This window comes from Streptomyces sp. NPDC025784 (genome assembly GCF_055558435.1).
Genome location: NZ_JBVHMN010000006.1, coordinates 56702 through 169356, shown reverse-complemented (window position 1 = coordinate 169356; position 112655 = coordinate 56702). Strand labels below are relative to the sequence as shown.

The 112655-nt window shown below is 68.8% G+C and carries 97 protein-coding genes and 5 pseudogenes (1 of these 102 cut by a window edge); 47 read left to right on the top strand and 55 right to left on the bottom strand.

Translation table 11 applies throughout. From position 1 onward, the window contains the following. Positions 1–35: 35 nt before the first annotated feature. The 3 genes and pseudogenes from ACZ4IF_RS16140 (at position 36) to ACZ4IF_RS16130 (ending at position 2212) form a co-directional block, all read left to right on the top strand. Positions 36–1013 (top strand): quinone oxidoreductase family protein, encoded by a 978-nt coding sequence (locus ACZ4IF_RS16140; RefSeq protein ID WP_467563315.1) that lies wholly within the window; start codon positions 36–38, stop codon positions 1011–1013. Beyond that, positions 922–1542: pseudogene (locus ACZ4IF_RS16135) on the top strand (aldehyde dehydrogenase family protein); the annotation flags it as partial. The gene ACZ4IF_RS16140 and the pseudogene ACZ4IF_RS16135, both read left to right, overlap by 92 nt. A 106-nt stretch (positions 1543–1648) precedes the next feature. Then, positions 1649–2212, top strand: coding sequence for an aldehyde dehydrogenase family protein (locus ACZ4IF_RS16130; RefSeq protein ID WP_467563313.1), 564 nt, complete (start codon positions 1649–1651; stop codon positions 2210–2212). A 153-nt stretch (positions 2213–2365) separates the two neighbouring features. On the opposite strand, the gene ACZ4IF_RS16125 is transcribed toward ACZ4IF_RS16130, so the two are convergent. From ACZ4IF_RS16125 to ACZ4IF_RS16105, 5 genes are all read right to left on the bottom strand, one after another. Further along, positions 2366–2587, bottom strand: coding sequence for a helix-turn-helix domain-containing protein (locus ACZ4IF_RS16125; RefSeq protein ID WP_345651716.1), 222 nt, complete (start codon positions 2585–2587; stop codon positions 2366–2368). Continuing rightward, a complete protein-coding gene (locus ACZ4IF_RS16120; RefSeq protein WP_359497030.1) occupies positions 2587–3078 on the bottom strand; it encodes a DUF2975 domain-containing protein in 492 nt (163 codons plus the stop codon). Before ACZ4IF_RS16120 ends, ACZ4IF_RS16125 begins: the two co-directional genes overlap by 1 nt. A 120-nt stretch (positions 3079–3198) precedes the next feature. Continuing rightward, a complete protein-coding gene (locus tag ACZ4IF_RS16115; protein WP_467563310.1) occupies positions 3199–4494 on the bottom strand; it encodes a PP2C family protein-serine/threonine phosphatase in 1296 nt (431 codons plus the stop codon). A gap of 163 nt (positions 4495–4657) precedes the next feature. Continuing rightward, complete coding sequence (locus tag ACZ4IF_RS16110) at positions 4658–6115, bottom strand: FG-GAP-like repeat-containing protein (RefSeq protein WP_467563308.1); 1458 nt, start codon at positions 6113–6115, stop codon at positions 4658–4660. A 75-nt stretch (positions 6116–6190) separates the two neighbouring features. Beyond that, the gene (locus ACZ4IF_RS16105; RefSeq protein WP_467563306.1) at positions 6191–7627 is read right to left on the bottom strand and encodes a VCBS repeat-containing protein; all 1437 of its coding nucleotides are present in this window, start codon (positions 7625–7627) and stop codon (positions 6191–6193) included. 907 nt (positions 7628–8534) lie between these two features. On the opposite strand from ACZ4IF_RS16105, the gene ACZ4IF_RS16100 reads away from it, so the two are divergent. Together ACZ4IF_RS16100 and ACZ4IF_RS16095 are read left to right on the top strand one after the other, a co-directional pair. After that, positions 8535–9068 carry an AAA family ATPase gene (locus ACZ4IF_RS16100; protein ID WP_467563703.1) on the top strand — a complete coding sequence of 178 codons (534 nt, stop codon included), beginning with the start codon at positions 8535–8537 and terminating at the stop codon, positions 9066–9068. Positions 9069–9117: 49 nt separating this feature from the next. Further along, positions 9118–9417 carry a hypothetical protein gene (locus tag ACZ4IF_RS16095; protein WP_467563304.1) on the top strand — a complete coding sequence of 100 codons (300 nt, stop codon included), beginning with the start codon at positions 9118–9120 and terminating at the stop codon, positions 9415–9417. A 188-nt stretch (positions 9418–9605) separates the two neighbouring features. On the opposite strand, the gene ACZ4IF_RS16090 is transcribed toward ACZ4IF_RS16095, so the two are convergent. Genes ACZ4IF_RS16090 through ACZ4IF_RS16080 form a run of 3 tightly spaced genes read right to left on the bottom strand, consistent with a single transcriptional unit; the run spans position 9606 to position 12156 of the window. Beyond that, positions 9606–10289: a 3-oxoacid CoA-transferase subunit B gene (locus ACZ4IF_RS16090; RefSeq protein WP_467563302.1), complete on the bottom strand. Its 684-nt coding sequence runs from the start codon at positions 10287–10289 to the stop codon at positions 9606–9608. Next, on the bottom strand, positions 10286–10957 hold the full coding sequence (locus ACZ4IF_RS16085; protein ID WP_467563300.1) for a 3-oxoacid CoA-transferase subunit A: 672 nt from the start codon (positions 10955–10957) through the stop codon (positions 10286–10288). The genes ACZ4IF_RS16090 and ACZ4IF_RS16085 overlap by 4 nt, the downstream gene beginning before the upstream one ends. Then, positions 10954–12156: a thiolase family protein gene (locus ACZ4IF_RS16080; RefSeq protein WP_467563298.1), complete on the bottom strand. Its 1203-nt coding sequence runs from the start codon at positions 12154–12156 to the stop codon at positions 10954–10956. The genes ACZ4IF_RS16085 and ACZ4IF_RS16080 overlap by 4 nt, the downstream gene beginning before the upstream one ends. A gap of 83 nt (positions 12157–12239) precedes the next feature. On the opposite strand from ACZ4IF_RS16080, the gene ACZ4IF_RS16075 reads away from it, so the two are divergent. Together ACZ4IF_RS16075 and ACZ4IF_RS16070 are read left to right on the top strand one after the other, a co-directional pair. Next, the gene (locus tag ACZ4IF_RS16075; protein WP_467563296.1) at positions 12240–13169 is read left to right on the top strand and encodes a LysR substrate-binding domain-containing protein; all 930 of its coding nucleotides are present in this window, start codon (positions 12240–12242) and stop codon (positions 13167–13169) included. After that, positions 13166–14107, top strand: a complete 942-nt coding sequence (locus ACZ4IF_RS16070) for a helix-turn-helix transcriptional regulator (RefSeq protein ID WP_467563294.1) — start codon at positions 13166–13168, stop codon at positions 14105–14107. The genes ACZ4IF_RS16075 and ACZ4IF_RS16070 overlap by 4 nt, the downstream gene beginning before the upstream one ends. Positions 14108–14122: 15 nt before the next feature. Here the strand turns inward: ACZ4IF_RS16070 and ACZ4IF_RS16065 are convergent, their stop codons facing one another. From ACZ4IF_RS16065 to ACZ4IF_RS16055, 3 genes are read right to left on the bottom strand one after another with little or no spacing between them, the layout of a single operon-like run. Beyond that, positions 14123–15034, bottom strand: coding sequence for a dioxygenase family protein (locus ACZ4IF_RS16065; RefSeq protein ID WP_467563292.1), 912 nt, complete (start codon positions 15032–15034; stop codon positions 14123–14125). Beyond that, complete coding sequence (locus ACZ4IF_RS16060) at positions 15031–16086, bottom strand: maleylacetate reductase (RefSeq protein WP_467563290.1); 1056 nt, start codon at positions 16084–16086, stop codon at positions 15031–15033. The genes ACZ4IF_RS16065 and ACZ4IF_RS16060 overlap by 4 nt, the downstream gene beginning before the upstream one ends. A 3-nt stretch (positions 16087–16089) precedes the next feature. Further along, complete coding sequence (locus tag ACZ4IF_RS16055) at positions 16090–17883, bottom strand: FAD-dependent oxidoreductase (protein WP_467563701.1); 1794 nt, start codon at positions 17881–17883, stop codon at positions 16090–16092. A gap of 581 nt (positions 17884–18464) precedes the next feature. Between ACZ4IF_RS16055 and ACZ4IF_RS16050 the strand changes: the two genes are divergently transcribed. Continuing rightward, a complete protein-coding gene (locus ACZ4IF_RS16050; RefSeq protein WP_467563288.1) occupies positions 18465–18845 on the top strand; it encodes a hypothetical protein in 381 nt (126 codons plus the stop codon). Positions 18846–19213: 368 nt separating this feature from the next. Here ACZ4IF_RS16050 and ACZ4IF_RS16045 read toward each other — a convergent pair whose 3' ends face one another. After that, complete coding sequence (locus ACZ4IF_RS16045; protein ID WP_467563286.1) at positions 19214–19840, bottom strand: hypothetical protein; 627 nt, start codon at positions 19838–19840, stop codon at positions 19214–19216. A gap of 835 nt (positions 19841–20675) precedes the next feature. Here ACZ4IF_RS16045 and ACZ4IF_RS16040 point away from each other — a divergent pair. After that, positions 20676–23948 (top strand): LamG-like jellyroll fold domain-containing protein, encoded by a 3273-nt coding sequence (locus tag ACZ4IF_RS16040; RefSeq protein ID WP_467563285.1) that lies wholly within the window; start codon positions 20676–20678, stop codon positions 23946–23948. Positions 23949–24058: 110 nt separating this feature from the next. Then, positions 24059–24268: pseudogene (locus ACZ4IF_RS16035) on the top strand (IS5/IS1182 family transposase); the annotation flags it as partial. Between the two features lie 48 nt (positions 24269–24316). On the opposite strand, the gene ACZ4IF_RS16030 reads toward ACZ4IF_RS16035, so the two are convergent. The 7 genes from ACZ4IF_RS16030 to ACZ4IF_RS16000 form a co-directional block, all read right to left on the bottom strand. After that, complete coding sequence (locus ACZ4IF_RS16030) at positions 24317–24862, bottom strand: DUF3885 domain-containing protein (RefSeq protein ID WP_467563283.1); 546 nt, start codon at positions 24860–24862, stop codon at positions 24317–24319. 561 nt (positions 24863–25423) lie between these two features. Continuing rightward, entirely contained in the window at positions 25424–26431 is a 1008-nt protein-coding gene (locus ACZ4IF_RS16025; RefSeq protein ID WP_467563699.1) for an ABC transporter permease, read from the bottom strand. A gap of 23 nt (positions 26432–26454) precedes the next feature. Then, positions 26455–27417, bottom strand: a complete 963-nt coding sequence (locus tag ACZ4IF_RS16020) for an ABC transporter permease (protein ID WP_467563281.1) — start codon at positions 27415–27417, stop codon at positions 26455–26457. Beyond that, entirely contained in the window at positions 27410–28969 is a 1560-nt protein-coding gene (locus ACZ4IF_RS16015; RefSeq protein ID WP_467563279.1) for a sugar ABC transporter ATP-binding protein, read from the bottom strand. Before ACZ4IF_RS16015 ends, ACZ4IF_RS16020 begins: the two co-directional genes overlap by 8 nt. Positions 28970–29044: 75 nt before the next feature. Next, the gene (locus ACZ4IF_RS16010; protein WP_467563277.1) at positions 29045–30136 is read right to left on the bottom strand and encodes an ABC transporter substrate-binding protein; all 1092 of its coding nucleotides are present in this window, start codon (positions 30134–30136) and stop codon (positions 29045–29047) included. 582 nt (positions 30137–30718) lie between these two features. Next, the gene (locus ACZ4IF_RS16005) at positions 30719–31750 is read right to left on the bottom strand and encodes a LacI family DNA-binding transcriptional regulator (protein WP_467563274.1); all 1032 of its coding nucleotides are present in this window, start codon (positions 31748–31750) and stop codon (positions 30719–30721) included. Between the two features lie 590 nt (positions 31751–32340). Next, positions 32341–32637, bottom strand: coding sequence for a hypothetical protein (locus tag ACZ4IF_RS16000; RefSeq protein ID WP_467563273.1), 297 nt, complete (start codon positions 32635–32637; stop codon positions 32341–32343). Between the two features lie 386 nt (positions 32638–33023). Between ACZ4IF_RS16000 and ACZ4IF_RS15995 the strand changes: the two genes are divergently transcribed. Further along, a complete protein-coding gene (locus tag ACZ4IF_RS15995) occupies positions 33024–33638 on the top strand; it encodes a P-loop nucleotide/nucleoside kinase family protein (RefSeq protein WP_467563271.1) in 615 nt (204 codons plus the stop codon). Here the strand turns inward: ACZ4IF_RS15995 and ACZ4IF_RS15990 are convergent. Then, the gene (locus ACZ4IF_RS15990; protein ID WP_467563269.1) at positions 33568–34008 is read right to left on the bottom strand and encodes a cupin domain-containing protein; all 441 of its coding nucleotides are present in this window, start codon (positions 34006–34008) and stop codon (positions 33568–33570) included. The genes ACZ4IF_RS15995 and ACZ4IF_RS15990 overlap by 71 nt on opposite strands. Positions 34009–34275: 267 nt before the next feature. After that, positions 34276–35196 (bottom strand): transcriptional regulator CynR, encoded by a 921-nt coding sequence (gene cynR / locus ACZ4IF_RS15985; protein WP_467563267.1) that lies wholly within the window; start codon positions 35194–35196, stop codon positions 34276–34278. 135 nt (positions 35197–35331) lie between these two features. Between cynR and ACZ4IF_RS15980 the strand changes: the two genes are divergently transcribed. Continuing rightward, positions 35332–35919, top strand: a complete 588-nt coding sequence (locus ACZ4IF_RS15980; protein WP_467563265.1) for a carbonic anhydrase — start codon at positions 35332–35334, stop codon at positions 35917–35919. A gap of 100 nt (positions 35920–36019) precedes the next feature. After that, a complete protein-coding gene (gene cynS / locus ACZ4IF_RS15975; RefSeq protein ID WP_467563263.1) occupies positions 36020–36490 on the top strand; it encodes a cyanase in 471 nt (156 codons plus the stop codon). Positions 36491–36577: 87 nt separating this feature from the next. Here cynS and ACZ4IF_RS15970 read toward each other — a convergent pair whose 3' ends face one another. Then, positions 36578–37603 (bottom strand): hypothetical protein, encoded by a 1026-nt coding sequence (locus tag ACZ4IF_RS15970; protein WP_467563261.1) that lies wholly within the window; start codon positions 37601–37603, stop codon positions 36578–36580. Between the two features lie 286 nt (positions 37604–37889). Here ACZ4IF_RS15970 and ACZ4IF_RS15965 point away from each other — a divergent pair, with 286 nt between their 5' ends. Next, a complete protein-coding gene (locus tag ACZ4IF_RS15965; protein WP_467563259.1) occupies positions 37890–38489 on the top strand; it encodes a hypothetical protein in 600 nt (199 codons plus the stop codon). 110 nt (positions 38490–38599) lie between these two features. On the opposite strand, the gene ACZ4IF_RS15960 is transcribed toward ACZ4IF_RS15965, so the two are convergent. The 5 genes and pseudogenes from ACZ4IF_RS15960 to ACZ4IF_RS15940 all read right to left on the bottom strand — a co-directional run. Next, positions 38600–39427 (bottom strand): transferase, encoded by an 828-nt coding sequence (locus ACZ4IF_RS15960; protein WP_467563257.1) that lies wholly within the window; start codon positions 39425–39427, stop codon positions 38600–38602. Then, on the bottom strand, positions 39424–40689 hold the full coding sequence (locus ACZ4IF_RS15955; protein WP_467563697.1) for a glycosyltransferase family 4 protein: 1266 nt from the start codon (positions 40687–40689) through the stop codon (positions 39424–39426). Before ACZ4IF_RS15955 ends, ACZ4IF_RS15960 begins: the two co-directional genes overlap by 4 nt. 215 nt (positions 40690–40904) lie before the next feature. After that, positions 40905–42011: a hypothetical protein gene (locus ACZ4IF_RS15950; protein WP_467563255.1), complete on the bottom strand. Its 1107-nt coding sequence runs from the start codon at positions 42009–42011 to the stop codon at positions 40905–40907. 1617 nt (positions 42012–43628) lie between these two features. Continuing rightward, positions 43629–44048, bottom strand: a complete 420-nt coding sequence (locus tag ACZ4IF_RS15945) for a VOC family protein (protein ID WP_467563253.1) — start codon at positions 44046–44048, stop codon at positions 43629–43631. Then, positions 44045–44447, bottom strand: a pseudogene (locus ACZ4IF_RS15940) (transposase); the annotation flags it as partial. The pseudogene ACZ4IF_RS15940 and the gene ACZ4IF_RS15945, both read right to left, overlap by 4 nt. 52 nt (positions 44448–44499) lie before the next feature. On the opposite strand from ACZ4IF_RS15940, the gene ACZ4IF_RS15935 reads away from it, so the two are divergent. Together ACZ4IF_RS15935 and ACZ4IF_RS15930 are read left to right on the top strand one after the other, a co-directional pair. Continuing rightward, positions 44500–44970 carry a DUF6928 family protein gene (locus ACZ4IF_RS15935; protein WP_467563251.1) on the top strand — a complete coding sequence of 157 codons (471 nt, stop codon included), beginning with the start codon at positions 44500–44502 and terminating at the stop codon, positions 44968–44970. Beyond that, a pseudogene (locus ACZ4IF_RS15930) lies at positions 44940–45377 on the top strand (DUF6928 family protein). Before ACZ4IF_RS15935 ends, ACZ4IF_RS15930 begins: the two are co-directional and overlap by 31 nt. A 196-nt stretch (positions 45378–45573) precedes the next feature. On the opposite strand, the gene ACZ4IF_RS15925 reads toward ACZ4IF_RS15930, so the two are convergent. Beyond that, the gene (locus ACZ4IF_RS15925) at positions 45574–46473 is read right to left on the bottom strand and encodes a phosphotransferase family protein (RefSeq protein ID WP_467563249.1); all 900 of its coding nucleotides are present in this window, start codon (positions 46471–46473) and stop codon (positions 45574–45576) included. 575 nt (positions 46474–47048) lie between these two features. On the opposite strand from ACZ4IF_RS15925, the gene ACZ4IF_RS15920 reads away from it, so the two are divergent. Then, positions 47049–48368 carry a vanadium-dependent haloperoxidase gene (locus ACZ4IF_RS15920; RefSeq protein ID WP_467563247.1) on the top strand — a complete coding sequence of 440 codons (1320 nt, stop codon included), beginning with the start codon at positions 47049–47051 and terminating at the stop codon, positions 48366–48368. A gap of 330 nt (positions 48369–48698) precedes the next feature. On the opposite strand, the gene tatA is transcribed toward ACZ4IF_RS15920, so the two are convergent. Together tatA and ACZ4IF_RS15910 are read right to left on the bottom strand one after the other, a co-directional pair. Continuing rightward, complete coding sequence (gene tatA / locus ACZ4IF_RS15915) at positions 48699–48962, bottom strand: Sec-independent protein translocase subunit TatA (protein WP_467563245.1); 264 nt, start codon at positions 48960–48962, stop codon at positions 48699–48701. A 125-nt stretch (positions 48963–49087) separates the two neighbouring features. After that, on the bottom strand, positions 49088–50185 hold the full coding sequence (locus tag ACZ4IF_RS15910; RefSeq protein WP_467563243.1) for an alpha/beta fold hydrolase: 1098 nt from the start codon (positions 50183–50185) through the stop codon (positions 49088–49090). A gap of 720 nt (positions 50186–50905) precedes the next feature. On the opposite strand from ACZ4IF_RS15910, the gene ACZ4IF_RS15905 reads away from it, so the two are divergent. Next, positions 50906–51139, top strand: coding sequence for a hypothetical protein (locus ACZ4IF_RS15905; RefSeq protein WP_467563241.1), 234 nt, complete (start codon positions 50906–50908; stop codon positions 51137–51139). Between the two features lie 1127 nt (positions 51140–52266). On the opposite strand, the gene ACZ4IF_RS15900 is transcribed toward ACZ4IF_RS15905, so the two are convergent. Next, entirely contained in the window at positions 52267–52584 is a 318-nt protein-coding gene (locus ACZ4IF_RS15900; RefSeq protein WP_467563239.1) for a helix-turn-helix transcriptional regulator, read from the bottom strand. A gap of 84 nt (positions 52585–52668) precedes the next feature. Here ACZ4IF_RS15900 and ACZ4IF_RS15895 point away from each other — a divergent pair, with 84 nt between their 5' ends. The 5 genes from ACZ4IF_RS15895 to ACZ4IF_RS15875 all read left to right on the top strand — a co-directional run bounded on the left by ACZ4IF_RS15895 (position 52669) and on the right by ACZ4IF_RS15875 (position 59444). Next, positions 52669–53475, top strand: coding sequence for an anti-sigma factor antagonist (locus ACZ4IF_RS15895; RefSeq protein WP_467563237.1), 807 nt, complete (start codon positions 52669–52671; stop codon positions 53473–53475). A 429-nt stretch (positions 53476–53904) separates the two neighbouring features. Next, positions 53905–54722 (top strand): IS5 family transposase gene (locus ACZ4IF_RS15890; protein ID WP_467563235.1). Its coding sequence is split into 2 segments (ribosomal slippage): positions 53905–54253 and positions 54253–54722, totalling 819 coding nucleotides; the frame shifts between segments, so codons are not numbered across the junction. 903 nt (positions 54723–55625) lie between these two features. Beyond that, complete coding sequence (locus ACZ4IF_RS15885; RefSeq protein ID WP_467563233.1) at positions 55626–56504, top strand: Rieske (2Fe-2S) protein; 879 nt, start codon at positions 55626–55628, stop codon at positions 56502–56504. 653 nt (positions 56505–57157) lie between these two features. Further along, positions 57158–57466 (top strand): hypothetical protein, encoded by a 309-nt coding sequence (locus ACZ4IF_RS15880; protein WP_467563231.1) that lies wholly within the window; start codon positions 57158–57160, stop codon positions 57464–57466. Between the two features lie 676 nt (positions 57467–58142). Next, positions 58143–59444, top strand: a complete 1302-nt coding sequence (locus ACZ4IF_RS15875) for an MFS transporter (RefSeq protein WP_467563229.1) — start codon at positions 58143–58145, stop codon at positions 59442–59444. Between the two features lies 1 nt (position 59445). Here the strand turns inward: ACZ4IF_RS15875 and ACZ4IF_RS15870 are convergent, their stop codons facing one another. Next, the gene (locus ACZ4IF_RS15870) at positions 59446–60633 is read right to left on the bottom strand and encodes a cytochrome P450 (RefSeq protein ID WP_467563227.1); all 1188 of its coding nucleotides are present in this window, start codon (positions 60631–60633) and stop codon (positions 59446–59448) included. Then, the gene (locus ACZ4IF_RS15865) at positions 60630–63692 is read right to left on the bottom strand and encodes an amino acid adenylation domain-containing protein (RefSeq protein ID WP_467563225.1); all 3063 of its coding nucleotides are present in this window, start codon (positions 63690–63692) and stop codon (positions 60630–60632) included. Before ACZ4IF_RS15865 ends, ACZ4IF_RS15870 begins: the two co-directional genes overlap by 4 nt. Before the next feature lie 287 nt (positions 63693–63979). Between ACZ4IF_RS15865 and ACZ4IF_RS15860 the strand changes: the two genes are divergently transcribed. The 4 genes from ACZ4IF_RS15860 (at position 63980) to ACZ4IF_RS15845 (ending at position 71076) form a co-directional block, all read left to right on the top strand. Next, positions 63980–66931 carry a type I polyketide synthase gene (locus ACZ4IF_RS15860; protein WP_467563223.1) on the top strand — a complete coding sequence of 984 codons (2952 nt, stop codon included), beginning with the start codon at positions 63980–63982 and terminating at the stop codon, positions 66929–66931. Between the two features lie 394 nt (positions 66932–67325). Then, a complete protein-coding gene (locus tag ACZ4IF_RS15855) occupies positions 67326–69287 on the top strand; it encodes a non-ribosomal peptide synthetase (protein ID WP_467563221.1) in 1962 nt (653 codons plus the stop codon). After that, positions 69284–70015, top strand: a complete 732-nt coding sequence (locus ACZ4IF_RS15850; RefSeq protein WP_467563219.1) for a thioesterase II family protein — start codon at positions 69284–69286, stop codon at positions 70013–70015. Before ACZ4IF_RS15855 ends, ACZ4IF_RS15850 begins: the two co-directional genes overlap by 4 nt. Positions 70016–70176: 161 nt before the next feature. Beyond that, complete coding sequence (locus ACZ4IF_RS15845; RefSeq protein WP_467563218.1) at positions 70177–71076, top strand: hypothetical protein; 900 nt, start codon at positions 70177–70179, stop codon at positions 71074–71076. Positions 71077–71317: 241 nt separating this feature from the next. Here the strand turns inward: ACZ4IF_RS15845 and ACZ4IF_RS15840 are convergent, their stop codons facing one another. From ACZ4IF_RS15840 to ACZ4IF_RS15820, 5 genes are all read right to left on the bottom strand, one after another. Continuing rightward, positions 71318–71710: a DUF5959 family protein gene (locus ACZ4IF_RS15840; RefSeq protein ID WP_467563695.1), complete on the bottom strand. Its 393-nt coding sequence runs from the start codon at positions 71708–71710 to the stop codon at positions 71318–71320. Between the two features lie 593 nt (positions 71711–72303). Beyond that, on the bottom strand, positions 72304–73950 hold the full coding sequence (locus tag ACZ4IF_RS15835) for a thiamine pyrophosphate-binding protein (RefSeq protein ID WP_467563216.1): 1647 nt from the start codon (positions 73948–73950) through the stop codon (positions 72304–72306). Continuing rightward, entirely contained in the window at positions 73950–74732 is a 783-nt protein-coding gene (locus ACZ4IF_RS15830; RefSeq protein WP_467563214.1) for a cyclase family protein, read from the bottom strand. The genes ACZ4IF_RS15835 and ACZ4IF_RS15830 overlap by 1 nt, the downstream gene beginning before the upstream one ends. A 216-nt stretch (positions 74733–74948) precedes the next feature. After that, on the bottom strand, positions 74949–75761 hold the full coding sequence (locus ACZ4IF_RS15825; RefSeq protein ID WP_467563212.1) for an enoyl-CoA hydratase-related protein: 813 nt from the start codon (positions 75759–75761) through the stop codon (positions 74949–74951). 40 nt (positions 75762–75801) lie between these two features. Next, positions 75802–76296: a PaaI family thioesterase gene (locus tag ACZ4IF_RS15820; RefSeq protein WP_467563210.1), complete on the bottom strand. Its 495-nt coding sequence runs from the start codon at positions 76294–76296 to the stop codon at positions 75802–75804. Between the two features lie 98 nt (positions 76297–76394). Between ACZ4IF_RS15820 and ACZ4IF_RS15815 the strand changes: the two genes are divergently transcribed. After that, positions 76395–76862, top strand: coding sequence for a winged helix-turn-helix transcriptional regulator (locus tag ACZ4IF_RS15815; protein ID WP_467563208.1), 468 nt, complete (start codon positions 76395–76397; stop codon positions 76860–76862). Between the two features lie 287 nt (positions 76863–77149). Here the strand turns inward: ACZ4IF_RS15815 and ACZ4IF_RS15810 are convergent, their stop codons facing one another. Then, entirely contained in the window at positions 77150–77674 is a 525-nt protein-coding gene (locus ACZ4IF_RS15810) for a winged helix-turn-helix transcriptional regulator (RefSeq protein WP_467563205.1), read from the bottom strand. 102 nt (positions 77675–77776) lie between these two features. Here ACZ4IF_RS15810 and ACZ4IF_RS15805 point away from each other — a divergent pair, with 102 nt between their 5' ends. Together ACZ4IF_RS15805 and ACZ4IF_RS15800 are read left to right on the top strand one after the other, a co-directional pair. Beyond that, complete coding sequence (locus ACZ4IF_RS15805) at positions 77777–78559, top strand: SDR family oxidoreductase (protein WP_467563202.1); 783 nt, start codon at positions 77777–77779, stop codon at positions 78557–78559. Between the two features lie 39 nt (positions 78560–78598). Next, positions 78599–78961 carry a nuclear transport factor 2 family protein gene (locus tag ACZ4IF_RS15800; RefSeq protein WP_467563200.1) on the top strand — a complete coding sequence of 121 codons (363 nt, stop codon included), beginning with the start codon at positions 78599–78601 and terminating at the stop codon, positions 78959–78961. Between the two features lie 457 nt (positions 78962–79418). Here ACZ4IF_RS15800 and ACZ4IF_RS15795 read toward each other — a convergent pair whose 3' ends face one another. From ACZ4IF_RS15795 to ACZ4IF_RS15785, 3 genes are all read right to left on the bottom strand, one after another. Beyond that, entirely contained in the window at positions 79419–80405 is a 987-nt protein-coding gene (locus tag ACZ4IF_RS15795) for a zinc-dependent alcohol dehydrogenase family protein (RefSeq protein WP_467563198.1), read from the bottom strand. A gap of 636 nt (positions 80406–81041) precedes the next feature. Further along, on the bottom strand, positions 81042–81806 hold the full coding sequence (locus ACZ4IF_RS15790) for a TetR/AcrR family transcriptional regulator (RefSeq protein WP_467563197.1): 765 nt from the start codon (positions 81804–81806) through the stop codon (positions 81042–81044). 666 nt (positions 81807–82472) lie between these two features. Beyond that, complete coding sequence (locus ACZ4IF_RS15785; protein WP_467563195.1) at positions 82473–82691, bottom strand: hypothetical protein; 219 nt, start codon at positions 82689–82691, stop codon at positions 82473–82475. A 350-nt stretch (positions 82692–83041) separates the two neighbouring features. Between ACZ4IF_RS15785 and ACZ4IF_RS15780 the strand changes: the two genes are divergently transcribed. Continuing rightward, on the top strand, positions 83042–83965 hold the full coding sequence (locus tag ACZ4IF_RS15780; RefSeq protein ID WP_467563193.1) for an AraC family transcriptional regulator: 924 nt from the start codon (positions 83042–83044) through the stop codon (positions 83963–83965). Between the two features lie 147 nt (positions 83966–84112). On the opposite strand, the gene ACZ4IF_RS15775 is transcribed toward ACZ4IF_RS15780, so the two are convergent. After that, on the bottom strand, positions 84113–85219 hold the full coding sequence (locus tag ACZ4IF_RS15775; protein ID WP_467563192.1) for a Gfo/Idh/MocA family protein: 1107 nt from the start codon (positions 85217–85219) through the stop codon (positions 84113–84115). A gap of 261 nt (positions 85220–85480) precedes the next feature. Between ACZ4IF_RS15775 and ACZ4IF_RS15770 the strand changes: the two genes are divergently transcribed. The 3 genes from ACZ4IF_RS15770 to ACZ4IF_RS15760 all read left to right on the top strand — a co-directional run bounded on the left by ACZ4IF_RS15770 (position 85481) and on the right by ACZ4IF_RS15760 (position 88254). After that, positions 85481–85807, top strand: coding sequence for a winged helix-turn-helix transcriptional regulator (locus tag ACZ4IF_RS15770; protein ID WP_467563693.1), 327 nt, complete (start codon positions 85481–85483; stop codon positions 85805–85807). A gap of 341 nt (positions 85808–86148) precedes the next feature. Beyond that, entirely contained in the window at positions 86149–87207 is a 1059-nt protein-coding gene (locus ACZ4IF_RS15765) for an NADPH:quinone oxidoreductase family protein (protein WP_467563190.1), read from the top strand. A gap of 354 nt (positions 87208–87561) precedes the next feature. After that, a complete protein-coding gene (locus tag ACZ4IF_RS15760) occupies positions 87562–88254 on the top strand; it encodes an alpha/beta fold hydrolase (protein ID WP_467563188.1) in 693 nt (230 codons plus the stop codon). Positions 88255–88601: 347 nt separating this feature from the next. Here ACZ4IF_RS15760 and ACZ4IF_RS15755 read toward each other — a convergent pair whose 3' ends face one another. Further along, positions 88602–89105: an RICIN domain-containing protein gene (locus ACZ4IF_RS15755; RefSeq protein ID WP_359502257.1), complete on the bottom strand. Its 504-nt coding sequence runs from the start codon at positions 89103–89105 to the stop codon at positions 88602–88604. Between the two features lie 403 nt (positions 89106–89508). On the opposite strand from ACZ4IF_RS15755, the gene ACZ4IF_RS15750 reads away from it, so the two are divergent. Then, entirely contained in the window at positions 89509–89943 is a 435-nt protein-coding gene (locus ACZ4IF_RS15750) for a hypothetical protein (RefSeq protein WP_467563186.1), read from the top strand. A gap of 454 nt (positions 89944–90397) precedes the next feature. Here the strand turns inward: ACZ4IF_RS15750 and ACZ4IF_RS15745 are convergent, their stop codons facing one another. Then, a complete protein-coding gene (locus ACZ4IF_RS15745) occupies positions 90398–91828 on the bottom strand; it encodes a selenium-binding protein SBP56-related protein (RefSeq protein WP_467563184.1) in 1431 nt (476 codons plus the stop codon). Between the two features lie 490 nt (positions 91829–92318). Here ACZ4IF_RS15745 and ACZ4IF_RS15740 point away from each other — a divergent pair, with 490 nt between their 5' ends. Then, positions 92319–92504 (top strand): hypothetical protein, encoded by a 186-nt coding sequence (locus ACZ4IF_RS15740; protein WP_467563182.1) that lies wholly within the window; start codon positions 92319–92321, stop codon positions 92502–92504. Between the two features lie 240 nt (positions 92505–92744). On the opposite strand, the gene ACZ4IF_RS15735 is transcribed toward ACZ4IF_RS15740, so the two are convergent. The 3 genes from ACZ4IF_RS15735 to ACZ4IF_RS15725 form a co-directional block, all read right to left on the bottom strand. Continuing rightward, positions 92745–93035, bottom strand: coding sequence for a hypothetical protein (locus ACZ4IF_RS15735; RefSeq protein ID WP_467563180.1), 291 nt, complete (start codon positions 93033–93035; stop codon positions 92745–92747). Positions 93036–93440: 405 nt separating this feature from the next. Continuing rightward, positions 93441–94883, bottom strand: coding sequence for a dihydrolipoyl dehydrogenase family protein (locus ACZ4IF_RS15730; RefSeq protein WP_467563691.1), 1443 nt, complete (start codon positions 94881–94883; stop codon positions 93441–93443). A 224-nt stretch (positions 94884–95107) separates the two neighbouring features. Beyond that, a complete protein-coding gene (locus ACZ4IF_RS15725; RefSeq protein WP_467563178.1) occupies positions 95108–95578 on the bottom strand; it encodes a VOC family protein in 471 nt (156 codons plus the stop codon). Between the two features lie 148 nt (positions 95579–95726). Here ACZ4IF_RS15725 and ACZ4IF_RS15720 point away from each other — a divergent pair, with 148 nt between their 5' ends. The 6 genes and pseudogenes from ACZ4IF_RS15720 to ACZ4IF_RS15695 all read left to right on the top strand — a co-directional run bounded on the left by ACZ4IF_RS15720 (position 95727) and on the right by ACZ4IF_RS15695 (position 102150). After that, entirely contained in the window at positions 95727–96317 is a 591-nt protein-coding gene (locus tag ACZ4IF_RS15720; RefSeq protein ID WP_467563176.1) for a TetR/AcrR family transcriptional regulator, read from the top strand. 280 nt (positions 96318–96597) lie between these two features. Next, positions 96598–97272, top strand: coding sequence for a hypothetical protein (locus tag ACZ4IF_RS15715; protein ID WP_467563174.1), 675 nt, complete (start codon positions 96598–96600; stop codon positions 97270–97272). Between the two features lie 119 nt (positions 97273–97391). Continuing rightward, a pseudogene (locus ACZ4IF_RS15710) lies at positions 97392–97766 on the top strand (zinc-binding dehydrogenase); the annotation flags it as partial. 556 nt (positions 97767–98322) lie between these two features. Further along, positions 98323–98565 carry a DUF5302 domain-containing protein gene (locus tag ACZ4IF_RS15705; RefSeq protein WP_467563172.1) on the top strand — a complete coding sequence of 81 codons (243 nt, stop codon included), beginning with the start codon at positions 98323–98325 and terminating at the stop codon, positions 98563–98565. 719 nt (positions 98566–99284) lie between these two features. Next, entirely contained in the window at positions 99285–99803 is a 519-nt protein-coding gene (locus tag ACZ4IF_RS15700) for an SRPBCC family protein (RefSeq protein WP_467563171.1), read from the top strand. A 37-nt stretch (positions 99804–99840) separates the two neighbouring features. After that, a complete protein-coding gene (locus ACZ4IF_RS15695) occupies positions 99841–102150 on the top strand; it encodes an FdhF/YdeP family oxidoreductase (protein ID WP_467563169.1) in 2310 nt (769 codons plus the stop codon). Positions 102151–102219: 69 nt separating this feature from the next. Here the strand turns inward: ACZ4IF_RS15695 and ACZ4IF_RS15690 are convergent, their stop codons facing one another. From ACZ4IF_RS15690 to ACZ4IF_RS15680, 3 genes are all read right to left on the bottom strand, one after another. Beyond that, positions 102220–103104: a hypothetical protein gene (locus ACZ4IF_RS15690; RefSeq protein ID WP_467563167.1), complete on the bottom strand. Its 885-nt coding sequence runs from the start codon at positions 103102–103104 to the stop codon at positions 102220–102222. A gap of 65 nt (positions 103105–103169) precedes the next feature. Further along, positions 103170–103772 (bottom strand): TetR/AcrR family transcriptional regulator, encoded by a 603-nt coding sequence (locus ACZ4IF_RS15685; RefSeq protein ID WP_467563165.1) that lies wholly within the window; start codon positions 103770–103772, stop codon positions 103170–103172. Positions 103773–104060: 288 nt separating this feature from the next. Further along, positions 104061–104450 carry a RidA family protein gene (locus ACZ4IF_RS15680; protein WP_467563689.1) on the bottom strand — a complete coding sequence of 130 codons (390 nt, stop codon included), beginning with the start codon at positions 104448–104450 and terminating at the stop codon, positions 104061–104063. Between the two features lie 239 nt (positions 104451–104689). Between ACZ4IF_RS15680 and ACZ4IF_RS15675 the strand changes: the two genes are divergently transcribed. Next, a complete protein-coding gene (locus tag ACZ4IF_RS15675) occupies positions 104690–105304 on the top strand; it encodes a hypothetical protein (protein ID WP_467563163.1) in 615 nt (204 codons plus the stop codon). Positions 105305–105440: 136 nt separating this feature from the next. On the opposite strand, the gene ACZ4IF_RS15670 is transcribed toward ACZ4IF_RS15675, so the two are convergent. Continuing rightward, a complete protein-coding gene (locus ACZ4IF_RS15670) occupies positions 105441–106070 on the bottom strand; it encodes a hypothetical protein (protein WP_467563161.1) in 630 nt (209 codons plus the stop codon). Positions 106071–106085: 15 nt separating this feature from the next. Between ACZ4IF_RS15670 and ACZ4IF_RS15665 the strand changes: the two genes are divergently transcribed. Beyond that, positions 106086–106556: a hypothetical protein gene (locus tag ACZ4IF_RS15665; protein ID WP_467563159.1), complete on the top strand. Its 471-nt coding sequence runs from the start codon at positions 106086–106088 to the stop codon at positions 106554–106556. A gap of 140 nt (positions 106557–106696) precedes the next feature. Here the strand turns inward: ACZ4IF_RS15665 and ACZ4IF_RS15660 are convergent, their stop codons facing one another. Further along, entirely contained in the window at positions 106697–107749 is a 1053-nt protein-coding gene (locus ACZ4IF_RS15660; RefSeq protein ID WP_467563157.1) for an aldo/keto reductase, read from the bottom strand. A 419-nt stretch (positions 107750–108168) separates the two neighbouring features. Here ACZ4IF_RS15660 and ACZ4IF_RS15655 point away from each other — a divergent pair, with 419 nt between their 5' ends. After that, the gene (locus tag ACZ4IF_RS15655) at positions 108169–108726 is read left to right on the top strand and encodes a cysteine hydrolase family protein (protein WP_467563155.1); all 558 of its coding nucleotides are present in this window, start codon (positions 108169–108171) and stop codon (positions 108724–108726) included. A 240-nt stretch (positions 108727–108966) separates the two neighbouring features. Here ACZ4IF_RS15655 and ACZ4IF_RS15650 read toward each other — a convergent pair whose 3' ends face one another. After that, the gene (locus tag ACZ4IF_RS15650) at positions 108967–109815 is read right to left on the bottom strand and encodes a helix-turn-helix transcriptional regulator (RefSeq protein WP_467563153.1); all 849 of its coding nucleotides are present in this window, start codon (positions 109813–109815) and stop codon (positions 108967–108969) included. 138 nt (positions 109816–109953) lie between these two features. Between ACZ4IF_RS15650 and ACZ4IF_RS15645 the strand changes: the two genes are divergently transcribed. Continuing rightward, the gene (locus ACZ4IF_RS15645) at positions 109954–110733 is read left to right on the top strand and encodes an NAD(P)H-dependent oxidoreductase (protein ID WP_467563151.1); all 780 of its coding nucleotides are present in this window, start codon (positions 109954–109956) and stop codon (positions 110731–110733) included. A 312-nt stretch (positions 110734–111045) separates the two neighbouring features. On the opposite strand, the gene ACZ4IF_RS15640 is transcribed toward ACZ4IF_RS15645, so the two are convergent. Then, a complete protein-coding gene (locus ACZ4IF_RS15640; protein ID WP_467563149.1) occupies positions 111046–112023 on the bottom strand; it encodes a LysR family transcriptional regulator in 978 nt (325 codons plus the stop codon). Between the two features lie 109 nt (positions 112024–112132). Between ACZ4IF_RS15640 and ACZ4IF_RS15635 the strand changes: the two genes are divergently transcribed. Further along, on the top strand, positions 112133–112655 hold the 5' portion of the coding sequence (locus tag ACZ4IF_RS15635; RefSeq protein WP_467563147.1) for a LysE family translocator. It continues 101 nt past the right edge of the window; only the first 523 of its 624 coding nucleotides appear in the window; the start codon lies at positions 112133–112135; the stop codon falls past the right edge of the window.

The window sequence follows — 112655 nt, the reverse complement described above, 5'->3', positions numbered from 1 at the left end:
CGGCCGTACGGAAACGACGAAGTACGGAGTGCACCATGCGTGCGATCACCATCAATGAATTCGGCGGGCCGCAGGTGCTCACCGAGACGGAGCTTCCCGAGCCCCGGCCCGGCCCGGGCCGGCTCACCATCGACACCACCCACGCAGCGGTGGGCCTGGTGGACGTGTTCTTCCGCCGCGGGGACCTCGCCGGACGGCCCGGCATGCCGCAGCCGCCTCTCGTGCCCGGTCTGGAGGCCGCAGGGACCGTCCGCGCGCTGGGTCCGGGGGTGACCGGGTTCCAGGTCGGTGAACCGGTGGTCACCCTGACGCAGATGAGCCTGGGCGGCTATGCCTCGGTGACCCTGGCCGACGTGGCCATGACCGTCTCCCTCAAGGGTTCCGGGGTGGACCCCGCGCAGGCCGTCTCGGCCTTGCCCAACGCCACCACCGCCTATCTGGCCCTCACCCGGGTCGCGCATCTCCAGAAGGGCGAGAGCGTGCTGGTGCACGGCGTGGCCGGCGGTCTGGCCGCCACCTTCCCCGCGGTCGCCCGGTCGCTGGGCGCCTCCCGCGTGTTCGGCACCGTCTCTTCGCGGGCCCGCATCAAGGACACGGAACATCTGGGTCTGGACGAGGTGTTCACCAGCGATCAGTTCGTCAAGGATCTGGACGGCAGGCCGGCCGACGTAGTCGTCGACCCGGTCGGTGGCGACGTACGTACGGCCAGCCTGGACGTCCTGTCCCAGCTCGGCCGCATCCTCGTGGTGGGCCATGCCGCCCGGACCCCCGACACCCCGCTCACCGGCGACGACCTGTGGCATCGAAACGCGGCCATGCTCGGCTTCGCGGCGGGCCCCTACCTCGCGGCCCACCCCGATGCCGCCCGGCCCGCCGCCGAAAAGGTCGTCGGCCTCCTCGCCCGCGGAGAACTGACGCTGCATGTGGACGAACTGCCCCTGTCCCAGGCCGCGGAGGCACACCGCCGCCTGGAGGCGCGCGAGGTCCCGGGACGCCTCGTCCTCACGGTCTGACCAGCCCGCCCCGCCGACCGACACTTCCCCTGGGCGCCGCGCTCACCGCATCGGTGACGAGGTCGACACCGAGCGGGCCATCGCCGCGGCCAAGGCGGCCTTCCCTGCCTGGTCCGCGACCACCCTGGAGGAACGCAAGGGGTACCTGCAGCGCAACGCGGACGCCCTGACCGAGCGTATGGACGAGCTGGTCGCGACGACCGTCGCCGAGTACGGCGCCCCCGCCTTCTTCGCCCGCTACATCAACGGTCAGGCCCGTGACTTCTTCCTCCTGGCTCAGGACGTCCTCAAGCCGGGCAACTTCGAGGAGAGGTACGGCAACGCCACCGTCACCAAGGTGCCGCTCGGCGTGGCGGGTCTCATCACCCCCTGGAACGGCAACCCCTGGTTCATCGCAGGGAAGACCGCCTCCGCACTCGCCGCCGGCTGCGTCGTCGTCAAGCCCAGCGAACTGAGCACACTCCAGACGCAGATCCTCATGGAGTGCATCGAGAAGGCCGACCTGCCGCCCGGCGTCATCAACGTGGTCAACGGTATCGGCCCGGTCGTCGGCAACACCTTCACCCACAGCCCCGACGTCCAGAAGATGCCTGCTCAACACCGGTCAGGCATGCATCGCCGGAACCCGCATCCTCGTGCCCGAAAGCCGACTGGAGGAGGCCAAGACCGCCATCAAGGCCGGGATCGAGGCCCTGACGATCGGCGATCCGCAGGCACCCGACACGGTCGTCCAGCCGATGGTGTCGCAGGGACACTACGAACGGGTTCAGAGCTACATCCGCAAGGGCATCGAGGAAGGCGCCGAGATCCTGGTCGGTGGCGAGGGCAAGCCCGAGGGTCATGAGGCGGGCAACTATGTGAAGCCCACCGTCTTCGGCGGTGTCACCAACGACATGGCCATCGCCCAGGAAGAGATCTTCGGTCCCGTCCTGTCCGTCATCAGCTATCGCGACGACGAAGAAGCCGTCGTCATCGCCAACGATGTCGAATACGGCCTGCACGCCTACGTCTACGGCGAGAACAAGGCGCGCGCCCGCGCGGTCGCCGATCGGATACTCGCCGGGCGAGTGATGATCAACGAGATCGTCGACGACCCCACCAGGCCGTTCGGCGGCTTCAAGATGTCCGGCCTCGGCCGCGAGTTCGGCATCCACGGCCTCAACGCCTACCTCGAGACCCGCACCGTCTTCGCCGACTGACACCCGCCCGCCCGGGGGGGGGGGCCCCCCCCCCCCGCGGGGGGGGCCCCCCCCCCCCGGCGCCACACTTCGGGCCCGGCGGAACCGCCCGGGACACTCACGGAGTTGGTCGAAGGCGGGCGGGATCGGCGATGACGCGCAGGTGGGGACGGTTCATGCGCCCGCGACGTTCTCGGCCTCCCAGCGCAGCAGGTCGCCCGGCTGGCACTCGAGCACCTCGCAGAGCGCGGCGAGCGTCGCGAAGCGCACCGCCTTGGCGCGGCCGTTCTTGAGCACCGCCAGGTTGGCGGGCGTGATCCCCACGCGGTCCGCGAGCTCGCCCACGGACATCTTGCGTTTGGCCAGCATCACGTCGATGTCGACGGCGATGGGCATCAGATCACCTCGTCCAACTCGGCCTGCATCTGCGCCGCTTCGACGTCGCGTGCGACGGCCTGGGTGAGCAGCATCCGCAGCACGTGCACGATGAGCGCGACCCCCAGGATGGCCACGCCGATCCCGCCCATGATGACGGTGACGCCCGGGTCGTCGCGCTGGCCCGGCGCGTTGACGGCCGTGACCGCGAACCACAGGAGGGCGGCCGCCACGATCGCGCCGATCACGCGGTCCACGTACCGGAAGGCGGCGTGGGAGAACACGGTTCCGCGTCGCACCATCGCCACGAGCTTCCATACGCTGACCACGGCGACCTGGGCCGACACCATGCCCAGGATCGTGATCACGCGCAACGGGGTCAGTGGGAGCGACCCGTCCTCCGGGTCGCTCCCACTGACCAACGTCCACACCATCAATGCCTGTACGAGCACGGTGCCGGCGAGCACCACCACGAGCACGGCGCGCAGCGCACGCACGGTCAGCTTTCCCATGACCCACCCTTCCAACGAGTTGCGATAGAAATCTATCGAATATCGATAGGTGGGGCAAGAGGGGGAACGGAGGGGGCGACGCCGTCGCGCCGTCTCACGGCATGGCGTTCACGTGAACCGTCAGCTCCCGTGGGACGCCGTCGTGGGGGAGTGGTCGTCCGGTGGCAGGCGCAGAGCGAGCAGGGCGACGTCGTCGGTGTTGTCGGAGGCAAGACCGGTGAGGAGTTCCGCGCAGAAGGTGTCCGGGGTTTCGCGGGCGAGGGCTGCGGCGTGTTGGCGCAGGCGGGTGAAGCCGCGGTCGATGGACTCGCCGCGGCGTTCGATGAGCCCGTCGGTGTAGAGGAGAACAGTGGACTGGGCGGGAAGGGGCACGGTCGCGCTGGTGCGGGGCAGGTCGGTGCAGGCGCCGAGCATGTGTCCGTGGCCGCCGTCCAGGTAGCGGGTGTCGCCGTCCCTGGTGACGAGCAGGGGAGCGGGGTGGCCGGCACTGGAGTGTTCGAGTTCCCACGGGCCGGTTTCGGGACCGTGGATGAGGGCGTAGAGGCACGTGGCCGTGGCTGCGGGGTACAGGGCGTGCTGAGCGACGTCCAGGCGTTGAAGGATCTTGTGGGGAGGTTCCTGGCGGTCGCAGGCGATGCCGCGGAGCATGTTGCGCAGCTTGCTCATGGTGACGGCCGCCTGGAGATCGTGGCCGGTCACGTCACCGATGATCAGGGTGGTGTCGCCGTTGGGCAGCAGGAAGCTGTCGTACCAGTCCCCGCCGACCTGCGCGCCGCTGGAGGAGGTGGCGTAGCGGGCGGCCATGGTCAGGGCGCCGCCATGAGGCAGGGGAGGCAGCAGCGAGCGTTGCAGGCGCTCGGCGATGTGCTGGGTCTCCCGGTGCAGACGGGCATTGTCGATGGCGAGGCCGACACGGTGGACGATGTCGTCGACGAGCCGCACGTCGTCGGCGACGAGCAGCGGACGATCGCCGCATCGAGTGATGGTCAGGGCGCCGAGCACCTCCCGACGGGCCCAGAGCGGGGCGATGATGGCGCTGACCGCGTCCTGTCGCGCGTATCCCAGCTCCTCGGCGGTGTCCCACGGGTCGCGATGGGGAGCGGAATTCTGAAGATCGGCACGGGTCAGGAGCAGCGGGCCCGCGCCGCGCAGGACGCGGGCCAGTGGACCGGTGGCAGTCTCCGGCAGAGTGGTTCGTTCCTCCGTCAGCAATGTGGAGGCGGTCTCGGTCCGCGTCGCGCAGATGCGATGCACCTCCTCATCGCCCGCCAGCACGTCGAAGGCACACCAGTCCCCGACGCGGCGCGCCAGAATCTCGCAGACCCGACGCAGCCCCTCGCTCGCATCCATGGTCTCGGCCAGGGCGGAGTTGATGTCCGCCAGCACCCTCAGCCGGGTCAGCGCCAGCTCAAGCATCTGATCAACGTCGTAGCGTTCCACGGAGGGTGCCTTCCCGAATCGATCGCCGCGCGACCGCCATCGGCCGCGGATGCAATCGCCTGGGCTACGCACGGCTTTCGAGTCACGCGCCGGCCGACCGGCCCGGCTGCGCGCCCCGAACCTGCGCCCGTACGACGGGTCAGTCCAGCGACTCGCCGAACTCGGCCTGATGGTTGGGCAGTCCGGCCGTGGCGGCCCCGAACGAGAACGACCCGTTCGCGATGATCCCGCCGGAGCCCGTCGAGAAGACCCACACCGAACCGTTGGAGGCGTTCTCGTCCGGGTCGCCGACGACCAGCCCGGCCTTGTGGTCGGCATTGGCGTCCACCAGCGCGGTCGAGAGGCCGAACCGGTCGCCCTTCTCGGCGGTGCCGGGCACTCCAGTGGTGTTCTGGCTGAACACCTTGGCGCCGGTGCCGGTCAGCCCGATCGCGCTGCCGCGCAGTACCAGCACGCTGCCGGCGTTGGTGATCCCGTCGAAATCCTCGTTGGGCAGACCGGTCGCCACGTCCGGGTAGCCGTCGCCGTTGGTGTCACCGATGGACACGCCCGTGCCCATGCCGTCGCCGTATTCGCCCACGCCCGGTACCCCGGGGGTGTCCTGGTTGATCCATACGGGCTTGCGGGTCGTGGACAGGCCCTGCGGGCCACCGTAGACGACGATCACCGCACCGCCCTCGGTGGGCAGCTCGACGTCGCTGTCGTAACCGTCGAAGGAGTGACCGACGACGATGTCGCCGTAACCGTCCCTGTTCAGGTCGCCTGTCGCCAGGTCCTCCCCGCCGATCCGGCCGACGCCGTCCCTGAGCCAGGTCGGACGGCCGAATCCGCTCTTGGAGCCGAGCAGCACAGCCACCCCGCGCGAGTCCGACTCCTCGGAGGAACTGGTGCCGACGGCGAGGTCGGCGATCCCGTCGCCGTTGACGTCGCCGGCGATGACGAGCGTCGGGTGGATGGAGTCCGTGGACGCGATGTCCAGGGTGCTGACCTCCCCGCCCCCGCCGGCCCGGGTGAACGGCCCCTTCTCGACGGAGATCTGCTGCTCGGGGTGGTCGACCGGGGCACCCCAGGTGATCAGGTCGGGGTGATGGTCGCCGTCCGCGTCGCCGAGGGTGTAGCCGCTGACGGTGGTGGCCGTCAGCAGCGTCGGCGTGGCGGACAGACCCTTGTGTCCGCCCCAGTTCACCGTCACCCAGTGGCCGGACGCGCGGGTGCCACCGCCGGTGGTGATGTAGCCGCCCACCAGGGACACCAGATCGGCGTAGCCGTCCCCGTCCAGGTCGGCGCTCTGCAGCGCGCTGCCGTAACTCTGCTTCGGGTCGGTCGTGCCGGTGCGCTGCGACCAGGTCAGCGACTGCTTGCGGGAGGTGGACATGCCGCTCGACGCGCCGTACAGCACGGTGATCGCGCCGGCCTTCTGCTGGGAGCCCAGGGCGGTGCCGGGGGCGCCGATCGCGAGGTCGGGGTAGCCGTCGCCGTTGAAGTCGTCGTGCGGAGGGCGGCTGCTGGCTGTGGTGGGGGACGTGCTCGCCCGGGCGGCGGGGACCCACAGGAGACCGGCGGTCAGGGCGACCCCGGTGGCGATGGCCAGTCTCATGCGGCGGGAACGGACCGAACGGCGCGAGGAAGACATCATGGCTGTCCTGACGTGGTGGGAGGGGCGAGGGGCAGTTCAGTCGGGGAGCGCGGAACCGAGCCCGGCGCCCGTCGCGACCGTGCCGAGGGTCCGGGCGGTGACCGCGAAGGAGCCTCGGGCGGTCGTTCGTCCCGGGAACACCCAGAACGCGCCCGCGCCGGCGTCCTCCCCGGACGCACCGACCACCGGCTCGGCCCTGCCGTCGCCATTGCCGTCCACCAGGTGGGTGGTGGAACCGAAGGCGTCCCCCGACTCGGCGGTCCCCGGCACGTCCGTGCTGTCCTGGCTGAACACCTTGGTGCCGGCGCCGGTCGCCCCCGAACGGCCGCCCGGTACGACCGCGAAAGTGCCCGCGTTCCGCACCCGGCCGAAGTCCTCGTACGGGATGCCCGCGACGATGTCCCCGCAGCCGTCGCCGTCGACGTCACGGACAGAAACCGACCGGCCGAACCCGTCCCCGGCCTCCTGGCTGCCCGGTACCCCCGGCGTGTCCTGGGTGATCACCTGGGGAGCGCCGGAGACGAGGCCCCGCGGGCCGGAGTGGACGATCCGCAGGTACGCTCCGCCGACGACGAGATCTGCCCGGTGGTCACCGTTGAGATCGCCGAGCGCCACGGTGTCGGCGGGCGGCCCGGTCAGGTCCGACAGCCGCACGGGGGCCCGTAGTCCGTCGCGGCCGCCCCGCGCGTAGTACACGTAGGTGCCGTAGTTTCCCTCGTCGTCCGGGTCGTACGTCCGTGCCAGCGTCACGATGTCGTCGACACCGTCGCCGTCGGTGTCCCCGACCGCCGCAGCGACCGTGTTCAGGTCGCCGTCGCTGAAGGCCGCGCCCTCCTGCGTGTTCGCCGGGCGGCCGTCGCGCCCGAACGGGCCGAACAGCACACGGCCGTTGTGCGCCAGGTCCTGGTGCCCGTCGCCGTCGAAGTCACCGGCCACGGTCCGATACGCCTGCCCGATACCGGTGCCCTCGGCGGGCAGCAGCGTGCCGGAGCCGACGCCCTTCGAACCGCCCCACAGCACCGTGCGGCTGCCCTGCCGGCCGATGCCGTCCTGACTCCAGCGCTCGTTCCCGGAATCGACGAGCAGATCGGCGTACCCGTCGCCGTCCAGGTCAGCCGTGGTGAGCCGGCTGCCGAACAGGTCGCCCTCCTCGACCGCGCCGGGGATGCCCGCGGACGCCTGCGAGTACACCTTCTTCGCCGAAAGCCCCGAAGCGGACCCGTACAACACGGCCGCATAGCCCGCGCGGGCCTTGCCCCCCACGGTGGCATACGGCGCGCCGACGGCCAGGTCCTCGTAGCCGTCGCCATTGAAGTCGGCGCGCAACTCGTGGGCGGCGCGCAACTCGTGGGCGGCGCGCCGGGGAGCGGCACTCGCCGCGGAGGCCAGTGCCGGCAGGGCTCCGGCGGCAAGGACGACAGCGATGGCCGTCGCGAGAGTGCGCGTACGGGAGGGACGAGACGGGGAGGACACATCGGCTCCGGAAGTCGTGGAGACAGAGGAGTGCGGCGTGACGAGGCTCAAGATCCTCTCCACGCCGCACAGTTCGACTCACCCGAGCGGGACGGGGTTGCCCTGGAAGAGGGCATGATTTCCCCCGCCGTTCACAAAGGCCACCTGTGAACGCGGTGAGACCTCGCTCGAACGGGGCGAAATCGCCATACTCCCGCACCGCGTGGCCTCGCTCGGCGCGCGTGTCCCGTCGCCACTGCGCCACGGACGATGGCGAGTTGGCGCCTCCAGGTGGTTCGGCACCGGAGGCGGAGTTCGGTCAGGAGCCTTCGGGGTGTGGATCAGCCGTATGCGGTCGCCCGGGTGTTCCTCCTCGTCGTCCGACAGTCGTGAGGGGTCGCACGACCACTGGTGCGCGAGTCGGTGTGAAGGTGCCGGCACGGCTGAGTCGACACGAGCCGATCAGTGCGGGAAATCACCAGGGATGAGTCAGTACGGCAGCACACGTCCCGACGGCGTCCTGCGGTCGATCGGCATCTCGCGCGGAGCGGCGGGCCGGCGGTTGACGCGAATCCGGATCTGACGGTTCATGACCCCTCCTCATGGCTGATGAGCCCAGCGTCCTCGTCGACGCGCTTGGACGCATCGTGCCCACGGATGCGGCTCTTACCCTCCGAGCAGGATTTTCAGGCATCGGCCCTCGTCCGTGAGAAGGACGACCGGGCAGGGTGTCGTTCGGATCAGTCCGGGTCAGGCGCCCGCGGACCCGGAATGATCCGAACGACACCCTGCCCGAGCGGCATCGCGTCGTCCGCCATGGCAGCAGCCTCGAAGAACTGAGCAGACGCCACCCCTCTGGGCGTCGATGTCGGCGCCGTCCCGGAATGCCCTCGCGCTGCCACCGGCCGTCGGTAGCGTGACCGCCGTGATGGTGGGCACCGAAGAGACCCGGCTGGTCGTGCTGCGCGGCAATAGCGCCTCGGGAAAGTCGTCCGTCGCGGCCGGTCTGCGCGAGCGGTTCGGCCGCGGTCTGGCCGTGGTCGGCCAGGACAACCTCCGACGCATCGTGCTGCGTGAACGGGACCGGCCCGGTGCGGCGAACATCGGCCTGATCGGCCTGACGGCCCGCTACGCTCTGGATGCTGGATTCCACGTCGTGGTCGAAGGCATCCTCTACGCCGACCGCTACGGCGACATGCTCGCCCAACTGTGCGCCGACCACCGCGGTCCGACCCGTGCCTACTACCTGGACGTATCGTTCGGCGAAACCCTGGCCCGGCACGCCACCAAGCCGATCGCCGACGACGTCAGCGAGACGCAGCTGAGCGATTGGTACCGGGCGCGCGATCTGCTGCCCGGCGGTATCGAGACCGTCATCGGCGCCGACAGCGCCCTGCACGAGACCGTTGACCGCATCATGCTCGACACCGGCCTGGCGCACCTGCCCGCGCTGGATCGCTGACCGGAACCCTGCTGCGGCTGAACGTGCAGCTCTGGAGTTGAATCGGCTGATGGACACGTCATCCCGAGGGATTCGCATACCCCTCAATGAAGCCGTCGAAGTACTGCAGGACTTGAACGAGTTCGTCGTATCCCTCGATCGACTCGGATCCCGCCAGGCATCCGGAACTGCCGATGAGTACACCGTCGGCAAGTTCATCGCCGACTGGGATGTCGCTGGGCGATTGGCCCGCGCCCGACGCGTCATCAGTGTCGCGCTGGACGCACAACTGAGCCAGGAGGACAACGCCGAGATCGACGCCCTGTGCGACCGAGGGCGCTTCTACGGCAGCGGAGCATCTCCGGAGTAACACCCCACCTCGTGCTCGGGCGCTCTCCGTGTGTCGAACGCGTCGCGGACGCGTTCGATGGCGGGCAGGTGTGCTGCCGCCCACGCCGGCAGTACGTCCACAGAGTGCCGGGAGGCCTTGTCGAGTGGTGCGATGCGGTACCTGATGCATGTGATCGCGACACGCCGCAAGGCCTCCTGTCGCCGCTGTCAGGCAGGCTGCCCCGCCGACGCGGTCAGCAACGGCAGGCCCAGACGATCGCTGAGTTCGTGCACGTCGACGCCGAAGGTCTGCCGCACGCTCACACCGTCCGCGGTGATGTCGAACACCGCCAGGTCCGTGTAGATGCGGTTCACGCAGCCGAGCCCGGTGAGCGGGTAGCTGCACTCGGACACCAGCTTGGGCGTTCCGTCACGGGTGAACAGGTTCATCATCACGAAGACCTTCTTCGCGCCGATGGCCAGGTCCATGGCTCCGCCCACCGCGGGGATGGCGTCGGGTGCCCCGGTGTGCCAGTTGGCCAGGTCGCCTTGCGCGGAGACCTGGAACGCACCGAGTACGCAGATGTCCAGGTGGCCGCCGCGCATCATCGCGAAGGAGTCGGCGTGGTGGAAGTAGGCGGCGCCCGGCAGTTCGGTGACGGGAACCTTGCCGGCGTTGGTCAGGTCCGGATCGACCTGGTCCTCCCGGGCGGCGGGTCCCATGTTCAGCATGCCGTTCTCGGTGTGGAGGACGACGCCGGAGGTGGGGGAGAGGTGGTCGGCGACCAGGGTGGGCTGGCCGATGCCGAGATTGACGTAGGAACCGTGCGGGATGTCGCGGGCGATCAGCGCCGCGATGTCGTGCTTGCTCAGCGGGCCCTGTCCGGGCGTGTGTGAAGGTGTCTGGCTCATGCGTGATCAACCACCTGGACGACTCGGTCGACGTAGATGCCGGGTGTGACGACGGTCTCGGGGTCGATCGCTCCGGTCTCGACGACCTCCTGGACCTGGGCGATGACCGTGGCGGCCGCGGTGGCCATGACGGGGCCGAAGTTCCGGGCGGTCTTGCGGTAGACGAGGTTGCCCATACGGTCGGCCCGGTGGGCGCCGATCAGCGCGACGTCTCCGCTGATGGGGTACTCCAGCACATGGGTGCGGCCGTCGATCTCGCGCACCTCCTTGCCCTCGGCGAGCAGTGTGCCGGCGCCGGTGGGGCAGAAGAAGGCGCCGATGCCGGCTCCGGCCGCCCTGAGGCGTTCCGCGAGATTTCCCTGGGGGACGACCTCGAGTTCGATCTTTCCTGCCCGGTAGAGATTGTCGAACACCCACGAGTCGGCCTGGCGGGGGAAGGAGCAGATCACCTTGCGGACCCGTCCCTTGGCGAGCAGCGCGGCCAGGCCGGTGTCGCCGTTGCCGGCGTTGTTGGAGACGACGGTGAGGTCGGTGGCCCCCTGCCGTATGAGGGCGTCGATCAGGGAGACGGGCATGCCGGCCATGCCGAAGCCTCCGACGAGCACGGTCGAGCCGTCCTGGATGCCGGCGACCGCCTCGTCCGCGTCGGTGTACAACTGCGTGGTCATCGGCTGTTCCCGGTGACGTTCTCCAGTACGACAGCCAGTGCCTGGCCGACGCCGATGCAGATGGCGGCGACGCCCCACCGCTGCCCGGACTCCTGCAGACGGCGGGAGAGGGTGCCCAGCAGCCTGCCGCCGGAAGCGCCCAGGGGGTGGCCGAGGGCGATGGCGCCGCCCTTCGCGTTGACGATCTGCGGATCGATGTCCCAGGCGTCCACGCAGGCCAGTGCCTGCACCGCGTAGGCCTCGTTGAGTTCGACGGCGGCGACGTCGGACCAGGAGATGCCGGCGCGTTTCAGGGCCCGGTTCGCTGCCTCGACGGGGGCGAAGCCGAACATCTGCGGGTCCAGTGCGGAGACGCCGCGGCCTGCGATGCGGGCGAGGGGATCGCTGCCGATACGGACCGCGGCGGCCTCCGAGCCGATGAGCACGGCCGAGGCGCCGTCGTTGAGCGGGGAGGCGTTGCCGGCCGTGATGAGGCCGTCGGTGCGGAAGGCCGGCTTGAGTGCGGCGAGCTTCTCCATGCTGGTTCCGGGGCGGATTCCCTCGTCCCGCTGGAGAGCGGTGCCGTCTTCCTGCGGGACGGGGACGACCAGGTCGTCGTAGAAGCCGGCGTTCCAGGCCTCGTCGGCGAGACGGTGGGAGCGGAGGGCGAATGCGTCCTGGCGCTCGCGGGAGATCATGAAGCGGTCGGCCAGCTGCTCGTTGGCCTCGCCCAGGGAGACCGTCCACTCCTTCGGCATGCGCTCGTTGACCAAGCGCCATCCGAGCGTGGTCGACACCGCCGTGGTGTTTCCGACCGGGTACGCGCGCTCGGGCTTGGGCAGCACCCAGGGAGCGCGGGTCATGGATTCCACGCCGCCCGTCAGGACGATGTCCGTGTCGCCGCTCTCGATGGCGCGTGAGGCGATGAGGGCGGCGTCCAGGGACGATCCGCACAGGCGATTGACGGTCGTGGCGGGCACCGAGGTGGGGAGTCCGGCGAGGAGGACGGCCATCCTGCCGACATTGCGGTTGTCCTCACCGGCGCCGTTGGCGTTGCCCCAGACGACGTCGCCGATCTCTTGCGGATCCAGGGCCGGAGTCCTGGCCAGAGTTCCGTTGATGATGTGTGCGGCGAGGTCGTCGGGCCGGACATGGGCGAGAGCGCCCGAGTACCGGCCGAAGGGGGTCCGCGCCGCCGAATAGAGATAGCTGTCGTTCACACCGTCACCGTAGGAGCCCGCCGGAGGGCCCGTCCAAGACCTAATCGCGATCGATTGATAAAGAAGTCTTATAGAATCGGGTCATGGAGCTACGGCAGATCCGCTACTTCCTGGCGTTGGCCGAGGAATGCCACTTCGGCCGCGCGGCCGCTCGCCTGCACGTGGCACAGCCGGCCCTCTCCCAGCAGATCAAGCAGTTGGAGAAGGAGCTGGGGACCGCGCTGTTCACCCGCTCCACCCGGCACGTCGCGCTCACCGAAGCCGGTCAGCACTTCGTCGAGTACGCACGCTCCCTGACCGCGCAGGCCGCACAGGCCCGACGTCACATGACGGAGCTGGCCACCGGCTACGTCGGCCGCGTTTCCATCGGCTTCATCGGCACGGCCACCTACGACCTGCTACCCCAAGTGGCACGCACCGTACGCGCCCGAATGCCCGACGTCACCATGGATCTGCGGGGCGAGCTCCTCACCCCCGACCTGGTCGACGGCCTGCTCGCCGGCACCTACGACCTCGCGGTCCTTCGCGGCGCGGTCGAGCACGAGGACATCCGCACCACGCTCCTGCGCTCCGAATCCCTGGTGGCCGTGCTGCCCTCCCACCATCCACTGGCGGGCCGACGACGCATCGCGCTCGAAGAGCTGGCCGACGAGCCCTTCGTCATCCACCCCTCTCGCTCCCGCTCCTCCATGTACGACCAGGTCCTGGCCGCCTGCCGACGTGCAGGCTTCCAGCCCCCCTCACTGATGGAGGTCGGCGAGACGGCCACGCTCGTCGTCTTCGTGGCCGCCGGTCACGGCGTCGCCCTCGTCCCCGCGTCGGTCCAGAGCCTCAGCCTCAGCAGCGTCGCGTACGTGCCGATCACCGAGAACGAATCCGTCGACCTGGTGCTCGCCCGCCGCGCCCGGGGCAGCACCCCCGCGACCGACCAGGTCTCCTCCGTGATCAGACGATGCGCCCACGATCTGGAACACCCGGAGAGCGCGGCCGCTACCCCTACTCTGGAGAAATGACGAGCGGGACGACAGACGCCCCGGTGCGCTTCAGCACCGTCGGCCTTCCCGAGGCACAACGCATCGCCTTGTGGGAAGAGCACAACGCCACGGCCCTCATCGGCCTGCGCTGCCGCGCCCTTCAGGACACGGCCCTGAACGCCACGGAGATCAACCTGCAGCTCCCCCGGGCGCATGTGGCACGCGTGCTCGGCAGCCCGCACGTCGTCGAACGGCCCCAGGCGGAGATCCGCCGTGTCCCGTCCGCAGCCGTGGCCTGCTACCTGACCCTGGCCGGCGACGCGTTCTTCTACCACGACGACGGAGTCCACCTGCTGCACCCCGGGCAGATGCTCGTCTGCGACGCCGACCAGCCCTTCATGCGCGGCTTCTCGCACGGCCTCGAGGAACTCGCGATCAAGATCCCCCACGAGGTCTGGCACGAGCTCGGAGGGCCGGTGTCTCTGGCGCGACCGCTGGTCATCGGCGACGACGCCGTCGTCCAGACCAGGACGCTGGCCACGCTCGCCGCCCAGGCACTGCGCCCGGAAAGCTCCGCCGACGTGGACGAGGACGTCCTGCTGGACCTGCTCGCCTCCATGGTGACCGGTCGAACAGCGTCCCTCACCGCAGTCCACCTGACCGTCGCCAAGGCATACATCGACGAGCATCTGACCGACCCGGGTCTCTCGGCGGCCCGCATCGCCCGCGGCGTCGGGATCAGCGAGCGCCACCTGTCACGGGTCTTCTCCTCGGGCGGCACGACCGTGCCGCAGTACCTGCTCCACCGCCGCCTCGAGCGTGCCCGAACGCTGCTGCAGCAGGGCGGAGTGACGACCGTGACCGAAGCCGCCGCGCGCTGCGGGTTCGGATCGGCCACCCACTTCTCCCACCGGTTCAAGCAGCGATTCGGGCTGCGCGCCACCGATGTGCTGCGTCAGGCCCGCGCACAGCCCTGACGCAGCACAGCCCCGTCAACTCCCCTCGGGCGCCAGGACGATGTCGAAGCGGACCTTCGACCACGAACGGTCGCTCAGGTCGCGCCCGTCCGGCGCGGGCGTACCCGGCGGCTGCACCTGGAAGTCCTTCACAAGCGACTCCTTCACCCCGAACACGGCGTCGCTGCGAAGGAGTTCGTCACCGCTGACGAAGATGTGCGTGACCAGGGTGCGCAGGGCGGGAGCGCTGACCATGAAGTGCAGGTGCGAGGCACGCATGGGTGAACGGCCGGTCGCCGCCAGCAGCCCGCCGACCGGACCGTCGTGGGGAATGGCGTAGGGCGTCGGCGTCAGCCCCCAGAAGCGGTAGCGGCCATCGGCGTCGGTGAACAGATGTGCCCGCGCCGCGATCCTCTCGTCGCCGTACTGCGTGTCGTAGAAGCCGTCCTCGTCCGCCTCCCACACCTCGATCCGCGCTCCGGTGACCGGCTTCCCGGTGGTGTCGGTGACGGTGCCTTCCACCCAGCAGGGCTGTCCGGGCGCGCCGAAGGCGAGGTCTCCGCCGAGATCGATCTCTGGACTGTTCTCGACGAAGAAGGGCCCGAAGACGGTGGCCTCGGTGGCGTCGCCGTGCGCCGTGTTGTTGACGGCGACCGTCTGCATGGAGGCGCCGAGCACGTCCGACAGCAGGATGAACTCCTGGCGACGCTCGTCGGTGATGTGACCGGTGCGGGTCAGGAACTCGATCCCCGCGTTCCATTCCCGCTCGGTGAGACGGACCTCCCGCACGAAGTCGTGCAGGTGGTGGACCAGGGACCGCATGATCTCGCGCAGCCGAGGATCGGTGCAGCCGTCGAAGGACTCGAGCACCTCGCGGGTGATCGCGGCTTCCCGCTCCTGCTGCTCAGCCGGGACCGGGGCACCAGGGGTGGTGAGGTCGGGGGTCATGGGGCATCGGTTCCTTCCCAGGCGCTTCGGACGAGGTCGGTGATCGCGTCGAGGGTGACCGGCCGGGGGTTGCCGGCCGGGGCGGCCGCCACGACGGCCTGGGCGGCTTCGGCGATGCCGTCGGCAGGCATCCCGAGATCGCGCAGCGAGCGCGGGGCGCGCAGCCGGTCGCACAGCCGCGCCAGCCCCTCGCTCGCGCTGGGAGCGTCGAGGGCCGCTGCCAGACGCCGCTCGGCGCCCGGGACGCCGGGAGCGTTGAAGGCGAGGACGTAGGGCAGGACGACGGCGTGGGTCTGGGCGTGAGGCAGGTTGAACATGCCGCCCAGCACATGGCAGATCTTGTGGTGCAGACCCGAGCCCGCCGACGCGAATGCGGCCGCGGACAGGTACGCGCCGTACAGGGCCTTCTCCCGGCCCCCCATCGCATCCGGTTCCGCGGCGACCAGAGGCAGGCCGACGCGCAGGGCCCAGGCGCCCTCGATGGCCAGAGCCTGATTGATCGGGTCGGCCCGGGGGGCCCACAGGGAGTCCACGCAGTGCGCCAGGGCGTTCAGACCCGAGGCGACGCTCAGTTCGACGGGCAGGCTGAGGGTGAGCGCGGCGTCGTAGACGATCGTGCGCGGCAGGACCTTCGGATCCGAGCCGGTGGTCTTGACCGAGTTCTCGGTCATCCCCCACACGGCAGTGGCCTCCGAGCCCGCATAGGTGGTGGGCACGGCGACGATCGGCAGCCCTGTGGTCAGTGCGACCGCCTTGGCCAGACCGGTGGTCGAACCGCCGCCCACGCTGACCAGGGCGTCGACGTCCCGCTCGACGGCAGCGGCTCGCGCCCTGTGCGCCACCTCCACGGGGACGTGCATGACGACCTCGTGGTGCCGGTGGGCCACGGGCAGGCCGGCGGTGATGCGCTCGGCCAGTTTCTCCTCGGACGCCCCCGCGATCACCATCACCCGCCGCGCGCCGAGCGCGGCGACTTCGGCGGCGAGCCCCTCCGCCGCGGCGCCGGAGGCGAATCTCACCCGCTGCGCCAATGTGTCGTGTACGAACTGCACGGGTCAGTCCCTCCCCAGGATCGAGAGCAGGGCGGTGCGCAGCGCGTCCTCAGGACTCTCGGGCAGCTCCATCGCGCGCCAGGCGATGTGCTTGTCGGGCCGCACCAGCAGGACACCACTCTCGCTGATCTCGCGCAGCTTGGCCCAGTCGTAGTACAGGTCGGTGACCTCGCGGCCCGGGCCGATGACGACGGCGTCCAGCGGGATGCCGAGGTCCTTGCCGACCTTCTCGGCCGCGTCCTGCCACGCCTCTCCCGCGATACCCGTCAAAAGGGTCCAGCGGTCGTAGGGCGCCAGGTCCATGAGTGCCTTGCGGTGCGCGCTGTCGCCCACCCAGGCGTGCGGCAGGTGCGCCCCGGGGACGGTCGACATCTCGTAGTAGAGATCGGCATCGCGTGCAGAGGGAGGCAGTTCGGCACCCTCGGCGACGACTGCAGCCGACGTGTAGTGCTGGCCGAGCTCGACACCGTGAGCGTTGAACTCGTAGTTCTTCAGCTCCATCGCCCGTACCAGGGCAGCCCGCTTGGCGGCTCCCGCCGGGGTGTTGGCCTTGCGCTCCTCGATGGCGGCCGTCATCTCCGCCTCACTCGTCGCATCGAGGACACCCAACGCCTTGAAGATGTCGATGAATTCGCGGCTGGACTTGTTGGCCCGCTTGACGATGCGCTCCGCGACCGGCGCCCGCTCGGCGCTGTAGGTCTCCAACAGGGAAGGGTCCGCATGCCCCTTGAGCACCGCCGCGATCTTCCATGCGAGGTTGTAGGAGTCCTGGACGGAGGTGTTGGACCCCAGGCCGTTGCTCGGCGGGTGCCGGTGGACGGCGTCGCCCGCGCAGAACACCCGGCCCTGCTGAAGCCGGGTCGCGTACATCTCGTTGTTGCCCCACAGGCTCGTGCCGGTGATCTCCACCTCGAGATCCGGGACACCGAGAAGATTGCGGACGATCTGCGCGGCGGCCTCGTCGTCGACGACCGGGGGTTCCTCCGAGATGTCGTAGCCCCACACGATCAGCCACTCGTTCCACGGGCGCACCATGCGCACCAGACCGGCACCGATACCGCCCACGTTGGAGCCCGGCTGGATGACCCAGTACAGGACGGACGGCCGGTGGGCGACGAGGCGGGTGATGTCGGCCTTGAACGTGATGTTCATCGAGCCGGCGATGTCCATCGCGCCGTCGAACGGCAGATCGATGTCCGCGGCGACCTTGGAGCGGGCCCCGTCCGCGCCGATCAGGTACTTCGCGCGGATGCTGTATTCCTGGCCGGTGAGCCGGTCCAGCACCTCCACGGTGACGCCGTCCGCGTCCTGGGTGTGGGACAGGTACTCGGTGGAGAACCTGGTCTGGGCGCCGCGCTGGGTCGCGTTGCGCACCAGGATCGGCTCCAGATAGGACTGCGGGATGTCGACGGTCAGACAGGGAGACGCGAGGCGGTAGTCGGCCTCCCGGTCGGGCCGGGTGCCCCAGGTGTGGATCCGCCCGATCTCCTCACCGGCGATGCTGGTGCAGAACACCGTGTCACCGACCAGGCCGTGCTCGGTGGCGTCCGCCAGGACCTGGTCCTCGATGCCGAGATCGCGAAAGACCTCCATGGCCCGCTGGTTGGTGATGTGCGCGCGGGGAGTGTTGGCCGTCCACCGGTACTTCGTGATCATGATGGTGTCGACGCCGAGAGTCGACAGCAGCAGCGCGGCGGACGCACCCGCGGGGCCGGAACCGACGACCACGACATCGGTCGTCACCGCCGAGTCGATCGGCACTTCGGTCTCGGAGATCCCGTCGTTGAATATGGGCATCGTCAAGGGCCTTTCATCGATCCGGCATCGTCGCCGAGGACGCCAGTGTGGGACCGACCGAACGGTTGGGGAACGGATCGGCTTCCAGGTTGGCGGGAACACCAAGACATGGCGGATCCGCGAAGACCGGGAGCCGTAGTGACGCTGCCTGGGCGCTACCGCCGGAAGCACGCTCGGCGCGTCGCCCGAGGTCGGCAACGGTGGCGGGCCGTGGCGGCTGCCGCGCGCCGATCGGGCACGGCGCGCAGCCGCCGTCCGCGGCAGCGCCTGCACGGGCCGCACCCCACCGACCTCACCGACGGGCGCATGTCGCACCGCGGCCTCGACATGGGACCCGTCGTTCGCCCCCACGCGAACGACGGTCATCCCGCCCTGTGCGAAGGCTCTCGTCTTGTAGGTGCATATGGCACCTTTCGAGCCGAGCACCTCTCCCACGAGCAGCTGCCCATCAGCACGTGGCGACGGGCCGTACGGCGCACACCGATCGCCGGCGGGACCGACGGAGCTGTCTCCATGACGCCGAAAGCCCGGCCTCGATACGGCGCCACCCGTTCGACGGCGGCGCGTTCCTGAAGCCGGGCTTGAAGGAGGTTCTCCAGACCGGGGAACTGGCCGACGGAACCGGCGGGCGCGGACTCAACACCGCCGCGCGTGACGATCTCGCCGCGGCCGCAGCACGCGTCCTGACCGAGGACCACCACGCCGGCCATGCCTACGACTTCACCGGCGCGCTGTGGACCTACCCGCGGCCGACCGAGACCTTGACCCGGGTCACCGCCGGCACATCGGTCACTGCGCACGAACGGCAAGAGCGTCTGCCAGGCGCCCAGGGCTGGATCGAGGACCAGGTGCGCTCCGGCGCGCTGGAACGGCAGACGGACGACCTCCGGCGGGTTCTCGCCAGGCCCGCGACCTCGCTGGCGGAGGCGGTGAGGGCGCTGTTCGGGGGTCCGCCGGCCTGAGGAGCCGGTCCTGCGTCCCATGGCGTGCCGGACTTGGTGCCGACTCGCCGGGCATCCGCCGCGAGGTCGTCCAGCGCGCCGACCACGCCGAGGAACGCTGCCACGGCTCCGACACCACCTGCGGCTTCGACGCCGCGGACCTCGCCCGCCGCGTCGACGCCACTGGCGAAGACGTCACCGCGGCCGTGCACCGATGGCTGGTGGAAACCCCGACGCATGCGTGCGGAGGCCGACAGCCTTCACCTCGAAATCCGCACGTGGCGCCCGAGTCGACCAGGGCCGCCGCTACGGCGCGCCGGGTGTCGCCGCGCGCGGCAGCAGCGTGCCTGGTGCGGTCCGACCGCACTGAACGGGTGAGGCGTCAGCGCTCAAGCGGACTGCTGCGTGGCCGGCGTCTCCCGGGCCGACTCTGAGCCCTCCGGGGCGGTGTAGAAGACCGATGAGCCCTGCTTGCTACGCTGGGCTCGATTCTTGGCCACCAGCCCTTCGAGCGTGGTGCGCACGACCGTGTTCTTGATGGCACGCTCGGGGTGCTGCTGTCCCAGCGCGGTGGCGACTTCAGCGGCGGAGCGGGGCTCACCGCTGTCCGCCAGGTGTGCGCGGACGAGGTCGACGAGCTTGGGGAGGGACGACGGCGCGGCCGGCGCCTTGCCCCCTCCCTTCTTGCTGCTCTTCCCTCGCGGCGTGTCCACGGACTTCTTCGCCGCCCGCGGCTTCCTGCCTGTGCCCGATGCTGTCGCCGTCTTCTTGCGAGGAGCGGGCACTGCTGCGGCGGCCTCAGGGGCAGACTCGGCGAGCGGCGCCGGCACGCCCAGGGCCTGCTGTACGTTCTCCAGGACGCTCTGGTCGTGCTGCAGAGCACTCAACTGCGCCTGCAACGCCTCGATCTCACCGACAATACGTTCCTGTTCCTTGAGATTCCGCTCAAGGTCCCCGGCCACCTGCGCGCTGTACTGCGAGGTCAACTCGGTGGTCACGGTGGTGGTTTCGGCCATGATGCTCACACCCCTTCCGGGCGCCGCGGCCGACGGACGGCAGGGGCGCGGTGCATGTGAAGTCTCATCGTGTGCTGTTCAGCCTGCTGCGGTGCGGGCAGTGAATGTTGCTACCGCACACCTCGGTTCCAGCGATAGTACGGGAGGCAGGCGCGTTGTCCTCAGACGCATGGCTGAAATCCAGCAGATCGAGGACGGCCGGGGCCGGAGCGCAGACCTGCTCGCGACGCCGGGACTGCCACGATGACGCGAGGCCGAGTGCCAGTGCGCTTCGCCGGTGTCTCGCCGATGGTGCCCTGCAGGCAGGGTGAGTCCGGCCACCGAGAATCGAGCAACTCCGCGGCCCGCTACGAGGATTGTTCCCACTGACGGTCAACGGTGCTCAGCTCGGGTGCGGCGGGTGCCGGGACGCTGTAGGCCGCCGGTGCCGGCGCGGTCCGGCGTTCCCGGTCGGGAACACCTGCTCGCACGGTCGTTCGCGCATTCGACAGCGCGCAGCCGACCGGGCGCGGCCTGCCCCAACTAGTGGGTTGGCGAGGCGCTTTGACGGGCGTAAGGCCTCCTCGACAAGGCGTCTGCCGTATCGGACGACTTCGAGGGCTCCGGGCACCTGCTCGCCGTGGCGTCTGGAGACGAAGTGCTGCGAGAGGTCTGGACAGCCTCCTGAGGGCGTGCTGTCATACCGCTGGCAGAGGGTTTCCAACGTTGAAAAGGCCGCCTCGCCGAACGTGCCTCAGCCGGTGTGCAGCTTCTCCCTGCGGGCTCCCTCACAGGAGCACGCGACCCTGCCCCGGCGGTCGGACGCGGTCACGGCCTCTGTACGAGGAAAGGTTCGATGACACGACACGACACCCGCCCCAGAGCCAGAGTGCTGGCGCTGCTCGCCACCGCGGCCCTGGTGCTGCCCCCGAGCGGATTGCTGCCCGCCGCGGCAGCCGCAGAGTCGACGGGCAGTGCCTCCGCACTCGCCGCCGAACAGGCCGCCGTCCAGACGCATGGTCTCAAGGGCGAGTACTTCAGCATGTCGGCCCCCGGCGCCCGGGACTTCGCCGAACTCGGTGGGACGACACTCGACCCGCAGATCAACTTCTCCGGTCTGACCGACACCTTCAAGGAGTTGACCGGGAAGACCGAGCACACCACCGCCCGCTGGACGGGCCAGATAGAGGCGCCGGCCACGGGTGACTACACCTTCTACGCCATCGGCGACAACGGCTTCCGGCTCTTCATCGACGACAAGCCCGTCATCGACCACTGGGTGGGTGACTGGGACCGGGAACAGACCAGCCAGCCCGTCCGACTGACCGCTGGTGAGAAGCACACGTTCCGCCTGGAACTGTTCCAGGACACCGGCGGCGCCAACATGTACCTGCGCTGGTCGACGCCGACGCTCGCCAAGCAGGTCGTGCCGATGTCCGCGTTCACCCCGCCGGCCGACTTCGAGGTCTTCCCGGTGGAGCCGACCGTCGCCGAGAACGGGCGGCGGCTGCGTGCCCGTTTCGAGGGCAGGGTGGGCGGCCTCCCGTCGGTCAAGGACCATCTGAAGGTCGAGGCCGACACGACCGCCATGCCGATCGATTCGGTCACCTCCGTCCCCGGGGACTCCTCCTCTCTCTACGTCAACCTCTCGGAGCCCATCCAGAAGAACCAGTTGGTCCGGGTCTCCTACGACGGTGAGGGCGGTCTGACGACGGGCGGCAAGGCCGTCCCGAAGGTCATCCGCTACGCGGAGAACGACTCCACCCACCGCCTCACCACCAAGTGGGGCGACGAGGTGGACAAGAATCACCCGCTGCCCGAGTACCCGCGCCCGCAGCAGAAGCGGTCCAAGTGGCAGAACCTCAACGGGCCTTGGCAGTTCAGCGGCGCCAAGGCCGGCGAACAGCCGGTCTTCGGCAAGAACCTCGACGAGAAGATCACCGTGCCGTACCCGGTCGAGTCGCAGCTCTCCGGGCTCGAGCGGCACGAGGACCACATGTTCTACCGACGGCTCATCGATGTGCCCGAGAGCTGGAAGGTGGGCAAGAGCGACCGCTCCAACCGGCTCAAGCTCAACTTCGGCGCCGTCGACTACCAGGCCCGCGTCTACGTCAACGGCACGAAGGTCGCCGACCACACCGGCGGCTACAACGCCTTCAGTGCCGACATCACCGACGCCCTGAAGGGCACCGGCAAGCAGGAGATCGTGGTCGCCGTCACCGACACCGGTGGCGCGGACCAGCCCATGGGCAAGCAGTCCACGAACCCGGGCGGCATCTTCTACACACAGAGCTCAGGTATCTGGCAGACCGTGTGGATGGAGCCCGTGGCTCCCGCCTCGATCGAAAACGTTGTCACCACGCCCGACATCGACACCGGCACCCTGGCGGTGAAGGTCGACGCCGCAGGCGCCTCCCCCTCCGCCCGTGTGGAGGCCGTCGCCCGTGACGCCCGCGGCCAGGTCGTCGGCAAGGTCAGCGGGGCGGCGGACAAGCAGCTCACCCTGCCCGTGGCGAAGCAACATCTGTGGAGCCCGGACGACCCGTACCTGTACGACCTCGACGTCACCCTGACCGACGGCAGGTCGAGCGACAAGGTCCGCAGCTACTTCGGTATGCGGAAGGTCGGCATCGAGAAGGTGGGCGGCTTCAACAAGCTCGTCCTCAACCATAAGCCGATCTTCTCCCTCGCCACCCTCGACCAGGGCTTCTGGCCCGACGGTCTCTACACCGCGCCCAGCGACGACGCCCTGGCCTTCGACCTCAAGGCGCACAAGAAGCTCGGCTTCAACGCGGTCCGCAAGCACATCAAGGTGGAGCCGGCGCGGTGGTTCTACCACGCCGACAAGCTCGGCCTGCTCGTCTGGCAGGACTTCGTCTCCGGCAACATCACCAACGAGACGGGTCAGAAGGCGTTCGTCGACCAGGGCCGGGAGATGGTCAGCCAGCACCACAACTCGCCTTCCGTGATCGGCTGGATCGTCTTCAACGAGGGCTGGGGCGAGTGGAACCGCGAGGAGACCGGCCGGATCGCCGAGGCGGTCGAGGCAGCCGACCCCACCCGTGTCGTCAACACCCACAGCGGTGTCAACTGCTGCAATTCCAAGGGTGACTCGGGCAAGGGCGACATCATCGACCACCACGACTACAACAACGATGACCCGCCCTTCCCCGACGACAAGCGGGCCGCCATGGACGGCGAGCACGGCGGCTTCACGCTACGGTCCCCGGGCCACATGTGGCCGGGAGCCCCCACGGTGATCTACAGCGGTGTCACCACCAAGGCGGAGCTGACCCGCAAGTACGTGGAGAACACCGAGAAGTTCTACCTCGAGCAGGCCGGCGCCGAACTCTCCGGCTCGGTGTACACACAGATCACCGATCTGGAGAACGAGCTCAACGGCCTCTACACGTACGACCGGCGCGACATCAAGATGGACGCCGCCGAGGTACGGAAGATCAACCTCAAGGTCATCGCCGCCGGCGCCGCGGCGGGCCAGAAGGAACTGAAGGGCGGCGGGCACTGGAGCCTCGACGAGGGCACCGGCACCACGGCCAAGGACACCGGTCCCAACGGAACCCCCCTCACCCTGCGCGAGGGCGCTTCCTGGACCGACGGCGTCAGCGGCAGTGCCCTGAAGCTCGACGGCCAGAAGCAGTACGCGGAGACCTCGGGCCCAGTGCTCGACACCAGCGGCAGCTACTCGGTGTCCGCCTGGGTCCGGCTCGACGGCCTCCCCGGCAACTACGCCACCGCGGTCAGCCAGGACTCTCGTGCAACGGCCAACTCGTTCTACCTGCAGTACGGTCACGGCAACTTCGCCTTCAGCACACCCGGTGAGCGCCGCGCCCAGGTGGCCGTCGCCGCGGAGACCGGCCGCTGGTACCACCTCGTCGGCGTACGCGACGCCGGCACCAACGAGATCCGGCTGTACCTCGACGGAAAGCTCGCGGCGACGGCCACCGGCGGCGCCGCCTTCCCGAGCACCGGCCCGCTGACCGTCGGCCGTGCCCACTGGGACGGCTCGAACGTCGACTTCTGGAACGGCGCGGTGGACGAGGTCCACGCCGTCGACCGGGCTCTGACCGCCGAGGAGGTGAGCGACCTCTACCGCGAGGAGAAGCCGTAGCCGGCAGCGCCCATGAACGTGGTCCCGGTGGCGGGAGGGAGACCTCACGCCACCGGGACCACCGCTGTGCGGGGCCATGCGGGGGTCCACAACCCGTCCTTGGTGTGCCGCGGACACTGCTCCGCGAACGCGGTATCCGCCACCGCATCGCCCGCAAGGGTGTCGAGTCCAGGCAGCGGCTCGGCCGCCACCGGTGGGTAGTCGAGAGGGCCGTGTCCTGGCTGTCCGGCGGCCGTCGACTCCACCGCCGTTACGAGCGCAACGCCGAGCCCTTCCTCGCCTTCGTCGGCACAGCGGCTCTGCGCATCTGCTTCCGTCGGTCGAGTACCCGATGCCTGCAACGTGGGCAGGGTGGTGATCCCGATCCGTCAGAGACCCGACGGATGGCTGGAAAGCCAGTCGGCATGCCTGTCGCGCGTCCGATCGCGCTCCTCGGGGGTGGTGAGGAATACGTCGGCGCCGCCGTCGTAGGGGTGGTGGATCCGACGCATCTGAGTGTCGGTGACGAGGACTCCCGCCACCTTGTCGTCAGCAATGTCACGGAGTAGCTCGTCGAGGCAGCCATGTCGCCAGGGCCGGCGGGCGGCGAAGAGGTGGCAGTAGGTGCGGAACTCCGGGTCGGGATCGTCCTGCACCAGCAGACTCTGCCAATAGCAGGCGTCAGACTGGAACGGCGGAACCTCGGCTTCGGTCGCCCAGACCGGTGTGATCACATACACGTCCCCACCGGAGAACAACTCATCGAGGACCATGTTGTACCGCTCCAAGACGACGGCGTACTCGCTCTCGTCCTCTGGGTATCGCCTCGACTCCGGCAGGCTGTGGAAGCGCACCCAGACATTCCGGTAAGGGTCGCGGAGCTTGTGGCCGACCGGAGGACAGTTGGGCCAATGCTGCTGCCACAGCTCCGTCAAAGCCGCCTGTCCGCCTCCTGACATCTGCCGCACTCGTCCTCTCGCACAGTGGCCCCTGCCGACGACCATGATGCCTGGCGCTCGTCCGCCAAGAGAAACGACGTCTTGAGGTGGCTGCCGCCGCTGTGTGTGCGGCTCCGGTCTTCTGCGCGTTGGCCCACGCCGTCGTACGCGTGTCGCCGGCGCCGAAGTCGAGCTCATGCGACGGCCCTTCCATGCCCTCGGGACGGGGAAGGTGCGCTTGTGCCGGCACTTGTCACCCTGGGCGACCGTGCGCTGATGCCGCAGAGCGCGGACTCGGCGACGAACGGGACCCGGATGTGTTCGGTGAAAGAGGCGGTTCGGCGGGGGTGAGCGCGGTGGGCGCGATGGTTGCTCACCGTGCTCGTTGTCTCAGCCAGACGAGTGGCCTTCGGCCCGCGGGTAGTCGACGCATCGTGCCTCCTTGACTCGTGGAGTGGGGAGAGGCATGCGTGAAAGGACGGCCGAGGGAGACCCGGCCGTCTGGAACCGGACCCGGCGGCCGGGTCGTTGGAGCTCCGCCGCCGGGTCCGGGGCTTGTCACATCAGTTGCCGGCGGCGCCCGAGCCAGGTCTGTGCGATCACGACCACCGCGAGGAAGGCGCCGCTGACGACCTGCTGGTAGGAGGAGTCGAGCGAGCCGATCTGGTTGATGACGTTCTGGATCACCTTCAGCAGCAGCACCCCGACGAGCGAGCCGCTGACGTAGCCCAGCCCGCCGGTCAGCAGGGTGCCTCCGATGACGACGGCGGAGATGGCGTCCAGTTCCATGCCACTGCCGAGGATGGTGACGCCGGAGGCGAGCCAGGCGGCGTTGAGGGCGCCGGCCAGTCCGGCCAGCAGGCCAGACAGGGCGTAGACGAGGATCTTCGTACGGGCCACGGGGGCGCCCATCAGCGCGGCGGCGTCCTCGTTGCCGCCGACCGCGTAGACGTGTTGCCCGAAGCGGGTGCGGCGCAGGACGACCGCTCCGCCGGCGAACAGGGCGAGTGCGATCCACACCGGGTTTCCGAGGCCGAGGGTGGTGCCCTGGCCGAGTTCGGCGAGGAAGGAACCCTTGCCGATGAGGTAGGTGTCGGCGCCCTCGTCGGTGAGCGCCAGCATCAGTCCGCGCGCACCCAGCATGGCGGCGAGCGTGACGATGAAGGGCGCGAGGCGGGAGCGGGCGATGAGGAGGCCGTTGACGACGCCGATCAGCCCGCACACGGCGAGCGGCAGCAGCAGGGCCACCAGGGTGCCGTGGCGTGATCCCCAGGCGGCCAGGACGCCGCCGAGGGCGAACTGGGAGCCGACGGACAGGTCGATCCCGCCCGTGATGATCACGAAGGTCATGCCGAGGGCGACGATCGCCAGGAAGGCCGAACTGGTCGCCATATTGCTGATGTTGTCGCCGGTGGCGAAGGAGTCGAAGGACAGCGACGCCACCAGGGAGACGATCAGCAGGACGGCCAGGGCGCCGTGCTGCTGGACGAGGGCGCTGAGGCGCTCGGAGCGGGCGGAGCCCACCGGGTGGGCGTCCTGGGGCGGTTCGATGCTCACGGTGGTCACGGGCGCGTCCGCATTCGTGGTGGTCAACGCTTCCCCCGTCCCCGAGCCGCGTAGACGGCGGCGACGATCACGATGGCCTGGGCGATCTGGGTCCAGGAGGGCGGCAGATCGTGCTTGATGAGGGTGGCGGTGAGGAGCTGGATGAGGACGGCTCCGGCCACGGTGCCGGCGATGTTGACGCGGCCGCCGGTCAGCGGGGTGCCGCCGACCACGACCGCGGTGATCGCGGACAGTTCCATCAGGTTGCCCAGCGAGGTGGGGTCACTGGCCTGCAGACGGGCCGTGGCGAGTACGCCCGCGACCGCGGCGAGGAGCGCGCTGACGACGTAGACGATGATCAGCACGCGGCGGACGGGCAGACCGGAGAGCTGTGCGGCGGGGCGGCTGTCACCGATGGCCAGGAGCTGGCGTCCGAAGGTGGTGCGACGCATCACGAAGGCCAGCAGCAGAGCCAGGGCGGCGGCGATGAGGATCAGGTAGGGGAAGCCGAGGAGGTCGCCGGAGCCCAGCGAGGCAAGGGTGGGATTCTGCAGGTCCTTGAGCTGCGGCAGCAGCACCAGGGCCAGTCCTCGGCCGCCGACCATCAGGGCCAGGGTGGCGACGATCGGCTGTACCCCGACGAAGGCGACCAGGGCGCCGTTGGCCAGTCCGACCGCGGCGGCGAACAGGGCGACCACCAGCAGTGCGGGCAGCAGGCCGTAGCCGAGGTAGAGGGCCGTCACGGAGGCCGCCAGCGCCATCACCGCGCCGACCGACAGGTCCACGCCCTCGGTGCCGATGACCAGAGCCATGCCGAGGGCGACGATGATGACGGGGGCGACCTGGACGGCCTGGGTGCGGAAGTTCTCGACGGTCAGGAAGTAGGGAGTGATGAGGGCGTTGACGACGAGGAGTGCCGCCACGCCGGCGTAGACGCCGTAGCGCTGGAGCCAGTGAAGTATGCGGGCCTTGTCCAGCGGGAGGGTGCGGAGGGTGGCTTCAGCCATCGACGGCCGCCTCCTTGACCGTGTCCTGCGCGGGGCCGTTGCCGGCGATGGTGCGCATCAGCTTTTCTTCCGTGACGTCGTCGCCGGCCAGCTCGCCGACGACGGAGCCGTCCTTCAGTACGACCACGCGGTCGGACCCTTCGATGAGTTCCTCCAGGTCGGAGGAGATGAGCAGGACGCCCAGGCCGTCGGCGGCCAGTTCGTCGACGAGTTTCTGCACCTCTGCCTTGGCTCCCACGTCGATGCCGCGGGTGGGCTCGTCGAGCAGCAGCACCTTGGGGTTCATCGCGAGCCACCGGGCGAGCAGCACCTTCTGCTGGTTGCCGCCGGAGAGTTCGCCGACCTTCTGCTGCGGCGAGGAGGCCTTGATGCGCAGCCGTTCGATGAACGTGTCCACGATGCTGTCGACACGGGACTCGGAGACCAGGCCGAAGCGGGAGAGGCGGGGCAGTACGGCGAGCACGATGTTCTCGCGCACCGACAGGCCGGGCACGATGCCCTCGCTCTTGCGGTCCTCGGGCAGCAGGCTGATGCCCGCGCGCAGGGCGGCCGGCGTCGATCCCGTGCGCAGCGGCGCCCCGGCCACCGTGACGCCGCCCGAGCGCAGGGGCAGGGCGCCGGCGATGGCCTTGGCGGTTTCGGTGCGCCCGGAGCCGAGCAGTCCGCCCAGGCCGACGACCTCTCCGGGACGCACGCTCAGGGAGACACCGTGCAGTTTGTGCGGCACCGTCAAGTCGGCGGCGGCGAGGACGGGTTCGGCGTCGGCCGCCGCGTGGTCGCCGGTGAACTTGGTCAGGCCCTCCTCGCGGACCTCGCCCAGGTCACGGCCCAGCATGGTCGACACCAGGGAGAGCCGGTCGAGGTCGGCCAGCGGGCCGTGATGGACACGTCGGCCGTCGCGCAGCACGGTGACGGTGCTGCACACGGCGTACAGCTCGTCGAGGCGGTGGCTGACGTAGACGACGGCGATGCCCGCGTCCCGCAGCCGCCGGATCACCGAGAACAGGGTCTCGACCTCGCGCGGTTCGAGGGAGGAGGTCGGCTCGTCCATGATGACGATCCGCGCGTCCGTGGCGACGGCACGGGCCAGGGCGACCATCTGCTGGGCGCCGACCCCGAGGGTGCGCAGCGGCCGGCGGACGTCCACGCGCACGCCGTAGGTGCTCAGGGTCTCCTCGGCCTCCCGGTTCATGCGGGCCATGTCCAGCACGCCGAACCGATTGCGTGGCTCGCGGCCCAGGAAGAGGTTGCGGGCCACACTGAGCAGCGGGATGAGGTTGACCTCTTGGTAGATGGTCGAGATCCCGGCCTTCTGGGCCTCCAGCGGGGTCGCGAAGGAGACCGTACGGCCCTGGAACACGACGTCACCGGCATCGGGTCGGTACACGCCGGTGAGGAGTTTGATGAGGGTCGACTTTCCGGCGCCGTTCTCGCCGATCAGGGCATGGACCTCACCTGCGTGCAGGGTCAGGTCCACGTCGTCCAGAGCCCTGACGCCGGGGAAGGTCTTGCTCAGCCCGCGGACGGCGAGCACTTCGGCGGGGGGTGCCACCTGTTCCTCCAGGATGCGATGCGAGGAGTGGGGGAGGACGGAGGGGCCCGCGAGGAGCGGGCCCCTGAGGGAGGATCAGTAGGCCTTGCCGATGTCGGTCTTCGCGTTGTCCGGGGCGTAGGCGCCGTCCTCGATGATGACGTCCTGCGCCACTTCGTCGCCCTGGGTGAAGCTGTCCAGCGTCTGGAAGGCCAGCGGCCCGAAGCGCGGGTTGGATTCGATGACGCCGCTGATCCAGCCGTCCACGATGCCCTTGACGGCATTGCGGGTGCCGTCCACCGTGACGATCTTGACGGCGCCGGGCTTCTTGCCGGCACCCTTCAGTGCGGCGACCGCGCCCAGGCCCATCTCGTCGTTCTCGGCATAGATTCCCTTGATGCCGGGCTTGGACTGGATGAGCTGCTCGGTGACCTGCTGGCCCTTCTCCCGTGCGAAGTCACCGGTCTGCTCGAAGACCACCTTCAGACCGGGTGCCTTCTCGGCGATCTGGTCCTTGAAGCCCTTGGTGCGCTCGGTGGTGACGTTGTTGCCGGCCGCGCCGAGCAGGATGGCGACCTCGCCCTTGCCGCCCGTCGCTTCGATCATCTGGTCGGCGGCACGCTTGCCCTGCTCGACGAAGTCGGAGGCGATGAAGGACACGTAGTCCTTGCAGGCCGCGGCGTTGATCTTGCGGTCGATGGTGACGATGGGGACCTTCTTGGCCGCGGCGGCCTTGAACACCGGCTCCCAGCCGTCGGAGTTGAGCGGGGCGATGACCAGGAGGTCGGCGCCCTTGGCCAGGAGATCCTGGACGTCGCTGATCTGCTTGGAGAACTGCGACTGGGCGTTGGCCGTCAGCAGCTTGACGCCCCGCTTCTTGGCCTCGTCCTTGATGGACTGCGTCTCGGCGATACGGAAGGGGTTCGCTTCCTTCTCCGACTGGGAGAAGCCGACGGTGGCGTTCTTGAGGTCCAGCTTCTTCCCGCCGAACGCGTCGATGGTGCAGGTCTTGCTGCCCGGCTTGGGCTCGGCGACCTTCTGCGCGGAGTCGGCGGCGGCCGAGGAGGTGGTGTCGTTCGCTCCGTCGTCCTCCGACTTGGCGCAGGAGGTGGCGGTCAACGCCACGGCTGCGGCCAGGGAGACGACCACGGGACGGGCGATGAGACGACGGTGAGTAGTGCGCTGCATGGTGACCCCGATCCGGGTGACGCTGAAAGGGCACTGGGGAGATGTGAGTAGGCAGAGGTCGAGCATGGTCCAGCTGAGTCGTGCTTCTCCCCTGGCGGGAAAGGGCGTTCGGCCCGCCGCACAGAGTTTTTACATCGTTGGAAGGACTCTGTAAACCCCCTGTGCGCGCAGCGTGCGCGGCAGACCGCGAACTGCCTTGTTCCTCCGCCGCAGCCGACGAGACGGCGACGGGGCGCGGACTGAGCAAAGGAACACGCATCAGCAAATGTGTTCAGAGGCCCGGCAGTTCGGCAAAGTGACCGGGTTCCTCGACGACGGCAGCGTCGTCCGGACGCGTCACACTCGGCACCAGAGCCGGTTCCGCAGGCATGCCGGATGACAACACGCGCTGCACTGGGCTTTTTGATGAGGCGTCAGACGAGTCGGACCAAAGGTGCACGGTGCACCGGCGGCCCTGGGCGGGCCGTCGGGTGGGATGGGACGCGGAAGCCACGGGCCGGGCACGTCGGAACGCCACGCATGTCAGACCGTCCCAGGAGGCCCGAACGGGCCCCTGGATTCACACTCGCGCGGTCCGTGGGATCACATCGGGCCGCGGACGCCCGCCGCCCGCCCCAGAGTGCTCTCGCGTTCCACCAGGCGGTACTCCGCCCAGACGCGGTGCGGTTCGGAAACCTCGTCGCCGCCGAGCCGTGCCAGCACCGACTCGACCGCCAGCCGGCCGATGGCTTCCTTGTCCGGCGACACGGAGGTGAGCGTCACCGCGCCGAAACGCCCCTCGACCACGTCGTCGAAGCCGACGACCGCGGTGTCCTCAGGAACGCGCAGCCCCCAGTCGAAGAGCGCACGCATCGCGCCGATGGCCATGGGGTCGTTGTAGGCGAAGACGGCGTCGGGACGTCGTCCGGACTCCAGGATGCGACGCATGGCGTCGGCGCCGTCCGCGTGGCCCCATCCGTCGGTGGCCGCGACGAGCCCGTCGTCGGCCGGCAGACCGGCGGCCGTCAGTTCCTCGCGCCAGCCGCGGACACGCAGCTGAGCAGTCTCGCTGCGGCCGCGCCGGGCGCCGATGAACGCCACCTCCCGGCGTCCGAGTCCGATCAGATGCCGGACGGCGGCACGGGCGGCGGCGACGTTGTCGATGGCGATGTGGTCGTACGGCAGGTCGTAGTCGCGTTCGCCGAGCAGCACCAGCGGGACGCTCTCCGCCCGGTCGTGCAGGTCCTCGGCCTCCAGCTCGATGGGACTGAGGATGAGACCGTCGATGACCCTGGCCCGGAAGCCCTGGCTGACCAGGACCTCCTGTTCGCGGTGCCCTCCGGTGTGGTCCAGCAGCACGATGTACTCGTGCGCGGCGGCGGCGTCGATGACGGCGGCCGCGAGTTCGGCGAAGTAGGGGTTGCCGAGTTCGGGCAGCGCGAGCGCGATGATGCCCGTACGGCCCTTGCGCAGATGTCGGGCCGCCAGGTTGGGCCGGTAGCCGAGCGCGTCGATGGATCGTTGGACACGCTCGCGCATGGCGGGGGTGACGTGCTGGAAGTTGTTCACCACATTGGAGACGGTCTTGATGGAGACCCCCGCGTGCGCGGCAACGTCCTTGAGGCTGACCCTCACGGCATTCCCCTTTTCAGCGTCCCGACCGGTCCGGTCGGTGCGGGTACGAGGTCGTCGGCGTCACCGTCGTGTGCGCGCTCCGACTCTCCGTACGTGATCTTTACAACGTTATACAGGCGTCCGCGCCGCACTGACAAGGCGCCGGGCGACAGCAGTCCCGAGGAGGTTCATCGGGGTGTGTTCAGCTCGCCGTGCGGGCATCCGATGAAGATCCGGGCCGGTGAGCGGGAGTACTTCCTCATGATCATTCCGATGACGCTACGAACAGCTCGGCGACCACGGGTAGCTTGGCCCTTCTCCGCAGAGCTGAAGCGGGCGTATCCGGTGCTCTGCCACATTACTGACTTCGGCCCGGCAAGGTACGAAGACGTCGGCGCCACGCCTTGCACTCTTCGGTTGCTTCAGCTCAGCCATGGCCTCGCCGGGAAGATTCTGTGGCCCACCGAAGGCATGTCAGCAGGCGGCTTTACCAAGGCCTCTGGAAGGGGTCTTGAGGGTCGCCAACCTTCGTGCGTGTCAGTTCCAGGGGCGCCATGAGGCGTCCGTGCCGGGGAGCTGCGTGAGGAGCATGTCCGGACCCTGGCAGCCGGTCACTTCCTCCTGCTCGGCCAGAACGGTGCCTCCCCGTCTCCGAGGATGCGTATGCGGACGTGCCCGGTGGGGGAGTTCACCCAGTCCGACGTGTCCGGCCGCACGAACTCGCCTTCACGGCCGTGGATCCACAGGCGGCCTGCGGTCAGGTTCAGCAACTGCGGGCTGTGCACCTTGGACGGGAAGATCAGACTCCCGCCCCACGAACTGCTGCCGTCCCGGGCGAGGTCCGAGGCACCGGCCAGCCGCTCACCGTCGGGGAGTTCGAGGATCACCGTGCCACGGTACGGAGTCATGCCGCGGAGCGTACCCGGGGCGGCGCCGCGCTGGTGCCGCTTCGACAGTTGCCTCTTTCGCAGGGCGCGACCGAACCCTTTCTGCGGCGGGTGCGTTGAATCCAGAATGGATCTGCCGTCGTCGGTGCCGCCCGACATGACGCGTCCACGGTCCCACCCTCTGGGTTCGATCAACTGGCGTGGCTCCGCGTCCTCTTCGCGCCACCGAGCTTTTTCGGTCCTCACTTGGCGATCTCGGGCCTGGGCTCAGGGAACGAGTTCTGGCCCCGCCTTTCAGCTGTTGGTCAGGCAATTCGCGGACCGACTCGGCGGAATTCGTTTCCGTTGCGGGGGCGGTTGCGCGAGCATGCCGGAATGACCTTGCTGCGGTGACTTGGAGGGGCCTGATGGGTGCTGGTCCCGAGGCCGGGCTGATCTTGCTGTGCGGGCTTCCGGGCTCCGGGAAGACGACTTTGGCCAAACGCCTGGCGAGAGAGATCCCGGCGGTGCGCCTGTGCCCGGACGAATGGCTGGCGGACCTCGGTGTCGATCTCTTCGACGAGCGAACACGTGCCCGGCTTGAGGGGCGGTTCTGGGAACATGCCCAGGACTTGCTGAGGCTCGGGCAGACGGTGATCTTGGAGTTCGGCTTCTGGGGGCGTTCCGAGCGGGATGAGAAGCGTCTGGCGGCACGCGCACTGGGGGTTCCTGTCGAACTGCACTACCTTGCTGCGTCGATCGGTGAGCTGTGCCGCCGTCTTGAGGCTCGCAGCCTGGAGAGTGGGCCGGGGACTGTCCCGGTCACTCGCGAGTTGCTCGAGGAGTATGTGGAGCTCTTCCAGGCGCCCGGGGAGGACGAACTGCATCTCTTCGACGACCCCTCAATCTGGTGGGCGAGGCCCGGCGCCGGAATCAGGATTCCGGGCTCGCCACCCGTGTCGAACTCGCGAGTCAGTCTTCGGCGGGACGCGGGGCACGCAGATGCGCCCGCTCCTTCAGCTCCTGCTCGTCGACGAACTTGAGCATCGGCTGACCCGGCGCGCACACCATGGTCACGAGGAACTTGGTCGGGGCGTCCGTCAGGGCGTTGCCGTCCTGGTAGTGGATCACGTCGCCGCCCGGCTCCCAGAACGTCTCGCCGGCCTTGATCACACGCTCCGGTTCACCCTCGAGCTCGAACCGGACCGCGCCCTCCACCACGTAGCCGAAAGCGGGACCGGAGTGGCGATGCGGAGCAGCCCCGGGGTGACCGGGAGGCCACTCGACGAGGATGGTCATTCCCGAGCCGCCTTCGGGAAAGAAGGGCGGAGTGACCTCCTGCAGTACGGTGATTTCGGGCGGCAAGCCCTGGTGCCCCTCGTGGGCGGGCTCGTGCACTGGGTTGTCTGACATGTGCCACTCCTCCTAAAGCCTGCCTGGAACGGACGATCACCTGGTCACCGTCTTCCGGACCGCTGTGCCGGCCACCCGTTCGGCAGTGATGGAGTTCGTCTGCTCCTGGCTCGCAGGACTTGTCTCACGATGAAGACCAGACACGGCCCACATCTGTGACACGCCGAGCGTCCTCCGCCTTGCTGACAGCCCCGACACCACCCCGCTCCCTGTGGGCGGCCGCCACCATCCGGGAGCCGGCGGGCACGGGGAACGCATCGCGCCATGTCATCTGGTCCCCGGCGGCGGTGAGGCGTAGCCGCGGGCCTCAACGAGGTGGTGCGTGAGGTCGGCAAAGGCTTGGGATGCGGCGCTCTGGTAGCCGCCCTGCCGTCGGAGAAGCACCACGGTGCGCTTGGGCAGGGGCGGGGTCAGGGGGACCGTGTCGAGCTGAGGGTGGTCGTCGGTGACAGCGTCGGGCAGCACGGTGGCCAGCGTCGTGCGTTGGACGATCTCGATCAGCGCCTGGATGGAGTTCGCCTCGATCGCGATGCGCGGGCTGACGCGGTGCCGTTCGAAGTAGGCGTCGATGTGGCTACGGGTGGCGAAGTCGGGGCTGAGGAGAGCGAGCCGCAGCGCGGCCAGATCCTGCACCGCCGGCGCCTCGGGTTTCCGGTCCCGGGGATGGTCGGGGCCCACCACGAGACTCAGGCTCTCGGTGAAGATGCGCGTGGCGTGGATTCCCTGCTGATGGGTCGCCTCGAAGGCGATACCGAGGTCGATGTCGTCGGCGAGCAGGGCCACTTCCATACGGTCCTGGGTCATCTCGGTGAGGGACAAGGAAATGCCTGGGTGTCGGGTATGGAATTCGGCGGTCATCGGTCCGACGAAATAGCCGATGAATGTGGGGGTGACCGCCAGACGCAGTTCGCCGCGGGAAAGGTCCTGAACGTCGTGCACGGCACGCTGGGCAGCCGTCAGTGAGCGCATGGCCTGCCGGGCATAGTGCCGGTACACCTCCCCGACGTCGGTCAGCTGGACCGTCCGACCCGAACGGTCCAGCAACTGAACCCCCAGGCTGCGCTCCAGCTGCTTGATCTGCTGGGACAGTGTGGGCTGGGAGATATGCAGATCGTCGGCCGCGCGAGTGAAACTGCCGTGCTCCGCCACAGCCAGCAGGTAGCGCAGATGGCGCAGTTCCAGAGTCATGAATTAACTATAGATGACATCTATAGGTTTTATGGTTGATAGGTCTTGGACACTATAGGGGCTGGCAGGGCATGGTGGATTTCGCGCGGCCAAGGGGCCGACAGATTCGGTAGGACCAGTCGAAAGGCCCAGGCCATGCATGACCTCACCGGCGGCGTCACTCGATTCCAGCGGGACGTCTTCCCCGAAAAGGCGGACTTGTTTGCCCGCCTGACAACTGCCCACGCCCCCCACACCCTGTTCATCAGCTGCTCGGACGCGCGCGTCGTGCCCGAGCTGATCACGGGAAGCGAGCCGGGGGAACTGTTCGTCATCCGCACCGCAGGCAACCTCGTGCCGGCGCACGGCCTCAGCGTCGACGGGGTCGCGGCGAGCATCGAGTACGCGGTGGACGTCCTCGGCGTCTCGGACGTCGTGGTGTGCGGACACTCGGGATGCGGTGCCATGACCGCCCTGGCCGAAGGGCGGGACCTGAGTTCTACGCCGGCGACAGCCGCCTGGCTTCGGCACGCCGACGCCGCCCGGGTCCGCTGCGCCACGCAGGACGTTGCAGCGCTGGTGCACAGCAACGTGATCGCGCAACTGGCGAACCTCTCCACCCACCCCTCGATCGCCCGCGCCCTCACCCACGGCGAGGTGGCACTGCACGGCTGGGTCTTCGACATCGCGACCGGACGCATCGATGACGTCGACGCACCCGACGCCCCAGCACAGGCGGTCTGACGGGCCCCGGCCTGCCCCGCCTTCCGCGCACACAGCGCAACCCCCGAACCACCCCTGCCCGTTCTCGCGCAGGGCGATCCCCTCGAAAGGAATGTCCGCCATGACATACGTTCAGTTCGACCCCGCCGCCCGTCAGGCCCTGGCCAACACCGCGGTCGAAGCCAAGGACCGCAAGGACGTCACCTGGCAGCAGATCGCCGACGCCGCCGGCCTGTCGGTGGCCTATGTGACCGCTGCCGTGCTCGGCCAGCATGCTCTGCCCAAGCAGTCCGCCGAAGCAGTCGCAGAGCTACTGAGCCTGGACCAGGACGCGGCGCTGCAGCTGCAGGCGATTCCGACGCGCGGTTCCATTCCCGGAGGCATTCCCACCGACCCGACCATCTACCGTTTCTACGAGATGATCCAGGTCTACGGCACCACGCTGAAGGCACTGGTCCACGAGCAGTTCGGCGACGGCATCATCAGTGCCATCAACTTCAAGCTGGACGTCAAGAAGGTCGCCGACCCCGAGGGCGGCGAGCGCGCCGTGATCACCCTGGACGGCAAGTACCTGCCGACCAAGCCCTTCTGACCCCGCCGCTCAAGCGGGTGGGGCACACCTTTGCCCCGCCCGCTCCTCTCCGCCGGTCCTCGTGACGGGCTCAGCCTGCAGACGCCGTCATCCCTCGGCCCAGTAAGCGGCTCGCACCTCACCCTCCGCGAAGTCCTCGCGCGGCAGTCGCAGGCCCAGGGACTGTTCCAGGGCGTGGAAGTACAGCTCGAACGTGCTGGTCATCTCGGGGTGGTCCAACTCGGCCCGGCGTACGGCACGGTTGAGGAAGTCCAGCTCGCCACCCCGCAGGTACGGGGCATGGCCGCGCTCGTACCAGATCAGCTCCAGCACACCCCAGTCGTCGTCGACGCGGCGGCCGTCGCGCATGTAGTCGAAGGTGTAGATGGCCTTCGCGGAGGTGGCGGTCAGCCAGACGCTCTCCTTGATCCCGAGCGCCGCGTACGCCTCCTTGTCGGCAAAGGAGCCCGGCGGCGTGTCGTGGTGCAGGAGGAACGTCCACCCGCCCGCCTGCCCGAAGCAGCAGCTCTCCCACTGGCGGTCCCAGTAGGCACGGCCGTCTGCTTGCAGGTCCTTCAGGCGGGTACCGGCCGCGACCTGTTCGGGATCGGCCCCATACAGCAGGGCCAGTTGCTCGGCGTCGACGGTTCGTCCGGGTGCCGCGCGGAAGAAGGCCAGCTGCGTGTACGGGTCCTGTTCACGCCAGGACCCGGCTATCCAGGCGAGCCCCTCCAACGGGTCGCGTCCACACGTCTCGACGGTCCCCGTGTCGTCAAGGCCACCACTGCGGAACCGTCTGCCCCACGCCGGATCGATACGGTTCAGCCCCTCGGCCACCTCCTCGAGGCTGCCACCGTGGTGGCGTAGCGCGGACTCGGCGATCAGATACAGCGCCTGGTCGAGGTCGCGGGTGGCGAAGACCTCCCGGTAGGGACCGCGACGGCCGCGCAGTGTGCCGTCCTCGTCCAGGAGCAGGCAGAGACTGCCGTCCTCCGCCTCCTCGGCGCGCTCGGCCCTCGCCTCGAACTCGTCGTCCGAGAGCGTCACGGGTGGCAGTGCGGCGTCGTCGAGCAGGGGGTGTCGTGTGACCGTCCGCTGCCAGCCGTCGGCAAGTGTCTGCTTGGTGATCTCCATGGAGATCAGTATGGAAGGCGGCACTGACAACCGGGCGATCCCGTCTGTCGGTTGAGTATCGGGCTGTCCAGGACCGGTGGGCCGTTCCCGAGGGACTTTTCTCCACCAGCAGGCAGCCGGTGGTAATGCAGGTCACCGTCTGCTGGATGGCATCTCGGTCCGGGCGCCGTACACCTGCTTCAGGTGGGGCCCGCTGTCCGGGGGCACGCCGGGTGGCTCCGCACAAGGCGGGTCGTGGTCGGTCGGTGATGTACCAGTTGTCATGCGCGTGGGTGATGATCAGGGCATGTCGAATCGCCGCATGCTGTCCATCGTCGTGTTCGCCTCGGCCGTGCTCATCACGGCCTGTGGAGTGCGGGCCGAACCCTCGGCGGACGACGACGGGTTGGGGTCGGCTGCCGCCGAGCCCTCGCCGTCCCTCACACGAAGGCCCGAATGTGCCGAGGGAGTCACCGACAGCCCGCCTGCGGCATCACCGTCGCGGGCCGGGGCGACGTCCCCGGGCAGCAGCGCAGTCCCGGAGAATCCGCACTACGACGAGAACCACGCGTACCGCATGTCCGGGGAGCTCGCCCCCGAGAACCGGGCGGCCGGGGAGGCCAGCGTGCGTCTGATCCGTCCGGCTCTCGAGACGCTGCGCAAGAACAAGCGGTTTGCCGAGAAGGATGTACGGTCCGTCATGGCCAAGTGGGGTTGCGGCGACGACAACGGGCTCGCGATCAGTTCCGGGTGGCCTCAGTACGAGCGGGTGTGGTTCTCCTTCCACACCGGCAAGGCCTGCGTTTCCGCCGAGATCACGCCGAAGGGTGTGGCGACCGAGGTGTACGGCGCCTTTGCCGAACCCGACCCGTCCGGGCCCTGCGTGGAGAACCGGGGCGGACACTGAGCAGGCCCCGCGAGGCCCCGGTCCGACCCCGCTGCCTGTTCCCCACACGTGCGGCGACGGATTGTTGAACACAGCCCCCCACTCAGCATCCGGGGAAGAGCTCGATCTGCTCATGTACCGCGTGCCGGATCGGTCTGTGTCACCTCCAGGGACAAGTCGTTGTCCACCGTGTAGTAGGGGCGGACGAGCGCTGTGCCCACTGGGACGGCCGGGTAGACGAAGATTTCCTTGCGGTCCGCCACGTCATCGAGGAGGCGGCCGATCCGTGTGAGTGGCGCCCCTGCTGCCGGTCGGACGAAGAGGTCCCAGACGCCGCCGTCACCTGCCTGGTCGGCGAGTTCCGCCCAGCCGGTGGTGAAGGAGAAGGTTCGCCGGTCGTTCTCGACCTGGGGGTCGAGATCCCGGACGGTGCTGGTGCCACGGAGGCGCAGACGCACAACTGGGCGGTCGCTGAAGGACGTTCCGTGCAGGCGGGCCGTGACGGTCATGGACTGGGCCGTCGTCCTGACGCGGTCGGCCTCGGCGTGGACCGTCCGCAGCCAGGCCCGTACGGCGAGGTGTCCGTCCTTGGTGACGTACGGAACCCTGACGGCGACCGGCGACGACCAGTCGCGGACGTGTCCGTCCACGAGAGCCCGCAGGTCCCTCGGGCCGGGGCGCAGCTTCTGGCGTTCGCCGCCGGGCTCCTGGAGCAGAAACACGTCCCACCGTCCTTCGGTGAGCACCGGACGGGTGTGCAGGACAGCCGATCGACGGCCGTCGTCGGCGGGTTCCAGGTCGAGGAGGTGGCAAGTCGTCTCCGGCTGCCCCTTCTTGGGCCTCAGCCGCAGCAGCAGCTGAGGGCGTGCTTCCGGGGCCAGCCGTGCGACGAACGTGATCCGGCCGTCTGCGGCAATTGTGCAGTCGGCCCACGGTTCAGTGCTGTTGACCGCGTTCATCGCTGCCCCCTCGGTATGACACCTACGGCTCTGCCGCCTGCTGCGTGGACGGCGTCTTTGACGGCGAAACCCCGGCCGACCAGGCTCCGGCGTACGCCGTTGCGGTCGGGCGCCACAGACCGTCCGGCCTGTCGGGCGGCGTGTGCCTCGGTGAAGAGCCGCTCGGCCTGGTCCACCACGGGGCCGGGGGCGAAACGACGCGCGTTGTCGATGGCTGAACGGCCCATGCGGCGCCGACGCTCGTCGTCACGTACGAGTTCCAGCAGGGCAGCGCCCAGCCGGTCACGGTCGCCGACCGGCACGAGCCGGCCGTCGACTCCGTTCTCGATGATCTCCCCGGGACCGTACGCGCAGTCCGTGCTGACCACGGGCAGTCCGCATCGCATGGCCTCGACGATGGTCATGCCGAACGGTTCGAAGTTGGATGCCGCGGCGCCGATCGAGCCCTTCACCCATTCCGCTTCCATGCGCGCGGTCGCCCCCATCAGGTAAACGTTGTCGCACAGGTCGAGGTCCGCGATGATCCGCCTCAGCCGCGCGTGCTCTTCCCCCTTGCCGTATATGCGCAACTGCCAGTCCGGGTGCTCGGCGACCACCAGGGCGAACGCCTCGATGAGCAGGTCGTAGCGTTTCACCGGGACCAGCCTGCCTGCTGCGACCACCACCTTCGCGGCGCCGTCAGCGGCCGGCAGCTCAGGGTCGGGGACACTGTTGGGCAGTGCCTCCACGCGGACTCCGGGCAACCACATCTTGCGCCGGTAGGCCGCAGCGTCCGCCTGTGTGACCGTGGTGAGCGCGTCGAGCCGACGGTAGGCACGACGGAGTGCCGTGCGCAGCCGCGGTGAGTGATTGTCGAGGGTGAGGTGCTCCTGCCCGATGCGGACGACCTGATCCGGCGCCTGGCGCGCCAAGTGCACATTCAGCCCGGGCCGTGTGCCGACGACCACGTCGGCGTCGATGGTTGCCAGACACTCGCCGATGCGCCGATCGGTCAGCTCGCTGTACTGCCGATAGCGGTACTCGGCGGCAGGGAACACCCGCGCCGGCACGCGATGCAGGGGGTGCTCCTCCTCCTGCCTCAGGTCCACCAGCGGCCGCAGGGACACCCGGGGGTCCAGCGCGAGGTTCGGGCGCTCCCGGTGCCGTAACACCGAAATGATCTCCACGGTGTGCCTCTCGGCCAGCGCCTGGGCGAGGTTGAAGGTGGTGGTGATCGTGCCTCCGATTCCGTAGGCATTGTGAATCAGGAAAGAAATCTTCATGGCGTTGAAGACAACGCCGTTTCCCGCAAGGTTGTCCCGGGTTACGACTTCGTGACCGAGGCGGCCGTCCCCTCGCGGACGGGCGGAGGCCCGTGTGGCGGCATCGTCTTCACGTGAACGGACGGCGGATGCAGGCCACTTCGGAGGCGCCGCTGCCCGGCGCTGTTCGATCCCGATGCCAGGTCGAACCAGGTGTGCCGTCTTCTGCCGATGCGTCAAACGAGGCGGATATGCATGTGGTGCGTGAGGCTGCGGAGGGTTTCGCGGAGCCACGGGCTGCGGACGGCCGGCAACCGGGCCAGGGTGCGTCTGAAGACATGCGCGTCGACCTGGAACGCGTGGCGGGGACGCGGAGTGGGCGGGTCGTCCCTCAGGACGCCGTCGGCCATGGGACCTGATGTGGGAACGGGCAGGTGCGGCTCGGGGACGACCAGCCGGAACCACACTCCGAACGGGAGCGGCACCGGACGGACCGAGGTGGCCAGGTGGGCCGGGGCCCAGGTCTGCCCGGTCTGCGGATGGGACGGCACGAGGAGGATGTCGGCGTCCATGTCGGGCGCGGGCAGTCCGGGTCCGGCCAGGACGGCGCGCCGCGTCGGCGGTCCGGCCGGCAGGAGGGCGTCGAGAGTGGGTTGGAACACCTCCTGTGCCAGGCCGTTCGGGACGGTCATCGGCCGGCCCTCGGAGGCCACCACCAGGTGTGCGAGCGCGCTGCCCGCTGCCGCCACCCACTGCGGGCTCCAAGACCACGAGAGGTCCGACCCCGGCGGTGAACCCCACCTGGTGATCGGCTCGAACGGAGGCGTGCCCTTCCCCTGCGTCATCAGCTCCGCCCAGGTGAGCGGTGCGGCGTCGCGGCCCGCGGCGGGCATGCGGCACACGGCGTCCGGGGCGAGCCACATCGCCTGCCAGGACGAGCAGTCGTCGATCCGGCTGGCCACCGGAAGGCCGCACGCCTCGCACGCCATGTTGGGGCCGTCCGCCTCGGCGAGGCCGCAGCAGGCACCGCCGCGCTTGTCCGGGATCAGGACGGTGCCACGGGTGTCGCCGGGCGCGATGACTACCGCGCCGGGCGCGCCGTCGGACAGGACCTCTACCGGTGCGTAGATGCCACGGGCCGCCGCTTCGTCCGGATGGATCTCGCGCCACCTGCGCCACGGGGGTCCCCACGGCTCCGGCTCCACGGCGAACGTCCCCGACTCCATGAGCACCGGGAGCTGAAGTCCGTTCCCGAACCGCTGATGGGCATGGACCGGCAGTGCGACCCGGGACAACGGGGCGGTCAGCTCGGAGCCGCACCCCGCACACACGAAAACGAACAACTGCCCTCCGTCTGGAAACAGGGGCATCGTCGCAGCCCGGCAGCGGCCTGCCAACGTCTTTTCATCCGCTCCGGGGCCGACGCACGGAGTCAATGCCGGCCCAGGCTAGAGGTGTGGGCCCTGTGGCACACATGGAGCGACGGGGAACTGAAGGTGACCGTGGTGGTGTCCGCGGTCGAGACGACCGAGGGACTGTTCGAGAACTGGTCCCGTAGGAGGGCTCGCGACCCTGTGTCACCCCTGCCGTCCCGGATCACCCTCATCCGACGGGACTGGATGGGGCCGATGACCTTCTCGCCTCGGGCCGTGAGCCGGACGGGCCTTGGCGGTCGGCCACTGTCCTGGCTGTCGGCGGTCATCGCCGGGTCCGCATGAGGATCGCGGCGAGGTGTAGTACCGCCTGGTAGGCGGTGGCGAGCTTGTCGGTTCGCATGGCCAGGCCACATGCAGTGGGCGCGTCCCCTGGAGGCATACTTCTTCAGCGGCTCTTCAAACCGGTGTGACCTCGGAGGGGCCCCAGAGATCACCATCAATGATATGCAGCGTCGGCTGTGGTTCTTTCTTGCCGCTCGCCATGACACGGTAATTCTGAACTCGGCGCGCGCGGTGATGCCTCAAGATTCTCGAGGCGAGATACGCCCCATTTTTCCACACGCGGCTCATCCGTCAAGTCACGTCATTCAGTGACATGAAAAGGCGGCCTCGGCGATGCGCAATTGACTCATGAGGTACCCCGGAAGAGCGGCTATGCGCACCGCCCTTGACCAGCGACCATGCCGTAAGCATGGCTTGGGCGCCATGAATCCAAGGATCGCCTGATACTTTCCTCAGTTTTCTCGTCGACTCAAAGGTGGCTCCCATGGAGAACGTCCGACACGACTATTCTGTCTGTGCGAATTGCGGCACGTCGATGGAGGAGGGGCGGCTTGCTGTATAGAACCCAATCTTTCTTCTCGGTCTTGTCAACTGGCAGCCGATCAAGCCTGGATATCGTCGATTCCGGCGGCCGATGGATTCCGGGAAGGTCATTGTTCCCCGAGTCGGCGGCCGTGGGTGTCCCAGAGCCCGGATCTGTCGATCGTGCGGGACCGTCGTCTTCTCGTACGCCAAGGATCACCTTGACTCGTCGGTGGCCGCGACCGCCCGTCGCCTTCCGCGAGGGGGGGAAGCCCTTGCGTCATTTTCCATTAGGGGTATATGCTCCTAATGACCGGGTTGGGTTCATCGAGTCCCCTTCCTGCTCTTCCCGCGACATCAGGGGGCGCCGTCGGACACCCGCGCCCCCGTTGCGGGGGGCGGATGCGCATGCGACCTTGCCCGGTCACAAACAATGGGAGCCAGGCCTACGCCTGCCGGTCACGTCGTCCTCGGCCTCGTCGCAAGCGCGGGCGGTGTAGGCCGTAACACCCTCGAGAAGCTGCGCGCACGGTGACCTTTGCCTCCGCTGCAGCCCGCTGGGAATCGCAGAGCCCAGGAATCTCTGGACCTAGGTTGTGGAGTCGGAAGTCTCACTGTGAAGCCGCAGTCAGGCGTGTGCGCCCATTTCACTGCTTCGGCCTCGAACCTCCGTGAGGTGGGCGGGAGTTGTTCTCTGGTCCCCATCTTGGATGCTTGTCGTCAGTCTGGTTCGGGTGGGTGGATGGTGACGAGTTCGACTTCGAAGCCGTCGGTGTTCTCCAGGTAGGCGGCGTAGGTCCGTTCGCCGCCGGCGTGCGGGTGACGGTCCGGGAACATCAGGCTCCAGCCGTGCCGCTGGGCTTCGGAGGCCAGCGCCTCCACGGTGTTGTGGTCCTCGACGTGGAACGCCAGATGGTTCAGTCCGGGCCGGCACCGGTCGTGCTGGCAAGAGGTGAGGGCAGGGGACTGCTCGACGACCAGGTAAGTAACTCCGAGTCGCCAGCTGCGGCCGTTGTTCCAGCTCTGGAACGGCGTGTAGCCAAGGGCTTCCAGGAGCCATCCGAAAGAGGCGACGGCCCGGTCGAGATCGGGCACCCAGATCTCGACATGGTGCAGCATCCCGTGGCTCGGCCGCGTCATACCGCCACCGCCGGGGAGGGTTCGGTCGGGTGGCCGTATTCGAACCGGGCACCGGCCCGGACCAGGACGACAAGGTGGCGCGCGTTCACCGCGCACCACCGATTCCGGGCGGATTCCACGAGCTTGAACGCCATGGCCAAGGCGGCCTTTCCACGGCGCGCTTCTTCGACGGCTTTGCTCCGCAGCCGGACGTCGAGGGAGGCGGACTCAAGAGGGTTGGTGGTCCGCAGGTGGACCCGGTCGGCCGGGAAGTCGTGCGGCGCCAGCAACTCGTCCTCATTGTCAGTGATCTTGATGACCGCTCTGGGAAACTTCGCGCCGTACTGCTGGGCGAACGCTGCAGCAGGCTGCCTGCTCTCGATCCTCAGCATTGTAGATCTCTGCCAAGGCCCTCTTCGCAGTCGGGTGGCAGAGGGGTGTCGTGGGGAGCCGTCGTGCGAACTGAGCGTGAATGGCCCAGAAGCCTTGCGCGGAGCCACCCTTGAACCATGCGCAGCGTCCCGTAGTTGCCCCGCTCGTAACCGCTGATGTCGGGGAAGCCCCCCCGGCATCGGGGGCCTCCGACAAGTCGTCCTGCCCTCGGGCGGTCGGGCGCGGGGCGTGTGGTCTCGAGTCGTTCCGTCCGTTGTCAGTGCGGGCGGCTACGGCCCGACCGTCGTCAGGCACACAACTCTGGGGAGGGGATGTGGGAGCCAAGACGGGACTGCTCGTGTACGCGGACGGCGACGTGCCGAGCCTGCTGCGGCAGGTGGGGACGGCCGACCCGGCACGGACGTCCGCGATGATGCGGGGACTGTATCCGGGCTGGGAGATCGCACCGAGCGAGGGCAGGGAACTCTGGGAGGGTGTGTACCCCCGAGGGGCACGGCCTACGCGGCCAGTTGGCCGGGCGTGGAGGTCATCGGTGACCAACGGGTGGTGATCGACTTCCCGTCTCGGTTCCCGGAGCACCTGGTTGCGGCGAGCGCCGGTCGGCGGCTGGTCCTGCACGCGATGCACAGCGTCGTCGACTGGCTCGCGTTGGCCGTCTGAGAGGACGGCTGCCTGGTGCGCTCACTGAGTCTGTCCCCGGGCAGCGGGATCATGGAGAACATCGGCGAGCCCCTCTCCTTCGAGCAGTCCTACTGGGCAGGCGACCGGCCCGCCGAGGTCATCCACGGCTTCCATGTACGGGACCCGCATGCGCCTGACCCCGCAGAGCAGGAGGCAGCGATGCGAAAGGTCATCGAGGCCACGAGCTCGCCGCGCTTCTTCTCACGGGGACCGGGCGGCTCACTGGTCGAACTCGACGGCCTCCGATTCAAGACTTCTTGGCCCGAGGCGGGTTGAGTGGGGGGCTCAACCTTGGGCCGCGCTGGGCCTGCTCGCTGCGATCGGGACTGCCCTGCCGGCTCGGATCTCCGGAGCCATGGTGGACTCCTTCGCGGCATCGAGCACGCCCCAGAACACTTCGGTGTCCACGGAGGGCAGTCTCTCGGTGCGCCACGGCAGCCCTGCTGCACGGTCCCGGACGTCGAAACTCAGGTCAGGTCCGAAACAGCCACTCCATCGCGGTCAGGCTCTTGGCGACGTACTTTTCTCGTCCCGTCCCGATGCCGTAGGCCAGGTCCTCGAAGACGCTGCACCTGGCATAGAACACGGCGCGCTCGGTGAGCGCCGCGGCGTTGTCGGCGTCGGTTCGATAGTTTCTGATGGCGGCGCGGGTGGCGGCGGGACCGAGATCACGGTGGAGGAGCCCGAAGTCGTAGGCCGGGTCGACGGCGGCGGCATCGCTCCAGTCGATGATGCCGGTCACCGTCCATGCGACCGGGTCGATGAGAACGTGTTCGATCCCCAGATCGTTGTGGGAGAACACCGGGGCCCAACCACCTTGCGGCGGCGGGGCGTTCAGGAACGTCTCGACGCCGGCACGGTGTGCCGCCGGCACCTGCCCGGCCACCGTCAGATAGTCCTCCGCGGCCTCACGTCGCCATTCGGCCAGCGGCTGATCGTCGGTTGGCGCCAGATCGGCCATCCGGTCGATCGGGACAGCATGAAGCGCAGCGAGCAGCTCGCCGAGCACGGTGGCGATCGACGTGCCGTGGGCCAGTCGCTGGTGCCGAGGCATGTCCAACAGCGGCGTGCCGGGGAGCTTGAAGTAGGCCAGACAACCCTCTTCCGCGACCGTGAAGGTCGGTTCGGGGACGGGCAAGGGCGCAACGTCGGCGACGGCGGTGAGCACGCGGACCTCGTGGTCCAGCCGGGCGGTCCGCCGTGCCAGGTCGGGTTCCTTGCTGAAGCGCACGATCAGCTCGCCGTTGACCTCGTAGGCCAAGTTGTCCAGGCCCTCACCGAGTTGAACAACGGAGTCGACCTGGTAGTCGGGCATGTGCGCAGCCACGACGGAGCGGACGTCTGCGACGCGGTCGCCGCTGCGACTGGTCATTCGCCGACCCTACCCATCGATGCAAGGGGCCGACGGTGGTCGGCGCGTGGCGCTGTCGCCGGCCGTGCGGCTCGATGACCTATGCCGAGCCCTGTATTGGTCGGCGCCACGCCTCCGCTGCTCAGCCGGTGTGGCGGTCCGTGGAGAGGAGCCGTCGCCGGCGTCGGAGTTGCGTGACGAGGGCCGTGGCCATGAGGAGAGACTCGACGACTGCCGCACAAATGGGCCGACCGTGCGGCGACCGCGCTCGCGGCGAGCTGGAGCACCGCGAGCAGGATCACGACATCACCCGCGACAGGGTGATCACTTGTGCCGTGTCCTCTGGAGCCGAGAAGGCGCAGGCCGATAGTGCTGGGTCCGTCCGGCCGTGCTTCCTCCTGGCGGGCGGTGAGACGGCAGAGGACGTCCCAGGCCTGCCCGGTTCGCGGCGAGTTGTCTTGCTCACCCAGTGGACCGTTGCTAAGCCTTGGGCACTCGACTCTAGGGAGCACGCTGTGCATCAAGAGCCCCCTCTTCCCGTTCCTCCGCGTTCGAGTCTCCGGGCATTCGTCTGCGGCGTCGCAGCCACCGCCCTCGTGACGCTCACCGCCGCGACAAGTCCCGCCGACGCGGACGCCCGGACCGCCGCGGACCCGGCAGCCGTGGTTCGCGAGTGGAACGCCATCGCCACCGACACGATCAAGACCAGCCTCGGCCCCCGTCCCTCCGGGCAGGTGGCGATCTGGGAGGGATTCGTCTCCGTCGCCGTGTACAACGCCGTGGTGGGGATCGAAGGCGGCTACGCCCTGTACAAATGGCACGAGCGCGGTCCGGCCAAGGCATCCTCCGCGGCGGCTGCCGCCACTGCGGCCCACGACGTGCTGCTCACCTACTTCCCGGCGTTCAAGGACCAGCTCGACACCGCCTACGCGGACTCGCTCGCCGCTCTGCCGGCCGGTCATGCCAGAGACCAGGGCGTGGACTACGGAAAGCGCGCCGCGGCCCGCATCATCAAACTACGTGAAGGGGACGGCCGGTTTGCGGACGTTCCGTTCACCGCTTCCCCGGCACCAGGGGTCTGGCGGCCCACCCCGCCCGGGTTCCAGCCCTTCATCGACACCTGGCTCGCCAGGCTCCGCCCGCTCCTGCTCGCCTCCCCCCAGCAGTTCCGCCCCGGCGCACCACCCGCCCTTTCCTCGACCGCTTACGCCGAGGATGTCCAAGAGCTGAAGACCATGGGCGCGAAGACCGGCTCGGGCAGGAGCGCCCAGCAGACCGAGACCGCCCTCTTCTTCAGCGGCAACCTGGTCGCACAGGTCCAGACAGCCGTACGGGACCACGCCGCCCGGCACCGGCTCGGCATCGCCGAGACGGCCCAGCTGTTCGCCGCGGTGAACGCGTCGGCGACCGACGCCGTCGTCACCGCCTGGGACGCCAAGCTCCACTACGGCACCTGGCGGCCGATCACCGCCATCCGCCTCGCCGACACCGACGGCAACCCCGCGACCACGCCGGATCCGGCTTGGGAGCCGCTGCTCCTCACCCCACCGCACCCCGACTACATCGCCGGCCACACGACCGTCACCGCTGCCGTGGCACGCGCCCTGACCGGTGTCCTCGGCACCTCGCACATCGACCTCTACGTCCCCTCCGAGGTCACCGGTACTACGCGGTTCTACGGGTCCGCCGACGACCTCAACCGGGACGTCGTCGACGCCCGTGTGTGGGGCGGCGTCCACTCCCGTACGGCAGATGTGGTCGGCTGCCGGGCCGGTACCCAGGTGGCCGACTGGGCGCTGGACCGCTACTTCCAGCCGGTCGCCAAGGACGGCACCCAGTCGTCCCAGCCGAAGCGAACGGCCCGGCAGGACAGGCTCGCCGAGCCGAAGTGCGGCGACGACACCAAGTCGAATTGACCCGGCCGTGAAGGACCGGGTTCGGAGGCAGGGCGCCACCGGTGGTGACGTGACCTCCTCCGCTCGGACACCCCCACGGCCGACGTGCGCAACGACCGCATTTTCGGCAGCTGAAGTGGGCCTGGTTTGCCCGGTTCTTGTCGGTGTGGCCACACTCGCAGCACTGCTGTGAGTGTGGGCGGGATCGAAGCAGACCACGGGCACGTCGGCCCTGCGGGTCTTGCAGACGATGAAATCTGCGAGCCGGGTGAAGGCCCAGGATTCCAGGGCGACTCGTCGGGGCCCGCGGAGCCGTACCCCCTGCCGGATTATCTCGCCTCCTGCTGTCGGTCAGTGCGAGCTGGAAACGATCTTGGGCGTGGATGCCGTCGAGGCTGCGAGCGGTTTGCCCTCCACGATCTCGGGTGCGGACGCGGCGGCGGTCGTGGCGTCTTCTTCTGCATCACGGTCGCGCATGGCATTGGTTTCGCTTTTGAGGATCCGCAGGGACTGGCCGAGGGAGCGAGCCATGCCGGGAAGGCGCTCAGCGCCGAAGAGCATGATGAGCACGACGAGGACGAGCAGGATTTCGGGTGCTCCGAGTTTGCCGAACATGACGTGCGCCTTTCAGGATGGCGAGGGCAAGAGCGTGGTCCGGCGGCCGGGCCGCGGCGTGTGAGTGCCGGGGCCCGGCCGCCCGATGGCGGGGCTGCGGAGTGGTGCGGCCCCGCCAAGTGGGATCAGCGGCCCATGCGGTACGGGGCGAGGAAGGCGCCGAGCGCGTCGAGCATGGCTTCGGGAGCCTGCTCGGCGATCCAGTGGCCGGCGCCGGGAACGACCACCGTCTGGAGCGAGGTGGTGAGGGGCTTGAAGCCCTCACCGACGCCCGGCCCCCAGCTCTCGGCGCCGCCGACGGCCAGGACGGGCATCGGAAGCTTCGTCTCGGCGCGCTTCTTGTTCTGCGCGACGATGGTGTCCCAGGCGCGGTAGAGCCCGAACCCGGCGCGCAGCGCCTCGGGGTTGGAGAAGAGGCGGACGTAGTACTCGCGGGCGTACTCCGGCTGCTTGCTGCCGCCCTGGATGTCGAATTCGTAGCCGAAGAAGAGGTCCTCGCGCCCCCTGACCAGCTTCTCCGTGATCTCGTGGTTGACCCGGTTGAACGGGATGTGCCAGAGCTTGTTGTTGTACTTCTCCTCGATGAACAACTCCGGAGAGGGGCCGGCGCCGGGCGGGCCGGGGACCTCGGCGACGGCGAGGCGGGCGACCCGTTCGGGGTGGTCGGCGGCCAGGGCGTAGCTGATGATCAGGCCTGTGTCGTGGCCGACGACGGCGAACCGCTCGTGGCCCAGCGCCCGCATCAGGGCGACGAGGTCGTTGGCCAGGGTCTTGGTGTCGTAGCCGGCGGCCGGCTTCTCGGTCAGGCCGATGCCCCGCTGATCGGGCACGATGACCGTGAACTTCTTGGCGAGTGCCGGCATGAGCAGACGCCAGGCGTACCAGTTCTGCGGCCAGCCGTGGACCAGCAGCAGCGGCGGTCCGTCACCGCCGACCACGACGTGCTGGCGGATCCCGTTCGCCCGGACGAAGCGGCTCTTGAACGTCTTCGTGAACCCGGCAGGCAGCCGCGGAGCCGTCGATACCGACCCGAAGCCCTGCGCCGTCGTCCGCGGGACAGGATGGGCTGCGGCGGGGATCGCGGATGCCCCGACCAGCGACACGCCTGCGGCCGCGGCGGCCGCGCCACCGACGAACGCCCGCCGCGAGAAACCGCGGCGGGCCTGCGCCGATTCGGTGCCGGCGGCATTCTGATCGGCGGACTCCGTGGGAGAGGTATTCACCAGATTTCCTTTCGCAAATAACTAGGTTTGAAATGAGGTGCGCACGCCCGTGTCACCCGTCAAGGTGGTGGCGCGGAACGGATGTCGCCTCGCCTGGCCTGCGTGCGCGTGGGTCGGGCGGCTCTGCCGCGGCTGAATCTCGTGGGTGCGGATCCGTGTGCGCGTCAGGGCGAAGGTTGCCCGACCCTCGGGTATGTCGGCCTCGTCGGCCTGGGTGTGCAGGTGTTGGCGGCTGAATGTCGCCGAACCGGGCACCTGTGGCCGCGCAACCTCTGGGGGGATTCCGGGCGCGATGGTGCGACCGGTCCTGCTTGCGTGCAGACATAAGGAGCATATGCTCGTACTTCTAAATGTGCCGTAAGTTCACCCACGGCGGTGTGCGGCAAGGTTGTGGGAAGTGGTCGGCATTGCCGTTCAGCAAACACGAGTCTATGCGCGTAAATGGTCGGGTGGGTGGCGATGCGCCCCTTCGCCCGCGCTGCCCCCGACTACGACGCCGCCCGAGCGCGTTCACTGTCTGACCCGCTGCTGCGCAATGCCGTCCGTCCACGTCCGGGCCTGGTGCGTTGCCGCCGGCTCGCTGACGGCACCGCGGCCCTTTGAGGACACCGCCGCCGAGACGGTGGGTCATGCGGTTGACCGGATCACGCATGGGCACTCGTGCGACGTCGGAACGATCGAGGCACGCCTTGGTGCCTCTGTCCGCGGGAGTGAGAAGACATGACGAGCACGACGGAGACCGGTGGCATCACTGGTACGAAGGACAAGGACTACAACCTGCTCTGGTACGTCGAGGCGTGCCTCGAGAACGCTCTGCGGCTGGAGACTTTCATCGCGGATGCGGAGCGTGACGATGACGCCGAACTGGCAGAGTTGTTCCGCAAGGCCCAAGCCGACAGCAAGAAGGGTGCTGAGGTGGGAAAGGCCCTGCTGCAGGCTCGTCTCGGCTCGTGAACGGGACTGGGCAATGAAGGAGTCAGGCGGAGAGCGGGGCAGCGATCCGTTGAAGTCGGCTCATGGACAGACGCTGGCTGGGCGTGAGCACGCCAGGTGGCAGGCTGTGGGCATGACCGAGCCTTCCGTGGTTGTTTCCCCGCCCATGAGGGGCGAAGGTCGGCAGGTGTGGGTAGGTGGAGTGCTCCTCGGCACAGTGCACAGTCTGAGTGGATTGACACACTTGCTGCAGTGTGAGGGCTGGAAAGGTCTTGACGAGGTTGATGTGGCCGAGTTGTCGGTCATCGAGTGGTACGGCGGCGGGCCCGAGGTGTGGTCCCGGCGAGACTGAGCGGTCGGAGGAATTCGCTCTGCGGTGATCACCGCGGGAGTGGGCTCGGTGAGTTGGGGCCGGCAGCGGCAGGGTGGCACACCTCCGCGGGCGTGCCCGTCTCAGGGCCCTTCTGGGCGGACTTGGGCGTTTCGCCCTGTCAGGGTCTCAGGAGAGGTCCGCGAGCCTTCACACTCGGTTGAGTGGGAGTCGGCAGTGGATGCCGACGGCGACTCCGGTCCTTCGCGGTCACCGGTTCCGGGCCGTGTCGCCGGTGAGCACGTCCATGAGTTGCGACCGGTGCAGGCTGGCTATGTCTTCGAGTAGATCGGGGTGTCGGAGCAGGGCGGCGGACTGGGTGTCCCGGTCGCCGCGGTGGATCAGCCGCTGCAGGCCGCCCGTTTCGGTTTCGTGCTCCGTGAGGGTGAGAGCCTGGCGGCCGCGTTCAGCCAGGGTTGTGTCGGCCAGGAAGCAGGCTGCCCGGCTGACGACGATTTCGTCGACCCAAGAGCGCCAGCCGGAGTCGCTGGCGTGCGGAGCCGCGCGGCCCCGCTCGTGACACAGCGGCGTAGGAAGCCACCTGGAGCGACGGAAGGACCTGCGTCACATCATGCGCTGCCGGCCTCCGGGTTCGGAGTGCAGCCGGGCGGTCGCCACCCGGTTCGACGGACTCGCGGTCCGTTTCGAAACCACTGTCCTGGTCGCCTCGATCGGTGAATGGTCAGGACAGGTCCGCGCTCGTGACCTCGCCGCTTGAGCTGCCGTCACGGATGCTCCGACTGGCTTTGGGGCCGGCGGAGGCCACGTCACGGCATTCCTACAGTTGCCGAGAGGCGCTGTCGTGCTGGGCGAGGAGACGGAGGAGGTCTGCCACGTTCAGCCCGTTTTCTGCCGGATGCCTCAGAACGGTGCCCGGCTCGATGCGATACACGTTGGAACGTCCCTGCCGGGTGTGGGTGAGATAGCCGTCCTGCTCCAGGTCCGCGATGATCTTCTGGACCGCCCGTTCCGTGAGCCTGCAACGTGCAGCGATGTCGCGGATGCGCACGTTGTGGTCGTCGGCGATCGCCACCAGTACGCGGGCGTAGTTGGTGAGGAAAGTCCACCCGATGTGTGGCTCTGGTACGTCACCCATCGGTACAGCATAGGGCCCAGGATTCCGGCAATCAAAAGGGTGAAAAATTTTTCATGTATCTCTTGACGTGCATGGAGACGGAGGGTGAATCTGGATGCGGAAGCCGGTGAAACCCCAAGAGAGGCTGCCATGCCGGATCACGCTCACCCTCGGCGCGTCGCCGGAGGTGTCGCCGCCCCGCACCCTTGGCTGGAAACGGTGACGTACGCCGTGGGTGACCGAACGGTGTTCGTGGCGCACGGAGAGATCGACCTCGACACCGAGGACACTCTCCGCCTGGCCCTGCGTGAAGCGCTGAAGCGCTCCACCACTGGCGTCGACCTCGATCTCAGCGCCGTCAGCTTTTGCGACTGCTCCGGCCTGAGAGTCCTGCTGCAGCTGCGACAGCAGGCCTCGGCTCACGGCAAGACACTCGTTCTCCAGACCGCCGGCCCGGGGATAGAAAGGCTGCTCACCATGACGGGCACCCGGTCTTTGTTCACCCGCGTGCATTCACAAGCCGCACAGGGGGACGGTCGGCCCCTGCACCCGCCTGCGAGTAGCCGTCCCGCCTCCTTGAGCCGCAGCCACAGGGCGAGCACGGACTTGCGCGCCGAAGTCGAACAACTGCGGCGAGCGATGATCACCAGGCCAGTGATCGATCTGGCCCGGGGTGTACTGATGGCATCCTTCCAGCTGAGCCCCGAGGACGCCTGGAGCGTTCTCGTCAGGGTGTCGCAGCGCACCAACACCAAGCTCTACCAGGTAGCCGAAGGCGTACTCGGCTCGGTCGACGGCCATCCGCTCTCCGAGCACATGCAACAGCAACTGGCCGCGGCTGTAGCGGCAGCGAGTTCCGAAGGGGGCGCTCCACTTCCGCCCGTGGACGTCGCCGATGCTGCAGATTCCTAGACTGCCCGGTCAGGATCCTGCGGGCGGCGTCCCGAAAGACGGTTCTGGGTGGTGTGGAATGGCCACCAGCGATGGTCTCTCGCCGGTCCTTGCGGCGTCTCTGGCGCTGGATGAACGGCCGCTGCCCGAGCTGGGCGGCGCCGCACGGCCCAGGCAGCTGTTGAAAGCTGTGCGGATGACCACGGGCGTACGAGCTCGGCGACTCCGGTCCATCTCGCAGCTGAAGGCGTGCGCGGAGCCACAGCGCACCTGCCTCTCGCCCTCCGCCCATCGCGAAGGGCGGAGACGCTCCCGTCACATGACGCGAGGTGAGGACAGCATCCATTTGCGGGGATGCTTACGTCCCGGCGCTGGTCTCACTCTGCCTCGCCGACCGGGTGCCCACAGCTAAGACCGTGTCCTACATGGCTGTTGGCCGTTGGGCTGTGTATGGGGCGGGGTACGTGGAGTTGGATTGTTCCAGACGGCTTATGGGAGATCGCCCGGCCGTTGATTCCGGAGTATCGGGTCCGGCCGCAAGGTGGCGGGAAGCAGAACACGCCTGATGAGACGCTGTTCGCGGCGATCATCTACGTGCTGGTCAGCGGCTGTGCCCGGCGGGCGTTGCCGCCCTGCTTCGGAATCTCGAAGTCGACCGCGCACCGCAGGTTCCTGATCTGGCCCAGAGCCGGTGTCTGGGGACGGCTCCACGAAGCGGTCCTGCACCAGCTCGACGACGCTGGCCTCGTGGACGTCTCCCGGGTGGTCCTCGACTCGGCTCATGTGCAGGCTAAAGAAGGGGCGAACACACAGGTCCGAGCCCCGTGGACCGAGGCAGGCCGGGTTCCAAGATGCACATCCTGTCGGACGCGAACGGACTGCCCCTCGTCATCGGCCTCTCGGCCGCCAACGTCCACGACAGCCAAGGCCTGAAGCCCATGATCGCCGGTCTCCAAACGAAACACGACCCCCACCGAGGCCGCCACTTCAAACCCCGACGACTCCACGCCGACAAGGCCTACGACATCCCCCACCTGCGCAAATGGCTCTGGGGCAAACACATCGGCGCCCGCATCGCACGCAAGGGAGTCGAGAACAGCGAACGATTAGGGCGCCGCAGATGGGTCATAGAGCGGACGATCTCCTGGCTGTCCGGCTACCGCAGACTCAACCCACGCTACGAACGCCAACCCGCCAACTACCTGACCTTCCTCGGACTCGCCGCAGCACTCTGCTGCTACAAGCGCCTCCTCAAGCTCACCACGTAGGACACGGTCTAAGGCAATGAATCACAAGCCCGAGCCTCATCGTCTGTCTGCACAACGCGGCAAAGCACGGTCAAGGACTGCGGGGGAGGGAACTCGTGGTGGCAGGATGCCGCAGCCGAGACCTCGCGGAGTTGACAGCGCCGTCCAGGAGGTGTTGACCGGCGGATCACAGAAAAGCTCCAGAGTTCTGCCCGCATGCAACATACGACGGGAGATGGCCATGGCGGACCGACATAATGCAAGGCCAGAAAGCGATTCCGAGCCTGTCCCCAGGGACATGCCCGACCAACAGCGCGATGACGGTGATGGCGCCGAGACGGATTCGTCGGGCGAGACAACGGTGGGCGATGCACAAGCCGGTCACGAGGACGGTACCGACCGGCAGGGAGCCGCCCAGCAGATGGGCGAGGCCTCCGACCAGCCTGTCCCTGACGAACCCACGGATTGAAGCAGAGACTCGGCTGCCCCCGTCCTCCAACGGGGGGCGTAGGGAAGGCCACCAGCCGCCCGTGAAGACTGCAGCGAACCCGCTGGCCAGCCGTCACCGGGAGGACACAGCGAGCAACGGTGGAGCGGACCGCAGGTGCACGGGCAGGATCAGCGTGAGCCGTCGTCTGGCCAAGCACCAGCGGTGCCCACAACGCTGGGCACCGTCATCGAGCTTTCCGCGCCGCGCTCAGACGGCTCGCAGTGCCCGGGGTGCGACGGGCCATACGAGCCGGAGCTGACGGTCCAACTGGATGCGCTGGGCTCGACGGTTGCGCCAGAAGGGGAAAGCCACTTCAGAAGCATGCGATATGGCTGCTGGGCCGGGCCGCGCGCATGCGCTGGCAGGCGCGCCCATGGCCGAGGGGCGCTCACCAGCCGACGTTTATCTTGGGCCGCCTCGCTCACTCGAACGGTATGTCCGATATCAAAGCGAAGACCCATGTGCTGCCCAGTTTGCTGGATGCCGTCGACCGGCAAGCGTGGCTCGACGGGGTCGCAAACGGTGTGCGCAGCGTGGTCCAGGCCGTTCCACTGGGTGGCGCCCGGGACGTCCTCCACGGGCGCTGGCTGGGGCACGCACTGCACCCGGTGTTGGTCCAGGTGCCGATCGGCACCTGGACGGCAGCCGCAATCCTCGACCTGCTGCCGGGCGAGAGCCGGGCGGCGCGGCGCATGGTGGCAGCGGGCCTGCTCGCCGCCCCGCCTGCCGCCGCGGCCGGCTGGGTGGACTGGGCCGATCAGCCGCCACGGCTTGCGCGCACTGGCCTCGTTCACGCGGCGGTCAATCTTGCGGCTGTCGCGGTGTACGCGGGATCCCTCACCGCGCGCTACACCGGACGTCCCATGCTGGGCCGCGTGCTGGGATTCGGGGGCCTAGCCGTCGCCAGCGCGGGCGGTGTCCTGGGCGGTCACCTCGCGTACCGGCAGGCCGCCGGAGTCAATCACGCGGCGGCCGTGCCCCTCGTCGTGGAGGCGGACTGGTACGACGTGGGCCCGTTGGAAGAGATACCGGCAGGCGAACCGGTGCGGCGCATGGTGGGGGAGACGCCGGTTCTGGCTGTACGCCAGGACGACGGTCGTTGTTACGTGCTGGCCGACCGGTGCAGTCATATGGACGGCTCGCTTCACTCGGGCGAGATTGTCGACGGCTGTATCGAGTGCCCCTTGCACGGCAGCCGCTTCCGGCTCGCCGACGGCGAGAACGTCCGAGGTCCCGCGACCGCCCCGCAGCCGCACTTCGAGTGTCGCACCGCGCACGACGGTCACCTGGAGGTTCGTTTCGTGCCGAATTGATCGAACCGCCCGAGAGCGGGATGCGCACCGACGGCCCCGGGAGTCCCGTCTGTGGTGGGTCTTGTCCTGTCCCGTGCTTTTCGGTGGCCTGAAGTCAGCACGCGTCGGCAGGCCCTGACGCGTCCCCGGGTGACATCAGAGAGATCAGGGACCGAAGAACGGCAACGGCTGGCGTTGCAGTCAGGTCGACCTGGCGACCCGGCTACACCACGGACGCCGAGCCTCGCTTCGATAGAGGGTCTTAGCGTCACTCTTCTGGTTCCCGACCGGTCGGCCCTCATTGTCTCCCCGACCAGAGACAAGGTCGCGTGACCGGGCCGACGTCATGACACCCACCCTGGCAGGGCAGCTCTGGTGACGCCACGGTGCTTGGCCTGCAGGTATGCGGTCCGGCGAAGTCCCGCCCGGGTTGAACGCGGGCTCCGTCCCGCCGTCGCACGGCTGTCGCCCCCCACGGCGCCCACGATGGTCTGACCGCCGACGAATCGAGCAGAAGACCAACCTCCGTGTAACCAGGCCTCAGCAAACCGACAACTACGACTTGTCCCGGTCTGGATCGTGCGGCTGCCAGGCGCGAGTTGGGGTTGGCCTCAAGTCCGGTTGAGTTTCTAAGTTCGAGGGCGTCGATGCCGACGTACTGGAGAGGAACGGCCATGAAGACGCTGGTGCTGGGAAGGATGCCCGCCAGGGTGACGGAGGTGCCGGCCACCCTGTGCGCGGATGGCTTCGACGCGGTGGGAGTGAGCACCGACGAGGAGGCCCGTGAGCTGTTGGAGACCGAGAAGTTCGTGGTGCTGACCGTCGGCAGGGGCGTGGAGCCGGACTCCCGTGCGGCGATCAAGGAGTTCGCGGCACAGCACGGGGTGCGGCGAGTGATTGACGGTGCGCTGACGGAGCCGTTCGATGCCTACGTGCGACGGGAGTTCGAGCCGCTGATCCGGGAGGCGATGTCGAGAGGATGACGGCTGACGCGGCCTGGGCCGAACGCCTACTTGAGAGCATCGTGACGGTCGAGAACGCCCCCGACCATCTGGACAGGTGCCACCAGTGGCATCGGGGCGCCGCCCTGCCGGGTCAGGGTCCTGGAGAGCACGGGAATCTCCAAGTCCCTGACAACCAGGGGCGGGGAGCCATGCGGATCACGATATGAGTGTCCACGCGGTCACACGAGGCGCAACGCTGCCGATCCAGGAATCCGAGGCGCACAACCCTCCGAACAGCAGATCGCCCACTCGCACCCGCCGTCCTCGAAGATCACCACAGCAACGAGGCCAATGATCCGAGCCTGACCGTCAGCCTGCCGACGCTTCTGCAACCCGGACCTGGAGAAACGGCGCCTTCCCGCTCTCCGCCTCGGACGGGGGGAGCACGTCGTGCCCGGGCCAACGGCTGAGCCCGGGCAGAGCGTGCAGTCACCCAGAAGGCACCCTCGAAGAGGCCCTCTCCCGTTCTCCGCCCGCTGGCCAGAAGGCGCCGGGGTCGAGCAGCGGTGCCGGTGTTGGATAGCGAGCAGTCAGCGTTGGTGGTCCTTGGCGGACAGAGTCGCTCGATGACTATGTGCAGCGCCGAGATGAGCGGGACAGGGATACCCGCGCAAGATCAGGGTGCCGTCGAGGCTGTACGGCCAAGGCGACACCCTTGATATTGCACGCAGCGCACAACAAGCTTGCCGGGCACTGGATTCCCACCTGTGACGTGGAGTTTTGCATGCCCCGCCTGATTCCGGACACCGGGCCGCAGCGCGTTCTCGCGACCGTGAACTTCGTCTACACCATTGGCTACGGCCTCTATCTGACGGCCGGGGTGCTGTACTTCACCCAGGCGGTGCACCTTTCGGCGGACAAGGTGGGACTCGGGCTCGGCATAGCCGGGATCGTCGCGCTGACCCTGGGGGTGACCGTCGGCCATCTGGCGGACCGATACGGGGCGCGCGGCGTCTATGCGGCGACCCTTGCCGTCCAGGCACTGGCGACGGCCGGCTTCGTACTGGCGGACAGCTTTGGGGCGTTCGTGCTCGCGGTCTGCGCGGCTGCCGGGGCGAGGACGGCCGGAGTCGCCGCCCGTTCGCCGCTCATCCGGCATTACGGAGGGGACCGGCCGCAGGAGTTCCGGGCGTTTCTGCGTGCGGTGACCAACCTCGGCATCTCTCTCGGTGCCGTGCTGGCGGGCTGGGTGGTTCAGGTCGGCACGCTCACCGCCTATCAGCTCATGGTCATCGGCAACGCGGTCGCCTTCGTGGTCGCCGCGGTGATCCTGCTCCTCCTTCCGCCGGTCGCACCGGTCCCCGCCGTCGCCGGCCCGCGCTGGACCGCCCTGCGTGACCGTCCTTACCTGCTGCTCACCGCCCTTGACGGCATGATGGCCGTCCAGTTCAAGGTGCTCACCGTGGGCATCCCGCTCTGGCTCGTCGGTGCCACCACCGCCCCGCACTGGCTCATCTCAGGCACGATTCTCACCAGCACCTTCATCGTCATCGCCTTCCAGGTGCGAGCGAGCCGCAGCGTCGATTCCCCGGCGGCCGGCGGAAACGCCTACCGCCGGGCAGGCATGACCTTTCTCCTCTCCTGCGCGCTGATCTCGCTGGCCGCGGGCATACCGGGGTGGGCTGCGGCGGCGCTGCTCCTCACTGCCGCAGTGATCCACACGATCGGGGAACTGTGGTACTCCGCCGCGGGGTTCGAGGTGTCCTTCGCCCTCGCGCCGCGGCATGCCACCGGCCAGTACCTGGGCGTGTTCGGTCTCGGAGCAGGGCTGGCCGATGCCCTTGGACCGGTGCTGCTCATCTCGCTCTGCATCACCTGGGGCCGCCCTGGGTGGTATGTCGTGGGGGCCCTGTTCGCGTTGACGGGTCTTGCGACTCCCTTCGCCGTCCGGTGGGCGCAAAGCAGGCAGGGCGCCGGGCAGACGCAGCCCGAGCCTGCGCAGAACGCGAAGGCCTGACTCAGCGGGCGACCAGCCGCACGGGGGCGTGCGCCGGTCCGTTCACCGTGATCGAATGCAGCGGCTGCACGTCTCCGTCCGGTTCGATGACGGCGACCAGCTCCGCGAGTGTCTCCAGGAGCATCCGCATCTGGTGGCGGGCCATGGTGCTCCCGATGCAGACGTGCTCGCCCGTCCCCAGGGCCAGATGGCGATTGGGCTGTCGACCGAGGTGGAACCGGTCGGGGTCCGCGAACACCGACTCGTCCCGGTTGGCCGAGGGGATCCACAGCACGACCCGGTCCCCGGCGGCGATGCGCCGCCCTTGGACGACCGTGGCCGTTGTCGCTGTTCGCATGCTGTGCGTGGCGCTGCTCGTCCACCGCAGCACCTCCTCCACCGCGGTCCTGACGAGTTCGCCGTCCCGTTCCCGCCCCAGCTGTTGCCACTGCTGCGGATGCTGGGCGAGGGCGAGGATCCCCGCAGCCATGGACAGACCCGCGTTTTCCGACGCTCCGACGAGGTTCTCGCAGCTCAGCAGGATCTCGGTCTCGGTCAGCAGGTCGCCCTGCACCTCGTTGTCGACGAACATACTCATCACGTCGTCCGCGGGCCTCTCCATCCGCGCGTACATCATGTCGATGAAATAGCGCATCAACGCGACGTGGCTGGTGAGGGGTTTGCCGGACTCGAACGCCTCTGTGCTCCACGTCAGCAGCTGCTCGCGATCCTTCGGCGGCACACCGAGCAGTCGGGAGATGTTGTAGCTGGAGAGCCGGGCTCCGATGTCGTGGACCACATCGCAGGTGCCGTTCTCGACGGCGCGCGTCACCACCGAGCGGATCTCGGCGCGCATCTCGTCCGCCAGGGAGCGGGCGCAGCGTTCGGTGAACCGGTCGGACACCTGCCCGCGCAGGGCGCGGTGCCGGGGTGGATCGGTCAGGGCCATGGTCCGACCGCTGCCGGGATCGACGCCCAGCTCCGTCGGCCGCAGCAGGACGCCCTGCGCCGAACTGAAGACGGCCGGGTTCTGGTACGCGTGGCGGACGTCCTCGTACCGGGTGAGGGACCAGAAGCCCGGCAGGGCGCCTGGTTCGTGCCAGTGGACGGGGGCGTGCTGTCTCATCCAGCGCCACAGCCGGTGCACCTCCCCTGAGGCGTGCAGCTCCGGGTCGAGTACGTCGGCCGGGGTGTACGTGGATACGGTCACGACGCAGCTCCCGCGGCGATCAGGGCAAGACGGTCATGGAAACCCTTGAGCAGGTTCAGGGCGGTGGCCTCGGCGACGGTGTCGCGCCGGAACGAGAGGACCGCGTCGAGTGCGCCGTCCGCGTCCGGCCACACCTCGAGGTGCAGCTCAAGGGGGAGGGCGGCGTACGGCTGGCGCAGGTGCGTGGAGAGGACGCCGGGCAGGTCGAGCCCGGGCGGAGGGTTGTCCTGGAGGGCGAAGAGGGACTGGAACACCGGCGGCCGCCCGGGCGTCGCCGGTCCGATGCCCTGCGCGATGTCCGTGAAGGGGACATCGCTGCGGCTGAAGGCCTGGTGGACCAGTCGTCCGATCTCTCGGATGCCCTCCTCGCCGTGGCCCACCGCGTCGCCGCGCAGGCGCACCGGCACCATGTTGATCAGGCAGCCGATGGTCTGCTCCAGTCCGGGGACGGCGCGCTCGGCGACGGGTACGCCGACCGCGAAGTCCTGCTGCCGGCAGACCTCGGCCAAGGTGTCCGCCCATGCCGAGAGAAGCACCACGAATCGGCTCACCCCGAGCGCCGCGCCCTGCGCGTCGAGTCGTGCCGTTTCGGCCGCGCGCACGGTCACATCGAGGTGTCCGGTTCCGACTTGTCCAGCGCCGGGCTGTTCGGGCCAGTGGATCTGGGGTACGTCCCGGAGCTCCTCCCGTATGCGCTCCGTCCGCCCCGCCTCGTCCGTCAGGGCGGTGGCCGCCGCTGTCAGCCGGGCCCGCTCGGCCAGGGTGGGCGGGACGGTGCGCGGCTCACGTCCGGCGTAGGCATCGGACAGGTCACGCGCCAGGACGGATTCCGACCGGCCGTCGAAGGCGATGTGGTGGACCAGCAGACCGAACAGCCAGCCGCGCGTCTCGGTCAGCGGCACCAGCGCGGTGCGCCACAGGTCGGCGTCCTGGGGTTCGAGGGGCTCGTCGAAGAGCTGCCGCAATGCGCCGACCGCTTCGTCCACGCTCGGCCGGGCGTCCACGAGCTCCAGGGGTGGGGCGGGAATGTCCGTGACCTCGGCGTGCGGCCGGGGATCCACGTGGAAGGCCGTACGCAGTACCTCGTGCCGTTCGTGGACGGCGGCGATGGCCGCCTCCAAGGCGTCCTGGTCGAGCCGGCCGTCCAGATGCCAGGTCATCAGGCAGTATCCCGAACGGTCCTGAGGAGCTGTCAGATGACGTGTGAGAAAGACCAGTTCCATGGAGGTCAGCGGGATTTCGCCGGTGGGTGCGGGTACGGCGTTCGTGCCCTGCGCCGACTTGAGCCACGCTCCCAGACTTTCGGCTGATGAGTGCTCGTACAACACCGGCAGTGGTACCGGCTGTCCCGCCCTCCTGCCGATTCGCGTGCAGGCGCGGGCGGCCTGCAGCGAGGAGCCACCCAGCTCGAAGAAGGGTATGCGGGGTGGCACGGCCCGGCTGCCCAGCACGGCGGCGAACTCCTCGGCGACCAGGCGGACGAGCGGGTCGTCGATGGGGCCGTGGTGGTGCTGGGCAGGCGCCTCGGGCACGTCGGCCAGCAGGGCCCGGTCGTCCAGCTTGCCGGTGCCGGTCAGCGGGAAGGTGTCGACGAAGGCGACGGCGACGGGACGCTGGTACGCGGGCAGGTGCTCGGCGAGGATCGCCGATACGTCCGGCGGTGTGCCGCCGGACCGGGTCGGAATGCAGAAGGCCAACAGCTCGAAGACGCTGCCGAGGTCGTTCCAGCGCGGGATCACTCGGCAGTCGGCAACGTAGGGCACCAGGTGCTGGATCTGGCGCTCCACCTCGGCCGGTTCGACGCGATTGCCCCGGATCTTCACCTGCCGGTCGATCCGCCCGCGGAACTCGATGACCCCGTGTTCGTCCCGCGTGCCCAGATCGCCCGTACGGTACACCCGGACCTGCACTCCGTCGATGTTCACCTCCGTGAACTTCTCGGCGGTGAGGGCCGGTTCGCCGAGGTAGCCGTGGGCCAGACCGTCACCCGCGACACAGATCTCACCCAGCTCCCCGGTCGCGCAGGGGCGGCCGTCGTTCAGGACGAGGACGGAGGTGCCGGGCACCGGCCGGCCCAGCGGGATGCCGCCGTCCCGGGTGCAGTCCGCGGCGGTGATGCGGTGCGTGGTGGCGAACACGGTGCTCTCGACCGGTCCGTAGCCGTTGATCAGGGCCGTGTCGGGGAACCGGTCGAGGAAGCGGGCGACGTGCCGTCCCGACAGGCGCTCACCGCCGATGATGAGCTGGGACAGGCCGTTCAGCGCCGTCAGGTCCTCATCGACGATCAGGTTGAACAGGCTGCTGGTCAGCCATGCCGTGTTCACTCCATGGGCGGCGACCGTCGCGCGCAGGGCCTCGGCCGTCAGGAACGGTTCGTCGATCAGGACGCAGGTGCCGCCGTTGTACAGCGCGGCCCACAGTTCGAGGGAGAACGCGTCCCACGGCAGGGCCGCCGCGAGGGGGATGACCGTGTCCCGGTCGAAACGCGCGAAGGTGCCCTCCCGGAAGAGCCGCGCTGTCGCCCGGTGCGGGGTGACGACCCCTTTGGGCCGTCCCGTGGTGCCCGAGGTGAAGAACACGGAGCACGCGTCGGATCCGCGTACCGCCACCGTGGGGCGGGCGGGGCTCTCCCCCGTACCGTCTTCGGCCGCTGTCCACAGCGGGGCGGACAGCTCGCTCACCACGCCCTGCCGGGCGACGACGAGAGGCGGGCGGAGTTGGTCGACCACCGTCGTGAGACGGGTCGGCGGCCAGTCCGGATCGAGCAGCGCGTAGGCGGCGCCGAGCTTGAGAACGGCCAGCAGCGTGGCGACCAGGTCGACGGAGCGCGGCAGCAGAATCGGCACGAGATGACCCTGTTCGACACCGGCGGCGGCAAGCCGGCGGGCCAATTCCTCGGCGCGGGCATCCAATTCGCGGTATGAGACCCGGGCGTCCGGAGCTATGAGGGCTGTGCGCCACGGCTGAGCGCGTGCCTGTGCGGAGAAGACCTCATGAAGTCCTTCTCCTGATAATTCCCTGGTGCCAACTGCGGCCCGCGCGGCATTCGACTGCAGCACGTCGACTCCCTTCGGAATCCGAGACGTTGAGGGGTTCGGAGTACAACATCAGGAGCGTATGACGGTGCCATGCGTTGACGGTCTTTTGCCAGCCTCCTTGCCTGTAAAGGGTGTTGAGGCCACCTTTCGTCACGAATGTGACGGCGGACGACACCTCGTTCACGGAGGGCGGTCTGTGTCATGATCGCAGCGCGGTACGAGGAACCACCGACGACCGCTCATTTCACGTGCCATCAGCGCGACACCGGATGCAACATCCCGTTTCCAACAAGATGATGGGGGACGTTATGACGAGTCGAGATCGCTCCTTAGATATCGCGGTCACCGGCATGGCAGCGCGGCTCCCCGGCCCCCGTGACCTCGACGCCTGGTGGGATTCCCAGCTCCACGGAAGCGTGCACAGCAAGCGGTACACGCAGGAGGAGTTGCTCGCCGCCGGAGTGCCTGCCGCGTTGGCCGCCGACCCGGATTACGTGCCCGTACGTGGTCATCTCGACGACTGGGACCGCTTCGACCACGACTTCTTCCAGATCCGTGGGCGCGAGGCCGAGCTGATGGACCCGCAGCATCGCTGGATGCTGGAGGTGGCGTGGAACGCGCTTGCTGACGCGGGAGTACCGCCCCGCGACGACATCGCGGTGACCAGCGTCTACGCGTCCATGACGGGCAGCGGCTACATGCGCGCGATGGTCCGCGGCGGACACACCGATCCGGGGCTCCTCGACGATCTGATCCACGGTACCGAGCCGGACTTCATGGCGAGCCGCGTCGCGTACAAACTCGGGCTGACCGGACCGGCCTTCGCCGTGCAGACGGCGTGCTCCTCCTCGCTGGTGGCCGTCCATCTGGCCGTGCAGGCCCTCCTCAGCGGCGACTGTGACCAGGCCCTCGTGGTGGGGGCCGGGTTCGGCTACCCCCAGGCGGGCTACCTGCACACGCCGGGCGGTGTGCTGTCCGCCGCGGGCGCCTGCCGGGCCTTCGACCGGCACGCGGACGGGGTGATCGCCGGGTCCGGTGCGGGCGCCGTGGTACTGCGCCGGCTGTCGGACATCACCGAGGACGACCCTGAGCCCTACGGGGTCATCCTGGGCACCGCGATCAACAACGACGGGCACATCAAGGCCGGTTACTACGCGCCGTCCTCCGCGGGACAGGAGCGAGTCATCGGAGCCGCGCTGAGCGCGGCCGACGTCGACGGCGGGTCCATCGGCTATCTGGAAGCCCATGGCACCGGCACCCGGATCGGCGATCCGATCGAGTGGGCGGCAGCCGGCACCGCGTTGCGTCGGGCCGGAGCCCGGCCGGGCAGTGTGGCGGTCGGTGCCCTGAAGGCCAGCGTCGGTCATCTCGACGCTGCCGCGGGGGTCGCCGCGCTGATCAGAGCACTGTTCGTGGTGCGCAGCGGCATGATCCCGCCCGTCGCGGGGTTCACCGAGCACAATCCGCTCCTCGAGACCGAGAACTGGCCGCTGTACATACCCGCCGAGGCCGTTCCGTGGACCGGGGAGCTGCCGCGGCGCGCCGGGGTGAGCGCGTTCGGGATCGGCGGCACCAACGCCCATGTCGTCATCGAGCAGGCGCCGCCGCGCGAACCGGCCGCCCCGGATGAGCAGGCCCCGCGCGAGCGCCTGGTTCTCCTGTCTGCGGCGGACCCTGACGCACTGGACCGCATGGCCGACGATCTGGCCGCCCACCTCAAGTCCCACGACCCGGACCTCACCGAAGTCTGCGGCACCCTGGCCCATGGCCGCCCGGCCCTGAGCGAACGTCTTGCGATCACCGGCCGGACGAGTGCCGAGGTCGCCGAACGCCTCGCCGCCCGGTCCGGGGTGTCCCGGGGCACCGCGCCGGCGACGGGCTCCGCCCCGGTGGTCTTCCTCTTCCCCGGCGGAGGCGCCCAACGCCCGGGCATGGCCGAGCCGTTCACCGCACTTCCCGGGTTCCGCCGGGCGCTCGACCAATGCCTCGCGGCCTTCGCCTCCCCGCCGGCGGAGTGCATCCGGCAGGCGCTGTACGACCCGGACTTCCCCGCAGACGAGCTGAACCGGCCCGCACTGGCGCAGCCGGCCCTCTTCGCCGTCGGCTACGCGGCGGCGACCGCACTCCAGGACCTGGGGGTCCGGCCCGCCGCGGTCTGCGGACACAGCTCCGGCGAGATCACCGCTGCCGCTGTCGCCGGAGTCTTCGGCCTTCAGGACGCGGCCGCCTTCATCGCGGCGCGCGGCCGGGCCATGCAGGACTGTCCCGAGGGCGCGATGCTGGCCATCGGGGCGGACGTGCAGCAGGCCCTGGCGCTCGCCGAGAAGTGGGGTCTCAAGCTCGACGTGGCCGCGGTCAACGGCCCGGACTCCTGCGTTCTCGGCGGGCCGGTCGAAGAGGTGGACGCATACCTGCGGCGCCTCGGGGACACCTTCTTCGTGCGGCGCCTGCGCTACAGCCACGCGGGCCACTCCCGGCTGATCGAGCCCGCGCTGCCCGCGCTCGCCGAGGCGATGGCCCGGATCGAACTCCGGCCGTCCACCCTGCCGATCGCACTCAACGTCTCCGGCCAGGTCGTCGTGGCCGGGACCGGACTTGCGCGCGACATGTTTGTCACGCAGGTCAGGCAGCCCGTGCTGTTCGGTGCCGCCCTCGACTCGCTGGCCGCGCACGTGCCGGGCGCCCTGGCCGTGGAGATCGGTCCCGGGCGTCCCCTCTCACCGATGGCGGAGGCGGCCGGGATCCCCGCGGTCGCCCTGGACCAGGTCAAGGACGCGCCGGGGTCCTCAGTGCTCAGTGGCGTCGGCGCCCTGTGGACCCTGGGGCAGCCGGTCGCACCGGCCGAGGTGACCGGCGAGGGCCGCAGGACCAGGCTGCCCGGTTACCCCTTCGCGGGACCTTCCTCGGTGGCGCCGGAAGCGCTTGCCCCGCCCGCGTCGGATCCCAGCCGTTCCCCGGCCTCCGCGCCGCTGCCGGAGCAGCCGGTACCCGAGGGCCCGGCCCCGGTCGACTCGACGGAGGCAGTGACCCGGATCTGGGCGGAGCTGCTCGGTCATGACGCTGTCCCGGCGGACGCCGACTTCTTCGCCCAGGGCGGCGACTCCCTGCTGATCACCCGGCTCATCCGAAGGGTGAACAGCGAGTTCGGGATCCGCGTCCCGGTGCGCGAGATGCTGGCCCGGCGGACGCTGAGCGGGCATATCGCGGTGGTCCGCCGGATCCGTGGCGAAGAGGACGCAGCGTCGACTCACGCCTCTTGACGAGCAGAAACGCTTGCACGATCCGCCTGCTCATCAGGAGCCTTTTGTCGTTGAAGCGAGTACGAGCCCAAAGGAGCGCGGTGACGCTGATTCCACAACTCCGCTTTCTCTAAAGCGCATGACGCGAAACACCCAACCGGCTTCCAAACGAGACAACCAACTCGCCTCCTGTCCATGTCGGTTGCGTCGGACAATCCGCCCTCCTATGATCACCCCACCACGGCGTGGTCACTTGCGACGACAACGACCCCACATTCCTTCTCGAATCCGAACCGAGCAATGAGCGAACTCATAACAGGAGTTCGTTGACGTAGTGGTGGAGAACCCGGCCGTCGCGCATGAACTGCGAACCGGCTCCGGGGATCCCGTTGACAGATTTGGGGAGTTCTTCTTCATGTCGGCCTTACAACAGGTGAAATCCGCTCCGTCCAGGACGAAGGACAGCGCCGGAGCGATACCGGAGGCGACCGCCTCGACAGTTGGCGACCCACTGCCAGAAGTCCCGTTCGTTCCCGCCCACGAAGTGGTGGCCCGGCTGGCTGCCGACCGTCCCGCAGCGGTCGCCGTGCGCTGCGGTGACATCGCTGTCACCTACGGCGAACTGATCTCCGGGGCCCGGCAGTTGTCCCACCGCCTCGCCGCAGCCGGGATCGGTGCCGGAGACCGGGTCGCCCTCCTCGCCGAGCCCTCAACCGCGATGATCGGGGCCGTGCTCGGCATCCTCGGCGCGGGCGCCGCCTATGTGCCCATCGATCTGGCCCAGCCGGATGCCCGGCGCGCCACGATCCTTCACGACGCGCAGGTGAAGGCCGTCGTGACGACGGACCACACGCAGCCTCGGACAGCCGGTTCCCAGGTGCCCGTCGTGACGGTCGCGAACATCCCGGACGACGCGCCCGCCGACTCCGACTCCTTCGCCGCCACCCCCGGCCCAGCGGATCCGGCCTACCTCATCTACACCTCGGGCAGCACCGGCGAGCCCAAGGGCGTCATCGTCGAGCACCACAATCTCGCTGCGTCCACGCAGGCCCGCCTCATGGTCTACCCGGAGACCCCCACCTTCCTCCTGCTGTCCCCGCTGGCCTTCGACTCGTCGGTCGCCGGTATATGGGGAACGCTCCACGCGGGCGGCTGCCTGGTCGTGGCGACCGCGGACGAACTGCGTGACGCCGAACAGCTGGTCTCCCTCGTCAGCCGCCACCAGGTGGACCGCACCCTGTGCGTGCCCACGCTGTACGGGCTGCTGCTCGACGCCGCCGAACGCGCCGGGACCACGCCACTGGCATCGCTGCGGCAGGTGATCGTTGCGGGCGAGGCCCTGCCGCAGACACTCGCCGACCGGCACTTCGCGGTGCACTCCGCCACAGTGGATCTCGTCAACGAGTACGGCCCCACCGAGGCGACCGTGTGGGCCGCCTTCCACCGCTTCACCGGTGCCGAACCGGTCACCATCGGCGGCCCTGTCCCCGGCGCCCGCCTCTACGTACTCGACGACGAACTCCATCCCGTACCGCCGGGCACGGAAGGCGAGTTGTTCATCGGCGGGGCCGGAGTGACACGCGGCTACTTCGGCCGTCCCGAGGCCACGGCGAGGGTCTTCCTCGACGACCCCTTCGCCGCCGAACCCGGCGCACGCATGTACCGGACCGGTGACATCGTGCGCTGGAACGCGGAGCACCGGCTGGACTTCATCGGCCGTAAGGACGACCAGATCAAGGTCCGCGGCCACCGCGTGGAGCCCGGTGCGGTCGAGTCGACGCTGCGCCTGCTGGCAGGCGTTCAGGAGGCGGTCGTCCTGCCCGACGCACAGGGAACGGGCCTGATCGGCTTCGTCGCCTCGTCGAAGGACGCAGACCCCGTCGCGCTGCGCCGCGCCCTCGCGGAGAAACTGCCGTCGGTGATGGTGCCCGGCGAACTGCGGGTGCTGCCGGAGTTGCCGCGCAACCTCAACGGCAAGCTCGACCGCGCGCTGCTGCGGACGCTCGCCACGGAGCCACCCAGCCCCCGGCCCGTCTCCGCGCCCGCCGCCGGCGATCCGCTCACCGCCCAGGTGACGGCCGCGTGGTCGGAGGTGCTCGGCGTGGCCACGGTGCCGCTGGACGTCAACTTCTTCGACCTCGGCGGCCATTCGCTGTCCATGTTCAAGTTGCAGGACGCACTGGAGCGGCTTTGCGGGCTGCGGCCGTCGATCGTCTCCCTGTTCCAGGAGACCACCGTGTCGGCACAGGCCACGCTCATCCGCGCCGGCCGCGAGCAGGGAGAGGACACGGGGCCGTCCGGCTCCGCCGAGACCGCCCGCAGAGCCCGTACGGCCAGACTTCGTCAGCAGCGCGCACGCAAGGGAGCCGGCCAGTGACCACGTACTCTTCGCGCTGGCTCGTGTGCGACACCGCTCGGCCCGACGCACGTATCCGTCTGGTGTGCTTCCCGCACGCCGGGGGGTCGGCCGCCTTCTATCGCGCCTGGGGCCAGTCGCTGACCGAGGTGGAGGTGCACGCCGTTCAGTACCCGGGGCGTGCCGAACGGTTCGACGAGGAGCCTCCGCACGACCTCGTCCGGCTCGCCACGGACATCGCCGATGCCGTGGAACCGCTGGCAGATGTCCCGATCGCATTCTTCGGGCACAGCCTGGGAGCTCCCATAGCCCTGGAGACGGCACGCGCGCTGCAGAGCCGGGGCATCCACCTCGAGCACCTGTTTGCCTCGGGCTCCCGGGACGCCCCGCTGCCCGACCTCTCCGGGCCCGAGGAAGATCCCGACCAACTGCTCGCGGATCTGGTCAGGATGGGCGGTACCGACGCGGAGATGGCGGCCGACCCGATCTTTCAGGAGGTGGTCATGCCGTACCTGATGGCCGACGGCCGCATGTTTCACCGCTACGAGATGGCACCCGAGCCGCTGCTGAAGTGTCCCGTCACCACCATCGTCGGCGGCCAGGACGACGACGCGGACCTCCGCCCGTGGAGCGCCCTGAGCACGATGCCCGTCCGGGAAGTCAGCGTCACCGGGAACCACTTCTACCTCATCACCGACCCGCCGTACTCCCTTCTGCAGGAGGCCCTCACCGTCCCGCGACCCGAGTGAGCTCCATGACTCCCTGGCAGCCCGTCCGGAGCGCTCCGATGGCGGGCCGCCCTCCACCGCCATGCAGGAACTCGGCACGACCCACCCGCTGCGACTGGCTGAGCCCAACGGGCGAGAGGCGGCCGGATCGGACCCGCAGCACGCCGCTAAGCTTCCTCGTCATGCCCACAACAGCGCGCAGATCTGTACTCGGTGCCACCGCACTTGCCGTTCTTCTGGCTGCTGGTACCGGCTGTTCGTCCGACTCCGGTCATGGCGACAGCAGTTCCGGGGTGCTGGAGGGTCTGGGCACTCTGGCGGAGGACAACAGCACGAACCAGGTGACCTACCTCGATGCCGAAAAGGTGCGTGAGCTGAGCAAGGGCGACGAGAAGCGGTTCGCCTCCGTCGGTCAGCCGGGCAGCAGCCTGCTGAACGCGTACGAGCCCGGGCCGTGGGGGCAGCACCTGAAAGTCACCCAGATCGACACCGCTGTCGACACCAAGAACGCGGGCCACTGGGAGGGCTCGTTCGACGCGGCGGCCATCACCACCTCGCTGAAGTCGAACGGCTACAAGCAGAACAAAGACGACGATTCCTGGACGCGCCCCGGTCACACAGGTGCCTCGTTCCAGGTCTCGAAGGACGAGATCTCCTACTCCTCACAGGGCGGCACACCCATGTCCGCCGTCAACCCGAAGGGCGGCGTCTCCCTGGCCGACAAGAACGAGTATCAGCGCGCTGCCGAGTGCCTGGGCGACTCCTACCGGGCCGACTTCAATCCACTCACCCTCACCAGGCCGGTACGACTGTCCGCCCTCGGCCAGCAGGCTTCTGCCGCCGCCAAGAACACCGAGGTGTTGTGTCTGGTCGTCAAGGACGAGGCGATCGCCAACCGTGCCGCGGCCAAACTGCGTTCGGTCGTCGCCGCCAAGTCACCAAAGTTCGACGGCACGAAGGTGACCGTCGAAAAGGGGGAGCAGCCCGTGGTACGGGCGGTTGTCCCGGACACGGCCGCGCAGCGACCGGGCCGGCTGATGATCTCCGACGTGGACCTTTGGATGGCCATCACGGACCTGTGAGAATTCCTGACAGAGTGTTGTTCGAAGTGGTTGGACCGGTCCGGAACTGACGATCCGGTGGGTTCCAAGACGGGATGAAGTCCTGTCGGCCGAGGCGGAGCGGGCGGCAAACACCATCTGATCACTGAAGCCACCGGCATCCCACTGGCGGTCACATTTGGCCGGTGGCAAAGACGACGACGTCCACGAAGCCCTCCTCGGCCTCGACTGTTCTCTGATCTGCTGGCGTCTGCGTGCCCGTTCACTGCCAGAAGTTCCTTGACCGCGGCGATCTCACTACCTCGTTCGGCCAGGTCCTTCGGACTTGCTCGTACTGCTTGCGCAGGTCGTCGACCCAGCCGTGCCCCACGTTCAGCCAGACACGGACAGAAGAGATCGACTCGTTGTCGTCCTTCACCGTGATGATCGGCACGGGCACCGAGAAATGGCGGTCGATCTCAATCCGAATCTCCGTACCGCGCAGCCAGCGAATGTTCCTGCCGGCCGCCAGCTCGCCCAAGGCTGAGGACCAGTCGTCCAGATCCTCGGGTGACAGGCGCATCTCAAGGCGCCCGCTGGCGAAGCGACTTGTGACGACAGTCTGGGCGTCGAGATAGTCGTTGTACGGAGTCGCCCCTGGCCTGTGCCGGCCCAGGTACCCGCAGCCGGACGCTGCTGCCTCCGTCGACCATGTGGATCAGGTCCACCCCGCTGTCCTCAAACACGAGCCCTCCGGCGCAACCCATGACGATCACGGCCATCATGCAGCACCCGCAGACCGACGCTCACGCGTCAAAGCTCCTTCTGTTAGGAGTGCTTGGAGCGCGCGTCGGCTCCGCCATCCTCACCGGCATTGTCACCCCGTGGGCAACGATTTCGACGTCGTCTGAGGACCGTTGTCATGGTGCTGGTCACAGCCACTCATTCACGGCTGTGACCAGCACCGTCGCCTCGTAGGTGACTCGAGCGATTTCGGCAGGGCCGGAGACCGCCCATTGCGGTCGTAGGCTCGGGCCATGATGATGCCGGGCCGACTTCTTGCCTTCGATGGGCAGCCTGGGCGGCAACGCCGATGTAGTTCGTTGCCGCCCTCTTGCGCGCGTCGGCGAACCAGTGCCGTGAGAAGGCCGGCGATCTGCGCATGATCTGCCGGCTGGGAGGCGCGGCTCCTTCAGGTCGTGGATATGCCGGCACGCGGGCGGCACTCGCGCTGTCCATTGAGGCTGCCCCCAGCCACCTCAGCGAAGGTCAGTGGCCGCGGAACGCCTCCTCCAACCACCATGCTCCACGGTCACTGACCACCTTGGCGTCGATGAGCAGGGGCACGGAGCGTGGCCCGCCGACCCAGTCCTCGACGGCCTTCAGGTCCGCGGGGGAACGCACGGTCACCGCCTCGAAGCCGTACCCTCGCGCCACGGCGGCGATGTCGGTCGGCGGGAACCTGACCGTGTCGAGCGGATGCTCGTCCGGCCCGAAGTGATGCACCTCCGCTCCGTACGCGTCGTCGTTGTACACCAGGACCACCATCGGAAGCCCGAGCCGACGTACAGTGTCCAGTTCCACGGCGCTCATCAGCGCTCCTCCGTCGCCGAGTGCGGCCACGGGCAGCCGTTCCGGCTGGGCCAGCGCGGCACCGATCGCGGTCGCCAGCCCCAGACCGATCGACTGGAACGCCTGGGTGAAGCACAGGCCGTTGTGGTCCGGCACCGACAGATACATGGTCGGGTAGCCCATGAAGTTGCCGGAGTCCACGCCGATCACGCGCTCGGCGGGGAGGATGTCGTCGAGCGCGATGCTCAGCGTCCGAGGGTCGATCCGCTCGCGGCCGCCTTCGTCGTCGTACGGCACGTCCCGCCACCGGATCCGTGCGCCGATGGCCGCCTCGACGTCGGCGGTCCGGTAGCCCTGTCGCGATGCGCCGCCCGACGTGAGGTCGAGCGCGCGCCGCGCCGTGAGCTCCACATCGCCGACGATGCCGAGCTGCACCTTCCGGTGTACGCCGAGCGCGTCCGCGTCGTCGTCGACCTGCACGACGGTGGCGTCCGGGCCGATCAGCCGACCGTGCCGCATCGTCCACATGTTCAGTGCGCAGCCCCACCCCACGATCAGGTCCGCGGACCCGATCAACTCGGCCGCCACGGGCGACGAGAAGCCCCCGGACACGTCGAGCGACCACGGGTTGCCGTGGAAGAGTCCGCGGGCGACGGCCGAGGTCGCCAGCAGTGCGCCGTAGCGCTCGGCGAGTGCCGCGAGGGCGTCACGGCAGCCGGGCGCGCGGGAGCCCCGGCCGGCCACGAAGACGGGCTGTCGCGCCCGTCCGAGCGCCTCCACCAGCGCGGCCACGTCGTCCGCCGCCGGCGCGACCGCGGTCCTTCGGGGCGGCGGGGCGATCGAGGACAGCGCGTTGTCGGCTGCTTCCAGGGCCTGCACCGCCAGCGGAAGGTTGAGCACCACGGTGCGCCGCTCGTGCGCGGCTCGTCGCACCGCGGCGGCGGCCTGTGCGACCGCGTCCTCCGCCGACGTCACGCGCGCCGTGACAGCGCCCACCGCCTGCGCGAGCGCCTCCTGGTCGACGTAGAAGTTGGACCTCGGTTCCGTCACCTCGGCGGCCAGCACGACAAGTGGTGTACGGCTCTTGGCCGCCTCGGCGATGCCGGTCATGGCGTTCGTCAGGCCGGGGCCCTGGTGCACGCTGAGCGCGGCCACTGTGCCGCTCGTCCGCGCGTAGGCGTCGGCCATGGTCGCCGCACCGCACTCGTGACGAGCGGCGACGAACCGACAGCCCGCCGCGACCATGGCATTGGTCAGATGGAAGTTGCCCGAACCGACCACACCGAACACATGGTCGACCCCGGCCGCGGCCACCGCCCGGCCCACGGCCTCCGCGACCTTCATCAGCGCTCCACCAGAGCCAGCACCCGTGCGGGAGCTCCGGAGCCCGTGACGATCGGCAGGGGACCCGCGATGACGACAGCACCGGTCGCGGGCAGGGCCGACAGGTTCTGCAACTGGGTCAGCCCGTACTTGTCGCTGCCCATGAGGTACGAGTGGCAGGGGAAGGCCGGGTCGAAGGAGTGCGCACGCCCGGCGTCGGTACCCACCGTCTCGACGCCGAGGCCGATCACCGGCGACTCCTCCGCCACCCACCGGGCACAGTCCGGCGACAGACCGGGGGTGTGCGGGCCGTTCTCGTCGGCGTTGACGAACGCCTCCTGGGAGTGCGAGCGGGCGTCCCAACCGGTGCGGAGCAACATCCAACCGCCGTCCGGCAAGGGTCCGTTGTCCGCCTCCCAGGCCTTGATGTGGTCCACCTCGACGAGGAAGTCGGGGTCCTTGGCGGCCGCGGCGGAGAAGTCCAGCACCGCCGCGGGTGCGATCAGCCGACGTGCCGGCACCGACGCGACGTCCGCACCCTCCTTCCCGGTCACCCAGTGCACCGGCGCGTCGAAATGCGTGCCGGTGTGCTCGCCGCTGCGGAAGTTGTTCCAGTACCAGGCCGGACCCCGGTCGTCGTACCTGCTGATCTCCTCCAGTTCGAACACCGCCGTCTGACCGAACTCGGCGGGCAGTTGGATCACCGGAGTGGACGACGACAGCGGGGAGGTGAGGTCGACGACTTCGATCGCACCACTGCGCAGAGCGGCCGCCAGGGCGGCGAGGAGGGAGGGCTGGGGCATGACGACCTCCTGAGACAGGGCTGAACTGTCGGCGACGCAGGACGCGTTGACGACGACTGGACTCCCCAGAGTGTCAGCCCATGCCCAGGTCGCGCGCGGGTTCGACACGGTCATCACGAAGGGCTTCCGCACGAGCCGTCACCTTGGAGGACTTCCGCACCATCCGTTCAGCCGAGCGTCGACGCTCGACCACCCGCGTCCCAGGAGACCTGCTCCCTAGCGAGCGGACGACGGGCCGCCTGCGCGGGAGGCGATGCGCGCGGCCGTGTTCGTCGTGCCCAGCAGTCGAGCGGAGGTCGCGGTTTCGGCCGACATGCGCAGCAGCGGGTCGGCCCCGGTGGGCCTCAGCAGTGCGCGCGTGGCTCTGAGTGCCGCCTCGGGCGCGGCCAGCAGGGTGGCCACCTGCTCGGCGACGCGGGTGTCGAGATGCTCGCGGCTCTCGAACACCTCGGAGACCAGGCCGAGTTGTGCGGCCTGTGCGGCGGAGACACGTTCGCCCAGCAGCAGGAGCTGGGCGGCACGCTGGGGCCCGAGACGCTGCGGGAGCAGGAGGCTGGCGGCGGCGTCCGGTACGACGCCCTGGTCGACGAACGCGTACTGCAGATGGCTGCGACGGGTCGCGTAGACGAGGTCGAAGTGCAAGAGTGCGGTGGCGCCGCTTCCGGCCGCGGCCCCGTCCACGGCCGCGACGAGAACGGTGTGGCTGCGCCGTATGGCCTTGTGGAACTCGAGGACGGGGGAGCGGAGGGTCAGGGCCGTGCCGGGGTGGGCGCGGAAGTCGTCGAGGTCGTTCCCGGAGCAGAAGTCCTGGCCCGCACCGGTGAGCACGATGGCCCGTACGCCCGGGTCGGCATCCGCTTCGGCGACGGCGTCGGCCAGAGCGCGGTACATGGCAACGGTCAGGGCGTTGGCCTTGTCGGGCCGGTCGATGGTGAGGGTGACCAGCGCACCCGCGCGGTCGAGGCGGATCCTCCCGGCGGGGCCGGATGCGGACGGCCTGTCGAGCCGAATGGTGCGGTCGCGGGTCACGTCGCCTCCGTGTCGGGTGTGTGCGCTGGGGGAGTGCGGGTCAGGCGGTCGGCAGCGGGAAGACCATGCACGTGCTGGTGGCGTGCGCGAGAAGGCGATCCGATCCGTCCAGCAGTTGGGCCTCGGCGAGTGCGGTACGTCGGCCGCTGCTGAGGACGCTGCCGACGGCGCGGATCTTGCCGGTGTCGACCGTGATGGGGCGGAGGAACTTCACCGTGAGGTCGAGCGACGTGTAGCCCATGCCCTGCGGCAGGGTGGACTGGACCGCGCAGCCCGCCGCCGAGTCGAGCATCGTCGCGTAGATCCCGCCGTGCACGCTGCCGATGGGGTTGTAGTGCTCCTCGCCGGGCACCAGCGAGAACACCGCTCGTCCGTGGTCCACCTCTTCGAGGGCGACGCCCAGCGTCGCGGCGACCGGGGGCGAGGGCACACGTCCGGCGAGGATCTCCCGGAGGAACTCCAGCCCCGAGCCCTGCCCGACGGCGGCCGCCGAGAGGGTGGGGTCTTCCCAGTCGTATGTGCGAGACCGTTCCATGCGGCTGTGCTACCTCCTCTGGCTTTATTTTGCGAAGCTAGCTCGAAAGGATGCTGACTGTCAATGACAAAGCCAGGTGGCTTGCCTACGATGACGGCATGAAGTGGCTGGAGATCAGCACAGAGAACTGCACGGTCCAGCGCACCCTCGACCTGATCGGCGAGAAGTGGACGCTGCTGATCCTGCGTGACGCCTTCAACGGGGTCCGTCGCTTCGACGACTTCCGCCGCCATGTGGGACTCTCGGAGGCGGTCCTGGCCGGCCGGCTCCGCAAGCTGGTCGAGGCCGGGATCCTGAAGACCGTGCCGTACCAGGAGCAGGGCAGCCGCACCCGGCACGAATACCGCCTGACCCCCAAGGGCCGGGATCTGTGGCCCGTCCTCGTGGCGCTCCGACAGTGGGGCGAGACACACGTCGCGGATCCCGAGGGACCGGTGCTCGACATCCAGCACAGCGACTGCGGCGCCCCGGTACGTGTCGTGGTCGAGTGCTCCGACGAGCACGCGGCGCTCTCCCCGACAGAGGTCATCGTCCTGCCGGGACCCGCGGCCCGACCCCGGAGCTGACACCACGGCGGCGGTCGCAGGCGCTTGAGGATCTGGCCGCGCTTCCGTTCGTGCCCCTTCACGCAGGACTGCGAAGCGCCTGGTCCGCGCCCGGCGAACGTCGTGGGTAGGTCCCACACGAGAGTGCTCGCGGTGTGCGCCGGGGCAGCAGGCGTGCTGGGCGGGGACGCCACAGCGCCGGCCTGCCGGCGGGGCTTGCTCGCGAAGCCAGGCATCTCCCTATTCCGGCCGAGCCGCTCGATGCTGTGGGTCCCTTGCCGGGCCGGTCACAGGTGCACTGCCGGGATTCAGGTCTGTTGCTTCGCCGACGGCTGGGGCCGGCTGCGTCCGAGCTCTGTGTAGCGGGTGCGCATCGCCGGGCTGGCCGCGCGCCCCGCGGTGAAGACGAATGCCTCGCTGTCGTCCAGCCGGCGACCGGTGTGCGCGTCGATGACGACCGGTTCGACCTCCTCGCCGGTTTCGGCGTCGACCAGGATCATCGACCGCTGCTCCGGCGTGAGGTTCTGGTTGCCCCAGGCCGCCAGGGCGACGATCACAGGGCGCAGCGAGCGTCCTCGCTCCGTGAGGACGTACTCGTGCCGCAGGGGGTTGGTCTGGTATGGCCGCCGCTCCAGCAGGCCGTCGGCCACCAGTGCCTTCAGTCGCGCGGTCAGCATGCTCGTGGAGATGTCGAGGCTCTGCTGGAACTGGTCGAACCGTGTGTAGCCGTCGAAGGCGTCGTGCAGGATCAGCAGGGTCCACCACTCGCCGACGTGCTGCGCAGTCGTCGACAGCGGGCACTCGTGGTCCTCAAGTCTGATCCGGCTCGCCATGGAATGACTCCCTCGGGTTACTGCTAAAGTGAAAGTGACTAGGTTCTATTTTAGCAGTAACTAGGGGTGTGCCACAGGTGTGCCCCGGAACGGACATGCGCCATGCCCTCAGTCATCGACGCCTCACTCGACGGCCGCCGCGCCCTGGTCACCGGCGGAAGCAAGGGGACGGGGGCGGCGATCGCGGCCCGCCTCCGCGCCGCGGGCGCGACGGTTGTCGTCACGGCCCGAACTCGGCCCGCCGACCTCCCGCAGGAGGAGTTCATCGGTGCCGACCTGACCACGCCCGAGGGCAGCGAACTGGTCGCGGCCGAGACGCAACGGCGACTCGGCGGCGTGGACATCCTGGTGCACACACTGGGCGGCTCTGCCGCGCCGTCCGGTGGCTTCCAGGTCCTGACCGAAGCGGTGTGGCAGCAGGAGCTCAACTGGAACCTTCTTGCCGCGGTCCGGCTGGACCGGGCGCTCATCCCCGGCATGCTCGCGCAGGGGCACGGAGCTGTCGTCCATGTGTCCTCCATCCAGCGGAGCATGCCCCTCTGGGACGGCACCCTGGCCTACGCGGCGGCCAAGGGTGCGCTGACCACGTACAGCAAGGGCCTCGCCAAGCAGGTCGCACCGCACGGCGTACGCGTCAACACCGTCTCCCCCGGCTTCATTCGCACAGAGGCGGCAGACCACCTCATCGACCGCATCGCCGAACGCACCGGCGACCGCGACTCCGCCCTGGCTTCCCTGATGGATTCCCTCGGTGGCATCCCCCTGGGCCGCCCCAACCAGCCGGAGGAGGTTGCAGAGTTGGTGAACTTCCTCGTCTCCGACCGTGCGTCGGCGATCGTCGGCGCCGAGCACGTGATCGACGGCGGTACGGTCCCCACCGTCTGAACCCTCCAACGCTGCGAACCCATGAAAAGCGAGGCAATCATGACCGAAACCCTCTCCTCCGCGCCGGTGGACCGCGACGGCCTGCCCGAGGTGATCCGTCGCTATCTCACTGTGCACAACGCGGGCGATGCCTCGGCGTCGGCGGCACTCATGACACCGAACGCCCAGGTCACCGACGACGGGAAGACGTATGACGGTCTGCCTGCCATAGAGCAGTGGCTCAACCGCGCAGCCTCGGAGTACACGTACACGACCACCTATGTGGGGGCTGTCGAGGACGCACCGGACCGTTGGACCGTCACCCAGCGACTCGACGGCAACTTCCCCGGCAACACGATCGAACTCCGCTACGCCTTCACCCTCGAGGACGGGCTGATCCGCCGACTGGTCATCGCTCCTTGAGGCTTTCGGGTTCCGGCAGCGCGCCACAGATCGCTGGCCTTGCCCACGCCTGCTGGCCGCGGCCGGGCCTCCGGCGGAGCTGTTCCGCACTGCCGCGCCGGAGGACCTGGCCTGCTCCCGTCGCGCCTCGGTCCACCGGCGAGGAATCTGCACGCTCCGTCATCACCGGCTGCGCTTGGAGCCGTTGACAGTGTGCGGGTGCGGCGCGCCGACCGCGCAACATCCGCACGTCGTGGGGCCGGTCCCCATCCCGCCGGCTCGCACGGTCGAGCCGCCTGCGGGAGCTCCGGGCGGGTCGTCGTCGAGTGTCCTTGAGGGTGCGACGTCTGGCTGGCGATGGAGTTCATGCAGCACACCGGGGTTTCAAGGCCCGCGGTGCGCAGGACTTCATCCAGCCCCACCGCGAGGCCGGCACGCGGGCTTCTTGAGCAACCCGGTCGGCGCCTTCGATCCGAGCCTAGTGGTCGATGCTGACGACGATCTTGCCCGTGGCGCTTCCGTCCGCCACGGCCGTGTGCGCGTCCGTGATGTCGGCGAGGGAGAAGTGGCGGGGGTCCAGCGTCGGCCTGAGCTTGTCCGTGTCCACCAGGCCGGCGATGTTGCGCAGGATCTCGCCGTGGTGCTCGCGGCCGCGGCCGGTCAGCATGGGGGCGAGGGTGAAGACGCCGGAGTAGGTCGCACCGCGGAAGGACAACGGGGCGATGCTGTGGGTTCCCCAGCCCAGAGAGCTCAGCACGTGGCCGGTGTAGGTCCGCGCGATGGCGAAGGAAGCGTCGAGGACCGGACCGCCGACGGTGTCGTAGACGACGTCGAAGCCCTCACCGTCGGTGAGGCGGGCGACGTACTGGTCCGGTGTCTCGGCGGTGTAGTCGATGGCGGTCGCTCCTAGCGCTTCGACGGCCTTGAGGCGGTGCGGTGCGTCGGTACCGAAGACCTCGGCGCCACGCGCGTGCGCTATCTGGATACCCACGTGCCCGACACCACCCGCGCCGCCGTGGATCAGGACCTTCTGGCCGGCGCTGACCTGCGCCCTGTCGATGAGGCCCTCCCATGCCGTGATGGTCACCAGAGGAAGTGCGGCCGCCTGGCGCATGTCGACGGACTTCGGCTTGTGGGCCAGCAGGCGGGCGTCGACCGCCGCGTACTGGGCCAGCGAGCCCTGCAGGTCGCCTACGCCGCCGGTCATTCCGTAGACCTCGTCGCCCGGGGCGAACTCGCTGACGCCCAGGCCGACCTCCTCCACCACGCCGGCCATGTCCAGACCGAGCACCGCAGGGGGCGTGCGCTCGGCGTGCGCGGCCTGGCCGGCAGCGATCTTGATGTCGAGAGGGTTGACGCCGCTTGCCTCGATTCGCACCAGCACCTGGCCGGGACCGGCCATGGGCTTCGCGATCTCCTTCAGCACCATGGGGGCGCCGAACTCTTCCAGGACTACTGCACGCATGGTGTCACCTTCAGATGTGCGTTGTTGAACCAGGTGTCGGCAGGTCCGGCATGGCCGCCGGCTCCCTTAATCAGACAGACTAGTTCGTTCGATTAAGGGAGGCAAGTGAGCTCTGACTACGGCCCCCATCGGCCGGTGAATGACGTGGACGGTGGCCGCGACATGCGCAGGCAGGGCTCGCGAGGTGCCGCTGCGGACCCGCGGGCCGTTCCGGGCAGGCGATCGCGGTCCAGGGCGCTGCGGGGAACGGCCTCTACGGAGGACCTGTGCCCGCGGGGCGGTCGAGGCGCGGCCGGGCGCAGCGAGGGGATCGGTCCGCGCCCACGGGCGGAGAGGGGCAATCGCCCCGCCCTCCTTGAACGCGGTCAGGCAGAGGGAAGCGATCGCCCCGCGCCCTTGTGTGGGGTCGGGCGCGCCTGGCGCCTTCGGTGCAACGCAACCGGGCTGTGGTGCACTGCGACCGTGCGGGCGGCGCTCGGGTGCCGGTTCGGCTCCGTGTCACGGTGTCCGTGACGCGCGGCCGTTCGGCGGCCTGGTCCGGAACGTGTGCGCCCGCCCCTGGCCAGGACCTTCAACCTGCAGTCCGGGCGAGGGTCGTCGGTCACCGCGATCGCGGGCCGAGCGGACGCGAAAGGATCAGACGGTTGCCGCGACGTGCACGGCCACCAGCAGCTTCGCCGCCGTCTTGGCCTCGGCCACGACGGCTCGGTCCTGCAGCAGCCGACCCGATGTCAGAGCGCCATCGATGAGGAGGCCGATGTGCCGGGCCAGACTCGGGGCGTCTGCGGCTCCGGCGCGTGCCGCGAGCTCCGTCAGCCAGTCCTGCCGGTGCGCCGAGTGCTCTTCGGTCACGGCATGCGCCTCCGAACCGGCTTCGGCCTCCACTGCCGCGCTCACGAACGGGCAACCGAAGAAGCCGTGGCGGTCGAAAGCGTCGGTGAGTGCGTCGAACAGACCCACCAGCTGCTCGCGCGGATCGTCTCCCGCGCGTTCGGCCGCCGCGGACAGCTGTGCCAGCCATGAGACGTCGGTCCTGCGGAGGTACTCCGCCACCAGCTGTTCCTTGGTGCGGAAGTGCGCGTAGAGGGTGGACTTCGCGACCCCGGACACCTCGATGACCTGATCGATGCCCACACCGCGAAGGCCATGGGCGTAGAACAGGTCCGCCGCAGCCGCGAGGATCCTCTCCTCGGACTTCGTCTTGCGGATCTTGGTTGCCATGATCGGTCCTCCCTTAATCAGACAGACTAGTCCGTCTCTGATCGAGGAGGCAATCACGGTCCGGTCGATGTGCGCGCAAGGCGTGGTCGGCGAGGAGCCGCCGCAGCCACCGCCGTGGAGGATCGCCGCGAAGACGCTCGTGAAGAACATTGCGATCTTGGGATTGCCCAGATTCGTCAAGGCCCCGACGCGCCAGGCGGCCGCTCGCGAACGGGGCTCGGCCTTGACGACGGTGGCCGGTACGGACTCCCCTCGCCGCCTTGTCGAGCGCAGCAAATGACGCAACGAGCACCTGACGCAGCTCGCCCGCGACGGCTGACTTGTCCTGGCGGGCCCGCTGCTCTTCCGGAAGGTTCTTCATGATGCCTTTCGCCCTGTCGACACGTCCACGCGATGGCGTCTGTCTACGAGCTACTCGCCCTGGGCGGTCGCCTGTACTCCCAAGCCACCTCCGGCTACCGCGTCTCGCCGTGCGGGCGAGCCGGCCGGGGACGATCGCTGGCGTGGTCTCGTCCGACAGTGCTCCAAGGGATGCAGGACCGTCGGGGCGTGGGGCGCACGGCGGCGCGGTCCGTTCCTCTGAGGCGAGTCGGGCGCCGCCGTCAATGTGCAGCACCGTGCCGGTCACGTACGGGTTGGTCATGGAGAACAGCACGGCCTGCACCAGGTCCTCGACCGTTCCTACGCGTCGCGCCGGGCTGCTCTCGGCGTCCGGCTTCGCCGCATGGCGTCCAGCTCCCGGGCGTACCGTGATGGCAACCACCAACGGCGCGCTGGCGTGAACGTCAACGAGCCGCCCTCCCGCACCTGGCCCACCGTGTGCGTGGCCAGCAACCGGGGAACCGGTCACCTGGCCGCGAAGGCGCGTTGCACAGCCTCGAGTTCCAGCTCGGCGAGCGGACCGGTGGCTGGTATGGAGGCGGTGGAGACCAGGTGGTCGAAGGCGCCGGCTCGTTGGGAGAGTCCGGCGATCGAGTCCTCGTCGGTGATGTCCAACGGGACGACTTCCGGTGTCCCGGCCAGACGCTCCGCGGTGCGCTCCACCTTCTGGGGGTCAGGACCCACAGAACCACCACTGCGTCCGCCGATGTGTCACTCGAGAGCCCTGGAAGACGCTAGTGAGGTCGTTGTGTGGCTTTCCATTCGGTGATCTAGGACGATGGCGCACGCATCGAGGAGCCTCGCGCATTGCGCGGAGGAACACTCCTCGTAAGAATTCGAGCAGTATCATTTTGGGCTGTGTTTTCTGTCGGCCCTTCGCGCCGACCGGGGCCCTTCGGTCGCGAGGCAGCCTGTTCACGCATCCTGCCTCGGATCATCGGGACTCGCTACTGGCCTATCCTGTTTCATCCTCACAGTTCACCCGGTTCGCAGTCTCGCCGACGAGGCTCTGCCGCACTCTGATAAGGGAGCCGATGGATCCCCTCAACGATGTTCTTGCCCTTCTGGACATGCGCAGCGCGAATTTCGCGCGACTGGAAGCAGTCGGCGCATGGGCGATCTCTTTCGCCGGATACCAGCACATCAAGCTGGGCGCCGTCCTCGAAGGCGAGTGCTGGGTGGAGACCGAAGGCGCCCCGCCCATCCGGGCTGTGGCGGGCGACTGCTATCTGCTGGGCAACGGCCGCCCGTACCGGCTCTCCAGCGATCCCACGGTCCCCGCTCAGCCCAGCAGTGACGTCTTCGTGGGCTTCATCGAGGGTGGCAGCGTCCGTGTCGGGACGTCAGACAGCCCACCGGACGGGGTCGTTGTGGGCTGCGGGTTCCACCTCGACACCGCCAACGCGGCGGTCCTTCTCGACGTGCTGCCGCCACTCGTGCACGTTCCTGCGGACACGGGCGAGGCCGGTGCCGTCCGTTCCGCACTGGACATGTTGCGCCAGGAGACAGCCAACCCAGGGATCGGCAGCGCCCTGATCGTCGAGCGGCTGGCGCACATCGTCCTTGTGCAGGTGCTCCGCAGCTATGTCGCCGCTCAGGGTTCGAGTGGCCGGGCATGGCTCACCGCTCTGGCCGATCCAGCCGTCGGCACAACGCTTTCCCTCATACACGAGTATCCCGCCCATCTGTGGACGGTGGCCGAACTGGCCGCAAAATCAGGCATGTCTCGTTCGCACTTCGCGGCACGCTTCAGCGAACTCGTCGGCACGCCTCCCCTCGAGTACCTCGCCAACTGGCGAATCCGGTCCGCGGCACGGGAACTTCGCACCGGAAACCGCACGCTCGCCTCACTCGCGACTCAATATGGGTACCGCTCGGAGAGTGCCTTCAGTCACGCGTTCAAGCGCGTGACCGGTGTGGCTCCCGGTCGGTACCGCAAGCAGGCCCGGTTGCCCTGAGCCGTTCCGCCGGCGGCCCGTTTCGGTCGTTGCCGGCTCCCGTGTGGAGTGTGCGACTTCCCCGGAATTCTTGACGGCGTTCCTCCGAGTGAGGGCCGACCAGTGGTGTGGGCCCTCACGATTTCTGTCGGTGACAGCGAGGCACTGTCAGCCGAGGAACGACTGACCGGCGCGCGTCTTCGACGCCCGCTTGATGGTGTCGAGCAGACGGTGCTGCACTACGGCATGATCGAAGCCTGGCACCGTTGCCCTTCCCTCACGCAGATCGGTGGCGAGAGCGGCGTAGACCTGTGCGACGTTGTGGGCCGGTCCCGTCAGGTGGCGGGGCACTCCGTCGAAGTAGCGGTCCGGGATGTCGATCGGTGCGATCGCGGCGTCGCTGCCGCGCCCGCCCTCCAGGACCAGGTCGATCACCTGCAGGTTTCCGTTGATGCCGGCGGCCGTCAGCACGAGATCGCCTTCAGTGCCGTTGATCTCCCTGCGCAGGTTGTCGCCGCGTGAATGGGCTCCCCGGTAGAAGACCGAGGCAGCGGCGCCGCTGCGCAGTGTGCCGGTGACGGACACCTGGTCGGGTGCGGTGACCGGAATCGTGATCCCCTCGTCCATGAGACGGACCTGTGTACGGCCACGGACCAGGTGCGCGGACACCTCGTCGAACTCCCCGACGACGGAGGTCAGCGCGTCCAGGGCGTGCATGACGGGCACCTCGAGAGTGGCCGCGCCGCTGGTGTCGTCGAAGATGTAGGCGTGCGAGCGGTCGGTCTCTGCGCCCCAGGCCACGCCCGAGCCGACGAGCGTCGTGCTCAGCACCTTGCCCACGTATCCGTCGGCGATCAGGTCGGCGGCGTGACGGACGGATGGAGCGAAACGCCCCTGCAGGCCGATGGCGGTACGGACCCCCGCGGCACGCGCCCGAGCCGCGAGGCCGACGGCCTCCTCACGGTCGGCGCCGAGCGGCCACTCGCTGTAAACGGCCTTGCCGGCCTCCAGAGCGGCCGACACCAGCGCGTGGTGGTGTCTGACCTTCACCGCGACGACCACCAGGTCCACGTCAGGGCGGGAGATCAGGTCGTGATGGTTGTCGTACGCCCCGGGGACGCCGAACTTCTTGGCTGCCGCCTCCGCGGACTCATGCCGGGTCGTGCTGATCGCACGCAGTTCGTAGTCGGGCAAGGCATCAAGAGCGGGCACATGGCCCGTCGCCGCCCAGCTGTTGAGGCTGGCTCCGATGATGCCGACGCCGATCTCTGCCATGGTTCTCCTCGTGCAGTGGGGGCAGTACGCCACGCGCCTCCGATGCTCGTGCAGAGCTCATACAGTGGGGGAGAGGCGCAAGTGCTTCACCTGTTGTTCGGTACAGGCAGCACCGAGCGTCACACGGGGGACGAAGTCGAACAAGAAGGCACTTTCGGGTGCCCAGGTACCCCGGAGGGAACCATGGCAGCGACTGCCGCAGGGGAGTCCCGTGTCCCCGGGGCTGGAACGCCCGACTGCCGAGAGGATTCCCGTCCCCTCATCCGGAGCGTCCTGGAACGGATCGGCGACAAGTGGAGCGTCTCCGTGGTGTGCCAGCTGGGTGAATCGACCTACCGCTTCAACGAGTTGCGGCGGCTGGTCGATCCCATCACCCAGAGGATGCTCAGTGCGACGCTTCGGGCACTGGAGCGTGACGGGCTGGTGAGCCGGACGGTGCACCCCACGATGCCGCCGCGGGTCGACTACGCACTGACCGGGCGCGGACTGTCGCTGCTGGATGTGCTCCGTGACCTTGCGGGGTGGGCCGATGCCCACGCGGAAGAGATCGGGTCCTCGCGCGCCGAGTTCGACGCGCAGGCGCAGTGATCTGCTGTCGCGTCTGCTCAGGGTGACCGCGCCGGCGGCGTCGGACAGCGCTCGACTGCCCCCAAGGTGCGACGTCACGTCGGCCGGCAGCGACCCCTTCGTACGGGCATGCCTTTCGTACGTGTCCGCGTGGTGAACAGGGACCTGTATCGCGGTGTCACATCGGTGATTGGTGTGAACTCGCCATTCACTGTGACGAACGGAAATGTTGATTCCCGCAGGACCGAGACGCACGTCACCCGTGGAGGGAAAGCGGCGGAGTAAGTGGATCGCCCCGACATGCTCGGCACTCTGAACATCATGTCTGCGCGTCCAGATATTTGACTTCCTGGAAGCGATCGGTGAAGAAGGTACCGGCGTCGTGTGATGCTGATGCCGGCGATATGAACAAAGGGGATGATCGAGAAGTGTTTTCTGGTCGAGCCTGGCGTCTCGTGAAGTTCGGTGCACCGGCCGACTCCATCGAACTCCAGCAGATGACGTGGCCCGAGCCCGTGCCGGGGCAGGTGTTGATTCGCGTGCGGACGGCCGGGGCGGGATACCCGGACGCAATGATGGCGGCAGGTCATTTCCCGCTGCTGGGAAATCCGCCCTTCGGTCTCGGTGAGGAGGCGGCGGGAGAAGTGGTCGCGGTACCGTCGGGATCGCGGTTCTCCGTCGGCGATCGGGTGACCGGCATCACCGGTTTCCTCGACGGGTGGGGCGGATACGCCGAATACACGTACCTGCGCGAGGAATCCACGATCAAGATTCCGGCGCGGATGACTACCGAGCAGGCCAGCGGCTTCCCGATCGCCTTCCGCACCGCGTACGCCGGTCTGGTCGACCGCGCACCCCTCGAAGCCCGCCAGGTGCTGCTCGTGCTCGGTGCCGCCGGCAGCAGCGGCGGAGCCGCCGTACAGCTCGGAAAGGCGCTGGGGGCGACGGTGATCGCAGTCGCCGGGAGCCAGGAGAAGCTGGACTTCTGCAGACTCCATGGCGCCGACCACGGCGTGAACCATCGGACCGAGGATCTGCCCGCACGTGTCGGGGAGCTCACTGGAGGCCGCGGAGCGGATGTCATCTTCGACCCCGTCGGCGGGGCCACGGCACTCACCGCACTGCAGGCGATCGCCCGCGACGGGAGGGTGGTACTCATCGGTCTTGCAAGTGGCGAGCCGGTGGCCCTGAACTCCATGGACATGCTGCTGCGCAATTACTCGGCCGTGGGTGTTCTTGCCACTCCCGGCAGTGCGGCGGAAGAGGCGGTGGTATGGGACCGCCTGGCAGACCTGGTGGACAGAGGCGCGATCAGTACACCGATGGGTCACGTGTACGACTTCTTGGACGTGCCTGAAATGATCGCCAGGCAGTCGGCGCCGGCGGCCGGCAAATCAGTCGTACGGATTACTGTGGAGTGACATCACGCGGCGGGTTCGACGCCGGAAGCACCGGCGTCGAATCGGCGGGATCCTGCAGGCCCCTGGATTTGTCGCTCGTGCCGGAATTTCCGCGGGTGTGACCTGAGCAACTTGATACTGGCGAAGCGCGCGACACGTCTCCAATGATCACAGGGTGGAACGTGCGAGCATAGATCTCGGATTCCTGAGCATGTCCTTCGCCGGTATGACCGTCTACTGTAAGACCTGCTGAAGGGGTGCTCCAATTGTGTCGGCGTGTCATCTGCTCCGTGACTCTTTCCGGACGACGACTGTCGCAGACCCCTTCGGGAATCCACGTATTCATCAGGACATAATGACCCGAGGGGACGGCGCATGCCTGCTGACACCTACAGTCAGCCCACCATCCTGCTGGTTCATGGAGCCTGGCACGGTGCCTGGTGCTGGGAAAAGCTCGTCGCTGAGCTCGAGGTGCGAGGATGGGACGCCGCCACGGTGGATCTTCCGAGCGCGTCGGCCGAGGCCGAGCACCCGGCAGGGATGTACGACGATGCCGAGGCGATCCGCGAGAAGCTCGCCGGGATCGACGGGCCCGTGGCAGTCGTCGCACACTCCTACGGCGGTATCCCCGCCACCGAGGCCGCCGCCAAGGCCGACAACGTTTCCCGGCTGATCTACCTGGCGGCATTCCAACTCGAGGAGGGCGACTCGCTGGCCGGCCAGTCGGGCGGAGCCCTTCCGGCAGGGGAGACCGGTGCGTTGCCTCCGAACCCCGAGCACCGTGAGTACTTCTACAACGGGGTGACGGACGAGGACGCCGTCTGGGCGGCGGAACGGCTGGTGCCGCAGAGCATCAAGTCCTTCAGCGAGCCGCTGACTGCCACGGCCTGGAAGGATGTGGAGTCGCGGTACATCGTCTGCGAGCTGGACAACGCGCTTCCGCTGCAGTTCCAGCAAGGACTGGCGGCTCGCTCCGGCAAGTCCTACCAGCTTCCGTCGGGGCACTCGGCGTTCCTGTCGATGCCGGCCGAGCTGGCCGAGATGATCGCCGTCGCGGTCCTGGACTGAGCTGGTTCCTCGAAGCTGACCCTCCGGCCCGGCGCAGCCCGCACGCGACTGATCCGTTGCGCCGCGGTGGCCCGAGCTTCGCCGGATTTCTGCACAGACAGGCCAGGCCCCGGTTCTCGAACCGGGGCCTTTCCGCGAGCTGTTTCCAAGTGGCCTGAGCCGGTCGGGCGCGAGGGCGGCGTCCTGCCCGAGCTGCCGATGAGCGTGCCAGCTTCAGGTCTCAGGCGATCCTTGTGATGCGCGGTGCGACCGGGGCCCGGCCGGAGACATGAATGTCGATGTCCACCGACAGGTCTCCCTTGGCGGCCGGATGTACCACGACCGACTCCCCGTGGCGTACCGGTCGTTCAGCCGATGGTCCACCGCTGGGTGCGCGCGTTGCGGTCGCATACCGTCGTCCGGTAGAGGCCGCCGGAGGTCTCGTAGAGGCAGAGGCGGGTCGCTGTGTTGCGGAGCATGACGGCACTTGTCGGCGCGGGTTGGATGACCTGCCAGAGCTGGTTGTTCCCGCCGTTGCACCCGTTGGCGTAGACGTCCCCTGCCGAGTTGCTGTCGAGGCAGTGGTCCCATGTGTAGTTCTGGAGTGTCGAGGACGTGTTGGTGGTGCCGGTCCACCGCCAGTACAGGTCCGAGTAGCCGATCCCGCAGTCCTGGGACCACAAGTTGTAGAAGGAGTTCTCCTCGATGCATCGCTTGTACTCGTAGTTCGCGAACCGGTCGAGGCTGGTCGCTGCTGCGGTCTCAGCGGCGGTGGCCGTGCCCGGCATCGCGAGGGTCAGCGGTGTGGCGAGCAGCACGGCCGACCCGATGGCCGACATGGCGCGCCTGATTCCTGTGCCGAGAGTCGACATGATCGATTCCTCTCAACTGTCTTCTTGCTTCCCCGAGTTGGCACCGGCACATGGTGGCAGACGATCGCCGTGATCGGGACCGGGACCGGCCATTCAGATACAAGCGGGCCCGCTCCTCCCGACGTGGGCCGACAGGGCCGCGGGTCGTGGGCCGTGGTCCGTGGTCAGTGGGAACAGTGAGGGAGAGTATGCGGGTCTCGGAGGCCACGGTCGTGGCGGTCGCGGTCCGGGCGACGAAGTCGTCGTGCTGCTGAGCGGTACTGTTCCGGGTCCGGCCAGGGCGTCGACCTCTCGCGGGGCTGACCCCGGCGGCCGGGCCGCCCGGGCGTGCCGCCGATATCCTGGGACGGAGATCGGGGGCTTTCCTCATCCGGAAGGCAGCACGATGCGGCATCGACACCTCATGCTCCTCGCAGCCCCGCTCCTCGCCTCCTCGGTGGCCCTCGCCCCCGCCTACGGTGCACAGGCCGGAACCGCCGGGACGAGCGGGGGCAAGCAGGCGGTGAAGGTCACCAAGGTCGAAGTGGTCACCCTGCTGAAGTCGGGGGAGACCGTCAAGTGCAACGGCACTCCCGTGGCCATGGCCTTCGACGGAAAGATCACGGCGAGCGGGCCGGGCACGGTCCGCTACTACTGGACCGTGAACACCAGCCGAGCCCGGGTCTCCCCGGGATCCCTCACCTTCGGCATGGGCACCTCCACGAAGGTGGTCCTTCAGGTCGTGGACGTGCCGGCTCCCAAGAACGCGAAGGCGGTGACCGGGTACGTCACGCTCCACCTGCCGGACCAGAAGAAGAGCGTCCGCAGCGCGCAGGTGACCTTCCCCTGCAAGAAGTGAGACCTGCTCCTTCTTGCGCTTGAACGACAGCTTCGGCAGGCCCGCCGGGGCACGGCGGGTGACGACAGTCTGCGGGCACTTCCTCTGACTGTCCGGGACTGTCCGGGGACGGCAGCGTCGCGTCCGTCACGGGTCCACGGGCATGTCCAGCACGCCGCTGGGGCTCGTCAAAAGTGGCCCCGGACAGGCGAATCGGCCGGCCAGGTCCTCGGCCGCTCCCGCGGCGGACTCACCACGTTCTGGTGCGTGAAGCGGATTTCTGCCGGACCGGGTAGACGAGTCGGCGCTCTCGGGCGCGGAGTGGGCGTGCAGCAGCGGGAGTTCAGGGATGCTGCCGTGCCAGTCAGAGGAAGTGCTTGCAGACTGTGCTCGCGTGTGGGCCGTTCTCGCGTGTGGGCCCGGCATCTCGGACGCGCTCGCAGCCTTGGCGCCGGTGCCGGCAGGGCGCAGGTGGTCAGCGGCGGTAGCAGTACGAATCCGAGGAGGCGTCGCCGCCTTGCAGACGTGTCTGGTGTACGCGCAAGCCCAGGAAATCGGGGGTGTTGGGGAAGAACCGGCTGTCGACGCCGAGTCCGCCGTTCACGGTGTCGGCGTCGAGTTTGACCATCCACGGGTCGATGCCCGCGGGATAGATCTGTGCGTCCCAGGCGGCGTACAGGGAGTTCGTCAGGTACACGCGCTGCCCGTCGCGGCTCAGCTCGACCATCTGTGCTCCGCCGGTCAACGGAGTGTCCGGCTGGGCCGGATGCGGTTGTCCGCCGACGACCCCGCCCAGACGCACGGAGGCGGTCTGCCGGGGGTGGAACGGATCGCTCACGTCGTACTGGAGCAGATCGCCGGTTCCCCACGCGGATACGTACAGCCACTGGTCGTCCACCGACAGGTCGATGTCGGTGATCAACGGGGGCACGGCGCCGAACGGTTGCAGCGCCGGGGGCAGGTCCTGCGCCGGTGCGGGCTCGGCGGGGATGGTGATCACCTTGCGGACCACGAAGTCCTCGCCCTCACGGTTCCACAGCCACACCGACGCCGAGAGGTCCTCCACGCTGACCACGGTGCCTGTGAAGCCCCACGTCGCCTCGGGGTCGTGGGCGGGACGCAGTTCCAGCACCATCTGGTTCTCGTCCCCCAGATCGACACGCTGCAGGTGCCGGCCGGAGTCCAGCTCCCAGAAGTGCAGCGAGTGGCCGTACTTGCGCCCCAGCAGCAGTTCGGGGACGAGGCCGTCCTCGACCATCGAGGGGGTGCCCCACTCGCTGGTCACGGCGATGTTCTGGCGCAGATGCCACCAGACGTCGTAGGCGAGCCGCTGCGGTCCGCGGTCGCTCTCCCAGGCGCGGAGCACGTCGAAGGTCTCGTGGTCCAGCAGCGCGACCCCGCCGGGCCCGTCGGCGCCGTCCGCGCCGCCCAGACAGGACATGAAGACCCCGTCGGGGCCGCAGTGGATGGTGTGGGGACGCGAATATCCGGCCTTGGCCGCCAGCTCCTCGGGCTCTATGACCTTGACGAGGCGGGGGTGGGCGGGGTCGGGGGTGGTGTCGAGGACGTGCAGCCGGGAGGAGCGAAGTCCCGGGACGATGAGGTAGCGCCGCGTAGCGTGTTGATGACCGGCATGCGCCAGCGCGCTCGAGCAGGCGTTCCAGCCGAAGTGGTGCAGCTCGTTGCCCAGGCCGGGCAGCTCGGCGTGGGAGATCACCCGGCCGTATTCGGGGGATTCGGGGTCGGTGCCGACGGTGAACAACGCGTCCGCGCGCTGGGCGGTCGGGTCGAAACCGACGACGTAGGCGAGTTTCTCCGGGGGAGCGGAGACGGCGTCCGCCGGAGTGCGGTACAAAGTGGGGTCACTCTGGTCGTTGCGGTCGTGAGCGTGCTCGGTCGTCGTCATGGCTGTTCCTTACTCCCGAACGGGAGCGTGGATCCGCAGGGCTTCCGAGAGGCAGCCGGGCTCACCCGTTCGAGATGAATGTGCAGACGCGGGACGGATATGCCACTGAAACAAGCGTTTCACGGCCCGGGAGACCTGCCAAGGCGGCAGCGTGGGGAGCGGGCCGCGCCGCGTGCGGCTCGTCTGCGGCACGTTCGAGGGCAGCGCGGTCGCCGAGCGGGCACCGGGCCTTCCGGCCGCCGCTTCGCCGGTCGATGGTGTCGGACGCCGCTCGCTGATCCGGCCTGATCGGCCGCCCACGGATCAGCGATGTGACAGGCGCCGCCCCTGGCGTGGGGCAAGGATGGCCGTCACATGTCCGTCGCGCCTGGCCGGTCGGAGCACGCGGTCTTTCCGGTGCCGCCCCGGTGTGTGAAGCTGCTGGGTCGAACGGATCAGGAACCGGTCGAAGTACGCCCCCACGTACGGTGGCGTCGGAGAGGATGGCCGCATGACGAGCACGAAACGCCGCTACAGCCTGACGTGGACCGACCCGGACGGTGCGGCGCAGGCCTCCGCCGGCCGCTACGACAAGCGGTCCGCCGCACGGCGTCGGCGTGCGCTGGAAGCGGTCGGCTGTACCCGTGTCGAGGTCGTCGTGGTCGAGCCCGGAGAGCTTCCCGAACCGGTGCTCTGACCCACCCCCGGCCCACGCCGGCCGTCCACGGGCAGCCACCGTGGAACTCGTGGGCCGGTACCCGTGCACGCATGAGGCCGACCGGGTGGGACAGCCTCCCGCGGGGTGGCGCGGGGTTCCGTGCTGGTGCGTGTACGGCGTGCACCGGCGGCCGGTACGTGGGAACCTGCGCCTGATCATGTCGTGCTGACCCGGCGCGGCGTGGCGCGTACGCGCCTTCTCGTGGGGGCCGGTCGGGTCTTACGGGTGGCCGGGGCCGTCGTACTGGGCGAACTGTGCGAGCTGGTCTCGGATCCAGGGGTTGAAGGCGAGGAGTTGGCCCTGTACCCAGGCGTCGGGGTGGTGCTGCGCGGCGTGGACGGGGCGCGGGCCGGCGGTCGTCGTGTCCGCGATCACGGTGACCCGGGCGGGGGTGGGTCCGGCGTCGGGAAGGGTGGACGCCACCGCGGTGCTGTGGGTGGCGAGGAGTGTGCCCGCGGCGAATACGGCGGAGACGCTCGCGGTGGCGATACGCCGCGTGAGGTTCTTCATGGTCTTTCCTCCGTGCAGGGTCCGTCGCTGTCTGGGTGTGGCGTCGGGCCTGCTCTTACTTGGTGCGCTGCCGAAGCTACGCCTCGATATGTGGTTGAACAATAAATTAGGTTGGTGAAGGACATCACCGGAATGCCCGGGAATAGGCAGGGACGTCCTGTGGGGCGCCGAGTGCGGGATCGCGCGGTCGGCGCGCCCGCAGCAGGGGCGGGGTGGGCTTTGCGTGCCCGGGCTCCCGGATGGCCGGAGTCCTGGGGCCCCGCCCCGTCTGTGTGAGTGCCGTCGGGTCGCGCTCGTCGACCGGAGGGGACTGCCGGCCGCCGGGAGGAGGGGTTGTTCCTCGCCGGCGGACGGCCGGGTCACCCGCAGGGCCTGGGGCCGTCCCCTTTGCCGGGGAGGGCGTGTTCAGCCGCGGTGGGTCTCCAGCAGTCGCAGCCAGATTTCGCCGAGGGTGGGGAAGGCGGGGACGGCGTGCCAGAGCCGGTCCAGGGGTACTTCGCCGGCGATGGCGATGGTGGCGGAGTGGACGAGTTCTCCGACGCCGGGGCCGGCGAAGGTGACGCCGACGACGGTGTTGCGGTCGGTGTCGACGAGCATGCGGGCCCGGCCGCGGTAGTCCTCGCCGTACTGGTGGGCGCCGGCGAGGTGGGCGAGGTCGTAGTCGACGGTCTTGATGCGGCGTCCGCTGCGTTCGGCCTCGCGGCTGGTCAGGCCGACGGAGGCGATTTCGGGTGTGGTGAAGACGACCTGCGGTACGGCCGTGTGGTCGGCGGTGGCGGCGTGCCGGCCCCAAGGGGCGTCGTCGACAGGTTCGTTGTTGGCGCGGGCGCCGATGACGGTGCCGGCGATCCGGGCCTGGTACTTGCCCTGATGGGTCAGCAGAGCGCGGCGGTTGACGTCGCCGACGGCGTAGAGCCAGCCGCCGTCGACGCCGGTGACGCGGAAGGTGTCGTCGACGGTCAGCCAGTCGCCGGGGGTGAGGCCGACGCTCTCCAGGCCGACGTCGCGGGTCTGCGGGGCGCGGCCCGTCGCCAGCAGGATCTCGTCCGCGGTCAGCTGCCCGCCGTCGGAGAGGATGATCCGCACTGCGCCGTCCTCGCCTTGCTCGCGGGCCAGGGAGGTGACGGTGGTGTTGAAGCGGATGTCGACCCCTGCTTCGCGCAGTTGGTCGGCGACGAGTTCGCCGGCGAACGGCTCCATCCGTTCCAGGAGCGTGTTCTCGAGGACGAGCATGGTGACCTGGGAGCCGAGGGCCTGCCAGGCGGTGGCCATCTCGACGGCGACCACACCGCCTCCCACGACGGCGAGGCGGCCGGGCACCGTGTCGGCACTGGTGGCCTCGCGGCTGGTCCACGGGCGGACGCTGTCGAGCCCTGGGATGGGGGGCAGGGACGCGCGGGTGCCGGTGGAGACGGCGACGGCGTGCCGGGCGGTCAGCATGACGGTGTCGCCCTCAGGGGTCTGCACGGCCACCTGCCTGGGGCCGGTCAGACGGCCGTGGCCGCGTATGAGGTCGACGGAAACCGAGTTCAGCCAGTCGACCTGGTCCTCGTCCTTCCAGTAAGAGGACATCTTGTCGCGGTGTGCGAGGACGGCCTCGACGTCCAGCGGGCCGGCGACCGCCGGGTCGAGACCGGGTATGCGGCTCGCGTCGGCACGTGCCACCACCGGCCGCAGCAGCGCCTTGCTCGGGTCACAGGCCCAGAACGAGCATTCTCCGCCGAGGAGTTCGCGCTCGATGATCACGGTGCTGAGGCCGGCGGCGCGGGCGCGTTCGGCCACGTTCTCGCCGACCGGCCCCGCGCCGATCACGATCACGTCGTAGCTACGGGTCGTCTCGTTCACCATTGCGGCGGTGCTGTCTGTTTCGTTCTTCACTGATTCGTTCCTCATTGCTTGCGTGAAAGGGTCGGGCGCTGTGGCGGCTGTGGCCCCATGTCGGCCGGGTTCGCCGTTTCGGTCATCCGGTGCCGGTCTTGGGCCCGGAGCGCGTGAACGCTGGACCCTGCTGACTGCTGTCCGGGCGGGAGCCGCCTGTCGCCGTCCTCGGGCGGCGGCTTGGACGGTTGGTGTCAGCGGCCGGGGAGGCGTTGTGTGACTTCCTGGAGCACCCAGCCGTTGCCGTCCGGGTCGCTGAAGGTGAGGAAGGAGGCGTAGGAGGCGCGCTCGGGGTGCAGGCCGGCCAGTCGTTCCTGGCCGGGTGCGCGGTGGGTCACGTCGCCGTCCTCGTGGCCGTGGAAGAGGCCGCCTGCATCGTGGAAGATCTCGCTGACCTCGATGCCGCGGCCGGTGAGCTCCGCGTGGGCCTCCTCGATGTCGGAGGTGATGAGGTACAGGCCCTGCAGCGAGCCGGGTGTGCTGGGGGTGAGCCCTTCGCCGAAGATGATCGAGCACTGGGAACCGGGCGGTGTGAAGTGCACGACCCGGACGTCCTCGCCGGCTGTGTGGTCGACGTCCAGGCGGAATCCGGCCTTCTCGTAGAAGGCCTTGGCGCGGTCGGTGTCTGAGACGGGCAACACGATCACTTCGAGCTTCAGATTCATGGGGGGTGTCCTTGTTTCCTGACGTCGGTGGTGTGGGGTTTGTCGACGTCGGTGGTGCGGGATACGCTTATTCGGATCAGCGGTCCACATAACCGGACCACTGATCCGAATATATGGACCACTGATCCGGATAGTCAAGAGGGGACCGATGCGGGCCGACGCAAGGAAGAACCGCGACCACCTGCTCGCAGTGGCGGGCGCCGCCATCGGCGAGCAGGGTGTCGAGGTGTCGCTGCGCGACATCGCGCGCAGGGCCGATGTCGGACTCGCGACGTTGCTGCGTCACTTCCCGACGCGCGAGTCGCTGCTCGATGCCCTGCTCCACGCGAGCTTCGAGGAGCTGACCGCCAAGGCGGGCGCGCTCGAGACGTCCACCTCGCCGGGTGTTGCTCTCGTTTCGTGGCTGCGCGACTGCGTCACATGGACGACCGAGTATCAGGGCGCGATCGTGCTGATGGCGGCCGCCATCGAGGACACCGAATCCGCACTGCACGCTTCGTCCGACGCTGTGCGCGCGGCCGGTGCACGGCTCCTCACCCGCGCCCAGGACGCGGGCATGGCGCGGACCGACATCGACGGCGCCGATATGTTCGCGCTGGTCATGGCGCTCGGTTGGCTCGGTGACCAGCGCGCCCTCGCGTCACGCGCCGATCACCTCTTCGATGTCGTCGCAGGCGCAATCCTGACCGGTGCGGCGAGCAGCGACGCCGAGGGGGGAGTGCCGCCTTCGGGCCCGTGACCGACGTCGTTGCGCAGCGGACCGGCGGGGCCGCTGCACCCCGCCCGTCACACCGGTACGGCAACCGCAGCGGCGACGTGTGCCGCGTCATGGAGTTTGCGTTGGCGAAGGCGCTGAGTGGGTGCGTCGGGCTCGGACGGGTGGCGTGGTCCCGGTGCCCCGCATGGGGGACGCATCTCGATCGATGGCCTCCCCCATGGCAGGCACTTCGTCGAACTTGCCGCCGACATCACCGGCGGGCCCCTCCGGAGTCGTGGACGGACGAGGTCACACTCGGGGGATGAAAGAGCTCAAGGGTGTTGATGCCGGGACGCCGCATGCGCAGTTTCTGGCCGCCGAGCACTGGAGTCTGCTGGCGACGCGGAGCATGACGTGGCAGGAGATCTTCAGCCGGACCGGGACGTATCTCACAGTGCTGTCGGCCGCGGTGGTGGCGCTCTCGCTGGTGGCCAACGCGACCGGGTTCGGGTCCGGCTTCATGACGTTCGCGCTGCTGGTGTTGCCGGTCGTCCTGCTCGTCGGATTCGGGACGTACTTCCGGCTGATCGAGGCGGACATCGAGGACACCTGGCTGATCATCGGCATGAACCGGCTGCGGCACGCGTACGTCGAGCTCGCGCCGGAACTCGAGCCGTACTTCATCGCGAGCCACCATGACGACCCGCCGGGAATCTGGACGACCTACAGCTTCCGCCGCCGGATCGGGGTGACGCACTGGCTGTCCGGCTCACCTGTTGTCGTCGGCGTCATCAACTCCGTCGTCACCGGCGTGCTGACCGCGGTGGTCTGCGAGGCCGCCGGCGCCGGGGACATCCTGCGGACCGTGGTCGCCTGCGCCGCGGCCGTCCTGACCGCGGTCGTCCTCGGATTCCTCGGACTGCGCAAGGTGCACGAGGTCTCCCGTAGTTATCAGCCGCGCTTCCCCAGCGACGAAGCGCGACGGCTGGGCAGTTGACGCGCCCTGCGTGACCCGGACACGCCGAGCGGGACGAGGGGTGACGACGGAGGGCGGGACCGACCGTCAGGGGCCGGCCAGGGAGTGATCGGCCGGCGCGCCTGCGCTGCGCCGACCCCGAGCTCGGCGCCGACCGGTTCATCGACTACACCAAGAGCCACCCCGAGGAACTCGTGCACGACGTCGACCTCGTTCTCGACGCCGTCGGCGGCCCCCACAGCAGCCGCTTCCTGCGCACCCTCAAGCGCGGCGGCGCCCTGTTTCCGGTGTTCTTCGGCGAATTCGACGAGGAAGAGCCCGCGAAGCTGGGCGTCACCGTCACGGGCACCCAGGTCCGTTCGAACGGAGCGCAGCTCGCCGAACTGGGACGCCTGCTCGATGCGGGCACGGTCCGCGTCCAGGTCGACAGCACCTTCGCGCCGGCGGATGCCCGGGCCGCGCATGAACGCGCTGCCCGCGGGCACATCCAGGGCAAGATCGTCCTTACCGTCGCCCAGGAACGGGGCGGTCTCGCCTCCAGGAGGAGCCGGCGGCCAATGAGCGCCCACGCAGAGAGCTTGTGACGCGCCTGGCGGCCAGGCGGCCGCGAAACTCGCCGCGGCGAACCGGGCCAACCCGTGTGATCGGTTCGGTTCGCCGCCAGAGAGCGCCGAGAGGGCCGCATTCCTGATGCCGGCGGGGCCGCACATGTCGCCGGCTCGGCACCTCACCGGCGCCGCCAGCGGTACGGCGTCCGGACGGTGCGGCTGCCGGCTGCAACGCGGCGCGCCCTCATCCATGTCCAGCGCTCCGCCCTCCCCGCGCACCCAGGGTGAGTGCTGTTGCTGGGCACGCCCGATCCGTGGCACCGCGGAGCGACGTGGAGGAGGTGCGGGATCTTGACCTGGTTCTTGCGTACGGCATGCCGTAGGGGGCGTTTCGCGGCCGGATCCGGCGCCCTCGTACCTCGTCCACGCGTGCGTGCCGGCCGCGGCCGTCGGCATCCTGTGATCTTGCCGACGCCCGGCATGACAAGCTGTGACTCCCACTGCCCGAACCCAGGAGGTCACGATGACCGCAGAGTCTGCATCACCAGAAGGTTCGGAGTCGGCTGACGCCGAGACGTCCGCCCTTGTGCCCGACAGCGACGGCCAGTACGACCTGAAACGCAAGTTCCGGGAAGCCCTGGAGCGCAAGCGCGCTGTGCAGGCGGACGCTGCTGACCTCGCTGCCAACCCCAACGCGTCGAAGATCCGTGGGGCGCACGGCCCGGCCGCGAGCCAGCGGTCGTTCCGGCGCAAGAGCGGCGGCTGAGCCGATGAGTTCTTTCAGCGTGCCCGCTGATCGGGTGACGAAGTAGGGTCCGCGACGGACTGCTCCGGTGCCGGTGGGAGGGGTGCGCGCATCTCAACTCACCGGCACCAGAGCCTTGTCGGTCTTCTCAGCCCGCCGTACTCGGCCTGTCCCGTGCGCTGGCCGAGCGGGTGACCATCGCACGTGACCCGCGAGCCGACCCCTGCCGGCGTGCGCCGCGTCGGCGTGCCATGGCCGACCCGATGCACCTGCGCCGGTACTGCACCATTCCGCAGCATGGTGGTGGAGAGTGCCGCAATCAGGTCGAGAACACCTGGGGGAGCACGCTGGAGGTTGGGGGAGTGGCAGCCTGGCCCTGCCTGCGAGCCTCTCGGCTGGGATCGCCGGCCGACGAGGAGGCGCCCGCGGTGCCGGCCGATGGCCGGTGAGGCGCTGACGAGACCCTCGCTGACAGCTCTGCCGTCGACGGCTTGGCCGAGGCAGTGACCCGCCGTGATCGTGGGGCCTGTTTCATGCCGGGCCATGGCCCAGGTCACCTGGCCCCTGCCCCGGCAACCCGGCGCGTGGCTGCTTCGCCGTCTTGAACCGCCGTTCGAAGGCTCACGAGCGTGGGAGGTCACGCGGGCCCGAGTGGGCCCTGGGCGACCCGGCGCGTCCACATGGCGACGTTCCGGCAGGGCGGTGACACTGAGGAAAGCAGCGCCTGGAGAAGGTGGGCCATGCCAACCGTCGAAGAAGTCATCGAGATCGCCGTTCCGGTGCGTACCGCGTACAACCAGTGGACCCAGTTCAAGAGCTTTCCGCGGTTCATGTCCGTGGTGAAGAGGGTCGAGCAGATCAATCCCGTGGTCACCCATTGGGTCATCGGGTTCGGCCCGGTGCGCAGGGAATTCAAGGCGGAGATCGTGGAGCAGCAGCCGGACTCGCACCTCGTCTGGCAGAGCCTGGAACGCAGACCCTGCCTCCGGGGCAGGGTGTCGTTCAGCTCCGTGGCACCGGATCGCACCGAGGTGACCGTGTGGATCGAGACCACGCGGCCCGGGCTCGCGGACACCGCCACGAATGCCCTCGGTGTCACCCGCCGCGTCGTCCGGGCCGAGCTGCGCCACTTCAAGGAGTACATCGAGGGCGTGGGCGAGGAGAGCGGGGCCTGGCGGGCGTCCATTCACAACGGACACGTACAGCCGGTGGAGCCGGAGCCGCCACGGAGCCGGGTCCCGCGGTGGCCGGTCGGGTAAGAGTTTCCGCGTACGAGAGAACGAGAGACAGCACCCCATGAAGAAGGCCCCGCGAGATGAGCCGGATGACGCGCTCAGCGTGACTGAGCCCAAGACGTGGGCCGCGGGAGTGCCCGCGGTGAGGCACGCGCTGGAGTACTCCCTCGAGGAGACGTCGGTCCGGCGGACCGGAGTGACGCTGCTGACCATGAACCAGGTGGACGGCATCGACTGCCCCGGCTGTGCCTGGGCGGATCCCGCTCCCGGCCACAGGCACCGCAACGAGTACTGCGAGAACGGTGCCAAGCACATCAACGACGAGGCGACGACGCGCCGCATCACCGCCGACTTCTTCCGCCGGCATCCGGTTTCCGAGCTGGGACGGAAATCGGATCTGTGGCTGAACCAGCAGGGCCGGCTCACCGAGCCGATGGTCAAACGGGCGGAGTCGGACCACTACGAACCGATCAGCTGGCGCGACGCCTTTGGTCTGATCGCCGATGAGCTGAATGCGCTGGACTCGCCCGACGAGGCGGTGTTCTACACCTCGGGCCGGGCCAGCAATGAGGCAGCCTTCGTCCTCCAGCTCTTCGCCAGGGCGTTCGGCACCAACAACCTGCCCGACTGCAGCAACATGTGCCACGAGTCCAGCGGCACCGCGCTGCACGAGACCCTGGGCACGGGCAAGGGAACGGTGAGCCTCGACGACCTGCACCACGCCGACCTGATCTTCCTGGTGGGGCAGAATCCGGGAACCAATCATCCGCGGCAGCTCTCCGCCCTGGAGGAGGCCAAGCGCAACGGTGCCCGCATCGTCGCGGTGAACACGCTGCCGGAAGCCGGGCTGCTGCGGTTCAAGAACCCGCAGCAACCACGCGGGGTCGTCGGACACGGCACCCAGATCGCCGACCGGTTCCTCCACATCCGCAGCGGCGGCGACCTCGCACTGTTCCAGGCGCTCAACAGACTGCTCCTGGAAGCGGAGGACGCCCGGCCGGACAGCGTGCTCGATCACGACTTCATCCGCTCCAGCACCAGCGGCTTCGAGGAGTTCTCCCAACACGCCCGCAGCATCGGCTGGGACCAGATCCTCCCCGCGACCGGCCTCACCCGAGAAGAGATCGAGGACGTTCGGGACGACGTCCTGCGCAGCGAACGCGTCATCGTCTGCTGGGCCATGGGCGTGACCCAGCATCGGCACGGTGTCCCCACCGTCCGGGAGATCGTCAACTTCCTGATGCTGCGCGGCAACCTGGGCAGGCCCGGAGCCGGCGCCTGTCCGGTGCGCGGACACAGCAATGTGCAGGGTGACCGCACCATGGGCATCTGGGAGCAGATGCCGGACTCCTTCCTGGACTCGCTGCAGCAGGTGTTCGGCTTCGACCCGCCACGCGCCCACGGTCTGGACTCCGTGAACTCGATCAAGGCCATGCAGGAGGGCCGCATCAAGGTCTTCCTCGCCCTCGCCGGCAACTTCGTCCGGGCCGCGCCCGACAGCACCGTCACCGAGGAGGCCATGCGGCGATGCCGCCTGACCGCCCACATCTCCACCAAGCTCAACAGGTCCCACACGGTCTGCGGCCGAACCGCACTCATCCTGCCGACCCTGGGCCGCACCGAACGGGACGTCCAGCCGTGCGGAGAACAGTTCGTCACCGTCGAGAACTCGATGAGTGAGGTGCACACCTCCCAAGGGCGCCTGGAGCCGGCCTCCACACTGCTGCTCAGCGAGATCGCCATCCTGTGCCGGCTGGCCCGTCACACCCTCGACGGCAAGGCCGACATCCCCTGGAAGCAGTTCGAGACCGACTACGGAACGATCCGCCACCGGATCGCACACGTCGTGCCGGGCCTGCACGACTTCAACCGGCGAGTGGTCCGGCCGGGCGGCATCAGACTGCCGAACCCGGTCAACGAGGGCGTCTTCGCCACCGCCACCGGCAAGGCCATGTTCACCTGCAACGCCTGGGACATGCCGCAGGCCCCCGACGGGCACCTGCTGCTGCAGACCTTGCGCTCCCACGACCAGTGGAACACCATTCCGTACACCAACAACGACCGTTACCGGGGCATCCACGGCAGCCGTCGTGTCGTGCTGGTCAACCCCGCGGACCTCACCGAACTCGGTCTTCGCGAAGGACAGTCGGTGGACCTGGTGAGCGTGTGGTCCGACGACGTGGAACGCCGTGCGGAAGGCTTCGTGGTGGTCCCCTATCCGACCTCGCTGGGCTGCGCCGCCGCGTACTACCCCGAGACCCAGGTCCTGGTGCCGCTGGAGAGCGTGGCCGAGGCCAGCAACCAGCCGACCTCGAAAGCCATCGTCGTCCGACTGGAGCCATCGGGCACACGTGTGGACGTCCGACCGTAATGACGCAGCGCTGCCCCGGGCTCGGTGCGCCGTCCAGGAGCCGGCCGGGTGATGGCCGGCACGACGCCGTCAGCCGGCCGACGGCACGTGCCGCGGGCGGTCGCCGTGCACGTCGGGCAGGGCCAGCAGCCCGAAGGCGCGGTGGGCCGCACCCGTCCCACGCCGGACGACGGCCAGGGCGATGAGGGCCGCCGCTGCGGGCACACCGAGCCACCAGCCCAGCAGGTGGATCAGCACACTCGAGGCCACGGCGCTGCCGAGCGCCACGCCGAAGACGGCGCCCAGCACCGCGAGCACGATGCGGACGTGCCCGGGTGCCGCACCGCTGCCCGGCTCCTGCTCGCCCGACCGGAGCCAGGAGACGATCGTTCCCAGCATCACGGGGACCAGGACGGCTCCCATCCCGTACAGCGTCAGCGCGACCGGCGACGACAGCCAGTCGCCGACACGCGACAGGACCTGCCCGAGGCCCGGGTGCTCCGGCCAGGCCGCGAAGGTCTTCCGGTCGGCCGAGAAGAACCGCTGGTACCCGCGCCCGTCCCAGCCGTGGACGAGGATGAAGAACATTCCGAGGTAGCCCGCTCCGGCCTGGAGGAAGGCGGCATAGACGCGGCCGGCCGCGGTCAGACGCGCCGCGACCCAGTATCCGAGCAGGGCCTGGCTCACGTTGGTCGCCGCGAACAGGGCGACCAGCCAGGCGGGCAGCCCTTCGTGTCCACGCGCCACCTGCATCGTCTCCCAGTCCGGGAAGCCCCAGAGCAGCCATACGCCGCTGGGCGCGAACAGCACCGAGCAGTACAGGACGGTACCCATGAGATACGGGTCCGACCACCGAAGGACGCGGTGGCCGCGCGAACCGGGCCTGCCGGCGAGCCGGTACGCTGCGGCGGTCGCGAAGCTTGCGCCGATGCCGTACGACCAGAAGACGTCGACCTGGACCATCGTGCTCTCCATTCCGGAATGACATGTCATTCCGCTTCGAAGGCAGAAAAAATGAACGGTCCTTGCGGGCCTGCGGCTCAGGAGGAGCCGAGGCCGTCGAACATGAGGGTTTCCACCGTGTGGATCCACGGCTCACGCATGCCGGCCGGGTCCTGCACGTGCAGCAGGCGTACGGCTCCGGTCACGATCATCCCGTTGACCGCGAGCCCGACCACATGGGCGTCCAGATCACGACGCAGAAAGCCACGGTCCTGGCCGTTGCGGATGAACGCGGCCGTGTACGCGGCCGCCGCCTCCATGGCCTGGCCGGCGAGGTCGGGATCGGCGCGGTCGATGGCTATCGCGTCGTAGAACAGAATGCGGCCCAACTCAGGTTCCGCGACCACGAGTTCGAACAACTTTTGGCCGATCCGTCTGACCTGCTCCCGGTACTGCGACAGGGTCTCCGACGAGCCGGGGTCTTCGTCGGACAGCGCGTCCGCTATCCGGCCGAGCGCCCGCGACACCACGCTCCGCGCGATGTCCTCCTTGTTCTTGAAGTAGCGGTAGAACGTGCCGTGTCCGGCGCCGAGCTCCCGCGCGATGTCGGCGATACCGGTCGCGTGGTAGCCGCGTTCGGCGAATACCTTGCCCGCGGCGCGCAGGATTATTTCCCGCTTGTCGACCACACCTTCGGGCACGAGGGTTCCCCTCACGTCGGCGGAACGCGGAATGACGCGTCATTCTCGAACTGGCCACCGGGCACCGTCAATAGACCCGACACCGCCCGCTGGGCGAGAGAACCCAAGCGAACGGCGTGATAGGGCCTTGCCTCGCACCGGAGGACATGTTTGCAGCCTCGTGGTGTACATCCGCCGGCCCGCGGATCCGTCCTCCCTTGCGCCAGATCGAACGGTGCCGCAGCCTCGGCAGGTTCACTCGAAGGTCAGGAACGGCCCGTTCAGTCGCCCGGCCACCGGCTCACCGGGCTACCAAGGGATGATGGCGAGGGCTTCCACCTCCAGCATGAGCTCCGGCCGGTACAGGGCGGCCACCTGTACTGCGGTACTGGCAGGCGGGCGGGCGGTGTCGATGTGCGCGTCACGGGCCGCCCGTACCTCCGGGAGTACGGCGACGTCGGTGACGTAGAAGGTCAACTTGGCGACGTCTGCGAACCTTGCACCGCCTGCCGCCAGGCACCGCTGCAGGTTCGCGAAGACCTGACGGGCCTGGGCGGCGGCGTCCCCCTTCCCGACCACGTTTCCCTGTTCGTCCAGTGCGACCTGCCCGGAGATGACGACCAGTCGGCCTTCGCCCACAACCACATGGCTGTAACCGTTCCCCGGGGCGACCCCGTCCGGCGGAATGTGGGTGAGCATGGTCTCTTCCGACTCGTCTGACACAGGTGACCTCCACGAACGACAGGTGACGAGGCAACGGTATCTGGCGGCAACTCCGGGCACTCCGGCGCACGTTGAGTGGCGCTTTTGCGCGTGGTGGATGTGCAAGGCGCTCTGGTTGAGGGCAGGGTCCCTCCGGCTCGTCACGAGTTCGACTCGGCCTGCGTGAAGACGAGCTGCTCACCTTTGACGGCACCATCATGGAGACTGATGCATCCGTGACAGATCCCGAAGACCGCGAGCAGCAGGCGGATGTCACCCGTCAGCTGTTGCACTACCTGAACGCACCCGTCGCCGAGTACTGCTACCTGCGTGGTGTCCTGCCCGCTCGCGGCGCCGTAAGGATCGCCATCCGCGCCGGAGATGACGAGCACGCTATGGACTTCCTGTACGAGATCCCCAACGACACGGTGGCTCCGTACGACATCCCCGGCCTGCTGCGCACCGTCCTGACCGGTCCTCAGATCTACAGCAGCAGCGATGTCGACGAGGTCATGGGGATGACGCTGGTTCGCCTGCGCCCGGAAGAGATCAGCCCGGCACCGGAGCCTGAACAGGGCCAGGCACTCGCCGTACTTCGCGCCCTGTACGACCCCGGCGAGGACGAGAACCCGTTCCTCATCGGCTTCCTGCTGCACGGCGAGGGCCTGCTGCGCCTGTACGTGCAGCGTCCCGACCGCCCCGGGATCTTCGGTGCCGACATCCGCCTGACCGAGACGCCCCCCACCGCGCTGGTCGCCTCGCTGCCCACCCTCGTCAGCGAAGAGCAGTACCTACGGCCGGCCCCGGACGACCCGCACTGCGATCTCCTCGTGGACCTGGCCGACTGGTGACATAGCACGACGCGATGGGGTGCGGGACCGCGCCCGGTGCCGACCACGGCGTCCCGTCATGTGCGCAACGGCGAGGTCGGCACCGCCATCGCAGCCGCCCTCGGCGCCCGGCTCCGCACATGACCGACCGCCGACCTCAACTCACCGATGCGCCAGGCGCCAAGACCAAACCGGCTGCCGCGAGGAAGTCCTCAAGGCTGATGACACCACTGTCCGTGCCGTCGTCCCATTCGACGAGGAGCCCCGAGAGGCCCTCGTTCCAGGACTCCGGCGTGTCGACCTCGGGGCCAGGATGCCACTCGACGCAGCCTTCACCATGCCGATAACGGAGATACAAGTACTGGCCGTCTGCCGTCCAGGCGTCCCACTGCGACGGGCAGGCGGAACACGTCTGCACAACCCGCACCAGCTTCCAGCCCTCATCCGCATCCATCCGATGATGGTCACGCACCAGCAAGACCCGTGCAATCGGCTCCAGACCGCCGTCAGGGCCGCCTCGACAAGCGGCCCAAACGCACATCAGCAGTGATCGGCCGGACAGTTCCTGGCAGTGCTTCGTCAGGTTCTGGTTCTGTTGGTCGACAGGGGTCGGTGGCAGGTGGTGCAGGTGCCGGTCCAGAGTTGACCCACCAGGGTCTCTGGGGTGGCGTGCGCCGACGGCATCGGCGGTCGCGGTACGGGTGTCCGGGCGCGTGTCATTCTCCGTACGAGGATGAGGAAACCGGGCCGCGAACACCAGGAAGGGATCCCCGTGAACGAGGTACACGAAGGACTCTGCCTCATGGGTCCCGCCATGGTGACCGTGTTCGTCATCGGCGCGGGCAACGAACCGCTGCCCCATGAGGCCTTCCAGCTCGCTGGTCTCGTGCCCGACGAGGTGCACCCTTTCATGCTGATGGAGCAGCCGGCAGCGATCGCGTCGCTCGGCCTGATGGCGTACGACCTCACCTTCCGCGACACCTCTCTCACCCTGTCCACCTACACCCGCGAGACCCTGCGTCGCTTGTGCGCGGCCGGCAGGGCCGTGGCCTGGGCAGGCTTCGAGGGCTCGTTCCATTACGACCATCTCCTCACCGAGGACATCGCATCCTCGGTCCACGCATACTGCGTGAGCGGCGCCGAGCCCGTGGTCGCGGAAGACTTCGCCACCCTCCGCGGCGCGGCCTGGAAGAAGCGGATAGCCGAAACTCGCGCGGCCCTGGAAGAACTGCTGCCAACTGCTGAAAGGCGACTGACACCAAAGCCCCGGTGACCTCATGGCATCGTGGGTTCCGGCCTCCAGGCCCCACGGTCCTCGACCACCTTGGCATCGATGAGCGGAGGCCCTGACCATGGCTCACCGACCCAAGGGAGCCGCTGCGGTCGGCGCCACCGGCACCACCACCCTGCGGCTCAGTCCGCGGCTGCCCGCTCCGCAACGGGACGCCTGCGCCACGCGCGATCGGTGAGTGACGGCGGCTGCCAGACACCGTCGGCCTGATAGAGATCGATGCCAGGCGCCACGATCTCGTCGATACGGTCGAGGACCGCGTCGTCGAGCTGCAGGTCGGCTCCCTTGAGGAGCGAGGTGAGCTGGTCCATGGTGCGCGGACCGATGATCACCGATGTGACGGCCGGGTGCACCGGAGGAAAGGCGACGGCGAGTTCCGGAAGGGTGCAGCCCACCTCCTCGGCGAGAGTGACGAGTTGCTCGACGGCGGCGAATTTCGCGGCGTTGCCCGGGAGCGCGGGGTCGAAGCGGTGCGGAGTGCGCTTGGCGCGGCCGGCGGTGAGATCGACGGGCTTTCCCTCACGGAGGGCACCGGAGAGGAATCCCGAGGCGAGCGGCGACCAGGTCAGCACTCCCATGCCCAGGCGCTGGGCGGTGGGCAGCACGGACCGTTCGATGCCGCGCGCGAGAATCGAGTACGGCGGCTGCTCCGTGCGCAGTCGCATCAGTCCGCGTCGCTCCGCGACATGGTCGGCCTCGACGAGGTCTTCAGCAGGGAACGTGGAGCAGCCGAAGGTCCGGATCTTGCCCGCTGTCACCAGGTCGCTGAGGACCGACAGGGTTTCCTCGATGTCGGTGGTGTGGTCAGGACGGTGCACCTGGTAGAGGTCGATCCAGTCCGTGTTCAGGCGTCGCAGACTGCCCTCGACGGCCTTGAGGATCCAGCGGCGCGAATTTCCGCCGCGGTTTCTTCCCTCTGCCAGCGGAAAGTGCACCTTGGTGGCCAGTACGACGTCGTCGCGCCTGCCCTTGAGCGACTTGCCGACGATCTCCTCGCATTCGCCGGCCGAGTACATGTCGGCGGTGTCCACGAAGTTGATGCCGGCGTCGAGCGCGGCGTGGATGATGCGTGCGCTGTCTTCGTGGTCGGCGTTGCCGAAGGCACCGAACATCATCGTGCCGAGGCAGTGGGCGCTGACCTCGATGCCGGTCTTGCCGAGGACGCGATAGCGCATACAGGTGCTCCGTCACAGGTGAGGTGGCCGAGGGTCAGGTTAGGGCTTGGAGTGCACTCGACGGCAAGGGAACAGGGACGTTCCGCCGGTAGCCACCGCTCCCTCAGAGCGGAGCCCACGTCGGCTGCACGCCATGGCACGGCCTCATCCGCGGATGAGGGGCCGCCCGCCAGTCGCTACCCAGTTCTGGCGGGTACCGGCCATCGGACTGACCGAAGAAACCCTGGATTCTGGAATTGCTCTGAATCACCTCTGTCAGCAACTTCAGCCGGCTTCGTCGAGCGCTGCTCCACTGGGACCATCGTGATCGCGAGGAAGCTTCACCTACGCACTGTTGGCCATCACATCACCACGGCCGCCGGACCGGCTGTCCTGCTCACCACACGGCGCCGGATGGAGCGGCTGGACAGGAGTTTGTTGTGACTACGGCATTGATCATCGGCGACCTCCAGCGAGGCATCACGAGCAGCCATCCCTTCGCCAGGCACGTCCTGCCACCGATCACCGAACTGCTCCCCGGTGCTCGTGCCGCCGGTGCTCTCGTTGTGTTTGTGCACTTTGCCGTCCGTGGCAACGGGGCCGACTTGCCGCCGGGAAACGCGCTGTTCAGGACGTTCTTCGAAGCGGGGGACACTTTCCATGAGGGATCGGCCGGAACCGAGCTCGATCTGGCGGTCGCCGACGAGGACGTCGTCGTACTGAAGCGCCGCGCCAGCGCGTTCGCCGGCACAGACCTTGACATTGTGCTGCGCGCCGCCGGCGTCGACAGCCTGGCGATCGCCGGAGTCGCGACCAGCGCCATGGTGGCTGCGACGTGCTACGACGCGGCGGACCGCGGCTACCAGGTGACAGTGCTGCGCGACGGATGCGCTGACGGCGATTCGGCAATGCACAGCTTCTTCATGGACGTCGTCTTCCCCAGCCGGGGGTTCGAAGTCCGGCCCTGCGAAGGGTGGCTGGCCACGATGCCTCGCTAGAGCTGGTGCTTGAGGCAGGTAGGCAGAGGGTCCGTGCCGGCGGCGTTCGGCACGGACCCTCGTCGGGCCTCCAGGCCCGTCGCGAAACTTACGCCGCACGCGACTGTGCCGGGATCGTCGAGCACCTCGCGCATGGGGCGTCGGTGGGAAACGTGTGACCTGCCGCAGAAGCAGGCCGCTGCGGTCCGGAAGGGCGTCGGTGTGTTGAGGCGATCCCGGCGGTGGGTGGGCGTTGTCGATCTAATCGCGGACCGGGGCGTTCACCGTGGGATGCGTGTTGCGGCTGTCCGTGCCCAGGCCCGAGAGCAGGCGCAGCCCGTCCTCGGCGGCGCTGCCGGGGGCCGCGGACAGCACCAGCAACTCTCTGCCTGACCCGTCCGGTAGTGCGAAGTTCTCCTGATGCAGTTCGAGCAGTCCGACCAGTGGGTGCCGGTACGCCTTGCGTCCATGCGTGCGAGCCCGCACGTCCGCGCGAGCCCAGAGACGGCGGAAGCGCTCGCTGCCCATGGCCAGTTCGCCGATGAGCGAGGCCAGTCGAGGGTCCTCGGGGTATTTGCCGACGCCCAGGCACAGGTGCCCGACCACGTCGAGGGTGCATGTCTCCCAGTCCGCGTAAAGACCGCGCGCGGCCTCCTCCAGGAAGATGTGTCGGGCGGTGTTGAGGCCCGGTATCGGCCTGCCGTGGAGGAGCTCGGCAAGCCGGTTCCCGGCGAGCACGTCCAGGCGGTGGTTCATGATCAGCGCGGGTGCGTCGGGGACCAGGTCGAGAACACGCAGGAGTTCCGGCCGGACCCGTCCGCCGGGCGTCTTCGTGCGGCGGCGGCGCTGCCGGGCGAGCCGGTAGAGGTGCCCGCGTTCGGTCTCGTCGAGGTCGAGGACGCGTGCGAGCGCGTCGAGGACTTGCTCGGAGGGCTGGGTCGCGCGGCCCTGCTCCAGGCGTACGTAGTAGTCGACGCTGACTCCGGACAGGTGCGCTACCTCTTCGCGGCGTAGCCCTTCGACCCGGCGGCGGCTGTCGGTGGTGATGCCGGCGGCCGCCGGATCGACCCTGGAACGCCGGGTCCGCAGGAAGCCCGCAAGATCGTCCATGTCCCCAGTATGACCGCGACGTTGCTCGTGAAGGTGGTCCTGCCAGTACCAGGAAGTCCCATCCGACGGAAGCGGCGCCCCTGAACGCCGGGCGCCGCAGCGCCCAGGATCGAAGGCAACCGATCCGAAGGAGTTCCCATGAAGACGCTGATCGTCCACGCCCACCCGGAGCCGAGGTCGCTCAACAGCTCCCTGAAGGACTTCGCGGTGTCCACGTTGGAGAACGCCGGGCACGAGGTCCGGGTGAGTGATCTGTACGCGATGAACTGGAAAGCGGTCGTGGATGCCGCGGACTACGGCTCCCACGCTTCAAATCCGCTGAAGGTCGCCCTGGACTCGGGCCAGGCCTTCGAGGCCGGGACGCTCACCCCGGATGTCCTCGCCGAGCAGGAGAAGCTGCTCTGGGCCGACACGATCATCTTCCAGTTTCCGCTGTGGTGGTACTCGATGCCCGCGATCCTCAAGGGCTGGGTGGACCGGGTGTTCACCTACCGCTTCGCGTACGGCGTCGGCGAGCACAGCGACACCAAGTACGGCGAGCGCTTCGGTGAAGGGACCCTCGCGGGCAGGAAGGCTCTGCTGTCGGTGACCGCCGGCGGCCCGGAGTCGCACTACGCCGCTCGCGGGATCAACGGCCCCATCGACGATCTGTTGTTCCCGATCCACCACGGCATCCTCTATTACCCGGGAATCGAGGTGCTGCCCCCGTTCGTGCTGTACGGAACCGACCGGATGACCGGCGAGGACTATCCGGACGTCGCCAAGGCGTGGGAGCAGCGCCTGCTCACCCTGGAGTCGACCGAGCCGATCGCGTTCCGGCGGCAGAACTTCGGCGACTACGAGATGCCCTCCCTGAACCTGAAGGAGGGACTGGAGCCCGCGGGCCGCACGGGGTTCGGGCTGCACCTGCGCGGCTGACCGCCGACGATGGACAGGGGCGCTGACCCGAGGAGCGGTCCGAGGGCCGTGGCAGCGGTGCGGGTGAGCGCCACCAGGCAGGGTGCACCGGTGCATTCCACGGGCGCGGCGCGGTGCCTGCCGTCGCGAAAGCCGGCGACGCGGCATAGGTGGTGCACAAGGCCGGCGACCGCGTTGAGGGACACGATGATCGCCGGCCGGCCGGTCGGCCGGCGTGCGTGCGTCGCCGTCGAGGAAACACTGCACGCCCCGAGATGCCGCGAAGCGGCAGGCGCCCGAGAGTGATGCCGGTCGGCGGTGGTAGTTGTTGTCTCAGGCCGGGCGACCTGGTGAGTTCGCTGAGCGTTGTTCTGCTGGCGGGGGAGCCTCCCAGGTGGCGGTGATGTCGCGGGCGACGTCGCGTAGGAGGTCGATGAGCATGTCTGCGAGTGGTGTGAGGCCGGCGTCGGTCTTGGTCAGGGCGTAGAGCTGGCGGCAGGGCCTGGGGTGGGCCAGTTCGCGATGGGTGGTGCCTGGCGCATGGGTCAGGGCCAGGCGCGATACCAGAGCCACGGCGCTGCCTGTGCCGACGAGGGCCTGGGCGACGTCGTAGGACTCGGTCTCGAACCGCACCGTGGGAGTGAAGCCGGCCTCGCGGGCAGCGTTGTGGAACTGTTCGCGGGCGGCGTGGCCGGCCAGGATGGAAACCCACGATTCGGCACGCAGCTGTTCCAGGTGCAGTTCGCTGTCCGCAGGCTGCCCGATGGCCAGCCGGTGGTCGTCGGGGAGTACCACGACCATCGGGTCCAGCAGGAGCGGGTGAGCGCGGAGGTGCGGGGGTGGCGCGAGCGGCGTGCCCCAGGACGCGACGATGGCGAGATCCAGGTGCCCTGCGCTGATCTCGTCCGCTCCGCGTCCGGACACCACGTCCACGACGGAGACGTCGGCGTCCGGATGGCGGTGCCGCAGCGCCGTCAGGGCGGGTGGCAGCAGGTGCAGGGCAGCCGCCTGGAACGTTCCGATCCGCAGCCGTAGGGAGAGGCGGCCGAGCAGTGCGGCCAGTTGCGCCTCGGCCATGTCCGACGCCTCCTCCACGGTTCGACCGTGGGAGGCGAGCAGCGCACCGGCCGCGGTGAGTGTCGCTCCACGTGGGCCACGGACGACCAGGGGCACCTGCCAGTCGCGCTCGGCCTTGACCACCTGTTGTGTGACCGCCGCGGGAGTGAGTCGAAGGGCATGAGCCGCCGCCGTCAAGGAGCCGTGCCGCTCGATCAACGCGAGAAGCCGGAGCTGTCCCGGGTCCACCACCATTCACCAATCCTAACGCTGCACCCTTCTCTCTTAACTTCTCTTACGAGTGCGGGAGAGGAAGCCTGGTGGTGCACCCATCGACCGCAGTCCCTGGAAGGGTTCCTTCGCCATGCCTACGCATGTGTCCGTGTTCATCGTCACCACATTGCTGCTGGCGATGCTGCCAGGCGCGAGTCAAGCCATGATGATCCGGCAGGTTCTGGACGGCGGGCAGCGCACAGTCCGAGGCACGCTCGCGGGCAACGCCACCGGCTTCCTGCTGTGGTCCACGGCCGCTGCGTCCGGTCTGTCCGCTGTCCTGCTGACCAGCCCGCGCGCGTACGCGGTGGTCCGGATCGCAGGCGGCATCGTGCTGATGATCCTCGGGGTGAACACGCTGCGGACCGCGCTCAGCGCCGCCTCCACCCGCCCGCCTCGCGAGGGCGGGCGCCGCACCGGCTTCGCGGGCGGATACCTCACCGGCCTGAGTACCAACCTAGGCAACCCGAAGGCCGGTGTGTTCGCCGTCTCGGTGCTGCCCCAATTCGTGACGTCGAAGGGCCCGGTGTTCCTGTCGACCGTCGCCCTGGGAGCTCTGTGGGCGCTCGTCAGTGCCTCTTGGTACCTGTTGCTCACCTGGGCCGTCGGCCGAG

Bases quoted from the DNA above. Each gene is read 5' to 3' on its own strand.
- ACZ4IF_RS16140 (WP_467563315.1), top strand. From the start codon at position 36: ATGCGTGCGATCACCATCAATGAATTCGGCGGGCCGCAGGTGCTCACC.
- ACZ4IF_RS16125 (WP_345651716.1), bottom strand. From the start codon at position 2,587: ATGCCCATCGCCGTCGACATCGACGTGATGCTGGCCAAACGCAAGATG.
- ACZ4IF_RS16120 (WP_359497030.1), bottom strand. From the start codon at position 3,078: ATGGGAAAGCTGACCGTGCGTGCGCTGCGCGCCGTGCTCGTGGTGGTG.
- ACZ4IF_RS16115 (WP_467563310.1), bottom strand. From the start codon at position 4,494: ATGCTTGAGCTGGCGCTGACCCGGCTGAGGGTGCTGGCGGACATCAAC.
- ACZ4IF_RS16110 (WP_467563308.1), bottom strand. From the start codon at position 6,115: ATGAGACTGGCCATCGCCACCGGGGTCGCCCTGACCGCCGGTCTCCTG.
- ACZ4IF_RS16100 (WP_467563703.1), top strand. From the start codon at position 8,535: ATGGTGGGCACCGAAGAGACCCGGCTGGTCGTGCTGCGCGGCAATAGC.
- ACZ4IF_RS16095 (WP_467563304.1), top strand. From the start codon at position 9,118: ATGGACACGTCATCCCGAGGGATTCGCATACCCCTCAATGAAGCCGTC.
- ACZ4IF_RS16090 (WP_467563302.1), bottom strand. From the start codon at position 10,289: ATGAGCCAGACACCTTCACACACGCCCGGACAGGGCCCGCTGAGCAAG.
- ACZ4IF_RS16085 (WP_467563300.1), bottom strand. From the start codon at position 10,957: ATGACCACGCAGTTGTACACCGACGCGGACGAGGCGGTCGCCGGCATC.
- ACZ4IF_RS16075 (WP_467563296.1), top strand. From the start codon at position 12,240: ATGGAGCTACGGCAGATCCGCTACTTCCTGGCGTTGGCCGAGGAATGC.
- ACZ4IF_RS16070 (WP_467563294.1), top strand. From the start codon at position 13,166: ATGACGAGCGGGACGACAGACGCCCCGGTGCGCTTCAGCACCGTCGGC.
- ACZ4IF_RS16065 (WP_467563292.1), bottom strand. From the start codon at position 15,034: ATGACCCCCGACCTCACCACCCCTGGTGCCCCGGTCCCGGCTGAGCAG.
- ACZ4IF_RS16055 (WP_467563701.1), bottom strand. From the start codon at position 17,883: ATGCCCATATTCAACGACGGGATCTCCGAGACCGAAGTGCCGATCGAC.
- ACZ4IF_RS16045 (WP_467563286.1), bottom strand. From the start codon at position 19,840: ATGGCCGAAACCACCACCGTGACCACCGAGTTGACCTCGCAGTACAGC.
- ACZ4IF_RS16040 (WP_467563285.1), top strand. From the start codon at position 20,676: ATGACACGACACGACACCCGCCCCAGAGCCAGAGTGCTGGCGCTGCTC.
- ACZ4IF_RS16020 (WP_467563281.1), bottom strand. From the start codon at position 27,417: ATGGCTGAAGCCACCCTCCGCACCCTCCCGCTGGACAAGGCCCGCATA.
- ACZ4IF_RS16010 (WP_467563277.1), bottom strand. From the start codon at position 30,136: ATGCAGCGCACTACTCACCGTCGTCTCATCGCCCGTCCCGTGGTCGTC.
- ACZ4IF_RS16000 (WP_467563273.1), bottom strand. From the start codon at position 32,637: ATGACTCCGTACCGTGGCACGGTGATCCTCGAACTCCCCGACGGTGAG.
- ACZ4IF_RS15995 (WP_467563271.1), top strand. From the start codon at position 33,024: ATGGGTGCTGGTCCCGAGGCCGGGCTGATCTTGCTGTGCGGGCTTCCG.
- ACZ4IF_RS15990 (WP_467563269.1), bottom strand. From the start codon at position 34,008: ATGTCAGACAACCCAGTGCACGAGCCCGCCCACGAGGGGCACCAGGGC.
- cynR (WP_467563267.1), bottom strand. From the start codon at position 35,196: ATGACTCTGGAACTGCGCCATCTGCGCTACCTGCTGGCTGTGGCGGAG.
- ACZ4IF_RS15980 (WP_467563265.1), top strand. From the start codon at position 35,332: ATGCATGACCTCACCGGCGGCGTCACTCGATTCCAGCGGGACGTCTTC.
- cynS (WP_467563263.1), top strand. From the start codon at position 36,020: ATGACATACGTTCAGTTCGACCCCGCCGCCCGTCAGGCCCTGGCCAAC.
- ACZ4IF_RS15970 (WP_467563261.1), bottom strand. From the start codon at position 37,603: ATGGAGATCACCAAGCAGACACTTGCCGACGGCTGGCAGCGGACGGTC.
- ACZ4IF_RS15965 (WP_467563259.1), top strand. From the start codon at position 37,890: ATGTCGAATCGCCGCATGCTGTCCATCGTCGTGTTCGCCTCGGCCGTG.
- ACZ4IF_RS15960 (WP_467563257.1), bottom strand. From the start codon at position 39,427: ATGAACGCGGTCAACAGCACTGAACCGTGGGCCGACTGCACAATTGCC.
- ACZ4IF_RS15955 (WP_467563697.1), bottom strand. From the start codon at position 40,689: ATGAAGATTTCTTTCCTGATTCACAATGCCTACGGAATCGGAGGCACG.
- ACZ4IF_RS15945 (WP_467563253.1), bottom strand. From the start codon at position 44,048: ATGACGCGGCCGAGCCACGGGATGCTGCACCATGTCGAGATCTGGGTG.
- ACZ4IF_RS15935 (WP_467563251.1), top strand. From the start codon at position 44,500: ATGGCCCAGAAGCCTTGCGCGGAGCCACCCTTGAACCATGCGCAGCGT.
- ACZ4IF_RS15925 (WP_467563249.1), bottom strand. From the start codon at position 46,473: ATGACCAGTCGCAGCGGCGACCGCGTCGCAGACGTCCGCTCCGTCGTG.
- tatA (WP_467563245.1), bottom strand. From the start codon at position 48,962: ATGTTCGGCAAACTCGGAGCACCCGAAATCCTGCTCGTCCTCGTCGTG.
- ACZ4IF_RS15905 (WP_467563241.1), top strand. From the start codon at position 50,906: ATGACGAGCACGACGGAGACCGGTGGCATCACTGGTACGAAGGACAAG.
- ACZ4IF_RS15900 (WP_467563239.1), bottom strand. From the start codon at position 52,584: ATGGGTGACGTACCAGAGCCACACATCGGGTGGACTTTCCTCACCAAC.
- ACZ4IF_RS15885 (WP_467563233.1), top strand. From the start codon at position 55,626: ATGTCCGATATCAAAGCGAAGACCCATGTGCTGCCCAGTTTGCTGGAT.
- ACZ4IF_RS15880 (WP_467563231.1), top strand. From the start codon at position 57,158: ATGAAGACGCTGGTGCTGGGAAGGATGCCCGCCAGGGTGACGGAGGTG.
- ACZ4IF_RS15860 (WP_467563223.1), top strand. From the start codon at position 63,980: ATGACGAGTCGAGATCGCTCCTTAGATATCGCGGTCACCGGCATGGCA.
- ACZ4IF_RS15855 (WP_467563221.1), top strand. From the start codon at position 67,326: ATGTCGGCCTTACAACAGGTGAAATCCGCTCCGTCCAGGACGAAGGAC.
- ACZ4IF_RS15845 (WP_467563218.1), top strand. From the start codon at position 70,177: ATGCCCACAACAGCGCGCAGATCTGTACTCGGTGCCACCGCACTTGCC.
- ACZ4IF_RS15835 (WP_467563216.1), bottom strand. From the start codon at position 73,950: ATGAAGGTCGCGGAGGCCGTGGGCCGGGCGGTGGCCGCGGCCGGGGTC.
- ACZ4IF_RS15830 (WP_467563214.1), bottom strand. From the start codon at position 74,732: ATGCCCCAGCCCTCCCTCCTCGCCGCCCTGGCGGCCGCTCTGCGCAGT.
- ACZ4IF_RS15820 (WP_467563210.1), bottom strand. From the start codon at position 76,296: ATGGAACGGTCTCGCACATACGACTGGGAAGACCCCACCCTCTCGGCG.
- ACZ4IF_RS15815 (WP_467563208.1), top strand. From the start codon at position 76,395: ATGAAGTGGCTGGAGATCAGCACAGAGAACTGCACGGTCCAGCGCACC.
- ACZ4IF_RS15810 (WP_467563205.1), bottom strand. From the start codon at position 77,674: ATGGCGAGCCGGATCAGACTTGAGGACCACGAGTGCCCGCTGTCGACG.
- ACZ4IF_RS15805 (WP_467563202.1), top strand. From the start codon at position 77,777: ATGCCCTCAGTCATCGACGCCTCACTCGACGGCCGCCGCGCCCTGGTC.
- ACZ4IF_RS15800 (WP_467563200.1), top strand. From the start codon at position 78,599: ATGACCGAAACCCTCTCCTCCGCGCCGGTGGACCGCGACGGCCTGCCC.
- ACZ4IF_RS15795 (WP_467563198.1), bottom strand. From the start codon at position 80,405: ATGCGTGCAGTAGTCCTGGAAGAGTTCGGCGCCCCCATGGTGCTGAAG.
- ACZ4IF_RS15780 (WP_467563193.1), top strand. From the start codon at position 83,042: ATGGATCCCCTCAACGATGTTCTTGCCCTTCTGGACATGCGCAGCGCG.
- ACZ4IF_RS15775 (WP_467563192.1), bottom strand. From the start codon at position 85,219: ATGGCAGAGATCGGCGTCGGCATCATCGGAGCCAGCCTCAACAGCTGG.
- ACZ4IF_RS15760 (WP_467563188.1), top strand. From the start codon at position 87,562: ATGCCTGCTGACACCTACAGTCAGCCCACCATCCTGCTGGTTCATGGA.
- ACZ4IF_RS15755 (WP_359502257.1), bottom strand. From the start codon at position 89,105: ATGTCGACTCTCGGCACAGGAATCAGGCGCGCCATGTCGGCCATCGGG.
- ACZ4IF_RS15750 (WP_467563186.1), top strand. From the start codon at position 89,509: ATGCTCCTCGCAGCCCCGCTCCTCGCCTCCTCGGTGGCCCTCGCCCCC.
- ACZ4IF_RS15745 (WP_467563184.1), bottom strand. From the start codon at position 91,828: ATGACGACGACCGAGCACGCTCACGACCGCAACGACCAGAGTGACCCC.
- ACZ4IF_RS15740 (WP_467563182.1), top strand. From the start codon at position 92,319: ATGACGAGCACGAAACGCCGCTACAGCCTGACGTGGACCGACCCGGAC.
- ACZ4IF_RS15735 (WP_467563180.1), bottom strand. From the start codon at position 93,035: ATGAAGAACCTCACGCGGCGTATCGCCACCGCGAGCGTCTCCGCCGTA.
- ACZ4IF_RS15730 (WP_467563691.1), bottom strand. From the start codon at position 94,883: ATGGTGAACGAGACGACCCGTAGCTACGACGTGATCGTGATCGGCGCG.
- ACZ4IF_RS15725 (WP_467563178.1), bottom strand. From the start codon at position 95,578: ATGAATCTGAAGCTCGAAGTGATCGTGTTGCCCGTCTCAGACACCGAC.
- ACZ4IF_RS15720 (WP_467563176.1), top strand. From the start codon at position 95,727: ATGCGGGCCGACGCAAGGAAGAACCGCGACCACCTGCTCGCAGTGGCG.
- ACZ4IF_RS15715 (WP_467563174.1), top strand. From the start codon at position 96,598: ATGAAAGAGCTCAAGGGTGTTGATGCCGGGACGCCGCATGCGCAGTTT.
- ACZ4IF_RS15705 (WP_467563172.1), top strand. From the start codon at position 98,323: ATGACCGCAGAGTCTGCATCACCAGAAGGTTCGGAGTCGGCTGACGCC.
- ACZ4IF_RS15700 (WP_467563171.1), top strand. From the start codon at position 99,285: ATGCCAACCGTCGAAGAAGTCATCGAGATCGCCGTTCCGGTGCGTACC.
- ACZ4IF_RS15695 (WP_467563169.1), top strand. From the start codon at position 99,841: ATGAAGAAGGCCCCGCGAGATGAGCCGGATGACGCGCTCAGCGTGACT.
- ACZ4IF_RS15690 (WP_467563167.1), bottom strand. From the start codon at position 103,104: ATGGAGAGCACGATGGTCCAGGTCGACGTCTTCTGGTCGTACGGCATC.
- ACZ4IF_RS15680 (WP_467563689.1), bottom strand. From the start codon at position 104,450: ATGCTCACCCACATTCCGCCGGACGGGGTCGCCCCGGGGAACGGTTAC.
- ACZ4IF_RS15665 (WP_467563159.1), top strand. From the start codon at position 106,086: ATGGGTCCCGCCATGGTGACCGTGTTCGTCATCGGCGCGGGCAACGAA.
- ACZ4IF_RS15660 (WP_467563157.1), bottom strand. From the start codon at position 107,749: ATGCGCTATCGCGTCCTCGGCAAGACCGGCATCGAGGTCAGCGCCCAC.
- ACZ4IF_RS15650 (WP_467563153.1), bottom strand. From the start codon at position 109,815: ATGGACGATCTTGCGGGCTTCCTGCGGACCCGGCGTTCCAGGGTCGAT.
- ACZ4IF_RS15645 (WP_467563151.1), top strand. From the start codon at position 109,954: ATGAAGACGCTGATCGTCCACGCCCACCCGGAGCCGAGGTCGCTCAAC.
- ACZ4IF_RS15640 (WP_467563149.1), bottom strand. From the start codon at position 112,023: ATGGTGGTGGACCCGGGACAGCTCCGGCTTCTCGCGTTGATCGAGCGG.